This window comes from Pseudoduganella sp. UC29_71 (genome assembly GCF_042693265.1).
Classification (GTDB): domain Bacteria; phylum Pseudomonadota; class Gammaproteobacteria; order Burkholderiales; family Burkholderiaceae_D; genus Rugamonas.
In genome coordinates this window covers 3806067-3917477 of record NZ_CP170549.1, presented here as the reverse complement: position 1 = coordinate 3917477, position 111411 = coordinate 3806067, and the positions used below count along the sequence as shown (strand labels likewise).

The 111411-nt window shown below is 66.3% G+C and carries 105 protein-coding genes, 2 tRNA genes and 2 pseudogenes (2 of these 109 running past the window's edge); 68 read left to right on the top strand and 41 right to left on the bottom strand.

Going from position 1 to position 111411, the window contains the following annotated elements; translation table 11 throughout:
• Nucleotides 1-1622, top strand: the end of a protein-coding gene (locus ACFJI2_RS17300) for an EAL domain-containing protein (RefSeq protein WP_377701129.1). 2014 nt of this gene lie to the left of the window's left edge; the window shows 1622 of its 3636 coding nt (coding positions 2015-3636); its start codon lies beyond the left edge, outside the window; it ends in the stop codon at nucleotides 1620-1622.
• Between the two features lie 43 nt (nucleotides 1623-1665).
• Complete coding sequence (locus tag ACFJI2_RS17295) at nucleotides 1666-2487, top strand: substrate-binding periplasmic protein (RefSeq protein WP_377701128.1); 822 nt, start codon at nucleotides 1666-1668, stop codon at nucleotides 2485-2487.
• On the opposite strand, the gene ACFJI2_RS17290 is transcribed toward ACFJI2_RS17295, so the two are convergent.
• Together ACFJI2_RS17290 and ACFJI2_RS17285 are read right to left on the bottom strand one after the other, a co-directional pair.
• Complete coding sequence (locus ACFJI2_RS17290) at nucleotides 2488-4491, bottom strand: SagB family peptide dehydrogenase (protein WP_377701127.1); 2004 nt, start codon at nucleotides 4489-4491, stop codon at nucleotides 2488-2490.
• A 56-nt stretch (nucleotides 4492-4547) separates the two neighbouring features.
• Complete coding sequence (locus ACFJI2_RS17285) at nucleotides 4548-6536, bottom strand: SDR family oxidoreductase (protein WP_377701126.1); 1989 nt, start codon at nucleotides 6534-6536, stop codon at nucleotides 4548-4550.
• Between the two features lie 193 nt (nucleotides 6537-6729).
• Between ACFJI2_RS17285 and ACFJI2_RS17280 the strand changes: the two genes are divergently transcribed.
• The 5 genes from ACFJI2_RS17280 to ACFJI2_RS17260 all read left to right on the top strand — a co-directional run bounded on the left by ACFJI2_RS17280 (nucleotide 6730) and on the right by ACFJI2_RS17260 (nucleotide 10796).
• On the top strand, nucleotides 6730-7416 hold the full coding sequence (locus ACFJI2_RS17280; protein WP_377701125.1) for a phasin family protein: 687 nt from the start codon (nucleotides 6730-6732) through the stop codon (nucleotides 7414-7416).
• A gap of 97 nt (nucleotides 7417-7513) precedes the next feature.
• Complete coding sequence (locus tag ACFJI2_RS17275) at nucleotides 7514-8737, top strand: patatin-like phospholipase family protein (protein ID WP_377701124.1); 1224 nt, start codon at nucleotides 7514-7516, stop codon at nucleotides 8735-8737.
• Between the two features lie 70 nt (nucleotides 8738-8807).
• Nucleotides 8808-9473 carry a TetR/AcrR family transcriptional regulator gene (locus tag ACFJI2_RS17270; protein WP_107870807.1) on the top strand — a complete coding sequence of 222 codons (666 nt, stop codon included), beginning with the start codon at nucleotides 8808-8810 and terminating at the stop codon, nucleotides 9471-9473.
• Between the two features lie 10 nt (nucleotides 9474-9483).
• Nucleotides 9484-10260 (top strand): hypothetical protein, encoded by a 777-nt coding sequence (locus tag ACFJI2_RS17265; RefSeq protein WP_377701123.1) that lies wholly within the window; start codon nucleotides 9484-9486, stop codon nucleotides 10258-10260.
• 2 nt (nucleotides 10261-10262) lie between these two features.
• Nucleotides 10263-10796 (top strand): TIGR00730 family Rossman fold protein, encoded by a 534-nt coding sequence (locus tag ACFJI2_RS17260; protein ID WP_377701122.1) that lies wholly within the window; start codon nucleotides 10263-10265, stop codon nucleotides 10794-10796.
• Between the two features lie 80 nt (nucleotides 10797-10876).
• On the opposite strand, the gene ACFJI2_RS17255 is transcribed toward ACFJI2_RS17260, so the two are convergent.
• A complete protein-coding gene (locus ACFJI2_RS17255) occupies nucleotides 10877-11383 on the bottom strand; it encodes a YgjP-like metallopeptidase domain-containing protein (protein WP_377701120.1) in 507 nt (168 codons plus the stop codon).
• Between the two features lie 93 nt (nucleotides 11384-11476).
• Between ACFJI2_RS17255 and modA the strand changes: the two genes are divergently transcribed.
• From modA to ACFJI2_RS17235, 4 genes are read left to right on the top strand one after another with little or no spacing between them, the layout of a single operon-like run.
• Entirely contained in the window at nucleotides 11477-12223 is a 747-nt protein-coding gene (gene modA, locus ACFJI2_RS17250) for a molybdate ABC transporter substrate-binding protein (RefSeq protein ID WP_377701119.1), read from the top strand.
• 3 nt (nucleotides 12224-12226) lie between these two features.
• Complete coding sequence (modB, locus tag ACFJI2_RS17245) at nucleotides 12227-12892, top strand: molybdate ABC transporter permease subunit (protein WP_377701118.1); 666 nt, start codon at nucleotides 12227-12229, stop codon at nucleotides 12890-12892.
• A gap of 1 nt (nucleotide 12893) precedes the next feature.
• Nucleotides 12894-13586 (top strand): ABC transporter ATP-binding protein, encoded by a 693-nt coding sequence (locus ACFJI2_RS17240; protein ID WP_377701117.1) that lies wholly within the window; start codon nucleotides 12894-12896, stop codon nucleotides 13584-13586.
• Nucleotides 13576-14382, top strand: coding sequence for a TOBE domain-containing protein (locus ACFJI2_RS17235; protein WP_377701116.1), 807 nt, complete (start codon nucleotides 13576-13578; stop codon nucleotides 14380-14382). The genes ACFJI2_RS17240 and ACFJI2_RS17235 overlap by 11 nt, the downstream gene beginning before the upstream one ends.
• A gap of 18 nt (nucleotides 14383-14400) precedes the next feature.
• Here ACFJI2_RS17235 and ACFJI2_RS17230 read toward each other — a convergent pair whose 3' ends face one another.
• From ACFJI2_RS17230 to ACFJI2_RS17220, 3 genes are all read right to left on the bottom strand, one after another.
• On the bottom strand, nucleotides 14401-14904 hold the full coding sequence (locus ACFJI2_RS17230) for a DNA starvation/stationary phase protection protein (RefSeq protein WP_107870790.1): 504 nt from the start codon (nucleotides 14902-14904) through the stop codon (nucleotides 14401-14403).
• A 134-nt stretch (nucleotides 14905-15038) separates the two neighbouring features.
• Nucleotides 15039-15353: a KGG domain-containing protein gene (locus ACFJI2_RS17225; RefSeq protein WP_377701115.1), complete on the bottom strand. Its 315-nt coding sequence runs from the start codon at nucleotides 15351-15353 to the stop codon at nucleotides 15039-15041.
• A gap of 101 nt (nucleotides 15354-15454) precedes the next feature.
• On the bottom strand, nucleotides 15455-16471 hold the full coding sequence (locus ACFJI2_RS17220; protein ID WP_377701114.1) for an NADP-dependent oxidoreductase: 1017 nt from the start codon (nucleotides 16469-16471) through the stop codon (nucleotides 15455-15457).
• 149 nt (nucleotides 16472-16620) lie between these two features.
• Here ACFJI2_RS17220 and purU point away from each other — a divergent pair, with 149 nt between their 5' ends.
• The 8 genes from purU (at nucleotide 16621) to ACFJI2_RS17180 (ending at nucleotide 23712) form a co-directional block, all read left to right on the top strand.
• Entirely contained in the window at nucleotides 16621-17490 is an 870-nt protein-coding gene (gene purU, locus ACFJI2_RS17215; protein WP_377701113.1) for a formyltetrahydrofolate deformylase, read from the top strand.
• 19 nt (nucleotides 17491-17509) lie between these two features.
• The gene (locus ACFJI2_RS17210; RefSeq protein ID WP_377701112.1) at nucleotides 17510-18052 is read left to right on the top strand and encodes a YaeQ family protein; all 543 of its coding nucleotides are present in this window, start codon (nucleotides 17510-17512) and stop codon (nucleotides 18050-18052) included.
• A gap of 92 nt (nucleotides 18053-18144) precedes the next feature.
• A complete protein-coding gene (locus ACFJI2_RS17205) occupies nucleotides 18145-18867 on the top strand; it encodes a M48 family metalloprotease (RefSeq protein ID WP_377701110.1) in 723 nt (240 codons plus the stop codon).
• Between the two features lie 26 nt (nucleotides 18868-18893).
• Nucleotides 18894-19280 carry a DUF2946 domain-containing protein gene (locus tag ACFJI2_RS17200; protein WP_377701109.1) on the top strand — a complete coding sequence of 129 codons (387 nt, stop codon included), beginning with the start codon at nucleotides 18894-18896 and terminating at the stop codon, nucleotides 19278-19280.
• 57 nt (nucleotides 19281-19337) lie between these two features.
• Entirely contained in the window at nucleotides 19338-19790 is a 453-nt protein-coding gene (locus tag ACFJI2_RS17195; protein WP_377701108.1) for a copper chaperone PCu(A)C, read from the top strand.
• 8 nt (nucleotides 19791-19798) lie between these two features.
• The gene (locus ACFJI2_RS17190) at nucleotides 19799-20311 is read left to right on the top strand and encodes a YcnI family protein (protein WP_107870773.1); all 513 of its coding nucleotides are present in this window, start codon (nucleotides 19799-19801) and stop codon (nucleotides 20309-20311) included.
• Nucleotides 20312-20318: 7 nt separating this feature from the next.
• The gene (locus ACFJI2_RS17185) at nucleotides 20319-22673 is read left to right on the top strand and encodes a TonB-dependent receptor (protein WP_377701107.1); all 2355 of its coding nucleotides are present in this window, start codon (nucleotides 20319-20321) and stop codon (nucleotides 22671-22673) included.
• Nucleotides 22674-22782: 109 nt separating this feature from the next.
• On the top strand, nucleotides 22783-23712 hold the full coding sequence (locus ACFJI2_RS17180) for an Rpn family recombination-promoting nuclease/putative transposase (protein WP_377701106.1): 930 nt from the start codon (nucleotides 22783-22785) through the stop codon (nucleotides 23710-23712).
• Between the two features lie 47 nt (nucleotides 23713-23759).
• Here the strand turns inward: ACFJI2_RS17180 and ACFJI2_RS17175 are convergent, their stop codons facing one another.
• A complete protein-coding gene (locus ACFJI2_RS17175) occupies nucleotides 23760-24557 on the bottom strand; it encodes a head GIN domain-containing protein (RefSeq protein ID WP_377701105.1) in 798 nt (265 codons plus the stop codon).
• A gap of 169 nt (nucleotides 24558-24726) precedes the next feature.
• Between ACFJI2_RS17175 and ACFJI2_RS17170 the strand changes: the two genes are divergently transcribed.
• Entirely contained in the window at nucleotides 24727-25374 is a 648-nt protein-coding gene (locus ACFJI2_RS17170) for an SAM-dependent methyltransferase (RefSeq protein ID WP_377701104.1), read from the top strand.
• 39 nt (nucleotides 25375-25413) lie between these two features.
• On the top strand, nucleotides 25414-26529 hold the full coding sequence (locus ACFJI2_RS17165) for an ATPase, T2SS/T4P/T4SS family (protein WP_107870763.1): 1116 nt from the start codon (nucleotides 25414-25416) through the stop codon (nucleotides 26527-26529).
• 39 nt (nucleotides 26530-26568) lie between these two features.
• Here the strand turns inward: ACFJI2_RS17165 and ACFJI2_RS17160 are convergent, their stop codons facing one another.
• Entirely contained in the window at nucleotides 26569-27843 is a 1275-nt protein-coding gene (locus ACFJI2_RS17160) for a c-type cytochrome (protein WP_377701103.1), read from the bottom strand.
• Nucleotides 27840-28532 (bottom strand): c-type cytochrome, encoded by a 693-nt coding sequence (locus ACFJI2_RS17155; RefSeq protein WP_377701102.1) that lies wholly within the window; start codon nucleotides 28530-28532, stop codon nucleotides 27840-27842. Before ACFJI2_RS17155 ends, ACFJI2_RS17160 begins: the two co-directional genes overlap by 4 nt.
• A gap of 141 nt (nucleotides 28533-28673) precedes the next feature.
• Between ACFJI2_RS17155 and ACFJI2_RS17150 the strand changes: the two genes are divergently transcribed.
• Nucleotides 28674-30143, top strand: coding sequence for a PLP-dependent aminotransferase family protein (locus tag ACFJI2_RS17150; RefSeq protein WP_377701101.1), 1470 nt, complete (start codon nucleotides 28674-28676; stop codon nucleotides 30141-30143).
• Nucleotides 30144-30258: 115 nt separating this feature from the next.
• Here ACFJI2_RS17150 and ACFJI2_RS17145 read toward each other — a convergent pair whose 3' ends face one another.
• Together ACFJI2_RS17145 and ACFJI2_RS17140 are read right to left on the bottom strand one after the other, a co-directional pair.
• A complete protein-coding gene (locus ACFJI2_RS17145) occupies nucleotides 30259-30942 on the bottom strand; it encodes a 3'-5' exonuclease (protein ID WP_377701100.1) in 684 nt (227 codons plus the stop codon).
• A complete protein-coding gene (locus tag ACFJI2_RS17140; protein ID WP_377701098.1) occupies nucleotides 30942-31433 on the bottom strand; it encodes a ProQ/FINO family protein in 492 nt (163 codons plus the stop codon). Before ACFJI2_RS17140 ends, ACFJI2_RS17145 begins: the two co-directional genes overlap by 1 nt.
• Nucleotides 31434-31778: 345 nt before the next feature.
• Here ACFJI2_RS17140 and rpoD point away from each other — a divergent pair.
• A pseudogene (rpoD, locus tag ACFJI2_RS17135) lies at nucleotides 31779-34311 on the top strand (RNA polymerase sigma factor RpoD).
• A 51-nt stretch (nucleotides 34312-34362) separates the two neighbouring features.
• On the opposite strand, the gene ACFJI2_RS17130 reads toward rpoD, so the two are convergent.
• Nucleotides 34363-35682, bottom strand: a complete 1320-nt coding sequence (locus ACFJI2_RS17130) for a PAS domain-containing protein (RefSeq protein ID WP_377701097.1) — start codon at nucleotides 35680-35682, stop codon at nucleotides 34363-34365.
• A gap of 250 nt (nucleotides 35683-35932) precedes the next feature.
• On the opposite strand from ACFJI2_RS17130, the gene ACFJI2_RS17125 reads away from it, so the two are divergent.
• From ACFJI2_RS17125 to ACFJI2_RS17115, 3 genes are read left to right on the top strand one after another with little or no spacing between them, the layout of a single operon-like run.
• A complete protein-coding gene (locus ACFJI2_RS17125; RefSeq protein ID WP_377701096.1) occupies nucleotides 35933-38758 on the top strand; it encodes a xanthine dehydrogenase family protein molybdopterin-binding subunit in 2826 nt (941 codons plus the stop codon).
• Complete coding sequence (locus ACFJI2_RS17120; protein WP_377701095.1) at nucleotides 38755-39306, top strand: (2Fe-2S)-binding protein; 552 nt, start codon at nucleotides 38755-38757, stop codon at nucleotides 39304-39306. Before ACFJI2_RS17125 ends, ACFJI2_RS17120 begins: the two co-directional genes overlap by 4 nt.
• Nucleotides 39303-40562, top strand: a complete 1260-nt coding sequence (locus ACFJI2_RS17115) for a c-type cytochrome (protein ID WP_377701094.1) — start codon at nucleotides 39303-39305, stop codon at nucleotides 40560-40562. The genes ACFJI2_RS17120 and ACFJI2_RS17115 overlap by 4 nt, the downstream gene beginning before the upstream one ends.
• A gap of 84 nt (nucleotides 40563-40646) precedes the next feature.
• Here the strand turns inward: ACFJI2_RS17115 and ACFJI2_RS17110 are convergent, their stop codons facing one another.
• Both ACFJI2_RS17110 and ppc read right to left on the bottom strand, forming a co-directional pair.
• Nucleotides 40647-41654, bottom strand: a complete 1008-nt coding sequence (locus ACFJI2_RS17110; protein ID WP_377701093.1) for a PEP-CTERM sorting domain-containing protein — start codon at nucleotides 41652-41654, stop codon at nucleotides 40647-40649.
• Nucleotides 41655-41817: 163 nt separating this feature from the next.
• Nucleotides 41818-44670 carry a phosphoenolpyruvate carboxylase gene (ppc, locus tag ACFJI2_RS17105; protein WP_377701092.1) on the bottom strand — a complete coding sequence of 951 codons (2853 nt, stop codon included), beginning with the start codon at nucleotides 44668-44670 and terminating at the stop codon, nucleotides 41818-41820.
• 87 nt (nucleotides 44671-44757) lie between these two features.
• Here ppc and hemC point away from each other — a divergent pair, with 87 nt between their 5' ends.
• The 7 genes and pseudogenes from hemC to ACFJI2_RS17070 all read left to right on the top strand — a co-directional run bounded on the left by hemC (nucleotide 44758) and on the right by ACFJI2_RS17070 (nucleotide 50420).
• On the top strand, nucleotides 44758-45855 hold the full coding sequence (gene hemC / locus ACFJI2_RS17100; RefSeq protein ID WP_377701091.1) for a hydroxymethylbilane synthase: 1098 nt from the start codon (nucleotides 44758-44760) through the stop codon (nucleotides 45853-45855).
• Nucleotides 45856-45877: 22 nt separating this feature from the next.
• Nucleotides 45878-46652, top strand: a pseudogene (locus ACFJI2_RS17095) (uroporphyrinogen-III synthase).
• A complete protein-coding gene (locus ACFJI2_RS17090) occupies nucleotides 46649-47848 on the top strand; it encodes a uroporphyrinogen-III C-methyltransferase (RefSeq protein WP_377701090.1) in 1200 nt (399 codons plus the stop codon). The pseudogene ACFJI2_RS17095 and the gene ACFJI2_RS17090 overlap by 4 nt, the downstream one beginning before the upstream one ends.
• A 3-nt stretch (nucleotides 47849-47851) precedes the next feature.
• The gene (locus tag ACFJI2_RS17085) at nucleotides 47852-49048 is read left to right on the top strand and encodes a heme biosynthesis protein HemY (protein ID WP_107870731.1); all 1197 of its coding nucleotides are present in this window, start codon (nucleotides 47852-47854) and stop codon (nucleotides 49046-49048) included.
• 139 nt (nucleotides 49049-49187) lie between these two features.
• Nucleotides 49188-49730, top strand: coding sequence for an inorganic diphosphatase (gene ppa, locus ACFJI2_RS17080; RefSeq protein ID WP_107870729.1), 543 nt, complete (start codon nucleotides 49188-49190; stop codon nucleotides 49728-49730).
• 22 nt (nucleotides 49731-49752) lie between these two features.
• Complete coding sequence (locus tag ACFJI2_RS17075; RefSeq protein ID WP_377701089.1) at nucleotides 49753-50088, top strand: hypothetical protein; 336 nt, start codon at nucleotides 49753-49755, stop codon at nucleotides 50086-50088.
• Nucleotides 50085-50420 carry a DUF5335 family protein gene (locus ACFJI2_RS17070; RefSeq protein ID WP_377701088.1) on the top strand — a complete coding sequence of 112 codons (336 nt, stop codon included), beginning with the start codon at nucleotides 50085-50087 and terminating at the stop codon, nucleotides 50418-50420. The genes ACFJI2_RS17075 and ACFJI2_RS17070 overlap by 4 nt, the downstream gene beginning before the upstream one ends.
• A gap of 3 nt (nucleotides 50421-50423) precedes the next feature.
• Here the strand turns inward: ACFJI2_RS17070 and ACFJI2_RS17065 are convergent, their stop codons facing one another.
• From ACFJI2_RS17065 to ACFJI2_RS17000, 14 genes are all read right to left on the bottom strand, one after another.
• Entirely contained in the window at nucleotides 50424-51605 is a 1182-nt protein-coding gene (locus ACFJI2_RS17065) for a DUF1624 domain-containing protein (protein ID WP_377701087.1), read from the bottom strand.
• A 12-nt stretch (nucleotides 51606-51617) separates the two neighbouring features.
• On the bottom strand, nucleotides 51618-53762 hold the full coding sequence (locus tag ACFJI2_RS17060; RefSeq protein ID WP_377701086.1) for a TonB-dependent siderophore receptor: 2145 nt from the start codon (nucleotides 53760-53762) through the stop codon (nucleotides 51618-51620).
• A gap of 20 nt (nucleotides 53763-53782) precedes the next feature.
• On the bottom strand, nucleotides 53783-55009 hold the full coding sequence (locus tag ACFJI2_RS17055) for a GTP-binding protein (RefSeq protein WP_377701084.1): 1227 nt from the start codon (nucleotides 55007-55009) through the stop codon (nucleotides 53783-53785).
• A 95-nt stretch (nucleotides 55010-55104) separates the two neighbouring features.
• The gene (locus tag ACFJI2_RS17050; protein ID WP_377701083.1) at nucleotides 55105-55530 is read right to left on the bottom strand and encodes a Fur family transcriptional regulator; all 426 of its coding nucleotides are present in this window, start codon (nucleotides 55528-55530) and stop codon (nucleotides 55105-55107) included.
• A 50-nt stretch (nucleotides 55531-55580) separates the two neighbouring features.
• Nucleotides 55581-55910 (bottom strand): four-helix bundle copper-binding protein, encoded by a 330-nt coding sequence (locus ACFJI2_RS17045; protein ID WP_377701082.1) that lies wholly within the window; start codon nucleotides 55908-55910, stop codon nucleotides 55581-55583.
• Nucleotides 55911-56002: 92 nt separating this feature from the next.
• A complete protein-coding gene (gene pcaD / locus ACFJI2_RS17040; protein ID WP_377701081.1) occupies nucleotides 56003-56779 on the bottom strand; it encodes a 3-oxoadipate enol-lactonase in 777 nt (258 codons plus the stop codon).
• Nucleotides 56780-56787: 8 nt separating this feature from the next.
• Nucleotides 56788-58104 carry a benzoate/H(+) symporter BenE family transporter gene (locus ACFJI2_RS17035; RefSeq protein WP_377701080.1) on the bottom strand — a complete coding sequence of 439 codons (1317 nt, stop codon included), beginning with the start codon at nucleotides 58102-58104 and terminating at the stop codon, nucleotides 56788-56790.
• 7 nt (nucleotides 58105-58111) lie between these two features.
• On the bottom strand, nucleotides 58112-58903 hold the full coding sequence (locus tag ACFJI2_RS17030) for a 1,6-dihydroxycyclohexa-2,4-diene-1-carboxylate dehydrogenase (RefSeq protein WP_377701079.1): 792 nt from the start codon (nucleotides 58901-58903) through the stop codon (nucleotides 58112-58114).
• A gap of 2 nt (nucleotides 58904-58905) precedes the next feature.
• Nucleotides 58906-59925, bottom strand: a complete 1020-nt coding sequence (gene benC, locus ACFJI2_RS17025; protein WP_377701077.1) for a benzoate 1,2-dioxygenase electron transfer component BenC — start codon at nucleotides 59923-59925, stop codon at nucleotides 58906-58908.
• Nucleotides 59926-59955: 30 nt separating this feature from the next.
• A complete protein-coding gene (benB, locus tag ACFJI2_RS17020) occupies nucleotides 59956-60441 on the bottom strand; it encodes a benzoate 1,2-dioxygenase small subunit (RefSeq protein WP_377701076.1) in 486 nt (161 codons plus the stop codon).
• A complete protein-coding gene (benA, locus tag ACFJI2_RS17015) occupies nucleotides 60438-61817 on the bottom strand; it encodes a benzoate 1,2-dioxygenase large subunit (protein WP_377701075.1) in 1380 nt (459 codons plus the stop codon). Before benA ends, benB begins: the two co-directional genes overlap by 4 nt.
• A gap of 23 nt (nucleotides 61818-61840) precedes the next feature.
• A complete protein-coding gene (catA, locus tag ACFJI2_RS17010; protein WP_377701074.1) occupies nucleotides 61841-62761 on the bottom strand; it encodes a catechol 1,2-dioxygenase in 921 nt (306 codons plus the stop codon).
• 25 nt (nucleotides 62762-62786) lie between these two features.
• Nucleotides 62787-63077: a muconolactone Delta-isomerase gene (gene catC, locus ACFJI2_RS17005; RefSeq protein WP_107870700.1), complete on the bottom strand. Its 291-nt coding sequence runs from the start codon at nucleotides 63075-63077 to the stop codon at nucleotides 62787-62789.
• A gap of 21 nt (nucleotides 63078-63098) precedes the next feature.
• Nucleotides 63099-64208 carry a muconate/chloromuconate family cycloisomerase gene (locus ACFJI2_RS17000; RefSeq protein WP_377701072.1) on the bottom strand — a complete coding sequence of 370 codons (1110 nt, stop codon included), beginning with the start codon at nucleotides 64206-64208 and terminating at the stop codon, nucleotides 63099-63101.
• A gap of 111 nt (nucleotides 64209-64319) precedes the next feature.
• Here ACFJI2_RS17000 and ACFJI2_RS16995 point away from each other — a divergent pair, with 111 nt between their 5' ends.
• Nucleotides 64320-65234, top strand: coding sequence for a LysR family transcriptional regulator (locus ACFJI2_RS16995; RefSeq protein ID WP_377701071.1), 915 nt, complete (start codon nucleotides 64320-64322; stop codon nucleotides 65232-65234).
• On the opposite strand, the gene ACFJI2_RS16990 is transcribed toward ACFJI2_RS16995, so the two are convergent.
• Complete coding sequence (locus ACFJI2_RS16990; protein WP_377701070.1) at nucleotides 65231-66334, bottom strand: porin; 1104 nt, start codon at nucleotides 66332-66334, stop codon at nucleotides 65231-65233. The genes ACFJI2_RS16995 and ACFJI2_RS16990 overlap by 4 nt on opposite strands.
• Before the next feature lie 49 nt (nucleotides 66335-66383).
• Complete coding sequence (locus ACFJI2_RS16985) at nucleotides 66384-67739, bottom strand: MFS transporter (protein ID WP_377701069.1); 1356 nt, start codon at nucleotides 67737-67739, stop codon at nucleotides 66384-66386.
• Between the two features lie 191 nt (nucleotides 67740-67930).
• On the opposite strand from ACFJI2_RS16985, the gene ACFJI2_RS16980 reads away from it, so the two are divergent.
• Both ACFJI2_RS16980 and ACFJI2_RS16975 read left to right on the top strand, forming a co-directional pair.
• Nucleotides 67931-68716: a TlpA family protein disulfide reductase gene (locus ACFJI2_RS16980; RefSeq protein ID WP_377701068.1), complete on the top strand. Its 786-nt coding sequence runs from the start codon at nucleotides 67931-67933 to the stop codon at nucleotides 68714-68716.
• A gap of 90 nt (nucleotides 68717-68806) precedes the next feature.
• Entirely contained in the window at nucleotides 68807-69568 is a 762-nt protein-coding gene (locus ACFJI2_RS16975; RefSeq protein ID WP_377701067.1) for an alpha/beta fold hydrolase, read from the top strand.
• 80 nt (nucleotides 69569-69648) lie between these two features.
• Here the strand turns inward: ACFJI2_RS16975 and ACFJI2_RS16970 are convergent, their stop codons facing one another.
• Entirely contained in the window at nucleotides 69649-69981 is a 333-nt protein-coding gene (locus tag ACFJI2_RS16970; RefSeq protein ID WP_377701066.1) for a CzcE family metal-binding protein, read from the bottom strand.
• A 142-nt stretch (nucleotides 69982-70123) separates the two neighbouring features.
• Here ACFJI2_RS16970 and ACFJI2_RS16965 point away from each other — a divergent pair, with 142 nt between their 5' ends.
• A complete protein-coding gene (locus ACFJI2_RS16965; RefSeq protein WP_107980693.1) occupies nucleotides 70124-70795 on the top strand; it encodes a heavy metal response regulator transcription factor in 672 nt (223 codons plus the stop codon).
• Complete coding sequence (locus ACFJI2_RS16960; protein WP_377701065.1) at nucleotides 70792-72210, top strand: heavy metal sensor histidine kinase; 1419 nt, start codon at nucleotides 70792-70794, stop codon at nucleotides 72208-72210. Before ACFJI2_RS16965 ends, ACFJI2_RS16960 begins: the two co-directional genes overlap by 4 nt.
• Before the next feature lie 4 nt (nucleotides 72211-72214).
• Here ACFJI2_RS16960 and ACFJI2_RS16955 read toward each other — a convergent pair whose 3' ends face one another.
• On the bottom strand, nucleotides 72215-73396 hold the full coding sequence (locus tag ACFJI2_RS16955) for an MFS transporter (protein WP_377701064.1): 1182 nt from the start codon (nucleotides 73394-73396) through the stop codon (nucleotides 72215-72217).
• A 131-nt stretch (nucleotides 73397-73527) separates the two neighbouring features.
• Here ACFJI2_RS16955 and ACFJI2_RS16950 point away from each other — a divergent pair, with 131 nt between their 5' ends.
• Together ACFJI2_RS16950 and ACFJI2_RS16945 are read left to right on the top strand one after the other, a co-directional pair.
• Nucleotides 73528-74016 (top strand): winged helix-turn-helix transcriptional regulator, encoded by a 489-nt coding sequence (locus ACFJI2_RS16950; protein ID WP_377701063.1) that lies wholly within the window; start codon nucleotides 73528-73530, stop codon nucleotides 74014-74016.
• On the top strand, nucleotides 74003-74389 hold the full coding sequence (locus ACFJI2_RS16945; protein WP_377701062.1) for a hypothetical protein: 387 nt from the start codon (nucleotides 74003-74005) through the stop codon (nucleotides 74387-74389). Before ACFJI2_RS16950 ends, ACFJI2_RS16945 begins: the two co-directional genes overlap by 14 nt.
• Nucleotides 74390-74411: 22 nt before the next feature.
• Here ACFJI2_RS16945 and ACFJI2_RS16940 read toward each other — a convergent pair whose 3' ends face one another.
• Nucleotides 74412-74612, bottom strand: coding sequence for a DUF3606 domain-containing protein (locus tag ACFJI2_RS16940; RefSeq protein ID WP_377701061.1), 201 nt, complete (start codon nucleotides 74610-74612; stop codon nucleotides 74412-74414).
• An 83-nt stretch (nucleotides 74613-74695) separates the two neighbouring features.
• Nucleotides 74696-75826, bottom strand: coding sequence for a GNAT family N-acetyltransferase (locus ACFJI2_RS16935; RefSeq protein ID WP_377701060.1), 1131 nt, complete (start codon nucleotides 75824-75826; stop codon nucleotides 74696-74698).
• A gap of 18 nt (nucleotides 75827-75844) precedes the next feature.
• Between ACFJI2_RS16935 and ACFJI2_RS16930 the strand changes: the two genes are divergently transcribed.
• The 3 genes from ACFJI2_RS16930 to ACFJI2_RS16920 are packed head-to-tail and all read left to right on the top strand — an operon-like array spanning nucleotide 75845 to nucleotide 79410.
• Nucleotides 75845-76918: an acyltransferase gene (locus tag ACFJI2_RS16930; protein WP_377701059.1), complete on the top strand. Its 1074-nt coding sequence runs from the start codon at nucleotides 75845-75847 to the stop codon at nucleotides 76916-76918.
• A 48-nt stretch (nucleotides 76919-76966) separates the two neighbouring features.
• The gene (locus ACFJI2_RS16925; protein ID WP_377701058.1) at nucleotides 76967-79039 is read left to right on the top strand and encodes an NAD(+) synthase; all 2073 of its coding nucleotides are present in this window, start codon (nucleotides 76967-76969) and stop codon (nucleotides 79037-79039) included.
• A gap of 32 nt (nucleotides 79040-79071) precedes the next feature.
• Nucleotides 79072-79410: a P-II family nitrogen regulator gene (locus ACFJI2_RS16920; RefSeq protein ID WP_008447011.1), complete on the top strand. Its 339-nt coding sequence runs from the start codon at nucleotides 79072-79074 to the stop codon at nucleotides 79408-79410.
• Nucleotides 79411-79414: 4 nt separating this feature from the next.
• Here the strand turns inward: ACFJI2_RS16920 and ACFJI2_RS16915 are convergent, their stop codons facing one another.
• The 3 genes from ACFJI2_RS16915 to trxB form a co-directional block, all read right to left on the bottom strand.
• Complete coding sequence (locus tag ACFJI2_RS16915; protein ID WP_107870672.1) at nucleotides 79415-80041, bottom strand: trimeric intracellular cation channel family protein; 627 nt, start codon at nucleotides 80039-80041, stop codon at nucleotides 79415-79417.
• 173 nt (nucleotides 80042-80214) lie between these two features.
• On the bottom strand, nucleotides 80215-80907 hold the full coding sequence (locus tag ACFJI2_RS16910; RefSeq protein ID WP_107980591.1) for a Smr/MutS family protein: 693 nt from the start codon (nucleotides 80905-80907) through the stop codon (nucleotides 80215-80217).
• Nucleotides 80908-80911: 4 nt separating this feature from the next.
• Entirely contained in the window at nucleotides 80912-81865 is a 954-nt protein-coding gene (gene trxB, locus ACFJI2_RS16905; RefSeq protein ID WP_107980592.1) for a thioredoxin-disulfide reductase, read from the bottom strand.
• A gap of 254 nt (nucleotides 81866-82119) precedes the next feature.
• On the opposite strand from trxB, the gene ACFJI2_RS16900 reads away from it, so the two are divergent.
• The 7 genes from ACFJI2_RS16900 (at nucleotide 82120) to ACFJI2_RS16870 (ending at nucleotide 90871) form a co-directional block, all read left to right on the top strand.
• Complete coding sequence (locus ACFJI2_RS16900) at nucleotides 82120-84633, top strand: DNA translocase FtsK (RefSeq protein WP_377705856.1); 2514 nt, start codon at nucleotides 82120-82122, stop codon at nucleotides 84631-84633.
• A gap of 10 nt (nucleotides 84634-84643) precedes the next feature.
• On the top strand, nucleotides 84644-85267 hold the full coding sequence (gene lolA / locus ACFJI2_RS16895) for an outer membrane lipoprotein chaperone LolA (protein ID WP_107870664.1): 624 nt from the start codon (nucleotides 84644-84646) through the stop codon (nucleotides 85265-85267).
• Between the two features lie 67 nt (nucleotides 85268-85334).
• Nucleotides 85335-86642, top strand: a complete 1308-nt coding sequence (locus ACFJI2_RS16890) for a replication-associated recombination protein A (RefSeq protein ID WP_107871307.1) — start codon at nucleotides 85335-85337, stop codon at nucleotides 86640-86642.
• 107 nt (nucleotides 86643-86749) lie between these two features.
• On the top strand, nucleotides 86750-87190 hold the full coding sequence (locus tag ACFJI2_RS16885) for an Hsp20/alpha crystallin family protein (RefSeq protein WP_107980594.1): 441 nt from the start codon (nucleotides 86750-86752) through the stop codon (nucleotides 87188-87190).
• 12 nt (nucleotides 87191-87202) lie between these two features.
• The gene (locus ACFJI2_RS16880) at nucleotides 87203-87652 is read left to right on the top strand and encodes an Hsp20/alpha crystallin family protein (RefSeq protein ID WP_377701057.1); all 450 of its coding nucleotides are present in this window, start codon (nucleotides 87203-87205) and stop codon (nucleotides 87650-87652) included.
• Nucleotides 87653-88013: 361 nt separating this feature from the next.
• Nucleotides 88014-89369, top strand: a complete 1356-nt coding sequence (locus ACFJI2_RS16875; RefSeq protein ID WP_107870658.1) for a nucleobase:cation symporter-2 family protein — start codon at nucleotides 88014-88016, stop codon at nucleotides 89367-89369.
• 125 nt (nucleotides 89370-89494) lie between these two features.
• Nucleotides 89495-90871 carry an 8-oxoguanine deaminase gene (locus ACFJI2_RS16870; RefSeq protein ID WP_377701056.1) on the top strand — a complete coding sequence of 459 codons (1377 nt, stop codon included), beginning with the start codon at nucleotides 89495-89497 and terminating at the stop codon, nucleotides 90869-90871.
• A gap of 85 nt (nucleotides 90872-90956) precedes the next feature.
• Here the strand turns inward: ACFJI2_RS16870 and ACFJI2_RS16865 are convergent, their stop codons facing one another.
• The gene (locus ACFJI2_RS16865) at nucleotides 90957-91661 is read right to left on the bottom strand and encodes a GntR family transcriptional regulator (protein ID WP_107870654.1); all 705 of its coding nucleotides are present in this window, start codon (nucleotides 91659-91661) and stop codon (nucleotides 90957-90959) included.
• A gap of 67 nt (nucleotides 91662-91728) precedes the next feature.
• Nucleotides 91729-92061 carry a DUF2917 domain-containing protein gene (locus ACFJI2_RS16860; protein WP_377701055.1) on the bottom strand — a complete coding sequence of 111 codons (333 nt, stop codon included), beginning with the start codon at nucleotides 92059-92061 and terminating at the stop codon, nucleotides 91729-91731.
• A 183-nt stretch (nucleotides 92062-92244) separates the two neighbouring features.
• Between ACFJI2_RS16860 and ACFJI2_RS16855 the strand changes: the two genes are divergently transcribed.
• The 5 genes from ACFJI2_RS16855 to ACFJI2_RS16835 all read left to right on the top strand — a co-directional run bounded on the left by ACFJI2_RS16855 (nucleotide 92245) and on the right by ACFJI2_RS16835 (nucleotide 95737).
• Nucleotides 92245-93684: a PLP-dependent aminotransferase family protein gene (locus ACFJI2_RS16855; RefSeq protein ID WP_377701054.1), complete on the top strand. Its 1440-nt coding sequence runs from the start codon at nucleotides 92245-92247 to the stop codon at nucleotides 93682-93684.
• Nucleotides 93685-93902: 218 nt separating this feature from the next.
• A complete protein-coding gene (locus ACFJI2_RS16850) occupies nucleotides 93903-94106 on the top strand; it encodes a hypothetical protein (RefSeq protein ID WP_107870649.1) in 204 nt (67 codons plus the stop codon).
• Nucleotides 94107-94170: 64 nt separating this feature from the next.
• Complete coding sequence (gene serS, locus ACFJI2_RS16845) at nucleotides 94171-95460, top strand: serine--tRNA ligase (protein ID WP_377701053.1); 1290 nt, start codon at nucleotides 94171-94173, stop codon at nucleotides 95458-95460.
• A 66-nt stretch (nucleotides 95461-95526) separates the two neighbouring features.
• A tRNA-Ser gene (locus tag ACFJI2_RS16840) sits at nucleotides 95527-95616 on the top strand.
• Between the two features lie 31 nt (nucleotides 95617-95647).
• Nucleotides 95648-95737 (top strand) — tRNA-Ser (locus ACFJI2_RS16835).
• Between the two features lie 134 nt (nucleotides 95738-95871).
• Here ACFJI2_RS16835 and ACFJI2_RS16830 read toward each other — a convergent pair.
• Nucleotides 95872-96711: an IclR family transcriptional regulator gene (locus ACFJI2_RS16830; RefSeq protein WP_377701051.1), complete on the bottom strand. Its 840-nt coding sequence runs from the start codon at nucleotides 96709-96711 to the stop codon at nucleotides 95872-95874.
• 31 nt (nucleotides 96712-96742) lie between these two features.
• Between ACFJI2_RS16830 and ACFJI2_RS16825 the strand changes: the two genes are divergently transcribed.
• The 4 genes from ACFJI2_RS16825 (at nucleotide 96743) to ACFJI2_RS16810 (ending at nucleotide 101253) form a co-directional block, all read left to right on the top strand.
• Nucleotides 96743-97879: an FAD-dependent monooxygenase gene (locus ACFJI2_RS16825; protein ID WP_377701050.1), complete on the top strand. Its 1137-nt coding sequence runs from the start codon at nucleotides 96743-96745 to the stop codon at nucleotides 97877-97879.
• Nucleotides 97876-98853 (top strand): MBL fold metallo-hydrolase, encoded by a 978-nt coding sequence (locus ACFJI2_RS16820; RefSeq protein WP_377701049.1) that lies wholly within the window; start codon nucleotides 97876-97878, stop codon nucleotides 98851-98853. Before ACFJI2_RS16825 ends, ACFJI2_RS16820 begins: the two co-directional genes overlap by 4 nt.
• A gap of 10 nt (nucleotides 98854-98863) precedes the next feature.
• The gene (locus ACFJI2_RS16815) at nucleotides 98864-99958 is read left to right on the top strand and encodes a porin (RefSeq protein ID WP_377701048.1); all 1095 of its coding nucleotides are present in this window, start codon (nucleotides 98864-98866) and stop codon (nucleotides 99956-99958) included.
• Between the two features lie 77 nt (nucleotides 99959-100035).
• A complete protein-coding gene (locus ACFJI2_RS16810) occupies nucleotides 100036-101253 on the top strand; it encodes a pyridoxal phosphate-dependent aminotransferase (RefSeq protein WP_377701047.1) in 1218 nt (405 codons plus the stop codon).
• Nucleotides 101254-101274: 21 nt separating this feature from the next.
• Here the strand turns inward: ACFJI2_RS16810 and ACFJI2_RS16805 are convergent, their stop codons facing one another.
• Complete coding sequence (locus ACFJI2_RS16805) at nucleotides 101275-103248, bottom strand: sigma-54-dependent Fis family transcriptional regulator (RefSeq protein ID WP_377701045.1); 1974 nt, start codon at nucleotides 103246-103248, stop codon at nucleotides 101275-101277.
• Between the two features lie 283 nt (nucleotides 103249-103531).
• Here ACFJI2_RS16805 and ACFJI2_RS16800 point away from each other — a divergent pair, with 283 nt between their 5' ends.
• The 9 genes from ACFJI2_RS16800 to ACFJI2_RS16760 all read left to right on the top strand — a co-directional run.
• Complete coding sequence (locus ACFJI2_RS16800) at nucleotides 103532-104125, top strand: VOC family protein (protein WP_132137349.1); 594 nt, start codon at nucleotides 103532-103534, stop codon at nucleotides 104123-104125.
• 2 nt (nucleotides 104126-104127) lie between these two features.
• Entirely contained in the window at nucleotides 104128-105387 is a 1260-nt protein-coding gene (locus ACFJI2_RS16795; RefSeq protein ID WP_377701044.1) for a HupE/UreJ family protein, read from the top strand.
• 190 nt (nucleotides 105388-105577) lie between these two features.
• Nucleotides 105578-106585, top strand: a complete 1008-nt coding sequence (locus ACFJI2_RS16790) for a thiamine pyrophosphate-dependent dehydrogenase E1 component subunit alpha (protein WP_377701043.1) — start codon at nucleotides 105578-105580, stop codon at nucleotides 106583-106585.
• 25 nt (nucleotides 106586-106610) lie between these two features.
• Nucleotides 106611-107675 carry an alpha-ketoacid dehydrogenase subunit beta gene (locus tag ACFJI2_RS16785; RefSeq protein WP_377701042.1) on the top strand — a complete coding sequence of 355 codons (1065 nt, stop codon included), beginning with the start codon at nucleotides 106611-106613 and terminating at the stop codon, nucleotides 107673-107675.
• Entirely contained in the window at nucleotides 107672-107920 is a 249-nt protein-coding gene (locus ACFJI2_RS16780) for a lipoyl domain-containing protein (RefSeq protein WP_132137352.1), read from the top strand. The genes ACFJI2_RS16785 and ACFJI2_RS16780 overlap by 4 nt, the downstream gene beginning before the upstream one ends.
• Entirely contained in the window at nucleotides 107917-108639 is a 723-nt protein-coding gene (locus ACFJI2_RS16775) for a 2-oxo acid dehydrogenase subunit E2 (protein ID WP_377701041.1), read from the top strand. The genes ACFJI2_RS16780 and ACFJI2_RS16775 overlap by 4 nt, the downstream gene beginning before the upstream one ends.
• Nucleotides 108640-109416 carry a biotin/lipoate A/B protein ligase family protein gene (locus tag ACFJI2_RS16770; protein WP_377701040.1) on the top strand — a complete coding sequence of 259 codons (777 nt, stop codon included), beginning with the start codon at nucleotides 108640-108642 and terminating at the stop codon, nucleotides 109414-109416.
• A 33-nt stretch (nucleotides 109417-109449) separates the two neighbouring features.
• On the top strand, nucleotides 109450-110016 hold the full coding sequence (locus ACFJI2_RS16765; RefSeq protein ID WP_377701038.1) for a gluconate 2-dehydrogenase subunit 3 family protein: 567 nt from the start codon (nucleotides 109450-109452) through the stop codon (nucleotides 110014-110016).
• Nucleotides 110017-110037: 21 nt separating this feature from the next.
• Nucleotides 110038-111411, top strand: the 5' portion of a protein-coding gene (locus ACFJI2_RS16760; RefSeq protein ID WP_377701037.1) for a GMC family oxidoreductase. The gene runs 201 nt beyond the window's last position; the window shows 1374 of its 1575 coding nt (coding positions 1-1374); it begins with the start codon at nucleotides 110038-110040; its stop codon lies off the right edge, out of view.

Genomic DNA, 111411 nt, shown 5'->3' with positions numbered 1-111411 from the left:
TGGCGGTGCTGTTCCTGGACATGGACCGCTTCAAGAACATCAACGACACGCTGGGCCACACCATTGGCGACGAGCTGCTGCGCCAGTTCTCCAGCCGCCTGGTGGACTGCCTGCGCGTGCGCGACACCATAGGCCGCTTCGGCGGCGACGAGTTCGCCGCCATCCTGATGCTGCCGGAAGGGGCGCAGAACGCCATCGCGGTGGTGGACAAGATCCGCGAAGCGATGCGCCGTCCGTTCGACCTGAAGGGCCACGAGGTGACCGTGACGGCCAGCATCGGCATCTCCGTGTTCCCGGACGACGGCAGCGACGCCGACACCCTGATCCAGTACGCCGACACCGCCATGTACCGCGCCAAGGAGGCCGGGCGCGACGCCTTCCGTTTCTTCACCGCGGAAATGAACGCGCAGTCGCTGGCGCGGCTGGACATGGAGAACGCGCTGCGGCGCGCCATCGACAACAACGAGTTCGTGCTGTACTACCAGCCCAAGATCGACATCGGCACCGGCCGCCTGAGCGGCGCCGAGGCGCTGATACGCTGGAAGCGGCCCGGCCACGGCATGGTGTCGCCGGCGCTGTTCATCCCGCTGCTCGAGGAGACCGGCCTGATCGTGCGGGTCGGCACCTGGGTGCTGAACGAAGCCTGCCGCAAGATTTCCGAATGGGGCAAGACCCGCATCGGCGCGGTGCACCTGTCGGTCAACGTGTCCGGCATCCAGTTCTTCGTGGGCGGGCTGGAAGAGGAGGTCATGCGCGCCATCAAGGAGCACGACATTGCGCCCGAGCTGCTGGAACTGGAGCTGACCGAAAGCTCGCTGATGTCGAACGCCGAAGAAACCATCACCGTGCTGCAGAACCTGAAAAAGCTCGGCATCCAGATTTCCATCGACGATTTCGGAACCGGCTATTCCTCGCTGGCCTACCTGAAGCGCTTCCCGATCGACAAGCTGAAGATCGACATCGCCTTCGTGCGCGAAGTGACCAGCAACCCGGACGACGCCGCCATCGTGCTGGCCATCATCAACATGGCGCACAGCCTGAAGCTGCAGGTGATCGCCGAGGGCGTGGAGCGCGACGCGCAGCTGGCCTACCTGCGCCGCCACAACTGCGACGAGATGCAGGGCTACTACTTCAGCCGCCCGCTGCCGGAGGACGAGTTCGAGGCCATGCTCAGGGAAGGCAAATACCTGCAAGCGCCGGTGGACGAGAACCAGGTCGACCAGCAAACCCTGCTGATCGTGGACGACGACGCCTTCATGCTCGACGTGCTGAGCGACTTCCTGTCGCAGGATGGTTACCGCATCCTCACCGCGCAAACGGCGGCCGAAGGCTTCGACGTGCTGGCGCGGCACCAGGTGCAGGTGATCCTGTGCGACCAGTGCATGCCCTTGATGAGCGGCACCGAGTTCATGGAGCGGGTGAAGAACCTGGCGCCGGACACCTTCCGCATCATGCTGTCGGCGTATGCGGACCTGACGCCCATCATGGCCGCCATCAACCATGGCGCCATCGACCGCTTCTATACCAAACCGTGGAAGGGTGCGGTGCTGCGCGAGAACATCCGCGAGGGCTTCCGCCTGCATAGCCAGCTGCACGGCCACCCGCCGGCCGAAGCCGCCTAACGTGGACGGTGTGTGGCGCCGGTGCAGGGGCCCGCGGGCCTTGATGCCGGCCCCGATGCGGGCCGCGCCGCAGGCCCTGGTGCAGGCCCTGATCCCAGCCCTGGTGCTGGCGCTAGCTTGCTGCGGCGTGCCGGGCGTCGCCGCAGCACAAGCGGCGCTGCGCATCTTCGCCATCGACAGCAAGCCGATCGGCTTCGTCGAGCGCGGGCACGCAACCGGCTTCACCGTCGAGCTGGCGCGCCAGATACAGCAGCGCATCGGCCGCAGCGACGCGATCCAGCTGATACCGTGGGCGCGCGCCAACACCATCGCCATGAGCGAACCCAATGTGCTGCTGCTGTCCGTGGTGCGCACGCCCGAGCGCGAGCAGCGGCTGGTGTTCGTGGGGCCGATATTCATTGCACACATATCGGCGTTCGCGCTGAAAGGGCGCGGCGCGGAATTGCGCGCGCTGGGAGACGGCATCTACAAGCTGCGCGGCGGCGCCAGGCGCGGCAGTGTCTTCGCGCAGCGGGCCCGCTTTTACGGCTATAACGTGATGGACGAACCGGCCAATTCCATGGCGGCCGCGCGCATGTTGATGAGCAAGCGCTTCGACCTGTGGTTCGACAGCGAGGAGCTGGTCGGGCCAGCGCTGGAGATGGCCGGTTACAGTCGCGACGACGTGGAACTGGTCAAGCAGCTCAGCGTGGATGACGCCTACCTCGCCTTTTCCAAGGGTACGGCACCGGAAACGGTGCGCGCCTGGGATGCGGCGCTGCGCGAGATGAAGCGCGACGGCAGCTTCCAGCGCCTGCATCAATACTGGCTGCCGCAGGTCGCGCTGCCGGTCGATGCGCGGCAGCACGGCAGGCCGATGCCCTAGCTACTTCGTCGCCTGTCCGAGCGCGGCGAAGTGTAGTACCCAGCGGCCCTTGGCCGCCACCAGTGCGGCTGCTTCGTCGTCGTAAAAGGCGCCGACGGGGCAGGCGGCTAGTCCATGCGCGACTGCGCCCAGCAGCCAGCGTTCGCCCACCAGCCCGGCCTCCAGGAACGCGTGCCGGTAGCCGCGCGCGCCGTGGGCCAGCGTGCGGCGCGTGTCGGCGGACAGTACCAGCACTACGGCCGCGTCGCCGATCACGTCCTGGGACAATGCCGCTTGCTGCGCGCGGGCCGCGAAGTCTCCCTTTGCCACCGGCAGCAATGCGTGCTGCGGCAGGTAGCGGTAGATTCCGGGCGCCAGGCCTTCGACGCGGTTGACCACAAGGTCGACGCGGATAGCGTCCGACAACTGCGGCGGCTGCGCCATGCCGGCCAGGATGGACGACAGCGCCGCCAGCGGCACCGGCCGCTGCGAATAGCGCCGTACGCTGCGCCGGTGCGAGATGGCAGTATGCACGTCCATGGCCGCTGCTGCGCTTTTTCCAGGGGGCGGTTTCGGCAACGGCAGGGGCAGCGGTGGTGCCGATTGCGGCGCCAGCGGTTGTGACTGTGGCTGTTGCTGTGGCGGCGCGCCCCGCAGCCGCAGGGAGGTGGCCTGGTGGATCGCGCTGGTGGCGCCCAACGGGCCTGCCTGCGCTATGCCTTGCTCCGCGTAGTCTTGCGAGGCGTCACCCAGCGGGGCGTCATCCCGCGCGGCATTATGCAGTCCAGCAGGCGGCGGGGACGCGGCGGCGGGGCGCCGCAGCGCCATCATTGCCAGCACGCCTTCCTCGACGCCGTCCACGCCCAGCGCGTGCGCAGCCCTGGCCTCATCGAAGCGCGGCAGCAGCGTGGCCCGCATGCCGGCCTGGTGGCTGGCCAGGCGCAGGTTTTCCAGCAAGTGGCCGGCGTCGGCGGTTGCGTAGCGGTAGGCGCGGTTGTGGTACTTGTAGCCGGTGCGGCGGAAGATGGCGCTCAGTATCACGAGGGCGTCTGCATCCTGTGCTTCCTGCGCTGCGGGCAGCGCGGCCAGCCATGACAGCCTGTGCTGCTCCGGGCCATAGTGGTACAAGCCCGGCGCCAGCCCGTCGATGGCGCGCGCGGCCACATACAGCTCGCTGGGGAACAGCGCGCCCGACGATGGAGCAGCCCGTAAAGCCCGTCCGGCGCGATGCTCCGTCACGCCCGCAGCCAGGTGCAGGATTTGCGCGAGTTCGTCCAGCCGCAGGCGCCGTTGCGGGGCAGGGGCCGGCGCAGGCGCGCGCAAGGCCGCGTGCAAAGGCTGGGACGCCGGCCTGGCGGCAGGCAGCGCCACTTGCGGTGCATTGGGATAGCGTTTGAAAGGTTCAGGCGCATCGCCCCATGCAATGCCGGGCGCCCGCAAAAACACGCTGCTGCGGGATTCCGACGATAGCTCGTGGAAGCGCCGCACAGCGGTCACGCCGGCGCTACTGCTGGCGCTACCACCGGCGCTACTGCCGGCGGCGGTCTGCGCGTCCGGTTGCGTGTCCGTCCGCAGCGGCAGGCTGCCGGCGCCCTGGCGCACACCAAGGAAGAACGCCACGGCGAGCGCGGCGGCGAGCGCGGTCAGCAACGCCACTGGCACGCGCAGCGCGGGCACGCCGTGCGGAGCACCGGCGGTGGCGCCGGCACCGGCCTTGACTGCCGCAGCAGGCCTGCGCCTGCGCAGCCAGTTCAGCACAACAGGCAGATTGAAGACCAGATGAATAAAGACCAGCAGCAGCGTGGCGTAGCCGAACAGGTAGTGCCAGTCGAACACCGGCAACTGCTGATTCGCCACCCAGAAGATGCCCAGCCCGGCGGTGCTCAGCAGATAGCACAGCAGCAGCACGCTGGTATGCACATTGAGCGCCAGCCGCCCCGGCGTGCGCCCGCGCCAGCGCATTGCCGCCAGCCAGACGGCATACAGCAGCAACGGCAATGCTACCCAGAAGAGTTTCGGCGCCATCGGCACATTCTAGCGCCGATGGCAGCCGGGGCGCGCGCCGCTCCCGGTGGAAAGCCTTAGAAGTGCACGCCCCGCAGCAGCTGCTGCATGGCGATCTGCTCGGACGACATCTGCGGCGCCTTCTTGCCGTCGCCGCCCTTCGCGGCGTCCGAATCCGGGAACATGCGGAAGCTGGTGTTGAGCACGATCTGCGCCACGCGCGGCATCAGCGCGTGCAGCACCTGGCCGAAAATGCCCACGCGGGTGGCGATGCGCACCGGTTTCCACACAATGGCCTCGGCGATCAGGTCCGCCGCTTCGTCCGGCGACAGGGTCGGCACGTTCTGGTAGATCTTGGTTGGCGCGATCATCGGCGTGCGCACCAGCGGCATGTTGATGGTGGTGAACTTGATGCCCAGATCCTGCAGCTCGGACGACGCGCAGCGCGTCCACGCGTCCAGCGCCGCCTTCGACGCCACGTAGGCCGAGAAGCGCGGCGCGTTGGTCAGCACCCCGATGGACGAAATATTGATCACGTGGCCGCGCTTTTTGGCCGTCATCGACGGCAGCAGCGCCATGGTCAGGCGCAGCGCGCCGAAGTAGTTCAGCTGCATGGTGCGCTCGAAATCGTGGAAGCGGTCATAGCTGGATTCGATGGCGCGGCGGATCGAGCGGCCGGCGTTATTCACCAGCACGTCCACGCCGCCGTGGTTGGCGATCAGCACCTGCGCGAAGCGGTCGCAGTCCGCCATGTCCGACAAGTCCGCAGCATAGGTGATCAGCTCGAAGCCGCGCGCCTCCACTTCCTTCTTCGCTTCCAGCAGCTTATCCTCGTCGCGCCCGCAGATGATGGTGATGGCGCCCGCTTCGGCCAGCTTGTGCGCCGCCGCCAGGCCGATGCCGGACGAGCCACCCGTCACCAGCACCACCTTGCCAGCCACCTGGCCGCGCAGCGTGTGGTCGATGAACAGGTCCGGGTCCAGGTTGCGCTCCCAGTAGTCCCAGACCGGCGCGGCGTATTTCTCCAGCGGCGGGCAGGCGATGCCGGTGCCTTTCAGCGCTTGCGCCGTGTCGCGGTTGTCGAAGCGGGTAGGGTAGTTCACGAAGGTCATCAGGTCCGGCGGCAGGCCCAGGTCCTTCATCACCGCGTCGCGCACGCGGCGCACCGGCGACAGCGCGAACACGCCCTTCTTGATCGACTTCGGAATGAAACCGAACAGCGCGGCGTTGATGCGGATGCTCATGGTCGGCGCATGCGCGGCGCGGCAGAAGGTGTTCAGCACTTCGCCCACGCGCATCGGTTCCGGGTCGGTCAGATGGAAGGCGCGGCCGTCCAGCTTGGGCAGGTGGGAGATGTGGTCCATGGCGTTGACCACGTAGTCCACCGGCACGATATTGATGCGGCCGCCCTCAATGCCGATGGTGGGCATCCATGGCGGCAGCAATTGGCGGATGCGCTGTATCAGCTTAAAGAAATAATATGGACCGTCTATCTTGTCCATTTCGCCGGTTTTGGAATCCCCCACCACCAGGCCGGGGCGATATACCCGCCACGCGCCCTTGGTTTCATTGCGGACGATTTTCTCTGACTCGTGCTTGGTGGCGAAATACGGATGGTCGAGATTCTCGGCTTCGTCGAACATGTCTTCGCGGAAGATGCCTTCAAACATGCCGGCGGCGGCGATGGAGCTCACGTGGTGCAATATGCCGGCCTGGATGGCGTTGGCGAAATCGACGGTATTGCGCGTGCCTTCCACATTGACCGCGATCTGCTCGTCGGCATCGGCCAGCATATCGTAGACCGCTGCCAGATGATAAAAGTGGTCGATAGTGTTGGTGAGTTTTTTGATGTCGTCCTTGGTGACGCCCAGCCTGGCGCTGCGCAGGTCGCCGAATACCGGAATGGCGCGGGCTTTGGTGGCGCCCCAATATTCATACAGGCCGGCCAGCTTATCGCGGCTGCTCTCGCGCATCAGGAAGTAAACCACGCTGCCTTTGCGGGCCAGCAGTTTTTTGACGAGGCGCTTGCCTATAAAGCCGGTGGCTCCGGTAACAAAATATTGCATCAGTCTCTCCTTTATTCTTGGGATATCAGCCGCGGACAATCATTACAGGATAGGCAATAAATGGCAAGCGATGTTGCTCGCTGGATTAGAACCTGCGCTCTACCCCATTAGAAGCCCATCTCTAGAAATGGCGCCTAAAATGTTTTCATCAAAGGAACGATCCGATTCAACGACAGTCTCAATGGAGCTCACTATGGTTAAGAAACTGAAATCCCTGGCCAATGCCGACGACAAGCAACTGGCGAGCGCCGTTCGCAATTCCGCGCAGCAGATCTGGCAAGCCGGCCTGGGCGCTTTCGCCAAGGCACAGGAAGAGGGCGGCCGTGTGTTCGCCAAGCTGGTAAAAGAAGGCAACGCGCTGCAGCAGCGCACCCGTGACCTGGCAGAGGACAAGGTTTCCGAAGTACGCGAGACCGTGTCGGGCGTGAGCAAGCAAGCCGCCGGTTCGTGGGACAAGCTGGAGCAGGTTTTCGAAGACCGCGTATCGCGCGCCCTGGGCACCATCGGCGTGCCGACCCAGAAGGACGTGCAGGAACTGAATGCCCGCGTGGAAGCGCTGACCAAGGCCGTGGAAGCGCTGACCGGCAAGAAGCTGTCGCCAGCCAAGGCTGCCAAGCCGGCCGCGAAGACCGTCAAATCAGCTGCGAAGCCAGCCGCCAAGCCAGCCGCCAAAGCTGCAGCCAAGCCAGCCGCCAAGGCCGCAAAGCCGGCCGTCAAAGCCGCCGCGAAGGCTGCGGCCAAGCCGGCAGCGAAAGCGGCTCCTAAGGCAGCTCCCAAGGCAGCTCCTAAGGCGAAAGCCGCTGCCAAAGCTGCGCCGAAAGCCGCCGCCATCGCTTTCCCGACCGCCGAGTCGGTCAACGCCGCCAACAAAGCCGCTTAACGCCGACGCGTTCAAGCCGGCTGTACCAGTTCCCTCGGTCCTCCTCCCCCGGTCCGTTCGCGGACCGGGTCCGAGGGAATGCTGCACATGAAAGTCTATGCCTAGAAAACCCGCTGCTGAACCCAAAACGCCTGCCGCCGCAAGCAAGGTCGGCCTGGCCTTGGCCGGCGGCGGGCCGCTGGCCGTGGTCTACGAGATCGGCGCGCTGGCCGCCATAGCCGAGGCCATTGAAGGCCTGGACCTCAACGATGCCGAAGTCTACGTCGGCGTGAGCGCCGGCGCCATCATCAGCGCCGCGCTGGCCAACGGCTACACCCCGCACCAGATGTGCCGCCTGTTCGTGGAAAGCGACGCCGGCGACGAGCAAGCGCCTGCCGGCGCCATGCTGTTCAAACCCGAAACCCTGCTGCGCCCCGCCTTGCGCGAGTTCGGCCGCCGCGCGCGCATGCTCCCCGGCTTGCTGGCCGGCGGCGCGCTGCACTATGCGCGCCAGCGCGGCAGCCTGGCCTCGTCCTTCGAGCGCCTGACCGAGGCGCTGCCTGCCGGTTTCCTGTCCGGCGACGCCATCGGCGCCTTCCTCAAGGCCGCCTTCGTCGCCAAGGGCTGCAGCAACGACTTCCGCAAGCTGCCGCGCAAGCTGCGCATCGTGGCCACCGACCTCGACACCGGCAAGGCCGTCTGCTTCGGCGCGCCGGGCTGGGACGACACGCCGATCTCGGTCGCCGTGCAAGCCAGCTCCGCCGTGCCCGGCCTGTTCCCGCCGGTGGAAATCGGCGGCCATCACTTTGTCGACGGTGCGCTGCGCAAGACCATGCACGGCTCCATCGCACTCGAACACGGGGTGGACCTGCTGCTGTGCGTAAACCCCATCGTGCCCTACAACGCCCGCTTCAGGAAGGGCGCGCGCAAGCTCACCAACGGCGGCCTGATCGACGTGCTGTCGCAGACCGTGCGCTCCATCCTGCACTCGCGCCTGGAGACCGGCCTGGCCAGCTACCAGGTCAGCCACCCGGAGGTGGACATCGTGCTGTTCCAGCCCAGCGAGCACGATGCCGAGCTGTTCTTCACCAATATGTTCAGCTACAACAACCGCCGCCGCACCTGCGAGCAGGCCTACCAGAACACCCGGCTGATGCTGTGGCAGCAGCGCCACGAACTGGCGCCCAGGCTGGCGCGGCACGGCATGCGCCTCAAGCTCGGCGTGCTGGAGGACAGCAGCCTGACGCTGGTGCGCCAGCGCCGTCCGCGCAAGGCGCTGGGACGCCTGGACGCCGCGCTGTCGGACCTGGAGCGCTACCTGAAAGTAGCCCATGGCCGCTGACCGGTACGCCGTTTCTAAAAGCCTGGCATCGGTGTTATCCTTGCAGGAAGAAAAACAAAGACCAGCCGCCATGCTACAGAAAGCACCTCGCCGTACCCGGGAACGGATTCTCGAATTATCCCTGCGCCTGTTTAACGAATTCGGCGAGCCCAACATTACGACGACGGTCATCGCCGAAGAGATGAATATCTCGCCCGGCAACTTGTATTACCACTTCCGGAACAAGGACGACATCGTCAATTCCATCTTCACGCAATTCGAAGGCGAAATCGAACGCATCCTGCAAGTGCCCGACGGCCGCCGTTCGAATATCGAGGACGTGTGGCTGTACCTGCATCTGATGTTTGAACTGATCTGGCGCTACCGTTTCTTCTATCGCGATCTGAACGACCTGCTGTCGCGCAACCGCAAACTGGAACTGCATTTCAAGCAAATCCTGGCGCATAAAATCAAGGTGGCCAAACAGCTGTGCGAAGACTTGCGCAGCGAAGGTTCGCTGGAAGCGTCCGACGCCGTGATCGACGCCATGTCGACCAATATGGTGGTGGTGGCCACCTACTGGCTGTCCTACGAATACGTGCGCAATCCGCGCAAATACAGCGAGCAGCAATCGATGGCGGACGCGCTGGCGCGCGGCTGCTACCAGGTGCTGTCGCAAATCGGCCCGTATCTGCGCAATGAAACGCAGCTGCTGTTCCAGAAACTGTCGGAAGAATACTTAAAAAAGATAACCTGAGGAGATAAGCATGGCATGGAAGACTTTCCCGTATCCGGAAGACGCCTACGTCTACACGGCAGCCAGCCTGAAGAAGGCCTGGCCGCGCCTGCACGCCAACGACGCCGAGCCGTATCCGGCCAAGGCTGAGCTGGTGCAAGCCTGGATCGCCTACCATGCGGGAGACTTCGAAAAGGCCGCCGAACTGGGCCTGGCGCAGGGCGCCGACGGCTACTCGGTCGCGCACCGCGCCACGTGCATCTACGCCACCTACCTGGAAGCGAGCGAAAAGAAGAAGCTCGCCATGTTCCTGGAAGTGTCCGAGCGCTGCGAGCAGCACCAGGAAGAACAGCCCAAGAACGCCGCCGCCTACTACTGGCACGCCTACTCGCTGGGTCGCTACGCGCAGGGCATCTCGGTGGTGAAGGCGCTGGCGCAAGGCATAGGCGCCAAGGTCAAGAACAGCCTGGACACGGCCATCAAGCTGGCTCCCAAGCATGCCGACGCGCACATCGCGCTGGGCAGCTACCACGCCGAGATCGTCGACAAGGTGGGTGCCATGATAGGTGGGCTGACCTACGGCGCCAAGAAGGAAGAGGGCTACAAGCTGTTCAAGAAAGCGCTCGAACTCAATCCCGACAGTGCTATAGCGCGCATCGAATATGCCAATGCGCTGGCCATGCTGGACGGGAAGAAGAAAATGGACGAAGCTGTCGCCCTGTACGAACAGGCGGCCGCGCATGAAGCGCGCGATGCGAACGAGCGGCTGGACGTGGAACTGGCGAAAGCCGAAATCGAGGAAGAATAAGCGTGAAATCGTTGTGTGTGTACTGCGGCGCCAATGGCGGCGCCTCGCCGCGCTATGCCGAAGCGGCCAAGGCGCTGGCGCGCGGCATGGTGGAGATGAATCTGTCGCTGGTGTACGGCGGCGGCAATGTCGGCCTGATGGGCATCATCGCCGACGAAGTGCTGCGCCTGGGCGGCGAAGTGACGGGCGTGATCCCGACCGCGCTGGTGCAGCGCGAAGTGGCCCACACCGGGCTGACGCGCCAGTTCGTGGTCAAGGACATGCACGAGCGCAAAGCCATGATGGCCTCGCTGTCGGACGGCTTCATCGCCATGCCGGGCGGCATGGGCACGATGGAAGAACTGTTCGAGATGCTGACCTGGTCGCAGCTCGGCATCCACAGCAAGCGGGTAGGGCTGCTTAACGTGGATGGCTTCTACGACAGTCTGGTCGGCTTTATCGGCCACGCCACCGAACAAGGCTTCATCCGTCCGCAGCACGCGGCCATGATGATGGTCGAAACCGAACCCGGCGCCCTGCTGCAGCGTTTCCTCTAAAAAAAAGTTGCACCGAAAATGGGGTCAGGGTTAGTTTTCTCGTCCGAGAAAACTAACCCTGACCCCATTTTCGTTTTCAGTTACCAGAGCTTGGTGCCGCTGATGTCGAGCTGGGTGAGGTAGAGGCGCAGGTCGAACTCGTATTGGTGGTAGTTCGGTTCCATGTAGGTGCACAGCTTGTAGAACGCCTTGTCGTGCTGCTTCTCTTTTACGTGCGCCAGTTCGTGCACGGCGATCATGCGCAGGAATTCGAGCGGCACTTCCTTGAACATGGTGGCCACGCGGATCTCGTGCTTGGCCTTGAGCTTGCCGCCCTGGACCCGCGAAATGGATGTGTGCAGCCCCAGCGCGTGGTTGATCACGTGGATTTTGCTGTCGAAGGCCACTTTGTCGATCGGCGCGGCGTTGCGCAGGTGCTCGGTCTTCAAGTCCTGGACGTACTGGTACAGCGCCTTGTCGGTGCGGATGTCGTGCGCGCTCGGATAGCGCTGCTTCAGCACGCCGGCCAGCTTGTCCTGCGCGATGAGTTGCTGGACTTGCTGCTGCATTTGCTCGGAATAGGCGCTGAGGTACTTCAGGGGCTGCATATACGGACTGCCAGATAGGTGGGGAGGCGAGAATGTATCATATTTCGCTATATAATCAGGTATATTGCGCTTTCCAACGAGAAGGAGTGCTTGATGCTGAAGAAGGTTTATCTGGCCGCCGCACTGGCCTCGGCCATGGGCTGGGCGGCCGCCGCCGACATTACCGTGTCCGCCGCCGCCAGCCTGACCAATGCGTTCAAGGAGCTGTCGCAGGCTTACGAGGGCGCGCATCCGGGCGACAAGGTGCTGCTGAACTTCGCCGCCTCCGACGCACTGGTGGCGCAGATTGCCAAGGGCGCTCCGGTGGACGTGTTTGCGTCCGCCGACCAGGACGCCATGGACAAGGCCGAGCAGCAGCAGTTGCTGGCCGCCGGCAGCCGCAAGAACTTCGTCAGCAATGCATTGGTGCTGATCGTGCCGGGCGCCAGCGCCTTGCCGGTCAAGAGCCTGGCGGACCTGCGCCTGCCGGCGGTGGCGAAAATCACGATGGGCAACCCGGCCGGCGTGCCGGTGGGCCGCTACGCAAAGCAGGCGCTGGAGAAGGCCGGCCTGTGGGCGGCCGTCGAGCCCAAGCTGATCTACGGCGCTTCGGTGCGCCAGAGCCTGGACTACGTGGCGCGCGGCGAAGTCGATGCCGGTTTCGTCTACGCCACCGATGCGCTGCTGATGAAGGACAGAGTGAAGGTGGCGCTGCCGGTACCGGCGGACAAGCCGGTGCTGTACCCGATCGCCGCCGTCCGCACCGCGCCGAACGCCGCCGGCGCCGGGAAGTTCCTGGCATTCGCGCAGGGGCCGGCCGGCCAGGCCATCCTGGCCAAGTACGGCTTCGGGCGGCCGTAAGCGATGGAGCAGGCATGGATCGCACTGGCCTTGTCGCTGAAGGTGGCGTTGTGGGCCACCTTGCTGGACGTGGTGTTCGGCGTGGCGCTGGGCTATCTGCTGGCGCGCGCCCGCTTTCCGGGGCGCGACACGCTGGACGCAATCCTGACCCTGCCCATGGTGATGCCGCCCACGGTGCTGGGCTACTACCTGCTGGTGCTGATCGGCCGCAACGGCCCGATAGGCCACTGGCTGCAGCAGCATTTCGGCATCAACCTGATTTTCACCTGGCAGGCGGCGGTGATCGCGGCCGCCGTCGTGGCCTTCCCGCTGGTGCTGAAGGCCGCGCGTTCGGCGTTTGAAACGGTGGATACGCAGCTGGAGGATGCCGCCCGCGTGCTGGGCGTATCCGCCGCCGGCGTGTTCCTGCGCGTGACCTTGCCGCTGGCATGGCGCGGCGTGCTGGCCGGCACCTTGCTGGCCTTCGCCCGCTCCATGGGCGAATTCGGCGCGACGCTGATGGTGGCCGGCAGCATTCCCGGCAAGACGCAGACCCTGTCGATCGCCGTCTACGAGGCGGTGCAGGCCGGCCAGGACGACACGGCCAACCTGCTCGTCATCATCACCTCGCTCACCTGCGTAACGGTGCTGGTGCTGGCCAACAAGCTCACGCCCACGCGGGCTTCCTGACATGCAGATCCAGCTCGACATTGCCAAGACCCTGCGTGCCGGCACGCGCGAATTCACGCTGAAGGCCCAGCTGAGGTCCGACAGCCGCCGCATCGTCATCTACGGTGCCTCCGGCGCCGGCAAGAGCATGCTGCTGAAAGCCATCGCCGGGCTGATCACGCCGGACGCCGGCAGCATAGAGCTGGGCGGGCGGCGCCTGTTCGACAGCGCGGCGCGCGTGGACGTGCCCGTGCAGCAGCGCCGCGTCGCTTATGTGTTCCAGGACTACGCTTTGTTCCCGCACCTGAACGTGCGCCAGAATATCGTGTTCGGTTTGAAGCAGGGCTGGTTCAACCCGGCGCCGCGCGTGCACGGCGAACAGCTGGCATACTGGCTGGACGCCTTCCAGCTGCAGGCGGTGGCGCACCAGCTCCCGTCGCAGCTGTCGGGCGGGCAGCGGCAGCGCGTGGCGCTTGCGCGGGCGCTGATTGCCGATCCGGCCGCGCTGCTGCTGGACGAGCCGTTCGCCGCACTCGACCCGGTGCTGCGCGTGCGCATGCGGGAAGAGCTGGACGCCTTGCAGCGCCGCCTGAACATTCCCATGCTGATGATTACGCACGACCCGGAGGATGCGCGCGTCTTCGGCGGGCATGTGCTGACGATGGCCGACGGCGCCATCGTCGAAGAAACCCGGGAGAGCCGCGATGGACAATGAGGAATTGGCCCTGCAGGGCAAGGTCTGGATCACGGTGGGCGGCCAGCAGCTGGGCGGCTCCGACCGCGTGGCGCTGCTGGCCGCCGTGGCGCAGTACGGCTCCATTACGCAGGCTGCCAAGGCCGTGAAGCTGAGCTACAAGGCCGCGTGGGACGCCATCGAGGCGATGAACAACCTGGCCGGCGAGCCGCTGGTGGAACGGGTGGCGGGTGGTAAGGGCGGCGGCGGCACGCGGCTGACCAGGCGCGGCGCGCAGCTGGTGGACAATTTCCACAAGATCGAACTTGAACACCGCCGCTTCATCGAGCACCTGAGCCGCCAGTCGCACGCGCTGGCGGATGACTTCCTCCTGATCCAGACCATGAAAATGAAAACCAGCGCGCGCAACCATTTCGCAGGCACCGTGTCCGCCATCAAGCCCGGCGCGGTGAACGATGAGGTGACCATCGACATCGTCGGAGGCCAGCGCATCGTGGCCATCATCACGCACGAGAGCACGGCCAGCCTGGGCATCGCGGTGGGGGCGGATGCGTTTGCGCTGGTGAAAGCGTCTTCGGTGATCGTGGCGACGCAGGCCGAGGGAGCGCGCCTGTCGGCGCGCAATCAGCTCAAGGGTGTGGTGTCGCGGCTGGTGCCGGGAGCGGTGAACGCGGACGTGAGCATTGCGCTGCCGGGCGGCGGCACCATAGGCGCCACCGTTACGCTGGAGAGCTGCGCCGCGCTGGCGCTGGAGGAGGGCATGGAAGCGACTGCCCTGTTCAAGGCCTCCAGCGTGATAGTCGGCGTGCCCGGCTAAGATTCAGCTAAGCGTGCATCAGCGGGTGGACTCGAACAGGAACCAGATGCGCTGTTCGGCTTCGTCGATCCAGTTTTCCAGCAGGCTGGCGGTGGCGATGTCGTTGTCCTGGTCGCAGATTTCATGCACCTCGCGCATGAATTTCACCAGTTGCTGATTGTCCTCGCGCAGCTCGTTGAGCATGGCCACCGGGTCCACGTATTCGGCGTTGTTATCCTTGATGCGCTGCAGTTCCGCGATCTGGCCCACCGAGCGCAGCGTGCTGCCGCCCAGCTTGCGCACGCGCTCGGCCACCGGGTCCAGCATGGCGTAGACGGCGGTGGCCTGCTCGTCGAGCAGCAGGTGGTAGGAACGGAAATGCGGACCGCTCACGTGCCAGTGGAAGTTCTTGCACTTGATGTAGAGGGTGAAGGCGTCCGCCAGCAGCCGGTTCAGGCCCAGCGTGACTTCCTTGCGGGCCTTGGAACCGAGGTCGGTCGGGGTGGTCAGCGCGTCGCCGCCTTGTTTCGAAGTTGCACTCATGTTTGCCTCGTGATGGTGGGTAGAATCGGTAGCAAACGCTGGCCCATGCCAGCGGGCTTGCCGATTCTAGCCCAGCACGATGAAACACGGCGGACGCTATGGTGCAGTGCGCGCCTCTGTCTTAAGAGGGCTTGTTATTGTTTGTTGTCCGACTTGGTGCCGCCCTGCCGGTTGCCGGCCGCGCGGTTGGCCGACTGCCGGCTCTCGCCGCCTTTGCGCCCGATTTCCGCCATGTGCTCGCGGTCCCGGCTGACCGCTTCGCCGCCTTTCTGGCCGGCGCGGCGCGCCTCTTCCGAGTCGAATTCGTGCGCCGTACCTTTCTGGTGCGCGGCCTGTCCGCCCTTGCTGGCGATGCTGCGCTGCTGCGCTTCATCCATCGCCGCGAAGCCGCGTTTGGCCGTGCCCTTGGTGGTGCCGGTTTTGCCTTGATCGCCTTGATTTGTAGCCATGACCCTTCTCCTTGATCGTAGTGAACGTTGGACGGGCAGCCAAGCTGGCTGCTCCGTCAATTAGAGAAGCGCCATGGCGGTTAGTTCCGCGAGAATGACGTTCAGGCGACTTTCAGCACAAGTTTGCCGAAATTTTTGCCTTCGAACAGCATCGTCAATGCCTGCGGGAAGTTTTCCAGTCCCTGCACTACATCTTCCTTGCTCTTGATCTTGCCTTCCTTCAGCCAGCCTGCCAGCGCCGCCACGCCGACGTGGTAGCGGTCGGCGTAGTCGAACACCACCATGCCTTCCATGCGCGCGCGGTTCACCAGCAGCGACAGGTAGTTGGCAGGTCCCTTCACGGGCGTGGTGTTGTTGTATTGCGAAATGGCGCCGCAGATGACGATGCGCGCCTTCATGTTGATGCGGGTGAGCACCGTGTCGAGGATGTCGCCGCCCACGTTGTCGAAATACACGTCCACGCCCTTGGGGCAATGTTCCTTCAGCCCGTCGCGCACCGACCCGGTCTTGTAGTCGATGCATGCATCAAAGCCTAACTCATTGACGACGAAATCGCACTTCTCTTTGCCGCCGGCAATGCCGACCACGCGGCAGCCCAGCTGCCTGGCGACCTGGCCCACGGTCTGGCCCACGGCGCCGGCCGCGCCGGATACCACCACGGTTTCGCCAGCTTTCGGCTGGCCCACTTCCAGCAGGCCGAAGTAGGCCGTCATGCCGGGCATGCCCAGGGTGTTCATCCAGGTGGTCAGCGGCGCCAGGCGGCTGTCGATCTTGAAGAACGACGCGCTCTTGTCGTCCGCCGCGCCTTGCCAGTAGGCTTGCACGCCGATGCCGCCGGATACAATGTCGCCCACCGCGAACTTCGGCGACTTCGACGCCACCACTTCGCCCACGCCGCCGGCGCGCATCACTTCGCCGATGGCGACCGGGCGGATATAGGACTTGGCGTCGTTCATCCAGCCGCGCATGGCCGGGTCCAGCGACAGGTACAGCGTCTTGACGGTGATCTCGCCGTCGGCCAGCTCGCGCAGCGGCTCGGCCGCTTTCTGGAAGTCGGTGTCTTTGGCCATGCCTACCGGACGGTTGGCCAGGCGGAATTGCAGGTTCTCCAAGGTCATTTTGTGTCTCCAAATAGTGAGTTCTAATAATGAGTTCTTTAACTATAACTTAGAATTGAACGATCGTGCTATTTTTCCTTTTGATGGCGATGCCGCGCCGGCATGCGACAATAGCGGGTTGATATTCGTCTAACCTCAAATTTTCAGATATGACGCATCCAGAATACATCCTTACCCTGTCGTGCCTGGACCAGCGCGGCATCGTGCACCGCGTGTCCGGCTTCCTGGCCGAGCATGGCTGCAACATCATAGACTCCGCGCAGTTCGGCGACGCCGAATCGCAGCTGTTCTTCATGCGCGTGCATTTTTCGCGCGACGAGCCGGGCGTGAGCGACGAACAGCTGCGCGCCGATTTCGCCCAGCTGGGCGCGGCCATGCAGCTGGACTGGGAGCTGCGCGATGCCCACGTCAAGCCGCGCGTGATGCTGATGGTATCGAAAATCGGCCACTGCCTGAACGACCTGCTGTTCCGCTACAAGAGCGGCCTGCTGCCGGTGGAGATACCGGCCATCGTGTCCAACCACATGGACTTCTACCAGCTGGCGGCCAGCTACAACATTCCCTTCCACTACCTGCCGCTGGCGGCCGGCGCGCCGGAAGAGGCCAAGCTGGCGCAGGAGTCGCGCATCATCGAGCTGATGGACAACCACCAGATCGACCTGGTGGTGCTGGCGCGCTACATGCAAATCCTGTCGCCGCAGCTGTGCGCGCGCCTGAAGGGCAAGGCCATCAACATCCACCATTCCTTCCTGCCCAGCTTCAAGGGCGCCAAGCCCTATGCGCAGGCGCACCACCGCGGCGTGAAGCTGATCGGCGCCACCGCGCACTTCGTCACCAGCGACCTGGACGAAGGCCCGATCATCGAGCAGGACGTGGAGCGCGTGGACCATTCGATGACGGCCGAAACGCTGTCGGCCATCGGCCGCGACGTCGAGTGCGTGGTGCTGGCGCGCGCCGTCAAATGGTTCACGGAACACCGCGTGCTGCAGAACGGTTCCAAGACCGTCATCTTCAAATAACCCAACCTAGAAGTAAGCAATGGCCCTCAAAGCAACAATCTACAAAGCCGAATTATCGATTGCGGACATGGACCGCAATTACTACGACACGCACACGCTGACGCTGGCGCGCCACCCGTCGGAAACCGACGAGCGCATGATGGTGCGCCTGCTGGCCTTCGCCATCCACGCGCACGAGCACCTGACCTTCACCAAGGGCCTGTTCGATACCGACGAGCCGGACCTGTGGCAGAAAGACCTGACCGGCGCCATCCAGCTGTGGATCGAAGTGGGGCAGCCGGATGACAAGAAGCTGCTGAAAGGCGCGGGCCGCTCGGAGCAGGTGGTCGTGTATAGCTACAACGCGACCAGCCATATCTGGTGGAAGGCGCTGGCCAACAAGGTGGAGCGGGCCAAAAACCTGACCGTCATCAACCTGCAGTCCGAGGCGACCGAACAACTGGCCAAGATGGCCCAGCGCACCATGCAGCTGCAATGCACCATCCAGGACGGCCAGATCTGGCTGACCGACGGTACCGACACCGTGCTGATCGAGCGCGAAACCTTCAAGGGCGAGCGCTGAGGCCAGGTGCCTTGCGCAACTCATCGGCCGTAGGGCCGGTTAGGCGGGCACCGCCGTAACCCGCCATGCCGGCGCTGTGGCAGAATGGTGCCATGCGCCGCTACCTGTACGGATTATTCTTGCTGGCCTATGCGGGCGCCGCCGCGGCGCTGACGCAGGCCGAAGTCATGGCCGGCGCCGAGCGCCTGTACCGCGAGCGCATGCGCGAGCTGCAAGCCCAGCACCAGCTGGACGCCGATCCCGATTTCCACCAGCGCGTGCAGCGCATCGCCCAGCCATTGATCGCGCAAGCCGCGCACGACTATCCCGAGTCGGCCGCCTGGCCGTGGGAAGTCCACACCGCGCCGGAAGGCGACGACAACGCCTACGCCATGGCCGGCGGCAAGCTGCTGGTGAGCCGCGCCTACGTGCACAAGCTGCTGCTGACGGACGCCGAACTGGCCATGCTGCTGGCGCACGAAATCGCGCACGCGGTGCTGCGCCACAACCTGCTGGAATACGAGGAAGCGATGCGCCTGGAGCCGGCGTGGCGCCAGCGTCCGTTCGCCGAACTGGAGGACGCGGTCGACAACGACTCGGCGCTGATGCGCAAGCTGGCGCCGCTGGGCATGCGGCAAGAGGCCGAGGCCGACCGCGAAGGCCTGAAGCTGGCCTGGCGCGTGGGCTGGCCGGCGCCGCTGCTGGCGCGCTATTTCCAGAAGCTGGCGCGCGCCAGCCATGCGCCCAACTTCGAGCAGTTCGCCCATCCGGCGCCGTCGCAGCGCTGGAAGGCGGCGCAGGAACTGGCGGCGGCGCTGGAAGCGGCGGGGCGCTAGCTAATGTATAATTTCGCACCATGCAAATGAGATTCTCAAAGAGCGTGCTGTGGATCTGGATCGCGATGTCCGCGGTGCTGTTGAACGCGCTCGCGCCTGCGATCTCGCATGCCATGGCCAAGGGGGAGGGCAACCCGGCCGCCTTTGAACTGTGCCGCGCCGACAAGAGCAAGCCGCTGCCGGCCGCCTTCCTGGCGATGGGCGACGAGGGCGAAAAAAAGGGCATGTCCATGGGCGAGGATTGCGGCTATTGCGTTACGCACGCCGGTTCCTTCGGCCTGCCGCCGTCCCTGGTATCGGGCCTGCCATTCGCTGCCCAGTCCCAACTCCATCCCTTCCTGTTCTATCGCGCACCGCAGCCGCTCGCGGCCTGGTCGGCGTCGCGCCCGCGCGGTCCGCCCGCGCCAGTCTGATCCTGCTTTACACCTGCGCCTTCATCGGCGTATCCCGTAATCGTTTCAGAGGTAGATATGAAAACCAATTTCCTGGCCGGCGCCGCGTGCGCCGCCGCACTGCTGTTCTCCACCGCCAGCGCCCAAGCGCAGGTCACTGTCAAAGATCCCTGGGTGCGCGCCACGGTGCCCGCCGCCAAGGCCAGCGGCGCCTTCATGCAGCTGCAATCCGCGCAGGATGCGCGCCTGGTCGAAGTGCGTTCCAGCGTGGCGGGTGTCGCCGAAATCCATCAGATGGCGATGGAGAACAATATGATGAAGATGCAGCCGGTGAGCGGCATCGACCTCCCGGCCGGCAAGCCGGTGGACCTGGCCTCGGGCGGCTATCACATCATGCTGATGCAGTTGAAGCGCCAGTTGAAAGAGGGCGAGACCGTGCCCCTCACGCTGGTAGTTCAGAAGAAGGACAAGAAACTCGAAACCATCGAGTTGAACGTGGCTGTGCGGCCGCTCACCTATTCCGCCAAGTGAGGCGCGCCATGAAGAAGACCCTGATGATTGCTGCCGCTTTGCTGGCAGCGCAGGCGCACGCCCATGTGACGCTGGAGCAAACCTCCGGCGTGGCCGACAGCTACCAGAAGCTCACGTTCCGGGTTGGCCACGGCTGCGACGGCAGCGCGACCAAGGCCATCACCGTGATGCTGCCGGAATCGGTCACCGGCGCCAAGCCGATGCCGAAGGCTGGATGGAAAATCCGTACAGTGGAGGGCAAGCTGTCGGTGCCGGTGGAATCGCACGGCCGCAAGATCACCGCCGCCGTGCGCGAAGTGACGTGGAGCGGCGGCCCGCTGCCGGATGAGTACTTCGACGAGTTCACCGTGCAGGCCAAGCTGCCGGCCGAAGCGGGCAAGCTGTACTTCAAGGTCGTGCAGGAATGCGTGAAAGGCACCGTGGCCTGGGATGAACTTCCCGGCGAGGCCGGCGTCAAAGTCAAGGCGCCGGCGCCGGTGCTGAACGTTGTTCCGGCCGAAGGCGCCGTCCACCAGCACTGAGGCTCTCATGAACACGTTCAAATGCAAGCCGCTGGCAGTGATGCTGGCGGCGATGGGCGCTGCTGCGTCCGTGATTTGTCCTGCGCGCGCCGATCATGCGGTGGTGACCGTGAACGGCGGCCGCCCCAGTTCGCTGCCGACGCAGATCCCGACCACCATAGAAGGCATCACCGGCGCGCAGATCGAGGACCGCATCAACGCCAGCGACAGCGAGGATGCGCTGAAGTATCTGCCCAGCCTGAACGTGCGCAAGCGCTACGTCGGCGACTACGACCATGCGGTGCTGGCCAGCCGCGCTTCCGGCACTGGCAACAGCGCGCGTTCGATGGTGTACGCGGACGGCATCCTGCTGTCCAATTTGCTGGGCAACGGCGCGACCTATACGCCGCGCTGGGGCTTGGTGACGCCGGAGGAAATCGAGCGCGTGGATGTGCTGTACGGGCCGTTCTCGGCGGCCTATCCGGGCAACTCGGTGGGCGCGGTGGTGGACTTCCAGACCCGCATGCCGACCCGGCTGGAAGCGCATGTCAAGCTGTCCGGCTACGGCCAGGGTTTCAGACAGTACGGCAGCGATACGCGCCACTACGGCAAGCAGGGCAGCGCCTCCGTCGGCAACCGGCAGGGCGCCTGGTCGTGGTGGGTGGACGTGTCGCGCCTGGACAGCAATGGCCAGCCTATCGCTTTCGCCAACAAGCTGCTCACGCAGGGTACACCGGGCAGCGGCGGCGTGCCGGTGGCGGGCGCCATCGCGGACCGCAATCCGGTCAACAAGGACTGGCTGATCCTGGGCGCCACCAACCAGATCCACACGGTGCAGGACCACGCCAAAGTGAAGCTGGCCTACGACCTGTCTCCCATCCTGCGCGCCAGCTACACGCTGGGCTGGTGGAAGAACGATGCCGAGCGTAGTTCGCAGTCCTACCTGCGCGATGCGGCTGGCAACCGGGTCTACAAGGGCGATATCAATGTCGGCGGCGTGAAATACAGCTTGCTGCCGTCGGACTTCGCGCCCAGCCGGGGAGAGCTGGAACACTTGATGCACGGCTTCTCGCTCAAGCAGCACAGCAAGGGCGTGTTCAGCTGGGAGCTGGCCGCCAGCCTGTACGACTACGCCAAGGACCGCGTGCGCACGCCCACGGTGGCGGTGCCGGACCTGCATACCAGCGGGCAGGGCAACATCACGGACATGGGCGGCAGCGGCTGGAATACGCTGGCGCTGAAGGGGACGTGGCGGCCGGGTGCGGACGCGGGCGCGGGCGTGGATCGCGGTGCGGGTAGTGGTGCGGCTAATGGTGCGGCTGGCGGCTGGGCCGCGCACGTGGTGGACTTCGGCCTGCAGCGCGACAGCGCCAAGCTGCGCACGCATGTGTCCAGCGGCGCGGACTGGATCAATGCCGGCGGCGGCAAGCATGTCTCCACCTTCAACGGCGAGACGCGCCTGGAAAGCCTGTACGCACAGGATACCTGGCGCATCAGCGAACTGTGGAAGGCCACGCTGGGCTTGCGCTTCGAACGCTGGCAGGCATTCGGCGGCGAGCTGTCGAGCGCGGCCAGCCTGGCGGCCAAGCCCGAGACGGGCGGCCTGCTGCGCTTCGCTGTGCGCAGCGAGAACAGCTGGTCGCCCAAGGCGGCGCTGGCCTACCGCGCATCCGAGCTGTGGACGCTGAAGGCATCCACGGGCCGCGCCGTGCGCAATCCGACGGCGGCGGAGCTGTTCCAGGGCTCCATCGTGGACGACAAGATCATCAACACCGATCCGTCGCTGCGCGCCGAGAAGTCCTGGACCAGCGAGCTGACGGCCGAGCGCATGCTGGAACGCGGCAGTTTGCGCGCCACCGTCTTCCACGAGAACACGCGCGACGCGCTGTACTCGCAGGCGCTGACGCCGACCGTGAACACGGTGCAGAACGTGGGCGAGATCCGCACCACCGGCCTGGAGCTGTCCTACCAGGCCGACCATGTGCTGGTGCGCGGCCTGTCGCTGACCGGCAGCATGACCTATGCCGATTCGGAGATCGTGCGCAACGACAAGCTACCCGCCAGCGTGGGCAAGCGGCAGCCGCGCGTGCCGGACTGGCGTGCGACGGCGCTGGCGTCCTACCACGTGGGCGACAAGTGGACCGCCAGCGCCGGCGCACGGTATAGCGGCCGGCAGTACGGCACGCTGGACAACAGCGACCCGAACGGCGCCACCTACACCGGCGTGTCGGACTACCTTGTCGCCGACGTGCGGGTGCGCTACCGCTTCACACCGCAATGGACCGGCTCGCTCGGCATCGACAACCTGAACAACCGCAAGTATTGGGCCTTCCACCCGTACACCCAGCGCACGCTGATCGCGGAACTCAAGTTCGACCTGTAAGTTCCCCCAAGCCCGGCCTTGCGCCGGGCTTTTTTCTTCCCCCTTGAGCCCGGCCAAATCCATGGCACAGCGCACCCGCCTGGGCTGGCGCGCGCCTTAAAATCGGCCCATGAGGGCCAACCATGATACCGGCTATAAACAGCTGTTCGCGCATCCCGAGCTGATGCGGGACCGGCGCCTGCACGTGGGCGGCGAGTGCATCTATGTCTACCTGCTGCTGGAGTTTCAGTCCAGCAGCGACCATTGGATGGCGTTACGGATGCAGGTTTACGTCGGCTTGCTGTACCAGGATCTGATCAAGCAGCGCAAGCTTGACCGGCGCGGGAAGCTGCCACCCGTGCTGCCTATCGTGCTGTACAACGGCAAGCGGCCGTGGACCGCGAGCCACACTTTGTCCGGCCTGCGGCTGCCGCAACCGCACGGCTTGGCAGACTTCCAGCCCGAACTAAAATACCTCTTGATAGATCAAAGGAAGGTGACGACTGCGCTGGACGACACCGAACGGAACGTGGTCGCGGCCCTGTTCGCGCTGGAACGGTCGCGCTCCAGGCAGGCCTGCGTGGAGGTATTGAGGTCGCTGGCCAGTTGGCTGCGGGCCGGCGCGACGCAGCCCTTGCGCGAGAGCTTGCTGCGCTGGCTGTCTGATTGCGTGCAGCGCAAGGAGTACATGGCTGACTTTTTGCCGGATGAGGAGCTTGTCATGGGAAATTTGACATTGGATGAGTGGACCCGGTCCATTGTTCGGGAGGCAAAGCTGACGCGGAAGAGGGAGCGGGCCGAAGCGCGAGCCGAAGGCTGGTCGGAAGGCAAGGCGGAAGGCAAGGCGGAAGGCAGCGCGCAGGGTAAAGCGGAAGGGCTGGAGCTGGGCCGCTTGCAAGTACTGCGGGAGACGGTGCGGCGGATGGCGGCGCGGCAGATGCGCTCAATGCCGGCCGCCGTGGCCGCGCAGATCAAGTCGGCGCCCGCGCCGCAACTGGAAGCGTGGCTGGATAGCCTGATCGAGGGCGCCTCAGCCCAGGACCTGTTCAACACCAAATAACGCAGCCCGGCGGGGTGTGCGCCTGCCGGGCTGGAGTAATCTGCACTTTATTGCGGACTGGCGCCCAGGCGCTTGACGCTGCCCGAACCCATGATGGACTTGCTGATCTGGGGATCGCCGTAGTAGCCGATGTCGCCCGAACCGGCCACGCTCAGGTTGAGCGATTGCTTGGCCCATACCGTGGCCTGGCCCGAACCGCCGATGCTGACCGAGGCGTCACGCGCGGCCAGCTGGCCGATATTGACCTTGCCCGACCCCCCGATCGACACCTTCAGCCGCTCCGTGCTGCCGCTCGCCTTCAGGCTGCCGCTGCCGCCCAGCGATACCGACACCGATTCGCTCTCCATGCCCCGCACATTGATGGCGCCCGAGCCGCCCACGTCGAAGGTCAGGTTGGCGCCCTTCAGGTTTTCGGCGTCGACCGTGCCAGAGCCGCCCACCGAGATGCGCTCCAGGTTCTTGGCCTGAACGATGATTTTCATGTTGCGCGTATCGAGCCGCATATTGCGTTTGACAGGGCGCACGCGCAGGGTTTCGTTCTCCACCACGGTTTCCACCAGTGCCTGCAGGTTGTCGTCGGTTTCAATGGTGATGCTGTCGGTGTTGCCGATGCGCACTTCCGCGTCGCCCGGCAAGGCCAGCGCCAGGCCGGTGAAGTGGCCGACGTCGCGCGTCTGCTTGACGATCTTGCCGCTGCCCTGCACGCGGTCGCCGCCGCCCAGCCAGCTTAACGGGCCAGCCTGCACGCTGGCGGCGGGAACGACGACGGCCAGTGCGCTGGCAGCCAGCAAGGTGGTGCGCAGCGCCTTGCGCAGGGTGGAGCGGACGGTAGGATAGCTTGCCATATGATGATCTCCTCGATTGATCTTGTTCGATGATGGAGATAGTAAGGAATCGCCCCTGGCGCCGCCCGCCCCATGCGACAGACTGCGCAGACGGCGGAATAGAATGCATTCCCCGGGGAGTGGCGCGGCCCATGCGGTATCATGCTGGCTGTAACTACATTGGAAACACATGCTGATCATCACCATCAAACAGGGCAAGGAAAAGAGCTTGCTGGCCGGCGACCCCTGGATTTATCCGACCGCCATCGAACGCGTCGAGGGCCGTCCGCAGGAAAAAGGCAAGGCCGGCGCCACCGCCACCGTGCAATCGTCGGCCCGCCAGTTCCTGGCGCGCGCCGCCTACAACGCCCACGCGGTGCAGATCCGCGCCCGCGTGTGGACCTTCCGCGAAGACGAGCCGGTCGACCACGCCATGATGAAACGCCGCGTCAAGGCCGCCATTGCCAAGCGCGCCGCCGCCGTGGCCAAGCTGGGGCCGGAAGACCTGATGCAGCTGATTAACGCCGAGCAAGACGGCTTGCCCGGCCTAGTGGTGGATTACTATGGCGGCCCCGCAGGTTTCCTGCTGTGCAGCTTCCAGTCCGGCGCCGTGGATGCCTGGAAAGTGCCAATTGTGCAAGCCCTGCTGGCCGAGACCGGCTGCCCCAATGTGTTCCAGCGCGCCGACGAGGAACTGCGCAAGGGCGAAGGTCTGCCGGTGTTCACGCGCGAACTGGCCGGCGTGCCGCCGCCGCCCAAGTCGGTCGTCAACAAGGGTGGCGTAAAGGTCTACATGGACCTCAAAACAGGCTTTGAATTCCCCAAGCGTCCCGTATAATCTTTCCAGGCGACATTTTTACCCGGAGAGTAGAGCACGATGGAAAATCACCAGTCTTCGCAAATCCGCACCCTCAGCTATGAAGAAAACGAAGACCATCCGGTCTTCGGCACGCTGGTCGAACAGATCTTGCATCTGCTCAATTCCAGGCTGAGCTTCAGCGACATCCTGATCCACCAGAACAGCCCCTTGCTGTTGCGCCAGCCGAAAGGCCTGGTGGCGGTGACGGATTCGCCGATCACGCGCGAGGAACTGGAAGAATTCTTCGAGGTGGTGGAGCCGAACTGGCGCGAGCGCATCCAGGACCGCGCCTTCGACCGTTCCATCGACCTGCATACGGCGCGCATCCGCGCCAACTGTTTCACCTTCCAGGGTAAGAAGCGCCTGGGCTGCGTGATCCGCCGCTTCCCCAAGGAACCGCATGCCATGTCGCAGCTGGGCCTGCGCGCCAACGAGCAGAAATTTTCCCAGCTGACCAGTGGCCTGGTGCTCATCATCGGCGACACCTGCCAGGGCAAGTCCACCACCATCGCGTCCATGCTGGACGAGATCAACAAGACCCGCTCCGGCCACATCATCACCATTGAAGACCCGGTCGAAACGCTGATCCCGCAGCGCCGCTGCATCGTCACGCAGCGCGAAGTGGGCTTCGACGGCGACGTGGAAAGCTTCTACCTGGGCGCGCTGGACGCGCTGCGCGAGCGGCCGGATGTGATCGTCATCGGCGAAATCCGCGACGCGCAAACGGCGCAGGAAGCGCTGGCGCTGGCCGAATCGGGCCCGCTGGTGCTGGCCACCTTGCACGCGCGCTCAACGGAGCTGGGGCTGCAGAAGATGCTGCGCATGCTCGGCAACAGCGAACCGCAGCAGCAGGCCCTGGCGCACGCGCTGCGCGGGGTGCTGTGCCAGGCGCTGCTGCCGTCGGTGGAAGGCAACCGCTACCACCTGGCCACCGAGTGCCTGACCATGAACCCGGACGTGGCGCGCCTGATCGAGAACGGCAGCATCACCGCCATCCGCGACTGGATGGAGACCAAGGGCGGCGAAGGCTGCCACACCATGAACGCGGCGCTGCGCGTGCTGCTGGCCGAGGGCAAGATCGCGGTCGAGGATGCGCGCAACGCCACCACCGACCGGCTCGGGCTGGCCGCGTAACGGCGGGTTAGCGCGGAGCGCGTAAGCCGCCAATGCCGGCTAATCCAGCGGCACCGTGCGGTAGCGGTTCACATCGTTGCTGCTCACCGGCGGCGCATTGTTGCCCCAGTCGCTGCGCAGGTAGGACACCACGGCCGCCACCTCCACGTCGTTCAGCTTGTGGCTGAACGGCGGCATGCCGTAAGGACGCGGATTGCCCGCCGTGCCGGGCGCGAAGCCGCCGTTCAGCACGATGCGGATCGGGTTGACCGCCTCGTCCATCAGCAGCGCGCGGTTGCCCGCCAGCGGCGGATAATGCGGCGGCAAGCCCTTGCCGGTCACGCCGTGGCATTCCACGCAATGCGCCGTGTACAGCCGCGCCCCGGCCTCCAGCTGCGCGCGCGCCTCCGGCGCGTTGCTGCGCTCGTAGCGCTCGGCCGGCTCCTTGCGCGGCAGCGTCTTCAGGTACACCGCCATCGCCGTCACGTCCGCATCGCTCAAGTGTTGCAGGCTCTCGCGCACCACCTCGGCCATCGGACCGAACACCGTCGCGCGCGGCGATACGCCCGTCTTCAGCAGCTGCTCCACGTCGCGCTGCGCCCATTCGCCCAGGCCGGCCTCGCGGTCCGACGTCAGCGACGGCGCATACCAGCCCAGCACCGGGATCAAGCCGCCCGACAGGGCGTCGCCGGATGCGCCCAGCACGTTGCGCGTGCTGTGGCACGCGCTGCAATGGCCCAGTCCCTGCACCAGGTAGGCGCCCCGGTTCCAGTCCGCGCTCTGTGCGCTGTCGGTGCGGAAGGCGGCGGGGCGGAAGTACAGTGCGCGCCAGAACGCCAGGCCAAGCTGCTGGTTGTAGGGGAAGCGCAGCTGGTGCGGCTGGTTGGCCTGCTTCACCGGCGGCAGGCTCTGGAAGTAGGCGAACAGCGCGTCCGAATCGTCGCGCGTGATGTGGGTGTAGTTCGTGTACGGGAAGGCGGGATACAGCATGCGGCCGCCGCGCGATTTGCCGTTGTGCAGGGCGCGCCAGAAGTCGTCCGCGCTCCACTGGCCGATGCCGGTGTCGCGGTCCGGCGTGATGTTGGGCGACACCACGCTGCCGAACGGCGTTTGCAGCGCGCGTCCGCCGGCGTAGGGTGCGCTGCCGCGCGGCGTGTGGCAGGCCATGCAGTCGCCGGCCCTGGCCAGGTAGGCGCCGCGCGCCACGCGTTCAGCTTGCGGCAGCGCGGCCGTCTTGCTCAGCGGCGGCATCGGGTCGTCGGCCGGATACAACATGAAGCCGGCGCCGGCGACGAGGGCCAGGACGGCGATGGCGATGATAGGCATCTTCTTCATGGCTTGGCCTCCGCGGCGGGCGTGCCCTCGGCGCTGCCGCATTGCAGTGGCAGCGGCATGGCGATGGACGAGGCCGGGCGCGCATCCGCGTCGGCCGGCTGCGAGGCCAGCCAGCCCGACACGGCGGCCACGTCGGCGTCCGACAGGCGCGACGTGATCTCGGCCATGCAGTCGGGCGCGTGGGCGCGGCGCACCTTGTTGCGCCACGCGCCGAACTGCGCGTTGATGTAGTCGCGCGGCAGGCCCACCAGGCCCGGGATGGCGGGCGCCACGCCGGTCAGCTGGGCGCCGTGGCAGGCCACGCAGGCGGGGACGTTCTTAGCCTTGTCGCCGTCGTGCACCAGCGCGCGGCCGCGTTCCAGCATGGCCGGCGTAGCGGCGTTCGGCGCGGGCGCGGGGTAGGGCGGATGCAGCTCCGAGAAGTACTGGGCGATCTCGCGCAGATAGGCATCCGGCAGATGGTCCACCATATAGGTCATCATCGGATACTTGCGGCGGCCCTCGCGGAAGTTGAGCAGCTGGTTGTACAGATAGCCGGCCGGTTTGCCGGCGATGCGGGGGAAGTAGGCGTCGCCGCGCTCCCTGGCCGCGTGGCAGGCGGTGCAGGCTGCCACGCGCTGCTCCAGCGTGTCGGGCAGGGTTTTCAGGGCGGCCGGCGCGGCGCCGGCGTGCGCGGCCGCGGCCAGCATGGCGGTTGCACAGACTCTCGATAAGATAGCAGGCATGGCTGTCCCGTTTAAAATAGCTTTTGGATGGGAATCAGGGGACAGGATACGCCTGAGTTGCCAAATTGGACAGGCTCAGATTCGCAAATAAAACCAGGGATCAGTTTGAAACTGTACGAAGCGCTGGCGCAGGAAATCCAAGACATGGTGGCGCAGCAGGTGCTGCGGCCGGGCGAGCGGCTGCCCTCGGTGCGCCAGCAGCGCGCGCGCCGCGGCGCCAGTCCCAGCACCGTGTTCCAGGCCTACTCTCTGCTAGAGGCGCGCGGCGTGATCGAATCGCGCCCGCGCTCCGGCTACTACGTGGCGCCGGGCCGCGCGCCGACCGCCTCCCCCGAGCCGGAGCCGACCCGCCCGGACGGCGCGCCGCGCAGCGTCGACGTGAGCGAGCTGGTGTTCGGCGTGCTGGAGGCCGCGCGCTCGCGCCGGGCGGTGCCGTTCGGCTCCGCCTTCCCCAGCCCAGAGCTGTTCCCCTTGCCCAAGCTGGCGCGCGCGCTGGCGTCCAGCACGCGGCGCCTGGACCCGTGGGCCACGGTGGCCGACCTGGGCGCCGGCAACGGCGAGCTGCGGCGCCAGATCGCGCTGCGCTACCAGCTGGACGGCGCGCCGGTGGCGGCGGAGGACATCGTGGTCACCAATGGCGCGCTGGAAGCGCTGAACCTGTGCCTGCAGGCGGTGGCGCGGCCGGGCGACACGGTGCTGGTGGAGTCGCCCAGCTTCTACGCGGCCTTGCAGGCGCTGGAGCGGCTGGAGCTGAAGGCGGTGGAGGTGGCCACGCACCCGCGCGAAGGCATGGAGCTGGGCGCGCTGGCCGAGGCGCTGGAGCGGCACCGTCCCGCCGCGTGCTGGCTGATGACCAGCTTCCAGAATCCGCTGGGCAGCCTGATGCCGGCCGAGAAAAAGCAGGCGCTGGTGGCGCTGCTGGCTGCGCACGGCGTGCCGCTGATCGAGGACGATGTCTACGGCGAGCTATATTTCGGGGCGCGCCGGCCCGCGCTGGCCAAGCGCTACGATGCGCCCGGCGCGCAGGGGCTGGTGCTGCATTGCAGTTCGTTCTCGAAATGCCTGGCGCCGGGCTTCCGCGTGGGCTGGGCGGCGCCGGGGCGCTACGCGCAGGCGGTCGAGCGGCTCAAGCTGAGCACCAGCCTGGCCGCGCCCATGCCCTCGCAGCTGGCGCTGGCAGAGTACCTGGGGCAGGGCGGCTACGACCGCCATCTGCGCCAGCTGCGCGGCGCGCTGGTGGGACAGCAGGCGCAGATGCTGGCGGCGCTGGCCGAGCACTTCCCGGCCGGGACGCGCGTCACGCATCCGGAGGGCGGGTATTTTTTGTGGGTGGTGCTGCCGGAAGGCGCGGATACGCTGGCGCTGCACGCGGCCGCGCTGGCGCACGGCATCAGCATCGCGCCGGGGCCGATGTTCTCGGCCAAGCGCGAGTTCCGCAATTGCTTGCGTCTCAATTACGGTCATCCGTGGACTGCGGCGCATGAGACGGCGATCGCCACGCTTGGCCAGTTGATTCGGGAGCTGCCGGTGGCGGCGCCCCTGGCGGCTTACGCGGTGCGCTGCGCGCCCCGCTAACCCGCCCTACGGTACCCCGTACGTCCGTGTATCCGTGCACCCGTCCATTCGTGCATTCGCGCAGTCGTAGGGCGGGTTAGCGCAGCGTAACCCGCCGATGGCGGCGCCGCATGGGTCAGCGTTCTTGCGCGGGCGGGCGCGGACGGGGCGGGCGGCGCGCTTTGGCGGCGCGTTGCGGGGGCAGGGTGTTGCCAGCGGCGATCCAGTGCCGGTATACGCGCAGCGCCACCTGGGCGTCGTCGGCAGCATACAGGATCTGGCGCTCGCTCAGGCGCGGGCTGGCCCAGTTGGTGGTGGAGATCTTCTTGGACTTTTGCAGCTTCTGGCCGAAAAACTTGGCCACCGCGCTTTTTGCGCCCAGGTCGTTGCGCTGGCCGCCGCGCAGTGCGACCGACAGGTCGACCACGCGCGCCGGCTCGATGCCGAGCTTGGCGCGCAGGCGCCGCACGTCGTCGGACAGGCCGAAGCCCACTTTCATCGTCAGCTCGGATTCCAGCACGGCCTTGAGCGCCGGCCACGCGGGCGAGGGCGCGGCGCCGATCTGGAACAGGTAGGCCAGCTTGTCGGTGGCCAGCTGGATCAGGTGCGGACCGTCCGAACTCTGGCCCTTCTGGAAAGTCGGCTTGGACTCGGTGTCGAAACCGACCACGTCGGCCGCCAGCAGCGCCGCCTGCGCGTCTTCCACGTCGGCGGCGGTTTTCACCAGCCGCACTTCGGCCAGCGTAATGCCGATGTAGGGCGGCAGCTCGGGGACGGACTCGGCAGAGGCCGCCGGGCGGGCCGCAGCGGCGTCGCTCATCAACCTTTTTTGGAGAACTTGGCCGTCAGCTGGGCCAGCTTGTCCTGGCGCACGCGGGCCGCTTCTTCGGCTGCGGCCGCTTCGCGTTCGGCTTTCTTGCGGTCGGCTTCCTTCTTCAGGCGCTCCTTCAAGACTTCCTTGGCGTGCTTGCGGTGCACATCGGTCACTTCCGCCCCGGCGGTGCCATCCAGGTCGTAGCGCACGGTGGCTTTTTCCATCACGCGCAGGTAGCGCTGCGAGCCGGTGTGGATGCCCAGCGCGGTGCGCATCAGTTTTTTGTCGATGCCCGGCAGTTGCGCCAGAATCTGCTTGTCGATGCCGATCGACAGGGGCAGGCAATCGCGGAATGGGGGAAATTGCTGCTGCAGCTGCTTCAGCAGCGTGCGCGCGGTCAGCGCGGGTGCGGCCGGAGCGGCCTCCGGGGTGGCAGCGGGGGTGGCAGCGGGGGTGGCCACAACAGCCGCAGGCTCAGGGGTAAGGCTAGTGTTCATCGACATCACAGGTTAAGCAAAGAGCCGTCAGCATATCACGCGGGACAGGGGAGTGCATTGCCAAATCCGTCAAAGTGTTATTTCAACCATAATTTTGCGCGTGCGCGCCGGCCTGAAACGCGCTATAATTGCCGACGCACCAAATGAAGCACCGTTGCCGTCAGCTTGAAACAGGAAGTTTGTGACCCTTTTCCCGCTCTGCACTGATACGTAGCTGCCAGCCCGTCAAAACGGGCTTTTTTAATTCCAGCACACCTAAGCGCCATCGGACCCTTGCCGGCCCGGGTGGCATTGTTTTCACTACGCGCCGCCGGCCCTTGGGTCTGCCATTGAGAGATATTTGTAATGACGAAAACGCCGAAAACCCTCACGCTGTCCGCCAAAGCCCCCCGCACCAAAACTGCGGAACTGGCTGTACCTAAGACCACTTTATCTTATGTCATCGACAATGCGCAAGAGGCTGCCGGCAAAGTTACCGTTGTAAAAAAGACGCGTTCGCGCCTGGCCGCTGTTGCCGGTGCCGATAACGCTGCTGCCGACGTGGCCGAACTGGCCGCGCCGGCCGCCGCCGGGATCGACGCCGTGGCCGATGTGGCTGCGGAAGAGAAGAAGGCCGCCGTCAAGGTGGCGCGCAAGTCCGGCGCCGCTTCGGCCGCCGTGTCGCTGGCCGCGCCGGCCGGTCCCAAGCCGGTGGTGGTGAAGACCCGCGCATCCAAACTGAAGGCCGAACCGGCTCCGGTGCTCGTCGTCGCGCCGGGCGCCGCCCCGGCCGTGAGCCAGGTGACCGACGCCGCCACCCTGGCCACCATCGACACTTCCGGCTACCTGCTGCCGGGCGTCAAGGTGCCGGGCCGCCGTGGCCGCAAGCCGAGCGAATTCACGCCGGAAAACGATGAAGTGGCAGCGCTGAACGCCGTCGAGCGCGCCGAACTGAAGGCCGTGTCCAAGGCGCGCGAGCGCAAGGCCAAGGGCCTGGACGCGCTGAACACCGAAGGCGTGACCGCCGAGGACCTGGAACGCCGCCGCCTGCAGATCAAGAACCTGATCAACATGGGCAAGGACCGCGGCTTCCTGACCTATGCCGAGATCAACGACCAGCTGCCGGAAAACATCATCGATCCGGAGGCGATCGAAGGCATCATCGCCACCTTCAACGACATGGGCATCGCCGTCTACGAGCGCGCGCCCGACGCGGAAAGCCTGCTGCTGACCGACAACGTGGCCGCCGTCACCAGCGACGACGAAGTGGAGGCCGCCGCGGCCACCGCGCTGTCCACCGTGGATTCCGACTTCGGCCGCACCACCGACCCCGGTGCGCATGTATATGCGCGAAATGGGCGCCGTGGCGCTGCTGACGCGCGAAGGCGAGATCGAGATCGCCAAGCGCATCGAGGGCGGCCTGAAGGACATGATCCAGGCCATCTCCGCCTGCCCGACCACCATCGCCGAAATCATCGCGCTGGCCAAGAAGATCGAGAACGACGAGATCAAGGTCGATGAAGTGGTGGACGGTTTCGTCGACCTGAACGAAGCGAGCAACGCGCCGGCCCCGGCGCCGGCCGCCGCGCACGCCGCCGCGTCCGATGAGGACGAGGAAGAGGAAGAAGAAGTCGAGGAAGAGGACGGCGACGCCAACGGCGGCGCGGCCGGCTTCTCGACCGAGCAGCTGGTGCAGCTGAAGAAGGGCGCGCTGGAAAAGTTCGAAGTGATCGAAGTGCAGTTCGAGAAAATGCGCAAGGCCGCCGGCGGCTACGGTTCGCCGGCCTACACCAAGGCGCAGGAAGCCATTTCGGCCGAACTGCTGGGCATCCGCTTCACCGCCAAGGTGGTGGAAAAGCTGTGCGATACCTTGCGCGGCCAGATGGAGCAGGTGCGTTCCATCGAGCGCGCCGTGCTGGAGCTGTGCGTGAACCGCTGCGGCATGCCGCGCGCCCACTTCATCAAGGTCTTCCCGGGCAATGAGACGGACCTGGACTGGGTGGACGGCGAAGTCGATTCGGCCTACCCGTACAGTGCCGTGCTGGGCCGTAACGTGCCGGCCGTGAAAGAACTGCAATCGAAGATGATCGACCTGCAGGCGCGCGTGGCGCTGCCGCTGGCCGACCTGCGCAAGATCAACAAGCAGATGGCGGCCGGCGAGAAGCGCGCCCGCACCGCCAAGCGCGAAATGACGGTGGCCAACCTGCGCCTGGTGATCTCGATCGCGAAGAAGTACATCAACCGCGGCCTGCAGTTCCTCGATCTGATCCAGGAAGGCAACATCGGCCTGCTGAAGGCGGTGGACAAGTTCGAATACCGCCGCGGCTACAAGTTCTCGACCTACGCCACCTGGTGGATACGCCAGGCCATCACGCGCTCGATCGCCGACATGGCGCGCACCATCCGCGTGCCGGTGCACATGATCGAGACCATCAACAAGATGAACCGCATCTCGCGCCAGATCATGCAGGAAACCGGCAGCGAGCCGGACCTGGCTACCCTGGCGGTGAAGATGGAAATGCCGGAGAACAAGGTGCGCGAGATCATGAAGATCGCGAAAGAGCCGATTTCGATGGAAACCCCGATGGGCGAGGACGGCGATTCGCAGCTGGGCGACTTCATCGAGGACAACACCACGCTGGCGCCGCTGGACGCCGCGCTGCACGCCTCGATGCGCAACGTGATCAAGGAAGTGCTGGACTCGCTGACCCCGCGCGAAGCGAAGGTGCTGCGCATGCGCTATGGCGTGGAAATGTCGAACGACCACACGCTGGAAGAAGTGGGCAAGCAGTTCGACGTGACCCGCGAGCGTATCCGCCAGATCGAAGCGAAGGCCATGAGCAAGCTGCGCCAGCCGTCGCGCTCGGACAAGCTGAAAACGTTCCTGACGACGCATTAAGGCGGGTTACGCTGCGCTAACCCGCCCTACGCCCCCCTACGCCGCTCCGCTCTATGGGGCGGCGTTGGCGGGATCGACATCACGGGAGGCTTCGGCCTCCCGTTTTTCATGGGTGGGCAGCGTGATGGTGAGGACGGTGCCGCGCCCGGGCTTGCTCGTTTCGCTCAGCTCGCCGCCGTAGGCCGACACGCGCTCGCGCAGCGCCAGCATGGCCAGCGTGGCGCCACGGCTGGCGACGCCGGTATCGCTGGTGCCGCTGATGCCGCCGGTGCCGCTGGAGCAGTGTAGCCGCGCCACGCCGTTGTCGCAGATGACGATCAGCAGCGTAGCTTCGCCCAGGTCCAGCGATACGTCCAGCCGCGTGGCCTGGGCGTACGCTTCGATGCTGAACAGCGCTTCCTGGATCATGCGGAAGATTGCCCAGGTTTGCGGCGGCGTCAGCGCGGCGCCGGCGCTGTCGCTGGCCAGGTGCAGCTGGCAATGCATGCCGCTGCGCCGTTCCTGCTGCTTGAGCAGCCAGTCGGCCGCCGCCGGCAGCCCCAGTTCCAGGGTGCTGGGATGCAGCTCGTTGATCAGCGTGCGCACGGCGCGGATGGCGCCATCCAGCGTGGCCAGCACGCGTACGCTGTGGCGGTGCAGGCGCGGGTGGCGATGCTGCGCCGCGTGGCTGAGCAGGGTGGCGTCCAGCTTGAGCGCCATCAGGCTCTGGCCCAATTCGTCGTGCAGGCATTGCGCCTGGCGGCGCCGTTCGTGTTCACGCGTGGTTTCCTGCTGGTCGCTCAGTTCGCGCAGCTGGCGCAGGGTCGATGCCAGCGCGTCCTCGGCGGCGCGGCGCTCGGTTACGTCGATGCACATGCCGATCAGCAGCGCCGGCTGGCCATCCTCGTCGTACAGGGGCTGCTTGTAGGTCAGCAGGCGGCGGTCCTGCTGCAGGCCGGCGTGCCACACCCATTCCTCGTCCGTCCACAATTGGCCTGATGCGAAGGCGGCGCGGTCGGCCGCCACGAAGCCGGCCTGCTGTTCGGGCGGATAGTGAGCGCCGCCGTGGGTGCCGGCCAGCTTGGCATAGGGCTGGCCGAAGGCTTGCTCGCAGGCCGCGTTCATCATCACAAAGCGCGAGTCGGGATCTTTCAGGAACAGCGCCAAGGGCAGGCGCGCCAGGATCTCGCGCAACTGGCGTTCGCTGCGCCCGAGCACGGCCGCGCCGCTCTCGCTGCGGCTCAGGCGCTGGCGCAGGACGGCCAGCTCGTCCTCGGCGGCGCGCCGCGCGCGCACGGCACGGCGCCATAGTGCCCCGGTGGCCAAGGCGGCCAAGGCGGCCAAGGTCGCGGCCATGGCGACGGCCTGCGGAATGGTGTCTTCTGAAAACATCCGTAGCTTTTCTCCGGAATTGTTATTTTGGCATCGTCGTATGTATACCATAAAACGGCCTCAATTTAACATTCGGAAACAACTACCGGCTAGCGTTTTAGTACTCTGTTGCCACCGCGCTAAACATGAGACAGTACCGCCCGGAGTTTCTTGACAACGGTAAACGTTGGCGAGACGATGCAGGCGGACCGCCGTTCTTGCGTCCCGTATTCGGCTCGGAAACCCGTCATCCAATATTGGGAGTATTCACATGAAGGTCGCACTTTCGCGCCGCAAGTTCCTGAAGGCGGGAATGGTTGCGGGCGTCGCGGTGTATCTCGCGCCGCTGGGAGGCAAAGCCTTTGCCGCCCTGTTCGAGGACAAGATTCTCACCCCCGTTGCCTGGGACCCGAAAAACGGCCAGGCCAGAATCCGCATCGACGGCAAGGCCAAAGTCACCGGCGCCAAAGTGTTCGCGCGCGACATCCGCGCCCAGGACATGCCGCACTGGCCGCAGCAGCAGTCGCACGCCTTCATCCTGCGCGCCACCCGCACCGACCGCCTGTACGCCGGCGTCGACCTGTCGCTGCTGGGCGAGGACCTGAAGCCGGACCGCGTGGTGACGGCGGCCGACCTGGCGCGCGACGGCGTCGCCTTCCCGGCCTTCTACGGCGCCGACATGCTGCTGCCCGAGGGCAAGCAGGCGGCCTACCTCGGCCACGCGGTCGCCATCCTGATCTACGACGATTTCGCGCGCTACCGCTTCGCCAAGGACAAGCTGCAATTCCAGGCGGCCGTGCTGCGCTACGGCGAGGCCGTGCCGCCCATGGAACGCGACCCGTGGGCCACCTTCCGCTTCGTGCGCGTGGGCGGCGCCACGTCGCAGGACGACGACAAATTCTCCAGCCTGGGGCAGGCGCCGGTGTTCCCCAGCATGATGCGCAAGCAGCAGCCGGTGTGGCCGGACGGCATCGAGCACGGCAAGCTGGGCGAGCAGGGCATGTTCTACGCCAACCAGATCAAGGCCGAGCTGGACAGCCCGCCGGCGGACTGGCTGGTGCTGGAGCGCGCCTACAAGACGCAGTCGGTGGACACCGCCGCGTTGGAGCCGGACAACGCCAATTGCTGGTACGACGCCGCCAGGCAGGAACTGCACATGGTGGTGGCCAGCCAAGGGCCGCAGGAAGTCATCGACAGCACGCTGGAGATGATGAAGAAGGCCAGCTTCCCGCTCAAGGCGCTGTTCGTGCACCCGTGCTACACCGTGGGCTACGGCTCCAAGGACCATTACAACTTCCCGTTCTACGGCCTGGTGTGCGCGCTGTACGGCAACGGCAAGCCGGTGCGGCTGGCCAATGACCGCTACGAGCAGTTCCAGACCTCGATCAAGCGCCATGCCTTCGACATGAAGTACCGCATGGCGGTGGACCGCAAGACCGGCATGATGCAATCCTTCGCCGGCACTTTCGAGGGCAACGGCGGCGGCCGCGCCAATTTCTCGCCGTCGGTGGTGATGGTGGCGGCCACGGCGGCGCAGTCGGTCTACTACTTCCCGAAGAACGACTTCGCGGCCGTGGCGCTGGCCACGCGCGCCATCGACGCCGGTTCGGCGCGCGGCTACGGCACCTTGCAGAGCATGGCGGCCACCGAGATGATGGTGGACGAATTCGCCGAGCAGCTGAAGCTGGACCCGATTGAATTCCGCCTGCGCAACGCGCTGCGCTCGGGCATGAAGAATAGCCAGGGCGCCATCCCGGCCGGCGCCATCCGCGTGGACGAGGTGCTGCGCAAGGCGCAAAGCCATCCGCTGTGGAGCGCGCGCGCCAGGCGCAAGACGGAATACGAAGCGGCCCATCCGGGCAAGCGCTACGGCGTCGGCTTCGCCTGCGTGCAGAAGGACTTCGGCACCGGCGCGGAAAGCTCGCTGGCGCGCGTGGAGATCGAGGCGGACGGCAAGATCCGCCTGTGGCACAGCGGCACCGAGATCGGCACCGGCATGTCCACCTCGCAGGCGGTGGCCGTGGCCAAGTGGCTGGGCCATGCGGCCGACGAGATCCTGACGTCCGTCACCGACTGGGCCGACCTGCCCGTGGTGGCCACCGGCGATCCCTACATCATGAGCCAGGCCGAGCAGGACAAGCTGGCCGCCAATCCGCGCTGGTCGCCCACCTATTGTTCGCCGGCTAGCGCCACCAACTCGGCCTATTACTACACGCACAGCACGCGCGAAGCGGCGCGGGTGGTGTTCATGCACGGCCTGTGGCCGGCCGCCATGGCCATCTGGAGCCAGGGCATCGCGGGCGGACAGGCCGCGTCGCTGGTGGTGCGGGTGGAGGATGCGCGCTGGGTGGACGGCAAGCTGTCGGCCGGCGGGCTGGAGGCGCTGCCGTTCGAGCGCATCGTCAAGAAAGCGCACGAGCTGGGCCTGGTGACGGGCGCGGCGGTGCACGCGTTCAACCGCTGGCAGTGGAGCGAGGCGGACTGGGAGATTCCCGGCAGCGGCGGCGGTAACGCCAGCGTGCGCCTGCCGGTGGACGGCCTGTCGCTGCGCTACGGCGACGGCAAGGGCAAGGCCGGCACGCCGAACGGCTACCGCGTGCTGGACCGCAAGAGGGCCTACATGCCGGCCACGCAGCGCAACGGCGCCATGGTCACCTACTACAGCTGCGTGGGCACGCTGGTGGAGCTGGCGGTGCACGAGGGCAGCGGCAAGGTGGAGCTGCTGGGGCATCACTCCATCATGGAGTGCGGCAATATGCTGTCGCCGCAGCTGGTGTCCGGCCAGCTGCAGGGCGGGCTTGCCATGGGCATCGGCCACGCGCTGCACGAATACCTGCCGCTGTACGAGGACGGTCCCGGCAACGGCACCTGGAACTTCAACCGCTACCACCTGCCGCGCGCATCGGACGTGGCGGTGTGGAACCAGACCGCCGAAGTGCTGCCGCCCGTGTCCGAAACCGACCCGCCCAAAGGCATCGCCGAGGTGGTGATGATTCCCGTGGTGGGCGCCATCGTGAACGGCATCGCGCACGCCATCGGCCACCGCTTTACCGAGCTGCCCGTAACCCCGCAACGCATCAAGGAGGTGCTGGCATGAGCATCGTCGCCAAACCTATCACGCTACATTTGAACGGCAAGACCGTCGGCCCGGTGCCTGTACCCGAAGGCATCATGATGGTCGACTTCCTGCATGAATACCTGAACCTGACCGGTTCGCGCCTGGGCTGCGGCCAGGGCGTGTGCCACGCTTGCGTGGTCATCCTTGACAAGCCGGATGGCAGCAGCGAGGAGGTGCGCTCCTGCATCACCGGCGCCCACTACTTCGAAGGCAAGAAGGTGCGCACGGTGGAGGGCGTGGGCCAGAAGAACGACAAGGGCGAAGTAATCGGCATGTCCGCCATCCAGCAGAAGTTCCTGGAGCACTTCAGCTTCCAGTGCGGCTACTGCACGCCCGGTTTCGTCAATGCCGCCACCGTGCTGCTGGAGCACCTGAAGCGCGCGCCGGTGGCCAGGGCGGACGTGGAGCAGACCATCAGCGCCGCGCTGGAGGGCCATATCTGCCGCTGCACCGGCTACGTGCGCTACTTCGAGGCGGTGAAGGAAGTGGTGCTGGGCACGCCCGGGCTGGTGAAGGAGGGCACATGATGCGCGCCTTCCTTCCCCGCGCGGCGGCAGGCGCGATCACGGTTGCCGTGCTGGCGCTGCTGGGCGGCTGCGGCAAGGGCGGCAGCGGCGCCACGGCGCCGGCCGCCAGCAACAAGGAGATGGTGGAGCGCGGCCGCTACCTGGCCAAGCTGGCCGACTGCGCGGCCTGCCACACCACGGCGTCCGGCGCGCAGTGGGCCGGCGGCGTGGAGCTGAAGTCGCCGTTCGGCACCTTCTACGGCACCAACATCACGCCCGACAAGGAACACGGCATCGGCAGCTGGAGCGCGGATGAGTTCTACGCCGCGCTGCGCGACGGCGTCACGCCGGACAAGCATTTGTACCCGGCCATGCCTTACACGTCCTACCGTTCCATGGCGCGCGCCGACAGCGACGCGATCTACGCTTACCTGATGCAGGTGAAACCGGCCAGGGTGGCGAACAAGGAGCCGGACCTGAAGTTCCCCTACAACATGCGCTTCGGCGTGCGTTTCTGGAACATGCTGTTCCTGAAGGACGAGCTGACCGACGCCTCGCAAGGCCAGTCGGCCGAATGGAAACGCGGCCGCTACCTGTCCAACACGCTGGGCCATTGCGCGGAGTGCCATACGCCGCGCGGCGCGCTGGGGCAGATGGACTTGTCGCGCACCCTGACCGGTAACCGCATGGCCCGCATCGGCGCGCCCGACATCACGCCGGCCGGTTTGGCTGCCATGGGCTGGACCGAGGCCGACCTGGCATCGCTGCTGACCACCGGCGTGGCGCCGCAAGGCTCGGCCACGGGCGAGATGTTCGAGGTGGTGCACCTGAGCACGCAGTACATGCAGCCGGGCGACGTGAAGGCCATGACCACTTACCTGATGGGCGACAAGCCCCTGGCGCCGCAGGCGCTGAAGCTGGCCAACCCGACCGGGGCGGACATCGACGCCGGCCGCCGCACCTATATCGCGGTATGCGCGGGCTGCCATGGCCTGGACGGCGGCGGCAAGCCGCACGTGGCGGTGCCGATGAAGGGCAACAGCTCGGTGCGCAGCGCCGATCCGCACAACCTGATCGCCGTCACGCTGGACGGCATCGCCGCGCAGCATTTCGGCGACAGGGAGAGCATGCAGGAAATGCCGGGCTTTGCCGGCAAGCTGGCCGACAAGGAAGTCGCGGACCTGGCGAACTATATGCGCGCCAGCTGGGGCGGTGCGGCCAGGGTGAGCGAAGCGCAGGTGAAAGCCGTGCGGGACGAGGCGGGGAAGGGGCATTAGCGGGCATGGGGCGCTGGCGGGCGCGGCCGGCCCGCGCCGCAGGAGCTGCCGAGGCCGCGCGAGGCGGCCCCGGATTCAACAGAGTCAGACGTTACGGCGGCGGAAGAATGCCAGTCCCAGCAGGCTGATGCCAAACAGGGCCAGCGTGGCCGGTTCCGGCACGTTGACGCGTTCTCCGGTGACGTCGCAGGCGCTGCAAATCCACAGCTGCTCGGCGCCGGCGTCGTTGCCGGTGTAGCGGATATTAATGGACAGGAACAGCTCGCCGTTCAGCGGATCGAGCGCGGCAGCACTCAGTGCCAGGTTGACCGCGGCAAACTCGGCCGTGCTGGTGCTGATGTTGTTGTTGACCTGGTAGCCGCCTTGCGGGTGGCCTGCTTCGACAGGACAATCGCCGGCGTTCTGCGCCAGGCCTATTTTGTACGAGGCGCCGGTCACCTTATCCACGCAGAAATCCGAGATCACCGGCAGGAAGGTCGAGTCGTCGAGCGGGTTGTCCGTGCCGCAGCCGGAGCCGGTGCTGATTTCAAAGCACAGGCCGCTTACGGTATTGCCGGCCGCATCGATGATGCGGGCCTGGCCCCAGATGTTGACATACTGGTTGCTGCCGTTGCCGGACTGGTTGTTGTCGAACAGGAATACCAGATCATGCGTGCCCAGGTAGCTTTGCAGTTGGGACAGTTTGATGTCCCAGCGGTTGGTCTGGTCGCCAACAAACTGGCCGCCGACGTCGGTCATGGTATAGCTGGAACTCTGGTTGCCGGTCGGGGTCAGGAAAATTTCATCGACGGACGAGCCGTTGGCGAACGGGTCGTTGGATAGATTGGTCTGGCCGTTGGATGAATTCAGGATAACCGCCTGGTCCTTGATTGCGCCCGGGCTGGACGCGACAGGGTAGGGGCCGCTGGGCTGGCAGCGTGGATCGACGGGCTGGCACTGCTGCAGCAGGTCGAGCGAGTAGACGGTGAAGTTGTTGTACGTGGTGGCCGATAGCGGATTCGCATCGGGCAGGTTCAACGTGGTCGCGTGGGCCGCGCCTGCCAGCAGTGTGCAGGCAGTCAGCGCCACGCGGATAACCTTTTTGACATTCATGGCTTTCTCCGTCGGTTATGGGTTGGGGTATGAGTAGGAATGCATAACCCGTGCCTGTAGGAGAATGCGCCATGCAATCAGCTAGTTACTTGGCAGTTGATTTTTGGTTAAATAACAATTTGTAAGATTTTTCGACATTTCCAATTTGAAAGAATGTGTCTTGTCAGCCGGTGTTGCGTAACCCTGCCGCCACGCCGTTGATCGACAGGTGAATGCCGCGGTGGACGCGTTCGTCCACCTTGCCCGGCTCGTGCGACACCGAGCGGTGGCGCTTGATCAGTTCCACCTGCAAGTGGTTCAGCGGGTCCAGGTAGGCGAAGCGGTTCTGGATCGAGCGCGCCAGCAGCGGATTGCCGGCCAGCCGCTCGCTGGCGCCGGTGATGCGCTCCAGGCAGGCCAGCGTGGCCGCGTGTTCGGCCGTGATGCGCTTGAAGATGCGTTCGCGCAGCTCGGTATCCTGCACCAGCAGCGAATAGCGCGAAGCGATGGCCAGGTCGGTCTTGGCCAGCACCATGTCCATATTCGACAGCAGGGTGGCGAAGAAGGGCCAGTGCTGGAACATGGCGCGCAGCTGCGCCACCCGTTCCTCGCGCTGGCCTTCGGCCTCGCCGTCCTCGATCCACGAGCCGATGGCGCTGCCAAAGCCGTACCAGCCCGGCAGCAGCAAACGGCACTGGCCCCACGAGAAGCCCCACGGAATGGCGCGCAGGTCTTCGATGCGGCGCGTCGATTTGCGCGAGGCCGGGCGCGAACCCAGGTTCAGTTCGGCGATTTCGGCGATCGGCGTGGCCGAGAAGAAGTAGTCGGTGAAGCCGGGCGTTTCATAGACCAGGTTGCGGTAAGCCTTGTAGGCGCGTTCGGAAATCTCCGCCATCACCGCTTCAAAGCCGGCCAGCTGGGCGCGCTGCGCGTCGTCCGCCACCGGTGGCATCAGGCTCGCCTCCAGCGTAGCAGCCACCAGCAGCTCCAGGTTGCGGCGTCCGATTTCCGCGTTGGAGAACTTGGAGGCGATGATTTCGCCCTGTTCGGTGAGGCGGATCTGCCCGTTCACCGTGCCCTTGGGCTGCGCCAGGATGGCTTCGTAGCTGGGACCGCCGCCCCGGCCCACGGTGCCGCCCCGGCCGTGGAACAGGCGCAGCTTCACGCCGGCCTTGGCGAACACCTCCACCAGGCCCAGCTCGGCCTTGTACAGCTCCCAGTTGGAGGTGAGGAAGCCGCCGTCCTTGTTGGAGTCCGAATAGCCCAGCATGACCTCCTGCAGGCCGCCTTGCGCGTCGATCAGCTGGCGCACCAGGGGCAGCGCCATCAGGCGTTCCATGATGCCGGCCGCGCGCTGCAGGTCGGGGATGGTCTCGAACAGCGGGATCACCATCAGGTCCAGCGTGGCGGCGCCGCCGGCGGCAGGCTGCAGCAAGCCGGTTTCCTGCTGCAGCACCAGCACTTCCAGCAGGTCGGACACGGTTTCCGTATGCGAGATGATGTAGTTGCGGATGGCGCGCGCGCCGTAGCGCTGGCGCACTTCGCGCGCCGCGCCCAGCACCGCCAGCTCCGAGGCGGTTTCGGCCGAGTATTCGATGTAGGGCGAGTACAGCAGGCGCGGCTGCGCCAGCTCGGCCAGCAGCAGCGCCACCTTGGCTTCCTCGTCCAGCGCCGCATAGTCGGGCGCCGCGCCGGCCTTGGCGAACAGCTCGGCCAGCACGCGCTCGTGCACGTCCGAACTCTGGCGCATGTCCAGCGAGGCCAGGTGGAAGCCGAAGATGTCGGCCGCGCGCCTGAGCGTGGACAGGCGCGGCTGCACCAGCATGGCGCCGTGGTTGGCGTTGAGCGAATCGATCAGGATCTGCAGGTCGGCCGCGAAGGCGGCGGCGTGCTCGTACGGCTCGGCATGGCCCACTTCCTGGCGCAGGATGTTGGCCGCGCCCAGGGCGCGCGCGGTGGCGGCCAGGCGCGCGTAGATGCCGATCAGCGCGCGCCGGTAGGGCTCGTCGCTGCGGTGGTCGGAAGTGTCGGTGGAGGAGTCGGCCAGCAGCTGCAAGGCGGGCGTGCAGCGCACCATCAGCGTCGACACCGACAGTTCGGCGCCCAGGGTGTGGGTCTCGTCCAGGTAGAAGTCGAGGATGGTGGTGGCCTGGCGCGCCAGCGCGTGGCGCATGGTGCCGGCATTGACGTTGGGATTGCCGTCGCGGTCGCCGCCTATCCAGCTGCCCATCTGCACGTAGGGCGCGCTGATGGGGTTGGGCTGCGACTGGCCGTCCGGGCCGGGCTGCCGGTATTGCGCGGCGATGTCGGCCTCGATGTCGTCGTACAGCCCGGGCAGCTCGCGCAGGAAGGTGATGCGGTAGTAGGACAGCGCGTTCTCGATCTCGTCGGCCACGGTGAGCTTGGAGTAGCGCAGCATGCGGGTCTGCCACAGCGTGGCCACGCGCGCGCGCAGCAGGTGCAGGTTGGCGGCGCTTTCCTTGGGCGTGAGCGGCAGGTCGCGCTCGGCCAGCAGGCGGGCGATGTCGTGCTCGGCGTCCAGGATGGACTTGCGCTGCACCTCGGTCGGGTGGGCGGTCAGCACCGGCGAGATCAGCGCGTTCTCGAAGAAGCCGGTGACGGTGGGCTCGTCCACGCCGGCGCCGGCCAGCTTGCACAGGGCGTAGCTCACGCTGCCTTGCTGCGGCCTGGAGCCGGCCAGCAAGTGGGCGCGGCGGCGGCGGATGTGGTGCTGGTCCTCGGCGATGTTGGCCAGGTGCGAGAAATAGGAAAAGGCGCGCACCACGGTGATGGTCTGTTCGCGCGTGAGGATCTTCAGCATCCCGTCCAGTTCCTTGGCCGCGCCGGCGTCGGCTTCGCGGCGGAAGCGCACGGCGGTCTGGCGGATGGTCTCGACCACCGCGTACACGTCCTCGCCTTCCTGGGCGCGCAGCACGTCGCCCAGCAGGCGGCCGAGCAGGCGGATATCTTCCTTGAGGGGGGCGTCCTTGTCGTTGCCCGGTGTTGCTGCCGATGCTGCTGTATTGCTTGCAACCATGGTATATGCCCTATGCATGATTCTCGAATGGGGCGCGCATGATAAAATTTGAGGTCTTCATCATGCACGCTAGCGAAAGAACAGGCTTTGAATACTTCCGAATTGGCTCAAGAGCTCCCTACCCGACTGGTGATCGCTTCGCGCGAAAGCCGCCTTGCCATGTGGCAGGCGGAGCATGTGCGCGCGCGGCTGTCGGCCTTGTACCCGCAGTGTAGCGTAGAAATTCTGGGCATGACCACGCGCGGCGACCAGATCCTGGACCGCACGCTGTCCAAGGTGGGCGGCAAGGGCCTGTTCGTGAAGGAGCTGGAAGTGGCAATGGCCGAGGGCCGTGCCGACCTGGCCGTGCACTCGCTCAAGGACGTGCCGATGGAGCTGCCCGAGGGCTTTGCGCTGGCCGCCGTGCTGGAACGCGAAGACCCGCGCGACGCCTTCGTGTCCAACGACTACGCCTCGCTGGACCAGCTGCCGGACGGCGCCGTGGTGGGCACCAGCAGCCTGCGCCGGCAGTCGCTGATCGCGGCGCGTTATCCGCACCTGGTGATCAAGCCGCTGCGCGGCAATCTCGATACGCGGCTGGGCAAGCTGGACCGTGGCGACTACGCCGCCATCATCCTGGCCGCCGCCGGCCTGAAGCGCCTGGGCCTGCCGCAGCGCATCCGCGCGCTGCTGGAACCGGAGACGAGCTTGCCGGCGGCCGGGCAGGGCGCGATGGCGATCGAGATTGCCGAGCGCAGCGATGGCCTGGACCTGATGCGCCTGCTGGCGCCGTTGAACCACCTGGCCACCGCGCTGGCCGTGACGGCCGAGCGCAAGGTGTCCAAGGTGTTTGGCGGCAGCTGCCAGGTGCCGCTGGCCGCCTACGCCACCGTGGTGGACGGCCAGATGCACTTGCGCGCCATGGTCGCGACGCCGGACGGCGCGCGCATGGCCAGCGCCGAAGTGCGCGGCGTGGCCGCCAGCGCCGAGCAGCTGGGGCAGGACGTGGCCGAGCTGCTGCGCGGCCAGGACGCCGTCGCCATCCTGGCCAGCTGCCTGGCCGATGCGGCGGCCGCCGATGCCGCCGCCGCCAACCCGCAGGCTGCGCCGTCCGGCGCGGGCCGCAACGATCCGCAGCCCGGCAGCCCCGAGGACATCGCCCACCGGCAGCCGGGCGAGCCCACCGGCGGCCGTTCCGGCGTCTGACGCGCGGATTCGCCAGCACCGGATGCCCGCCACCGTCATCATCACCCGCCCATTGGCGCAGGCGCAGCCGCTGGCTGAGCGCGTGGCCGCGCTCGGCCGTCCGGTGGAAGTGCTGCCGCTGCTGGAAATTGCGCCGCTGGCCGACAGCAGCCAGCTGCAGGCCACGCTGGCGCAGCTGTCGAGCTACGCGCTGGTGGCTTTCGTGTCGCCCAACGCCATCGACGCCGCCTTCGCCCACATCCCGGCCTGGCCGGCCGGCGTGACGGCGGCCGTGGTGGGCGAGGGCAGCCGCGCCGCGCTGGCCGCGCACGGCGTCACCGACGCCAATGCGCACATCGCCAGCCCGGCCAACCCGGCCCACGCCGATACCGAACACCTGCTGCAGGCGCTGGACCTGAAGGCGCTGCGCGGTGCGCGCGTGCTGATCGTGCGCGGCGAAAGCGGCCGCGAACTGATGGGCGACGCCTTCCGCGCCGCCGGCGCCGACGTCACCGTGGTGGCGGCCTACCGCCGCAGCACGCCGGCGCTCACGCCGGCGCTGGGCGCCACGCTGGAACGCCTGCTGGCGCAGCCGGCCGACTGGGTCATCACCAGTTCCGAAGCGCTGCGCGGCTTGCTGCAGCTGGCCGGCCAGCTGCCCGGCGGCCCCGACGCCGTTGTAAAGTTGCAACAACAGCATTTAATTGTCCCCCCACGCCCGCATTGCCCAAACGGCAAACGGGCTGGGCTTCCATAGCATCACGCAGACAGGATCAGGCGACGAACGCCTGCTGGCCGCGCTACAATCACGTCCATGAACGATTTGCCTACCAAACCCGATCCCGCAAAGCCAGAAGGCGCGGCGGACCAGCCGGCCCTGCTGGCGGCACCGGCCGCCAGCGCCAGTGCCGCCGGCGCCCCTGCCGCACCGGCCGCACCGACCGTCACCGACACCTTGCAACGCCCGCTGACCATCGCCGTCATCGTGCTGGGCATCCTGCTCGCTGCGCAGACCTGGTCCTCGCACAGCCAGATGCGCAACCTGCGCGAGGAAATGGCGCGCCGCCTGCAGAAAGGCGACGCCGTCAACACCGAAACCGGCGCGCTGGCGCGCTCGGTGCAGGAAACGGCAAAGGAACTGCAAATCAAGGTCGGCCTGCTGGAAAGCCGCCAGACCGAAGCCCAGAGCCAGCAACTGGCGCTGGAGCAGCTGTACCAGGACCTGTCCAAGAACCGCGACGAGTGGGCGCTGGCCGAAATCGAGCAAGTGCTGTCGACCGCCAGCCAGCAGCTGCAGCTGGCCGGCAACGTGCCGGGCGCGCTGATCGCGCTGCAGAACGCCGACCGCAGCCTGTCGCGTTCGGACAAGCCGCAGTTCATCACCATCCGCCGCGCCATTGCCAAGGACACCGACAAGCTGAAGGCGCTGCCGAGCGTGGATTCGGTCGGCCTGGCACTGCGCCTGGACAACGTGATGGCGCAGGTGGATACCTTGCCGATGCTGGCCGACGAAAAGCCGACCCTTCCGGCCGCGCCCGAGAAGAAAGCGCGCGCGCCCGCCAAGCCGGCCGTTGCCGCCAAGGGCGGAAAAGCCGGCAAGGACGCCAGCGCGCCGGCGGAAGAGGGCAGCCCGTGGCTGCACCAGGCGCAGGATGTGTGGAACAGCTGGAGCAGCGAAATGTGGACCGACGTGCGCCAGCTGATCCGCGTGCGCAGCGTGGACACGCCGGACGCGCTGATGCTCTCGCCCAGCCAGGCCTATTTCCTGCGCGAGAACCTGAAGCTGCGCCTGCTCAACGCGCGCATGGCCCTGCTGTCGCGCAACGAGACCGCCTTCCGCAGCGACCTGATCGCGGCCCAGGAAGCGCTCAACAAATACTTCGACACCCGCGCCAAGAGCACCCAGACCGTGCAGGCGCTGCTGCGCCAGGTCCAGGGCAGCAACCTGGCCATCGAAATGCCGACGCTGGCCGACAGCCTGAACGCCGTGCGCAACTACAAAGCGAAGCCTTAAGCCATGCGTTTCTTCCTCTGGTTACTCGCACTGATGGCGCTGGCCATCGGCGTTGCCGTGACGGCGCGCTTCAACCCGGGCAATGTGGTGCTGTTCTATCCGCCGCACCGCATCGACCTGTCCCTGAACCTGTTCGTGGTGCTGATGCTGGCGCTGTTCGCGCTGCTGTACCTGGTGATCGGCGCGCTGCGCAGCACCATGCAGATGCCGGGCCGCGTGGCGGCCTACCGCCAGCGCAAGCGCGAGCGCGACGGCAACAAGGGCTTGCGCGACGCGCTCAAGGCCTTGTTCGAAGGCCGTTTCGGCCACGCCGAGAAGGCGGCGCTGCGCGCCTCCGAGCTGCCCGAGAACGCCGGCGTGGCCGCGCTGATCGGCGCGCGCGCCGCGCACCGCATGCGCCAGAACCACCGCCGCGACAACTGGCTGGCCCAGACCGCCGGCGACAACGCGCTGAAGACCGCGCGCCTGATGACCATGACCGAGCTGCTGGTGGACGACCACCAGCCGGAAGCGGCGCTGGAAGCGGTGCGCGAGCTGAACGCCAGCGGCACGCGCCACATCCATGCGCTGCAATGGTCGCTGAAAGCGCAGCAGCAGGCCAAGAACTGGCCGGAAGTGCTGCGCCTGGTGCGCTCGCTGGACAAGCACAAGGCGCTGCACCCGGCGCTGTCGGCGCGCCTGCGCGAGCTGGCCTACGACGATCTGCTGTCGGACAAGTCGCACGATGCCGAATCGGTGCAGCGCGTGTGGTCCACCATCCCGAACGCGGACCGCCTCAAGCCCTACGTGGCCTGCCGCGCCGCCGCCGCCATGAATGCGCGCGGCCTGCACGACGCGGCGCGCGTGGTGGCCGAGGAAGCGCTGGCCGCCAACTGGGACGACCGCGTGGTGCGCGCCTACCGCGAAGCCGCCGCCCCGGCCGGCACGCCGGCGCTGCTGGCGCAGATCGAGCATTGCGAACACTGGATGCAGGAACGCCCGACCGACGCCGAGCTGGCGCTGACGCTGGGTTCCCTGTGCCTGAAGCAGAAGCTGTGGGGCAAGGCCCAGCGCTACCTGGAGCAGGCCCTGTCGGACGCCGAAGACTCGCGCATGGTGCGCGAATCGCACCTGAAGCTGGCGCAGCTGCACGAAGCGCTGCAGCAGCCCGAGGAAGCGGCCAGCCACTACCGGCAGTGCGCGCTGGCAACCATCCTGTAGTTTCCCCCGAGCCCGTCCGCGCGACGGGCTTTTTTCTGCCCGGCTTTCCTGCTGCGGCGCACAAGTGCTGTCCACTTCGCTATAATGACGCGGTTAGACTATCCCCAAGCAATCCCCCGCATAGCAAACCGAGGAAAATATGAGCCTGAATAAAGTACCATCCGGCCGCGACGTGCCGAACGACTTCAACGTGATTATCGAAATCCCGATGAACGCCGATCCGATCAAGTACGAAGTGGACAAGGAATCGGGCGCGATCTTCGTCGACCGCTTCATGGGCACCGCCATGCACTATCCGTGCAACTACGGCTACGTGCCGAACACCCTGTCCGACGACGGCGACCCATGCGACGTGCTGGTGATCACCCCGTTCCCGCTGATCCCGGGCGTGGTGGTGCGTTGCCGCGCCATCGGCGTGCTGAAGATGACCGACGAAGCCGGTGAAGACGCCAAGGTGCTGGCCGTGCCGGTGGACAAGGTGCTGCCGATCTACAAGCACTGGCAGAAGCCGGAAGACCTGCAAGACCTGCGCCTGCAGCAGATCCAGCACTTCTTCGAGCACTACAAGGACCTGGAGCCAGGCAAGTGGGTCAAGGTACAAGGCTGGTTCGGCCCGGAAGAAGCCAAGCAGGAAATCCTGAACGGCGTGGCCAACTACAAGAAAGAAAACGCAGAGGGCTAAGCGCCGCTCCGCTGCAGCAAGCATGCCGAAAAGCACCCGCCGCAAGGCCGGGTGCTTTTTTTTCGCCCCGTCCCGAATTTTTCGTGCGCAGTCCGGTCTATCCAGCTACGGCAAACAGGAGGAAAATGTGATGGAAACGATGCCTATGCTGATGCGTTCCTGGTGGATACTGGCGCTGCGCGGCCTGGTGGCGCTGGTGATCGTGATGGGCGCCAACGCCCTGGTGACCGGCGTGCTGGACTTGGCCATGGCCATCCGCATGCGGCAAATTCGGCCGGCGCGGCAGCGAACCGGACCGCCGCAGCGGCGAGCGCCGGACCGTGCCGGTGAGCTAAACTTGTGGGAGGAAACATCATGACTATGTCACGAATCGAAAAGAACGGCTGGCAGGCCTACTTCGACGGCGTGGCCCGGCAGCTGGAGGGCATGAGCGCCGAGATCGATGTGGAGGCGATGGCCATCGGCAGCCAGGTCGAGGTCGAGTGGGTGCCGCTGCTGGGCATCAGCTACGACCCGAAAAGCGACGTGCTGTCGATCGCGGTGGAAGGGCTGGGCCACGTGATCCGCCGGCCGCAGACCATTTTCGTCGACGTCGAGCTGGGGCGGCTGGCCAGCATGGAAGTGATCGACGCCGACAATGTGCGCCACATCGTCAAGCTGCGCGAACCCTTGCCGCTGCCGCCGCCCTGAGCGTCAGAAGTACTTGAGCCAGGCAACGCCGCTGGTGCGCTTGAGACGCCCGAACCAGCGCGCAGGCAGGTAGAGCAGCGCGCCCAGCAGGGCGCTGGCCAGCCATATTTGCCATACCGCGCTGAATTCGTAGCGGCCCTGCTGGTGCAGTGCCGCCGCCGCGCGCTGCAGGGCCAGCAGCGCATAGAGGTGCAGCAGGTAGTAGAACAGCGGTGCGCGGCCGTACACGGCACAGGCGCGGCTCCAGGCTGCGCGTCCCACGGGCTGCTCCACCAGCGCCAGCACCAGCAGGCCCGCGCCCAGCGTGAGCAGCAGGAAGTCCAGCGATGGCGGGTACTTGGTGAAGTTCAGGAAGGACATGGCGCCATGCAGCAGGTCCGCCGTTGGCTCGCCCTGCGCCCACGGCCGGGCTTCGCCGTAGATGTTGAAGCCGCGCAGCACCAGCAGCGCGGCCAGCGCGGCGCCGCCGGCACCCAGCAGCAGGCGCACGCGGCGTTGCGGCGCCATCGCGCGGCCGTACAGCGGCCCGGCCGCATAGCCGAGCAGGATCACGCCTATCCAGGCCAGCAGCGGGTAGCTGACGCGCACCCGGACCGGTCCCTCGTTCAGCAGGTAGCCGCGCTGCTCGATCACCGTCCACAGCATGGCGCCGGCGCCGCCCGGTTCGAAGCTGTTGCCGAACGCCGCCGCCAGCTGCGCAGTGCCAGGCAGGGCGTTGTGGCCCGCCACGATCAGCGCGCCGAGGGCGGCCAGCCAGCGCAGCGGCAGCCGGTGCAGCAAGGCCAGCGCCATCATGGACAGGCCGATGGCCCAGATCACCTGCAGGTACAGCACCGGCCCGGGCCACTTGCCGGACCAGGCGAAATTGACCACCACCAGCTCCAGCAACAGCAGCAGCGCGCCGCGCTTGAGCAGGAAGGCGGTGGCGCTGCGCGGACCGCCGGGCGGATGCGCGTACAGCCAGGCCGCCAGGCCGGTGAGGAACACGAACAGCGGCGCGCAGAAGTGTGCCGCCAGCCGGGTGAAGAACAGGGCGGGCGGGGTGGTGGCGACGTCCATCGGGTCGCCTACCTGATGCTGCAGGTAAAAGGTTTCGCGGACGTGGTCCACCGTCATCAGGAGCATGACGATGCCGCGCAGGATATCGATCGAGGCCACACGGGCACCGGGAAAGGCTGGGGTCATGTCGGTCCTGCTTTATAAACGGTACGACAGTGTCGCGGTCACGGTGCGTTGCGCACCGGGCGTCACCCATAGCTGGCTGTAGGCGCTGGCATAGTAGGCGCGGTCGAACAGGTTGTCCACGTTGAGAGAGAGGCGCAGCCGTGGCGTGGGCGAGTATGCCGCCAGCAGGCGCGCCGTGGTGTAGGCGGGCAGGCGGAAACTGCTCGATACGGCCACGTCGCCCAGGCGCGCGCCGGCATAGTTCAGGCCCGCACCCAGCGTCAGGCTGCCGCCGCTGCCGCCGCCATTGCCATTGCCGCCGGGACGGAAGGTCTGCGCCAGCAGTACGTTGGCGCTGTGGCGCGGCACGTTGGGCAGGCTGCTGCCGGTGCGGATGGCGTTGTCGCCCCTGGTCACGCTGGCGTCGGTGTAGGCATAGGCGCCGGACAGGCGCAGGCCCTGCGCCAGTTCGCCGGACACGTCCAGCTCCACGCCCTTGCTGCCCACTTCGCCGGCCGGGATGGCGAAGTCGGTGTTGAGCGGATTGGTGGCCAGCACGTTTTTCTTGGCGATGCGGTACAGCGCCAGGGTGGCGTTCAGGCGGCCGTCCCGGGTGTCCGCCTTGGCGCCGATCTCGTAGGAACGGCTGGACTCGGCCGGGAAGGCCCGGTTCTCCAGGCTGATGCCGCTGTTGGGCCGGAACCCCCTGGCCGCGCTGGCGTACAGCGACACAGCCGCCAGCGGCTGGTACACCAGGCCCACGCGCGGGCTGGTGGCGCTCAGCGCCTGCTCGTTGCTGGCCGCCTTGCGGCGGTTGATGACCTGCTGGCGGTAGCTGTCGCGGCGCACGCCCAGCAGCGCCTTCCATTGCGCCCCCAGCGCAAGCTGGTCCTGCAGGTAGAGCGCGTGCGCGCGCTGGTGCTCCACGGTGTCGATGGACGGGGTAAGCGGGTCGGCCACGGCGCCGTACACCGGCGCGTAGATGTCGATGGCGTAGGGATTGGACGTGCCGGGATTGCGCCGCAGCTGCAGGCGCTCGTCGTCGAAGCGGTAGCCGTCCACGCCGAACAGCAGGTTGTGGACCACGGCGCCGGTGGCGGCGCGCCCCAGCAGCTCGGCGCGCGCCGAGCGGTCGGTGGCGGAGAAGTCGCGGTAACGGCGCTGGCGGCGCAAGGAGCGGCCATCGTCCAGCAGGTCGTTCGCCTCGCTGGAATAGCCGGCCAGCGAACTGTCGCGGTAGGACAGGCCGGTTTGCAGCGACCACCCCGGGGACAGCTCATGCTGCACGAACAGCTGGTGCCCCAGCGATTTGACCGTCATGGCGCCGTCGCCCGGCTCGCCGAGGAAGCGCGATACCGGCACCGCGCCCAGCTTGCCGTTCACGGCCAGCACGCCCCGGTCGAACGGCGTGCGCTGGCGGGCCGCTTCCACCTCGTAGGACAGCGTGGTGGCCGGGCCGATCAGCCACAGCAGCGATGGCGACAGGAAGCGGCGCTCGCTGTGCAGCGTGTCGCGGAAGCTGCCGCCTTCCTGGTGCGCCGCGTTCAGGCGGTAGGCCACGGTCTCGCCGAGCGGGCCGGCCAGGTCGGCGGCGGTGCGCCAGGTGCGGTGGCTGCCGGCGGACGTCTCCACGCTGTACTGCGGCGCGAAGCGCGGCTTGCGCGTGAGGATGTTGACGGTGCCGCCCGGATCGCCGCGCCCGTACAGGGCGGATGCAGGCCCCTTCAGGATTTCCACCGACTGCGCGCCGGTGATGTCGCGCATGCCGTTGTAGCCCCGGCTGGAGCTGAAACCGTTCACCATGTAGTCGGAGCCGAAGTTCGGGTCGCCGGTAAAGCCGCGCATGGCGTAGCTGTCCCACAGGCCGCCCAGGTTGCTCTGCGGCGCAATGCCGCTGGCCAGTTCCAGCGCGGACGAGAGCGAGGCGGCGCCCGCGTCGCGCAGCAGGTCGGCCGTCAGCACGCGCACGCTTTGAGGCAGATCCTGCAGCAGCGCGTCGGTCTTGGTGGCGCCGGCCGCGCTCAGGCTGCGGTAGTTCTGACGCTGCGCGCTGATGATGACGCTGTCGGCGCTGTCGGCGCTGTCGGCGCCTGCGCCCGCCTCGGCGGCAAAGCCTGCGGGCGGCGCCAGGCATGCCGCCAGCGCGGCGGCAACGGCGGTTTTCTTCACGCGCTTCATGTTTCCTCTCATGTTTCCCCTCATGCTTCCTCGCGCTCCCATTCCGGGAACGGGTCCGCCAGGCCGCGCCAGTGCGCCATGCCGGCCGCCAGTTCGGCGTCCGTCAGCAGCGACGCGTGGAAGGCGCGCTCGATGGCTGCGCGGTCGACCGCCTGGCCGATGAACACCACCTCGTTGATGCGGTCGCCGAACGGCTCCTGCCAGGCCGCTTCGATTTCGGCGCGCTGCGGGTCGCCTTGCGGCGGCCAGCGCTTCCTGTCGCCTGCGGCCCACCACTGGCCCACCGGCTCCACGCTCGCGATGCGGCCGGCCAGCGAATAGGCCACCGCCCAGTCGGGCCGGGTGGCGAACCACACATAGCCCTTGGCGCGCAGCAGGCCGGGAAAATCGCGCCCCAGGTAGGCGTCGAAGCGCTCGGGATGCAGCGGCCGGCGCGCGCGCAGCACGAAGCTGGAGATGCCGAATTCTTCGGTCTCGGGTGTGTGGTCCCCAGCCAGCGCGCGCGCCCAGCCGGCCATGCCGCTGGCGCGTTCCAGGTCGAACTTGCCGGTGCCGAGGACGCGCTTGAGCGGCAGGCGTCCGCGCTCGGCGCATACCAGTTCGGCTGCCGGGTTCAGTGCGGTCAGTGCCGCCTGCACCTCGGCCAGCTCCGCCGGCGTCGCCAGGTCGGTCTTGTTGATGACGATGACGTCGGCGAACTCCACCTGTTCGGCCAGCAGCGAGGGCAGGGTGCGCTCGTCGCCTTCGCCCGCGGTTTCGCCGCGGCTGGACAGGAAGTCGGTGCTGCGGTAGTCCGGCAGGAAGCTGCGCGCGTCCACCACCGTCACCATGGTGTCGATGCGGGCAATGTCGTTCAGCGATTCGCCGTCTTCGGTGCGGAAGTCGAAGGTGGCGGCCACCGGCATCGGCTCGCCGATGCCGGTGGACTCGATCAGCAGGTAGTCGAAGCGGCCCTCGGCGGCCAGCTTGCGCACTTCCAGCAGCAGGTCTTCGCGCAGGGTGCAGCAGATGCAGCCGTTGCTCATCTCGACCATGCGCTCGTCGGTGCGCGACAGCGAGGCGCCCGCGCTGGCGGTCCCGGAGGCGAGCAGCGCGGCGTCGATATTGACTTCGCTCATGTCGTTGACGATGACGGCAACGCGCAGGCCTTCGCGGTTGGCGAGTATGTGGTTCAGCAGGGTGGTCTTGCCTGCACCGAGAAATCCGGACAGGACTGTGACGGGCAAACGGGTGTCGTGGGCTGGCATGGGCAGGGTCCATTAATGCAAGAAGGTTGCAATAATAGTTCGGACCGGCCGTAAACGCAACTCAATTGCATTTGCGTGCAAAAAAAGGGGGGGGGTTACTTCTTGCTGCAGCGCGGGCAGATGCCTTTGATGAGGAAGTCGACTTCCTCGCTGACGAAACCTTCGGGCATGTTCACGCGGCTTGGCAGCGGCACGTCGTTGAAGCAGGTGACGGCGTCGCAGCTATTGCATTGGAAATGCGCGTGTTCGTGGCTTTGCTGGCCGGCGCCGGCGGAAAAGCGCCACACCTGGTCGGCGCCGGCGATGCGGTGCGCCAGGCCGTTTTCGGTCAGCCATTCCAGCACGCGATACAGCGTTACCGCGTCCAGCGGCGCGCCGGGCAGGTGGTCGTGGATTTCGTGGTGCGTCATCGCCTTCTTCTGTTTGAGCAGGAAGGCTAGTACCCGGGTGCGCGGCTGGGTCAGGCGCGCCCCGGTGTCGCGTATCAGCGATTCGGCTTGGGCGATGTAGGTGTGCGGCATGGTCAGGGCTGGATGGTCAGCCGCATTTTAGCACGCGCGCCCGGCGCCGATCAGGCGGCCATGGCCAGGCAGGCTTGCGCGCAGCGCCGGCATGCGTCGGCGCACGCCTGGCAATGGTCCAGCTCATGGGTGCCGCACTCCTCGGCGCAGGCTTCGCAGATTTCCCCGCACAGTTTGCATGCGGCGGGAGAGAAGCGGCTGCCCCGGCCCATCAGTGCGGAAGCCAGCCGGCAGGTCTGGGCACAGTCGAGGTCCAGCGCAATGCACTTGGCCATGGCTTTGACGTCCCGCTCCGCCAGGCAGGCCGCCGCGCAGTTGTCGCAGGCGGTGGCGCAGGCGTGGCACGCATCGATGCAGCTGTGATAGCTCTGTGGATTCATCAAGGTCTCCTCGCACACGGTTAGATGCGGAACAGTGTAGCGGGGAGGAGGCGCCGGGCGGAACACGATTCCGCCCGGCAGGACCGCGCGGCTCAGGCCAGGAATGCCAGCAGCGCCCCGGTGAACTCGGCCGGCGCCTCGACGTTGGAAATGTGCGAGGCGGGCAGCTGCACCATGCGCGCGCCCGGGATGGCCGCGCGCATGGCTTCGGCGTCCGCCACCGTGGTCACGGGGTCGGCCGTGCCGGCGATGATGAGCGTGGGCGCGGTGATGGCGTGGATGCCGCCGCGCAGGTCGGCGCTGGCCAGCGCATCGCAGCAGGCGGCGTAGCCCGCGTAGTTCTGGCTGCGCAGGGCGGCGGCCATGGCCTCGGCGACGCCGGGCTGGCGCTGCACGAATTCGGGCGTGAACCAGCGCGAGGCGGCGCTGTCGGCGATCTGCCCCAGCCCTTGCGCGCGCACGGCGGCGGCGCGGGCCTGCCAGCCGTCCGCCGTGCCGACGCGCGCGGCCGTGTTGGCGAGCACCAGCTTGTTGATGCGCCGCGCCGCATGCACGCCCAGCCACTGGCCGGTGACGCCGCCCATGGACAGGCCGCAGAAGTGCGCCGTCCCGATATCCAGGTGGTCCAGCAGCGCCTCCACGTCCTGGCCCAGCTGGGAGATGGTGTAGGGGCCGGGGGGGCTGGCCGACAGGCCGTGGCCGCGCGTGTCGTAGCGCACCAGGAAGAAATGGCCGGCCAGCGCGTCGGCCTGCGCCTGCCACATGCTCAGGTCGGTGCCGAGCGAGTTGGAAAACACCAGCGCGGGCCGGCTGCGGTCGCCATCGGTGCGGTAGTGAAGGCAAGTGTCGTTGATGATTGCGATAGGCATGGTCATACTCAGTGTGTGGTGGCGGCCGGTTTGCGTTTCAGGACGAAGTAGGCGAACAGGCCTATCAGGACGCCCCAGAAGGCCGAGCCCAGGCCGAGGAAACTCATGCCCGAGGCGGTGGCCAGGAAGGTGATGACGGACGCTTCGCGGTGCTGCTCCTCCTCGAGGGCGCCCATCAGGTTGGTGGTAATGGCGCCCAGCAGCGCCAGGCCGGCCAGTACGGCCACCAGTTCCTTTGGCAGACTGGCGAACAGCGCCACGATGGTGGCCGCGAGCGTGCCGCCGATGATGTAGAACGCGCCGTTGGCCATGCCGGCCACGTAGCGGCGCGACGGGTCTTCGTGCGCGTCCTTGCCGGTGCACAGCGCGGCTGTAATGGAGGCGATGACGATGGTGATGCCGCCGAAGCAGGCCACCGCCAGCGAGGCCAGGCTGGTGACGCCCATGATGGGCTTGGCGCTGGCCTGGTAGCCGGACAGCTTGAGGATGGCCATGCCGGGCAGGAATTGTCCGCTCAGGCTGACGAGCACCAGCGGCAGCGCGAAACTGAAGGTGGAGCGCCAGCTCCATTCAGGCGCTATCCACTGCGGCACGGCGGCAACCAGCCGCACGCCTCCCAGGTCCGCCTTGCCCGTGCTCCAGGCGATCAGCGCGCCGGTCAGCATCACGATAATGACGGCGTAGCGCGGCAGGAACTTCTTGCACAGGATGTAGCTCGCCACCATGCCCATGGCCAGCAGCGGCATCGTGGCCACGGACTTGAAGGTGTTGACGCCGAACTGGAACAAAATGCCGGCCATCATGCCCGCCGCCAGGCCTTTCGGGATGTGGCGCAGCAGCTTGTCGAAGGAGCCGGACAGGCCGATCGCCAGGATGGCGACGGCCGCCGTGATATAGGCGCCCACCGCTTCATTGACGGACATGGCGGGGAACAGCGTTACCAGCAGCGCGGTGCCGGGGGCGGACCAGGCGGTGATGATGGGCGTCTTCAGGCGCCAGCTGAGCCACAGGCCGGACAGGCCCGCGCCCAGCGAAATGGCCCAGATCCAGGACGACATCATGGCCTGCGGGGCATGCGCGGCGCTGGCGGCCTGGAAGAAGATCACCAGCGGACCGGAATACGAGATCACGACCGCCAGGAAGCCGGCCAGCACGGCCGACAGGGAGCAGTCGCGCAGCCAGCCGCCGCCTGCGCGCGCCGCTGCGCCCGCGCCGCCGGACGTCCCCGGGACCGCCGCCGTCGCCTCTGCCGTCGCCACCGTCGCGCGGCTCGTTGCTGCCGCTGCGGCGCCGGGCTGGGTCGGCTTGATGTCTGGCTGGGTCATGGTCCGCTCAGCCCTGGTCGCCGCCGCCGACCGGCAGCACGGTGCCGGTGATGTAGCTGGCTTCGTCGGAGGCGAGGAACAGAATGGCGCGCACCTGCTCGTCGATGGTGCCGTAGCGGTGCATCAGGCTGCTGGCGATGGTCTGGTCCACGATGCCCTGGTACCACAGCTGTTCCTGCTCGCTGAGTGGCTTGGGATTGCGCGGCACCTTGCGCGGCGGCGCTTCCGTGCCGCCGGTGGCGACAGCGTTGACGCGGATGCCGTCCTGCGCATGCTCCAGCGCCAGGCTGGCCGTCATGGCGTTCACGCCGCCCTTGGCCGCCGAATACGGAATGCGGTAGATGCCGCGCGTGGCGATCGACGACACGTTGACGATCACGCCGCGCTGCTGCTCTATCATGGCGGGCAGCACCGCGTGGCAGCACCACAGGGTGGGGAACAGCGAGCGGCGGATCTCGGCCTCGATCTGCTCGGCCTCGTATTCCTGGTAGGGCTTGGCCCAGATGGTGCCGCCCACGTTGTTGATCAGCACATCGATGCGGCCGAACGAGGCGACGGCTGCGCAGGCCAGTTCGCGCGCGCCGGCGTGCGTCTCCAGGTCCACCTCGCACGCGATGGCCAGCATCGCCGGGAAATCGCGCCCGGACTGCACCTCGGCCAGCACTTCCAGCACCAGCGGCGAACGGTCCGCCAGCACCAGCGATGCGCCTTCGCGCGCCGCCGCCAGCGCCACGCCGCGTCCTATGCCTTGTGCGGCGCCGGTGACGATGACTACTTTATCCTTGAATCGTAAGCTCATGATTACACTCCGCTGCTGGCCGAGAATTTCTCGAAGTAGAAATTGGCCGGGGTCACGCCCACGTCGCCCAGCCAGGTGCGCACCGCGTCCACCATGGGCACCGGTCCGCACAGGTAGACGTCGGCGTCGCCGCCGTTCAGCCAGGACGGCTCCACGTGGTGCGTGGCGTAGCCCTTGCGCGGATGCGTGCTTTCCTGCTCCGCCACGCAGGTAACGTAGCTGAACTGCGGATGCGCGGCCGCGATGCGGTCGAGCTGCTCCAGCGCCACCAGGTCGCAGTCGCGGGTGACGGCGAACACGAGCCGCACCGGCTGCGGGAAGCCGTGCGCCGCCAGCACCTCCAGCATGGACAGGAAGGGCGCGATGCCGGTGCCGCCGGCCAGCATCAGCACCGGCCGCTGCACGGGGCGCAGGTAGAAGCTGCCGAACGGGCCGGAGAAGGCGATCTGCTGGCCCGGCTGCGCCGCCTCGGACAGGTAGCTGCTCATGCGGCCGCCCGGCACGTTGCGCACCACGAAGGAGGCCAGCTGCGAACCGGGCACGGAGCTGAAGGAATAGGAGCGCGTCAGCGCGGTGCCGGGGATCTCCACGTTCACGTACTGGCCGGGCAGGAAGTCCAGCGCCTCCGGCTGCGCCAGCTCCACCGCAAAGCGCAAGGTGGACTCGGACAGCTTTTCCACCGAGGCGATGCTGCCCGGATGGCTGGCAGCGGCCGTCTTGCAGGAGGCCGAAGTGGCGGGGATCTTGATCACGCAGTCGGAGGTCGGGCGCATCTGGCAGTTCAGCACATAGCCTTCGGCCGCTTCTTCCGGCGTGAGCGCGTCCTCGATATAGCTGGATTCGGGCATGTCGTAGCTGCCCGATTCGCACAGGCCACGGCAGGTGCCGCACGCGCCGTCACGGCAGTCCAGCGGAATGTTGACCTTCTGGCGGTAGGCGGCGTCGGCCAGCTTTTCATTGGGGTTGCAGCTGATGAAGCGGGTCACTCCGTCTTCGAACTGCAGTGCGATGGTATGGCTCATGGCCGTGCTCCAGACTGTAAATATGGTGGGTCAAATGTGATACACGTCGATGACCTGATTGATGTAGTCGTTCTTCAGCACGACGTACTTGTTCAGGATCTTCGGGGCGGCGCCGGAAAAGTCGATCACGTAGCGCGACATGCCGAAGTAGCTGTAGTCCGTCTTGTAACGGTGGCTCAGCGTGTGCCAGTTGAAACGCACCGTGCAGACCGCGCCTTCCTGCTTCTCCAGTTCCACGTTGGTGATGTTGTGGCTGGTACGCGTGTCCGGCATGGTGGCGCTGGAGCGTTCGGTCTTGATGCGGAACACGCGGTCTTCCAGGCCCTGGCGGGTGGGGTAGTAGATCAGCGAGATTTCGCGCTCGGGGTCCGAGATCAAGGTGTCGTCGTCGTCCCAGGCGGGCATCCAGAACTGGGCGTCCTCGTGGTAGCACTCCAGCCATTCGTCCCACTGCTCGTCGTCGAGCAGGCGGCTTTCGCGGTACAGGAACGCTGCAATGTCGTTAATGCTGCTCATTTCTGCTCCTCTTCGGCGCGCAGCGCCTGCTTCATTACGTCCAGCCAGTAGCGGTGCTGCACCGTGTACAGGCCTTCATCCTCGGTCTTCACGCCGCTCATCACCGGCTGCAGGCCGATCTCGCGGGCGGCGTCGTCCGCGCCTTCGATCCAGTGCGTGGAGCCGCGGCACATGTCGTTCCATTCCATGGCCTTGCCGGCGTAGCCTTGCTGGCAGGCACGGAATTCCTCCAGGTCGTCCGGCGTGGCCATGCCGCTGACGTTGAAGAAGTCCTCGTACTGGCGGATGCGGCGCGCGCGTGCGTCGGCCGGCTCGCCTTTCGGGGCGATGCAGTAGATTGTCACTTCGGTCTTGTTCACCGAGATGGGGCGCAGCAGGCGGATCTGCGACCCGAACTGGTCCATCAGGTAGACGTTGGGGTACAGGCACAGGTTGCGCGAGCGTTCCACCATCCAGTTGGCGGTGGCGGTGCCGAATTTGTCCGCGTACTCTGCGTGGCGCGGGTAGTTGGGACGGTCCTGCGGATTGGCCCACTTGGTCCACAGCAGGATGTGGCCCTGCTTGAAGGCGTAGAAGCCGCCGCCTTGCTTGCCCCATTTACCGGCGTCCATGGCCTTGATCTTGTCTTCGCGCTTGTTGACGGCGTCGGCCTCGGCTTCCTTGCGGCGGCTGGTGGTGGCGGCATAGTTCCAGTGCACCGCCGAGACGTGGTAGCCGTCCGCGCCGTTCTCGGCCTGCAGCTTCCAGTTGCCTTCGAAAGTGTAGGTGGACGAGCCGCGCAGCACTTCCAGGCCATCCGGCGACTGGTTCACGATCATGTCGATGATCTTGGCCGCTTCGCCCAGGAACTCCGACAGCGGCGCCACGTTCCCGTTCAGGCTGCCGAACAGGAAGCCCTTGTAGTTTTCGAAGCGCGCCAGCTTTTTCAGGTCATGCGAGCCTTCCTTGTTGAAGCACTCGGGGTAGCCCGCGTCTTCCGGGTCTTTCACTTTGAGCAGCTTGCCGCTGTTGTTGAAGGTCCAGCCGTGGAAGGGGCAGGTGTAGGTGGCCTTGTTGCCGCGCTTGTGGCGGCACAGCTGCGCGCCGCGATGGCTGCAGGCGTTGATGAAGGCATTCAGCTCGCCCTGGCGGTTGCGCGCGATGAACACGGGCTGACGGCCGATGTGGGTGGTGTAGTAGTCGTTCACGTTGGCCACCTGGCTTTCATGCGCCAGGTAGATCCAGTTGCCTTCGAAGATGTGCTTCATCTCCAGCTCGAACAGGGCCTCGTCGGTGAAGGCGCTGCGGTGCAGGCGGAAGTCGCCCTTCGCGTGGTCTTCCACCAGGTAGTCGTCCAGGCGCCTGGCCTCGGACTTGACGGGAATGATAGGGATCATGGCGTTCTCCGTTCAGGCTGCGTTCAGGCCGCGGCGCGCACGCGCGCCACTTCGGCTTCCGGCGCGGCCGGGCGTTCGCCGTACAGGCGGAAGTCGAAGTCGATGCTGGCATAGGGCTGGTTCAGGTCTTTCCGGGCGATGGCGGCAGCGTCGGTCACCTTGGCCACGGCCGGCACCAGGCCTTCGCGGCTGGCGAAGGCAAAGTCGTCCCACAGGTATTCGTCGCCGTCGATGTTGATCTGCGTGGTCAGCTTGCGGTGGCCGGCGGCGCTGACGAAGAAGTGGATGTGCGCGGGGCGGCGGCCGTGGCGGCCCAGCAGGTCCAGCAGGGTCTGGGTGCTGCCGCCCGGAGGACAGCCGTAGCCCTTCGGCACAATGCTGCGGAACTGGTAGCGGCCTTCGGCGTCGGTGATGATGGTGCGGCGCAGGTTGAAGTGAGATTGCGTCGAGTCGAAGAAGGAGTAGTTACCCATCAGGTTGGCATGCCACACTTCGACCTTGGCGCCCGGCAGCGGCTTGCCTGCTTCGTCGTACACGGTGCCCTGCATGAACAGCACTTCGGCTTGGTCGCTTTCACTGCCGTCGTCCAGGCGTGCGAAGCCGGTGCTTTCCGGCGCGCCGGCCACGTACAGCGGGCCTTCGATGGTGCGCGGCGTGCCGCCTTGCAGGCCGGCTTTGGCTTCGGCTTCGTCGGCGCGGATGTCGAGGAAGCGCTCCAGGCCCAGGCCCGGCGCCAGCAGGCCCAGTTCGTTGGCCTTGCCGGCGTTGGTGAGGAACTCCAGGCCTTTCCAGAATTCGCTCGGCTGGATGTCCAGGTCTTCGATCGCCTTGCACAGGTCGCCCACCAGGCGCGCCACCACGGCTTGCACGCGCGGGTTGACCGGGCCGGTGGCGGTGTCGATGATCCAGCTCTTTACCAGTTTGTCGATGTCGTTGTGCGTCATGTCAGTCTCCGTCTAGTGGGTTTGATTACAGGTCGTTGCTGCGGATGGAAGATGGATGGCGGCACAGCGGCATCACCTCGATCTTCATGAAGGGGAACAGTGGCAGCGTGGAGAGCAGGGTGTGCAGCTCGTCGATGCTGGCGGTGTCGAAAATGCTGATGTTCGAATACTGGCCGGCGATGCGCCACAGGTGGCGCCACTGGCCGCTGGCCTGCAGCTCTTGCGAGTAGGCCTTTTCGCGCGCCTTGATGGCGGCGGCTTCGGCTTCGGACAGGGTGGACGGGATGTTCACATCCATGCGTACGTGGAACAGCATTGGAATTCTCCTTGGTGGCGGTCAATGGCGGCGCAGGCGGCCGAGTTTGTCGGTGTCGATGGCAACGCCCAAGCCATGGCCGGCGGGCACTTGCAGCATGAAGTCCTTGTACACCAGCGGCTCCTGCAGCACTTCTTCGGTGAGCAGCAGGGGGCCGAACAGTTCGGTGCCGAAGGACAGGTCGGCGAAGGTGGCGAACAGGTGGGCCGACGCGGCCGTGCCCACGCCGCCTTCCAGCATGGTGCCGCCGTACAGCGCCACGCCGGCCAGCTGTGCCACGGTGGCCACCTGGCCGGCTTGCACCAGGCCGCCGGACTGGGTGATCTTCACCGCGAACACGTCCGCCGCCGCGCTGGTGGCGTAGTCGTAGGCGCTGAGCGGGCCTTGCAGGGCTTCGTCGGCCATCAGCGGCACCGAGAAGCGCTGCGCCAGGCGCGCCATGGCGGCCTTGTGGTGGGCCGGCACCGGCTGTTCGATCAGGTCCACGCCGCCCGCTTCCAGCGCGCTGATGGCTTCAATCGCCTGCAGCTCGTTCCAGGCCTGGTTCACGTCCACGCGGATGCTGACCGCGTCGCCCAGGGCGCGCTTGATGGCCAGCACGTGGCTCACGTCGTCGGCTACGGCGCGGGCGCCGATCTTCAGCTTGAAGATGCGGTGGCGGCGCAGTTCCAGCATCTTTTCCGCCTCGGCGATGTCCTTGGCGGTGTCGCCGCTGGCCAGGGTCCAGGCCACCGGCAGTTGGTCGCGCACGCGGCCGCCCAGCAGCTCGCTCAGGGGGATGCCGAGGCGGCGCGCCTGGGCGTCCAGCAGCGCCGTTTCGATGGCGCACTTGGCGAAGCGGTTGCCCTGGATCGCCTTGCGCAGCCTGGCCATGGCCTTGGCCACCTGGCTCGCCTCCATTCCCACCAGCAGGGGCGCGATGTGGGTGTCGATATTGGTCTTGATGCTCTCGGGGCTCTCTTCGCCGTAATTCAGGCCGCCGATGGTGGTGGCCTCGCCCCAGCCCTCCACGCCGTCTTCGCAGCGCACGCGCACCAGCACCAGGGTCTGCGTGCTCATGGTGGTCACGGAGAGCTTGTGCGGACGGATGGTGGGGACGTCTGCGAGGATGGTTTCTATGCTTTTGATCATATCTTATCCGTATAGTCGGTATAATTCGAAGGGATAACATCACGATAAACCCTTGAAAAAGCGTCGTCCAACACTGATTTGGTATCGCGTCAATACTTATAAGGTATAAAGATGGAGATTCGGCACCTGCGCTATTTCCTTGCTGTTGCAGAGGAGAAAAACTTCACCCGTGCCGCGCATCGCCTGTTCATAGCGCAGCCGCCGCTCAGCCGCCAGATCCAGCAGCTGGAAGAGGAGTTGGGCGTGGCGCTGTTCGAGAAGGGCTCGCGGCCGCTGCGCCTGACCGAGGCCGGTGTGTTTTTCCAGGCGCACGCCCAGGTGTTGCTCGACAAGATGGCCGACCTGAAGACGATGACGCAGCGCGTGGGCAAAATAGAGCGCACGCTGTCCATCGGTTTTGTGGCGTCCACGCTGTATGGCCTGCTGCCGGAGATTGTGCGCCGATTCCGCACCCAGTACGAGAGCGTCGATATCACCTTCCATGAACTGACGACGATGGAGCAGATGCGCGCACTGAAGGAAGGCCGCATTGACGTGGGCTTCGGCCGCGTGAAGTCGGAGGACGCGTCGGTGCGGCGCATCCTGCTGCGCGAGGAAAGACTGATCGTGGCGGTGCCGGCGGGACATCGCCTGGCGGAGCCGGGCCGGCCGCTCAAGCTGCGCGAACTGGTGGGCGAGAATTTGATCGTCTATCCGCGCAATCCGCGCCCCAGCTTTGCCGACCAGGTGCTGGCCATCTTCAGCGACAGGGCGCTGCACCCGGAGCACGTGATGGAGGTGCGCGAGCTGCAGATCGCCATCGGTATGGTAGCGGCGGGGCAGGGCATCTCCATCGTGCCGGACAGCCTGCAGGGCATGAAGCGCACCGACGTGCAGTATGTCGAGATCGACGATAAGCACGCGGTGTCCCCGATCCTGTTCAGCATACGGCTGATGGACAGGACCGAGGAAATCCGCAACATGCTGCAGATTATTTACGACGTCTACGAGGCGCGCGGCATCCCGCACGTGAAGGAAGAGCTCTAGAACGTGTGGCGCACGCCGGCCGAGATGCCGGACTGGTTCAGGCCTGCGCCCACCGTGCCGCCGGCGTCGAGCGCGATGGCGGCGGCGCCGGCGTTTTTCATGTGCCCCAACGAGGTGTACACGGCGGTGCGCTTGGACAGGTAGTAGGTCAGGCGCAGCACCGACAGCGTGGAGTCGTTGCCGCTGTTTTTCACGTCGTGGCGCGCCACCTGGGCATCGAGCTGCATCAGCGGCGACAGTGGATAGCTGGCGCCGATGTAGTACAGGTCCGATTCCAGGTCGTTGGCGCGCGTGGCGGCCACCTTCTTGCGGTCCATCACGCCCACGCCGATCTTGGCCGCGCCCAGCATGGCGTAGGCATTCACGGTAACGCGTTTGTCGCTGCTGCCGCTGGTGGTCAGGCCCGCCGCCGCGCCGGTGTTGCCGTACATCTTGTCGTACGAGGCGTTGACGCCCCATGCGCCGCTGTCGTAGCCGACCAGCCCCGTGACCTGGCGGCAGGCCTTGGAATTCCCCGCCACTTCGCCTGCGCAGTTGGTGCCGCCCGGTCCGCCGGCCGAGGAGGCGTCCCGTCCCAGGCTGTAGGTGGCGCCCACCGTCAGGCCGTTGAACGACCCCAGATAGCCGACCGCGTTGTCGCTGCGGGCATTGGGAATGTACAGGTCGATGCTGGACATGCTGAACAGATTCGGACCCAGCACGTCCGACTTGGCCTGCGCCAGGAAGGTCATGTTGACTTGCCGGCCCAAGGTCAGCGTGCCCCATGAACCCTTCAGGCCCACGTTGGCGTGGCGGCCGAACAGGCGGTTGCCCTGGCCGGTGGTCCCGGTGTCGAGGCTCACGCCCGTCTCCAGCGCGAACACCGCTTGCAGGCCGCCGCCCAGGTCTTCCACGCCACGAAAGCCGATCCGCGAGGGCACGCTGCCGGTCAGGCCGGGCACCTTGACCAGGGAGTCGCCTGCCGCGTTGGCGTTGGTGGTATAAACCAGGCCGCTATCGAGGATGCCGTAGATAGTGACCTGGCTTTGCGCCATGGCAGGCATGGCGGGAGCCATGGCCGCGAAAGTGGCCAGTGCGGCGCAAAGTGCTGCTTTTCTCATTGTGGTGTCTCCAGTTGGGGTGTTGTATGAACGTGCGCGAGCCAACGGACTACGCCGCTTCGGGCTGCGTCGGGTCAGGCCGCGCGGCGCCGCGCGCCGCCGACGCCGAAGGCTTCTGGCGGATCAGCGATACGGCGACGACGGCGATGGCGGCGGGGATGGCCATGGCCATGAAGTTCTGCTCCAGCGGCAGCTGCATGCCGACCAGCGTGCCGATCACGATGGGCGCCAGGATGGCGCCGCTGCGGCCCACGCCGGAGGCCCAGCCTATGCCGGTGGCGCGAATCGCCATCGGGTAGAACTGGCCTGCGTAGGCGTAGGTGACGATCTGCGTGCCGATGGTGGACGCGCCGGCCAGGCCCACCAGCAGGAACAGCACTTCGGTGGGTACCTTGTAGCCCAGCAGCGTGATGGAGATGCCGGCCAGCGCATACATGCCGATCAATACGTGCTTGATGTTGAAGCGGTCCGCCAGCCAGCCGCCGCCCACGGCGCCGATCACCGCGCCGAAGTTCAGCACCAGCACGAAGGTCAGCGCGGAGCCCAGGCTGTAGCCGGCGCTGGCCATCAGCTTGGTGAGCCAGGAGCTGAGCGCGTACACCATGAACAGGCACATGAAGAAGGTAATCCAGAACATCATGGTGCTGAAGCCGCGCCCGTCCTGGAACAGCTTGCGGATCGGCGCGCCCGCTGCGCTGTCGGCGGCGGGGATGGTGAAGCGGTCGCCGCTGCCTGCGCGGTAGGACGGCTCCATGCGCACCAGGATGGCCTTCAGTTCCTCCACGCGCTGCGCCTTGATCAGGAAGGGCATGGATTCGGGCATGGACTTCAGGATGAAGGGAATCAGCAGGACCGGCACGCCGGCCGCCAGGAACACGGACGACCAGCCGTAGGCTTCGATCAGTCCCTTGCCCAGCAGCGCGGCCAGCATGCCGCCGACCGCGTAGCCGCTGAACATGAGCGTGACCATGGTGGAGCGGATTTTCTTGGGCGAGAACTCCGTCATCTGCGCCACCACGTTGGGCATTACGCCGCCTATGCCCAGGCCGGCCAGGAAGCGCATGGCGCTGAAGGTGTAGGGATCGGTCGCCATGCCGGCCAGCGCGGTGAACACGCTGAACAGGCCGATGCAGATGGCGATGGCCAGGCGGCGGCCGATCTTGTCGGCCACGGTGCCGAGGAAGATGGCGCCGAACATCATGCCGAACAGCGCGGAGCTGACCATGAAGCCGGCATTCTGGGCGGTCACGCCCATTTCCTTCATGATGGATGGCAGGGCGATGCCGGCGACGGCAAGGTCGTAGCCGTCGCAGATAATGATGATGGCGCACCAGAACAGCACGCCGGCATGGAAGCGGTTGAAACGCGCCCCGTCCGAAAGTTTGTGAACGTCGATTTGCTGCATGATTGTGGTCTCCTGAAAGCCCCGGTTAGTAGTTTTGAATGGGACATTCGGAGAATAGATATACCTTGCAGCGCCGTCCAAGACCGATTTGGTAGCTTTTCGATACCCTCGAAGTATTACATTAATGACCTTTCCGGCGGAGTCGCCGCGCGCGTGCTATCGTGCGCCCGTGAACGGAACAAGGAGCGCACGTGTTTTCTGTGAATGTGGGGCCGCTGGCGCTGCAGGCCAGCCATCTGCTGCTGGCCATGGCCTTCGGCATCGCTGCCGGCGTGGGCTATCTGGTGGGGCGCAAGAACAAGGTCAACGTCACCGGCACCCTGCTGGACATGGCGCTGGCCGCGCTGGTGGCGGGCCGCATCGCCTTCGTGGTGCAGCGATTCGACGATTTTCGCGGCGCACCGTGGTGGGCGGCGTTGGACTTTCGCGACGGCGGCGGCAACTGGCCGGCCGCCATTGCCGGCGCGCTCGCGGTGGCGGTGTGGCGCTGCTGGGGCAAGCCGCAGCTGCAGGCGCCGCTGGGCGCCGGGCTGATCGCGGCGGTGTTCGCGTGGGACATGTCCGGCTCGGCCATCGCGCTGCGCAGCCCGCAAGGCGCCGCCGCGCCGCCCGCGATCCGGCCGTACGCCGGTGGCAAGCCGATGGTGGTGAACTTCTGGGCCAGCTGGTGCCCGCCGTGCCGGCGCGAGATGCCGGTGCTGGCCAGGACGCAGCAGCAGCGCAGCGACGTGGCCTTCGTGTTCGTCAACGAGGACGCCGAAGCGGCGGCCGGGCAGCAGTTCCTCGCCCAACGCGGCTTCGCCGTCGCCAACGCGGTGCACGACGCCGACGCGAAGATCGCCCACGCGGTGGGCGCCTCCGCGTTCCCCACCACGCTGTTCTACGGCGCGGACGGCAAGCTGGCCAGCCTGCACGTGGGCGAACTGTCGCAGGCCTCGCTCAACGCCTACCTGGAGAAGATAGCCCGGGTGCGGTAACGCGGTAATGTGCTTGTAATGCGCGCGTCATGTTCGGGTCATGGGCTGTTTTTTATACTGTCTTTTTCAACCAGAGAGAAGGACAGCATCATGAAACGCTCAATCTTTGCAGCTGCCGCTGCGGCCATGCTGGCCGGCGGCTTTGCCGTCGCCGGTCCAGCCGCGCCGGCCGCGCCTTCAGTGCGCAACGTCGTGCTGGTGCACGGCGCATATGCCGACGGCTCCGGCTGGAACGAAGTCATCGCGCGCCTGCAGAAAGCCGGCATGCACGTCACCTCGGTGCAGAACCCCCTGACATCGCTGGCGGACGACGCCGATGCCACGCGCCGCGTGCTGGCGCTGCAGGACGGCCCGACCATCCTGGTGGGCCACTCGTGGGCGGGAACGGTGATCAGCGAGACGGGCCACGACCCCAAGGTGAAAGCGCTGGTCTACGTGGCCGCGCGTGCGCCGGACGTGGGCGAAGATTACGCAGCGCTGGCCGCCAGGTTCCCGGCGCCGCCGGCCAGCGCCGGGCTGGTGAAGTCGCCCGACGGCTACGCGCAACTGAGCGAACAGGCCTTCGTGCGCGACTTCGCGGGCGACCTGGACCCGGCGCAGGCCCGCGTGCTGTACGCGGGCCAGGGCCGCATTGCGCAGACGCTGTTTGCGGGCCGCACCACGCAGGCGGCGTGGAAATCCAAGCCAAGCTACTACGCCATTTCGCTGCAGGACCGCACCACCTCGCCGGAGCTGGAGCGCTTTGTCGCGAAGCGCATGGGCGCCCGGACTATCGAACTGGAGTCCAGCCATGTGTCGATGATCTCGCATCCGGATGACATCGCCAACCTGATCCTGGAGGCAGCGAAGTAACGCTGAAAGCGCCGGCAGCCCCGGCGCGCCACGATGTTGTATCGTGACGCGCCGGGGCTGCCGGCGCTTGCTTGTCTGGATCAGCGGTACAGCGGATTGGCGCCGACGTAGACGATGACTTTCGGGTCCACGCTGCCTGCCGGCGCGATGTTCGCCAGGGAGAAGGCGCTCTCGCCGACCAGCGTGTCAAAATGCCAGGTGAAGGTGTTGCCGTCGGCGGTCTTGAATTCCACCGTATCGCCATTGTCCACATTGACGCCGGAGGTGGCCGGAGTCAGGGCGATCTGGCGCTGGGCATTGGCCGGCGCCACGGCCTTGCCATAGGCGCCGGTGCCGGTGGTGGAAGCGAAAGCACCGGCGGAAGCAGCGGCCAGGGTAGCGGCCAGCGCCGCCATGCGAATTGCGTTTAACATGATGTAGTCCTTGTGTTTGGGTTGGCTTGTCACGGTTCCCATGCTAACGACCCACCGCTGACGTGAAGATGACGTGCAAATTACAGATTTGTAATCCATGCGGCTGCCATAAACGCCGACAATGGTGCATCTGGAGGACGTGATGAAAATACTGGTGGTGGAAGACGAACCGAAAGCGGGCGATTACCTGGTCAAGGGCCTGCAGGAATCGGGCTACGTGGCGGACCTGGCGCGCAATGGCGTGGACGGGCTGGCGCTGGCGCTGGAATTCGACTATGAACTGATCGTGCTGGACGTGATGCTGCCGCAGCTGGACGGCTGGGCCGTGCTCGGCAAGCTGCGCGAGCGCAAGCAGACCCCGGTGCTGTTCCTGACCGCGCGCGACGACGTGGCCGACCGCGTGAAGGGCCTGGAACTGGGCGCGGACGACTACCTGGTCAAGCCGTTCGCCTTCGCCGAGCTGCTGGCCCGCATCAAGACGTTGATGCGGCGCGGCCCGGTGCGCGAGATGGAGCTGATCAAGGTGGCCGACCTGGAGATCGACGTGCTGCGCCGCCGCGTCACGCGCCAGGCTGCCCGCATCGAGCTGACGGCGAAGGAATTCGCGCTGCTGCATCTGCTGGCCAAGCGCCAGGGCGAAGTGCTGTCGCGCACGCAGATCGCCTCCATGGTGTGGGACATGAACTTCGACTCCGACACCAACGTGGTGGACGTGGCGGTGCGCCGCCTGCGCGCCAAGATCGACGACCCCTACGACGTGAAGCTGATCCAGACCGTGCGCGGCATGGGCTACCTGCTGGAGCACCGGCCGTGAGCCTGGGCGCCATGCGCCTGGCCGGCAGGCGCCCGAGGCCACTGTCGCTCACCGTGCGCGTGGCGCTGCTGCTGGCGGCGGTGACCAGCGCCACCTTCCTGGCCGCAGGGACCTATCTGTACCAAACCCTGGCGCGCCAGATGCACTACCGCGACGACGTGGAGCTGATCAGCAAGGCCTCGCAGATCCGCCGCATCGTGGCCACGCTGCCGTCCCCGCAGGCCATCGCGCGCGACCAGCGTCCACTGGTGGAAACCCTGTCCGGCCACAACGACTTCATGCTGCGCGTGAAGGGGCCGGACGGCGAACGCCTGCTGCAAACGGCCATCACCTCGCGCCCCTTGCCGAAAATCGCCAGCGTGCCCGCGCAAAACGTGCTGACGCTGGACGACATCCACGACTGGGTGCCCGAGCAGGGCAGCGGCCGCATGGTCAGCGCGGTGGGCCTGGCGGGCGGCGAGCCGGTGGAGATCACGCTGGCGCGCGAACGCTCCGACAGGCTGCGCGTCCTGAAACGGTACGGCACCGATCTGCTGGTGGCGCTGGCCGGCGGCGCCGCGCTGGCGGCCTTGCTGGGCTATGCCGTGGTGCGCCACAGCATGCGCAGCGTGCGCTCGCTGATCGGCAAGGCGAACGCCATCCACACCAGCCGCCTGAATACCCGGCTGTCGGTGCAGGACGCGCCGGCCGAGCTGCGCGAAATGGGCGAAGCCTACAACGCCATGCTGGACCGGCTGGAAGAGGGCGTGCAGCGCCTGTCCGGTTTTGCCGCCGATCTCGCGCACGACCTGCGCACGCCGGTCAACACCTTGATGATGGAAACCCAGGTGGCCCTGTCACGTCCGCGCACGGTGGAAGAGTACCAGTCGCTGCTGGCGTCCAATTCCGAAGAGTACGAGCGGCTGGCGCGCATGATAGAGAACACGCTGTTCCTGGCGCGGGTGGACAACGCCCAGCTGGCGCTGCAGCGCGAACAGCTGGACCTGCGCGCCGAGCTGCTGCGCATTCACGACTACTTCGAGCTGCTGGCCGATGACGTGGGCGTGCGGCTGGCGGTCGATGCGCCGGCGCTGCAGGCGCAGGTCGATCCGGTGCTGCTGCAGCGCGCTGTCAACAACCTGGTGTCGAACGCCATCCGCTACACGCCTGCGGGCGGCGAAGTGCGGCTGTCGGCGCGCCGCGCCGGACAGGGCGTCGAGCTGGCCGTCAGCAATACCGGCCCCGGCATCGCCGCCGAACACCTGCCGCACATCTTCGACCGCTACTACCGCGCCGACGCGGCCCGCTCCAGCCAGGCGCATTCGGCCGGGCTGGGCCTGTCCATCGTGCGCGCCATCATGCGGCTGCACGGGGGCGACGTGCGGGTGGAAAGCGTACCTGGCGGGACCACCACCTTTTTCCTGCGGTTCAGTTAGCGGTTCAGTTAGCGGCCGCGCGCAGGGCCGGCGCTCCGGCGCGCTCTTTGCGGATCAGCCGGTCCGCCTGCTGCGCGATGACGAAAGCCGTCGCCAGCAGGGCCGCGCCCACCAGGCCAATCTGGTGGCGGTCCAGCAGCGCGATGCTGGCCGCGCCGATCACGCCGGCGGCCGACACGCCCACGTATAGCGCCGCCGAGTTCAAGCCCAGCAGCAGCGGTGCCGATGCCGGCGCCAGGCTGATCAGGCGGTGCTGCTGCGGCACCAGCAGGCCCCAGCCGCACAGGCCCCAGACCACGATGGACAGCGCCGCGCTCCACAGCTGCGCCGACGCCAGCGGCAGCAGCGCGAAGTTGATGGCGGCCACGGCCAAGGTGCCGTAGATGATGGTGCGGCTGCCGAAGCGGTCGGTCAGCTTGCCCGCGCTCAGGTTGCCGGCGGTGGCGGCAAAGCCCCACAGCAGCAGCAGGCCGGCCAGCACCTCGGCCCTGCCGCCGGTGGCGCGGTCGAAGCTCACGCCGATGTAGGTGTACACCGCGAACAGGCCGGAATAGGCGGCCAGCGTGGTCAGCAGCGTGAGCACCACGCGGCTATCCTTCAGCGGCGCCAGGCGCTGGCGCAAAGTCACGGCGGGCAAGGCGGGAATGTGCGGCAGCATGGCGTACACGGCCACGCTGGCGGCCAGGCCCACGGCGGTGACGAACCACATGGTGGCGCGCCAGTCGCCCAGGCCGCCGATGAAGGTGCCGATGGGCGAACCGAGCGCGGTGGCGCTGGTCAGGCCCGCAATCACGATGGCCAGCGCCTGGGCGCGCTTTTCGGGCGCTACCAGCGAGGCGCCGGTGGCGGTCGCGGTGGGGCTGAACATGGCGGCGCCCAGCCCGGCGATCAGGCGGCTGGCCAGCACCAGTTCGATGCTCGGCGCCACCGCTGTGATCAGGTTGCCCGCCACGAATACCGCCAGCCCGGCCAGCAGCAGGCGCTTGCGCGGCCAGTGCGCCAGCGTGGCGGCCACCACCGGCGACAGCAGCGCATAACTGAGCGCGTACAAGGTCACCATCTGGCCGGCCACGCCGATCGGCACGTCCAGCGACCTGGCGACCTGGGGAAGAATGCCGGCCACGACAAAGCTGTCGGTGCCGATGGCGAACATGCCCGCTGCGAGCACGAGTAATCGACGATCCATGGTGTTGCTCCTTAAGTTGCGTGCTCTTGCGAGCGGAATTTTAGTTTCATGATGAAACTTAGCAGATAAAGTTGCGTTATGCAACTTAAAGATCTAAAATCGTCCGCATGCAACGTAAACCTTTTGATGGCATGAACTGCTCCATAGCCCGCTCGCTCGACCAGGTCGGCGAGTGGTGGAGCTTGTTGATTATTCGCGAATGCATGCTGGGCACGACGCGCTTCGACGAGTTCCAGGAACGGCTGGGCATCGCCCGCAACATCCTTACCAGCCGGCTGAACCGCCTGACTGAACTGGGCATACTGGAGAAATCGCCGCTGGAAGGGCGCCGCCTGGGTTACCGGCTCACGCCCAAGGGCGAGGAACTGTTCCCGGTGCTGATGGCCTTGCTGCAGTGGGGCGACAAATGGGCGCCGGGGCCGCACGGCGGCTCGGTGCGCTATGTGGAGCGGGACACAGGCAAAACGCTGGAGCCGGTCGGCCCGCGCGCGGCCGACGGCCGCCTGCTGGGCTACCGCGACGTGCGCATGATGCCAGGGCCGGGTGCAACCGAGTCCACCCACGCCAGGATAGCGGCCCGCAATCTGGCGATACTAGGAGAGAACGATGCAGATCATTGATTTTCCAGCCTTGCTGGAACTGGCCACGGCATCGGCCGCGGTGACGGCCAGGTGCAGCTGCAGCAGCGTGCCGCTGCTGGCGTGGCAAAGCCTGCCCACGTCGCTGGAGCTGGAACAGCTGGAAGAGGTGGGCACGCTGGTCGACGATCCGTACGACGAACCCACCTTCAAGGAATATCATCCAAACGGCACGCGCTACGAGAGCGCGGACGCGCCGATCGCGCCGCGCTATTTCCCGGCCAACCTGAGCCAGGTGCTGCGCTGCCGGAGCTGTGGCCGCCATTTCCTGCGCTACAACGAGGCGGGCGGCTACTTCACCGAGCTGCGCATGCGCGCCCTGCGGCCCGAACTGCTGGCGGACGCGGCGCTATAACCGGGCGGGCCGGCGCTCCGGTTCAGCCCTGGTGGCCCTCATGGATGGGCCGCCCCAGCGCCACCCTCACATCCCTGGCGCACGGCCCGACGCGGGCCACCAGCGCGCGCAGTTCCGCTTCCGAAATACCGAATTCGTCGGTCCAGTACCGCACTTCCTGCGGCTGTTCCAGCACGATCACGGCACGCTCCTGGGCTTCCTGCATTTTCTGTACGTCCGACATGATGCGCTCCTTCGCAATACCAATACGCCATGATCGCGCAGTTCCGGCCGCGCCACGGTGCGCTTGCTAACGCTGCGGGCCGGCTAGCGGAACGGGTTGCGCTCGTTCAATTCGCTGATGTAATCGTCGATGCCGCCGCTTTCGCGCTCGAGGAAGCGCTCCACGGCGTCGGCGAAGGCCGGGTGGGCCAGCCAGTGGGCGGACCAGGTCTTTTGCGGCAGGAAGCCGCGCGCCATCTTGTGCTCGCCCTGCGCGCCGCCCTCGAAAGTGGCGATGCCGTTGGCGATGCAAAATTCCAGCGGCTGGTAGTAGGCGGTCTCGAAATGCAGGCAGGGCACATGCTCGTCGGCGCCCCAGTAGCGGCCGTACAGCGTGTCAGCGGTGTGGATCACCAGCGAGGACGCGATGGCGCGACCGGCGCGTTCGGCCACCACCAGCAGGATGTTGCCGGGCATGGTGGCGCCGATGCGCTGGAAGAACTCCAGGTTCAGATAGGGCGAGGAGCGGTGCTCGGCGTAGGTGTTCGAATAGCAGCGGTGGAAGAAGCGCCAGTCCTCGGCGGTGGCGTCGTGGCCGCGGATCTGGCGCATGGTCACCCCGGCTTCGCGCACCTTGCGGCGCTCGGCGCGGATATTCTTGCGCTTCTTGTGCTCCAGCGTGGCCAGGAACTGGTCGAAATCGGCGTAGCCCTGGTTCAGCCAGTGGAACTGCACGCCGCTGCGCAGCATGAAGCCGGCCTCGTAGAGCTGCATGGCCTGCTCCTCGGGCGGGTAGAGCACGTGGGTGGACGACATGTCGGCCGACTTCTGCTGCGCCTTGAGCAGCGCCACCAGGGCGGCGCGGCTCTCGCCATCGCGCGCCAGCAGGCGGCTGCCTGTCACGGGCGTGAACGGGATGGCCGACAGCAGCTTCGGATAGTACTCAATGCCGTTGCGGTGGTAAGCGTCCGCCCACGCCCAGTCGAACACGTATTCGCCGTACGAATGGGATTTGACGTAGAGTGGCATGGCGGCGGCCAACTCGTCGCCCTTCCACAACGCCAGGTATTGCGGTTGCCAGCCGGTCTCCGCGCAGGCGCTGCCGGATTCGTGCAGCGCGTGCAGGAAGGCGTAGGACAGGAAGGGGTTGTCTTCGCCCTGCGCGGCCAGCAGCGCGTTCCAGGCGGGTTCGCCGACTTCGGCGAGGGAGGAAATGACGTCGGGACGGTAGCTCATGGGGACATTTTACGTTGATTGGAAAGGATTGCCCTGAAAATGCGTAACCCGAGAATTGACGCGGCACGTGGCATGCTGATGGTGTATATCATTACCGTCGTGCATGGATTCTTCTTCTTGAACGTGTATGCCGGTCCCGGGGCCACGCTGATCCTGTTCGAGATGCCCTGCATCTTTTTCATATCGGGCTATGCGTATGCCCTGTCGCTGCAAGGCGGCTTGCGGATGGAAACGAAAAGGGACTACTGGAACTATCTGAAGACGCGGGCGGCGCGCATCCTGATCCCGTACTGGGTGTACGCGGCGGTCTGCCTGGGCCTGATTTTTCTGAAGGGAAACCCGACGCTGACCGGAAGCGCCGCTGCGACAACCGCCACGCTGCTGGCCTGGCTGAATCCGGTGGAATACGGCAGCGGGCACTCGGTATCGATGCTGAATTATCACCTGTGGTTCGTCGCCCCCTTCCTGGGCGTGACTTTCCTGCTGCCTTTGCTGGTCAAGGCGGTGAACAGGGTGAAGCTGCCGATTCCCTTGCTTATCGTGGCGGGCGGCGTGCTGATACTGGGCGGGGAATGGCTGCCGGCGGGGAACCTGCCCAGCAGCGTGCTGACCTATGCAACCTGGGCCGTGCTCGGCTACGTGGTGGGCAGCGGGCGCTTCGGTCCCATGCTGTCCAGGCCGCAGTTGCTGGCGCTGGGCGCCGCGGCCGTCATGCTGCTGCTCGGCGCATGGTCCCTGTCCTGGGCGACGCTGGATATGCAAGCCAATAAGTTTCCGCCCAATACCGCGTTCTTCCTGTTCGGTATCGCGTGGTTTTCCTTGCTGTGGTCCGCTACCTCCTGCGTGACGGATAGTGCGGTCGCACGCCTGAACGCCATGCGCTGGTTCCGGCCGTTTGTGAACAAGGGGTACTCCATCTACATGTGGCAGGGGCTGGCGTATAGCCTGGCGTTCAACATGGGACAGCAATTCCACCTGCCGGTGCTGCCGGTCTGGCTGGCCGCGATGGTGCTTGCCATGGCGCTGGGCATCGCGGCGTCGCCGGCGGAGCGCCTCGGCCAAGGGCGGCTGGCGGGCAACTTTGCACGATAGTCAAGGGCGAATGCTAAAATCGGCTTATCCATAGAGGAAGCCTGTCTTATGCCGCACGCACCGCAATCATTCTTCAATCTGTATTCCCATGACTTTGCACGCCTGAGCGTGGTCGTGCCGCGCTGCCGCGTGGCCGATCCGGCCTATAACGCTGCCGAAACCGTGAAGCTGGCCGGGCAGGCCGCCGCCAAGGGGGCGGCGCTGGTGGCGTTTACCGAACTGGGCATTTCGGCCTATACCTGCGACGATCTGTTCCATCAGCGCGCGCTGCTGGACGGCTGCCTGGCGGGCTTGCAGACGGTGCTGGAGGCGTCCAAGACCATTAGCGCGGCGCTGATCGTCGGCGTGCCGCTGCGGGTGGACCATCAGCTGTTCAATTGCGCGGTGGTGCTGTCCGGCGGCCGCATCCATGGCGTGGTGCCGAAGTCGTACCTGCCGAATTACGGGGAGTTTTACGAAGCGCGCCAGTTCAGCGCCGGTGATGAGGCCATTTCCACCGAAATCGCGCTGCTGGGGCAGACGGTGCCGTTTGGCTCGGCGCTGCTGTTCGAAGTCGAGAATTTGCCGCTGTTTAAGTTTCACGTCGAGATTTGCGAGGACGTGTGGGTGCCGATTCCGCCGTCGTCCTTCGCCGCGCTGGCGGGGGCGACCGTGCTGGTGAATTTGTCGGCGTCGAACGTCGTGATCGGCAAGGCGGATTACCGGCACCAGCTGGTGAGCCAGCAGTCGGCGCGCTGCCTGTCGGCCTATCTGTATTCGTCGGCGGGGCGGGGCGAGTCGACCACGGACCTGGCCTGGGATGGCCAGGCGCTGATCTACGAGAACGGCGAGCTGCTGTCCGAGGCCGAGCGCTTCCAGGACGAGTCGCACCTGATTTACGCGGACGTGGACCTGGAGCGCCTGTCGCGCGAGCGCATGCGCCAGACCACTTTCGGCCAGTCCATGCGCCGCCACCGCGAGGAGGTGGCGGCTTTCCGCACCGTGCGCTTCGCGCTGGAACTGCCTGCGCAGCCGGTGCTGGCGCTGGAGCGCAACGTGGCGCGCTTCCCGTACGTGCCGTCCAACCCGGCCCTGCGCGACAAGCGCTGCAACGAGGTGTACAACATCCAGGTGCAGGCGCTGGTGCAGCGGCTGTCATCGTCCGGCATCAAGAAGGTGGTGATCGGCATTTCGGGCGGCCTCGATTCCACGCATGCGCTGCTGGTGTGCGCGAAAGCCATGGACCGCCTGGACCTGCCGCGCACCAATATCATCGGCATCACCATGCCGGGCTTCGCCACCAGTGCGCGCACCTTGCTGCAGGCGCGCCAGCTCATGGAGTTCGTCGGCTGCACCGCCTCCGAGATTGACATCCGCCCGAGCTGCATCCAGATGATGAAGGACATCGGCCATCCGTTCTCGGAAGGCGAGCCGCAGTACGACATCACTTTTGAAAATGTGCAAGCGGGCGAGCGCACCAACCACCTGTTCCGCCTGGCGAATTTCCACAACGGCATCGTGATCGGCACCGGCGACCTGAGCGAGCTGGCGCTGGGTTGGTGCACCTACGGCGTGGGCGACCATATGTCGCATTACAACGTCAATGCCAGCGTGCCGAAGACGCTGATTTCGCACCTGGTGCGCTGGGTGGCCGAGAGCCGCCAGTTCGGCGCGCAGGACTCGGCGGTGCTGCTGGCGGTGGTGAACACGGAGATCAGCCCGGAACTGGTGCCGGGCAAGGCCGGCCAGGAAGACAGCGGCGCGCCGGCGCAAATCACCGAAAGTGTCATCGGACCATACGAATTGCAGGACTTCAACTTATACTACACGCTGCGCTTCGGATTCTCGCCGTCAAAAGTGGCGTTCCTGGCCCATGCAGCGTGGCGTGACCGCAGCATCGGGGGCTGGCCGAACGAGGCGCACGTGGTGCGCAATCAGTACGCATTAAAAGACATCAAGCACAACCTGGGCATCTTCCTGCGCCGCTTCTTCCAGACCAGCCAGTTCAAGCGCACCTGCGTGCCGAACGGGCCGAAGGTCGGATCGGGCGGTTCGCTGTCGCCGCGCGGCGACTGGCGCGCGCCCAGCGATTCCGAATCCGTGGTGTGGATGGAGGACTTGAAGAATGTGCCGGACGCATAGACGCATAAACGATTTATATTAAGGAGAATCCCATGAAGCAGATCACCGCAGTTATCAAGCCGTTCAAGCTGGACGAAGTGCGCGAAGCGCTGGCCGAAGTGAACGTCACCGGCCTGACCGTGACGGAAGTGAAGGGCTTCGGCCGCCAGAAGGGGCACACCGAGCTGTATCGCGGCGCCGAATACGTGGTGGACTTCCTGCCGAAGGTGAAGGTGGAAGTGGTGGTGGACGACGGCGTGGCCGAGCAGGTGGTGGACGCCATCATCAAGGCGGCGCGCACCGGCAAGATCGGCGACGGCAAGATCTTCGTGCAGAACGTGGAGCAGGTGATCCGCATCCGCACCGGCGAAACCGGCGCGGACGCTGTCTAAGCCGTCAGGGACGGCCCAGCCGCATATCGAACTTCCAGGTCAGCAGGCGCATGATGGTGATCGCCATCGCGCTTGACCACAGGGCGAAATCGTCCGACACGGACGTTTTCTGCATCACGATGTACATCCAGCAGCCGATGAAGGCGCAGATGGCGTAGGGTTTGCCGTCGCGGAACACCATCGGCACCTCGTTGCAGACGATGTCGCGCAGCACGCCGCCGAAGATGCCGGTGATCACGCCCATCATGGAGGCGATGAAGATGGGCATATTGGCTTGCTGCGCCTGCGACACGCCGGCAATGGCGAACAGGCCCAGGCCGACGGCGTCGGCCACCACAATCACGCGTTCGGAGACGATCTGGCGCAGGGTGCGCATGAGCGGTGTGGCGATCAGGGCCAGCACGAAAATGAGGATGGCGTATTCCTGGTGCTGCACCCAGAACAGCGGGCGCTTGTCGAGCAGGATGTCGCGCAGGGTGCCGCCGCCGAATGCGGTGATGAAAGCCACGGTGAAAACGCCCACCAAGTCCATGCGCTTGCGCCGCGCTTCGATGAAGCCTGAAATCGCCCCGACCAGGATTGCCACGACTTCGATGATGGTGATCAGGGAGACGTGCGGGATGTGCTTCATGTACTGTGGGAATTGGCAAAGTTGCTAATTCCCACAGGTTAACATGCGCAAGCTACCGGGGGTAGGGGAATTTTGCGGCGGCGCTGGCGGGTTACGCGGCTGCGCCGCTAACGCGCGCTACAGGGTAGCCAGCCGTAGGGCGGGTTAGGCGCACGGCGCCGTAACCCGCTGGCTCAGCGCCGCTCGGGTTGGAGCGCGGCGCGCAGCAGCACGATCAGCGCGCCTTCGCCGCCGTCGGACGGACGGGCCTGGCAGAACGCCACCACTTCCTTTTGCACCAGCCAGCTGTGCACCATGGACTTGAGCACCGGTTCCTGGCCGCGCGAGCCGAAGCCGCGGCCGTGGATCACGCACACGCAGCGCATGCCGCGCTGGTTGGCGCGGGTCAGGAACGCGCCCAGCGCGTCGCGCGCGCCGTCGCGGTTCAGGCCGTGCAGGTCCAGCTCGTCCTGCACCGGCCAGTAGCCTTTGCGCATCTTTTTCACCACATCGGGGCCGACGCCGGGTGCCGCATAGTTCAGCGCCGGGTCTTCTTCCATGTAGTGGTCCACCTCGAACAGGTCGGACAGGGATTCGCGCAGCACGGCCGCGTCGTCCTGGCGCTGTTCTTCCGGCGTCAGCGGGCCGCGCTTTTTCGCCGCCGCCAGCGCCTGGGCGGACACGGCAGGGGCGGGCTGGTGCACATAGCGGTTTTGCTCCGGCATGCGCTTTACCTCTCCCAGCGTGTTGCGGAAGATGTTCGCTTCGGCCGCCGCCACCTTTTCGCGCTTGGCGCGCTCGGCCTCGGCGGCCGCGCGCGCCTCGCCCTGTTCCTTCAGCTGCTTGCCGAGGGATTTCAGGTCGGCGAAGTCCTTCAAGCCCGCCATGGTCTTACTCCTGGCCTTCCAGGTAGCGCTGGGCGTCCAGCGCGGCCATGCAGCCGGTGCCGGCGCTGGTGATGGCCTGGCGGTAGATGTGGTCCTGCACGTCGCCGGCGGCGAACACGCCCGGGGCGGAGGTGGCGGTGGCCATGCCCTCGGTGCCGGTGCGGGTCTTGATGTAACCGTTGTGCATTTCCAGCTGGCCCTCGAAGATGCCGGTGTTCGGCTTGTGGCCGATGGCCACGAACAGGCCGTGCACATTGATCTTGGTCAGCGCGCCGTCGGCGGTGGCCGCCAGCGTCAGGCCGGTCACGCCGCCCTGGTCGCCGGTCACTTCCTGCAGCGTGTGGTTCAGTTTCAGCTCGATCTTGCCTTCGGCGACCTTGGCCATCAGGCGGTCGATCAGGATGGCTTCGGCGCGGAATTTGTCGCGGCGGTGCACCAGCGTGACCTTGGTGGCGATGTTGGACAGGTACAGTGCTTCCTCGACAGCCGTGTTGCCGCCGCCGATGACGGCCACTTCCTGGCCACGGTAGAAGAAACCGTCGCAGGTGGCGCAGGCGGATACGCCGCGGCCCATGAATTCCTGCTCGGACGGCAGGCCCAGGTACTGCGCCGAGGCGCCGGTGGCAATGATCAGGGTGTCGCAGGTGTACTCGGCGCTGTCGCCGATCAGGCGGATCGGCTTTTCGCTCAGCTTGGCCGTATGAATGTGGTCAAACACGATCTCGGTCTTGAAGCGCTCGGCGTGCTGCAGGAAGCGCTGCATCAGGTCCGGGCCTTGCACGCCCATCGGGTCGGCTGGCCAGTTTTCCACGTCGGTGGTGGTCATCAGCTGGCCGCCTTGTTCCACGCCGGTCACCAGCATGGGGTTCAGATTGGCGCGCGCGGCGTAAATGGCGGCGCTGTAGCCGGCTGGGCCAGAGCCGAGAATCAAAACGCGGGCGTGTTTGGTAGTGGTCATGGGAAGGCTTCTTAATTAGTTGGATAAACCAAAGTTGGGGGCAGGCGCGGCGATAACAATGCCGGCGAGCAAAGACAGAATTATAGTCCAAGCAGGGAAACTGGTTGAATTGGGAGGCCGCTTCCTATAGAGATGGCTTAGAATACCCACAAATGGCTAGCGCCCTCTGGTGCGCCCGCAAAAATCTTACAAAAGTATCAATGTCCAAAACGAGAGAACAGCCTGTCAAGCAAGCAGCGGCCAAGCAGCAGCCGATGAAGCAGCAGCCTTTGAGCTACACCCGCACGCCGACCGAACGCCAACCGCTGCCGAACCGGCTCGTGCGGCTGCTGTCGGAGGCGCGCTGGTTCGCGCTGGCTGCGCTGGCGCTGTACTTTCTGCTCATTATGATCAGCTTTAACAAGGCTGATCCGGGCTGGTCGCACTCGAATGCCGTGCCCAAGGTGTACAACCTGGGGGGCCGCGCGGGCGCGTGGATGAGCGACCTGATGCTGTATATCTTCGGCATTTCCGCGTGGTGGTGGTGCGTGTGGCTGCTGCGGGCCGTGTGGAGCGGCTACCGCCGGCTGACGCGCAAATTCGTCACCAACCAGGACGACGATGACGAGCACCGCCACGAGGGCCTGATCCGCGTGATCGGCTTTGCCTTCCTGCTGGTGGGCAGCCTGGGCCTGGAATTCCTGCGCATGTACACGCTCAAGGTGCAGCTGCCGCTGGCGCCGGGCGGGGTGCTGGGCAAGCTGATCGGCCATGGCGCGCACGTGGGGCTGGGCTTTACCGGCGCCACCTTGCTGATGCTGCTGCTGTTCGGGCTGGGTTTCAGCCTGTTCTTCCATGTGTCCTGGCTGGCCGTGGCCGAGCGCATCGGCGGCTTTATCGAGGACTGCTGCGAATGGGTGATGCTGCGCTACCAGGACCGCGAAGACCGCATCCAGGGCGAGCGCGCCACCGTCAAGCGCGAGGAAGTGGTGGTCAACGAGCGCGCCAAGCATATCGAGAAGCACGTGGAGAAGCCGGTACGCGCCGAGCCGCGCCTGGACGGCGCGCCTGCGCCGGCATCGGCCAAGGCGCCCGCTGCGGCGGCCGGCCTGGCTGGCGCCATGGGTGCGGACAGTGCCTACGACGGCTACGACGACGCACCGCGTCCCGCGCCCACTGTGGCGCCGGAGAAATTCGCCGCGCCGGTGCCGGTCAAGATCGAGCAGCAAGTCACCTCCGTGGTGCCGTCCGAGCGCGCCGTGAAGGAGCGCCAGGGGGCGCTGTTCCAGGATACCCGTCCGGGCGACCTGCCGCCGCTGTCGCTGCTGGACGATGCGCCGCCGTCGCAGGAAACCGTGGCCGTGGAGACGCTGGAATTCACCAGCCGCCTGATCGAGAAGAAGCTGTCGGACTTCGGCGTGGAAGCGCGCGTGGTGGCCGCTTATCCCGGCCCCGTGGTCACGCGCTACGAGATCGAACCGGCCACCGGCGTGAAGGGCTCGCAGATCGTGAACCTGGCGCGCGACCTGGCGCGTTCGCTGTCGCTGACCTCCATCCGCGTGGTGGAAACCATCCCGGGCAAGAATTACATGGCGCTGGAGCTGCCAAACCCCAAGCGCCAGATCGTGCGCCTGAGCGAGATTGTCGGTTCCAAGGTCTACCACGACAACGCCTCGTCGCTGACCGTGGCGCTGGGCAAGGACATCGCCGGCAAGCCGGTGGTGGCCGACCTGGCCAAGATGCCGCACTTGCTGGTGGCCGGCACCACCGGCTCCGGCAAGTCGGTGGGTATCAACGCCACCATCCTGTCGCTGCTGTACAAGTCCGACCCGGCCGACGTGCGCATGATCCTGATCGATCCGAAGATGCTGGAAATGTCGGTGTACGAAGGCATTCCGCACCTGCTGGCGCCGGTGGTAACCGATATGCGCCAGGCCGGCCACGCGCTGAACTGGGCCGTGAACGAGATGGAGCGCCGCTACAAGCTGATGTCCAAGCTGGGCGTGCGCAACCTGGCCGGCTACAACGCCAAGATTGCCGAAGCGGCCAAGCGCGAAGAGCACATTCCGAATCCGTTCAGCATCACGCCGGATTCGCCCGAGCCGCTGGAGAAGCTGCCCACCATCGTCATCATCATCGACGAGCTGGCCGACCTGATGATGGTGGTCGGCAAGAAGGTGGAAGAATTGATCGCCCGTATCGCCCAGAAAGCGCGTGCCGCCGGGCTGCACTTGATTCTGGCGACGCAGCGCCCATCTGTAGACGTGATCACCGGCCTGATCAAGGCCAATATTCCGACCCGTATTGCGTTCCAGGTGTCGTCCAAGATCGACTCGCGCACCATTCTGGACCAGATGGGCGCGGAAACGCTGCTCGGCATGGGCGACATGCTGTACATGCCGCCCGGCACCGGCTTGCCGGTGCGCGTGCACGGCGCCTTCGTATCGGACGACGAGGTGCACCGGGTGGTGAAACACTTGAAACTGCAGGGTGAACCGAACTATATCGAGGGCATCCTGGAAGGCGGCACGCTGGAAGGCGAGGGCGGCGGCGATGGCGCCGGCGCGGGCGGCGAGGGCGGCGGCGAAGCCGACCCGATGTACGACCAGGCCGTGCAGGTGGTGCTGAAAAACCGCCGCGCCTCGATTTCGCTGGTGCAGCGCCACTTGCGCATCGGTTACAACCGCGCGGCGCGCCTGCTGGAACAGATGGAACAGAGCGGCGTGGTATCGCCCATGCAGTCGAACGGCAACCGCGACATCCTGGTGCCGGCCGCCAGCGCAGAATAAAGGACACAGCATGACCATGAGTACCACCCACAAAATCGCAGTCTTGGCCGCTTCCCTGCTGCTGGCCGGCGCCGCCCAGGCTGCCGCGCTGGAGCAGTTCAAGACCTTCGTCGCCAGCACCAAGTCCGCGCGCGGCGAGTTCACGCAGCGCCAGGTGAAGGCGGGCAAGAGCTCCAACACGGCCAGCGGCACCTTTGAATTCGCCCGCCCCGGCAAGTTCATCTGGACCTATCTGAAGCCGTACGACCAGCTGCTGCAGGCCGACGGCGAACAGCTCTATATCTATGACAAGGACTTGAACCAGGTCACGGTGAAGAAGCTGGGCAATGCGCTGGGCTCGTCGCCGGCCGCCATCCTGTTTGGCAGCAACGACCTGGAAAAGAATTTCACGCTGTCCGAGGCGGGCACGCGCGACGGCCTGGAATGGCTGAAAGCGGTGCCCAAGACGCAGGACACCACCTTCGAGCAGATCGCCATCGGTCTGCGCAACGGCACGCCGGAAGCGATGGAGCTGAAAGACAACTTCGGTTCCATGTCCGTGCTGACCTTCAGCAAGTTCGAGAAAAACCCGCAAGTGGGCGCCGCGCATTACAAGTTCGTGATGCCCAAGGGTGTGGAAATTTCTCAGCAATAAGGCAACCTGCCCGCAGCTTGCGCCTGCGCAAACGCCGCGCGCGCCGCTGCCGCTACAGTAAAGCATGATGGACGACCTTTTCAAAACCGAACCCCGCGCGCCGCTGGCCGAAGCCCTGCGTCCCAAGACCATGGACGAGGTGATCGGCCAGCAGCACCTGCTGGGCGAGGGCAAGCCGCTGCGCCTGGCCTTCCAGGCTGGCAAGCCGCATTCCATGATCCTGTGGGGGCCGCCGGGCGTGGGCAAGACCACGCTGGCGCGCCTGACCGCGAACGCCTTCGACGCCGAGTTCATCGCCCTGTCCGCCGTGTTCGCGGGCGTTAAGGACATCCGCGCCGCCATGGAGCAGGCCCAGCAGAACCTGGACCGGCACGGCAAGCACACCTTGCTGTTTGTGGACGAGATCCACCGCTTCAACAAGTCGCAGCAGGACGCCTTGCTGCCCTTCGTGGAGTCCGGCCTGGTGACCTTCATCGGCGCCACCACCGAGAACCCCAGCTTTGAAGTGAATTCGGCGCTGCTGTCGCGCGCCCAGGTCTACGTGCTCAAGTCGCTCACCGAGGACGAGATGCGCCAGTTGCTGGTGAAGGCGCAGAAGGAAGCCTTGCCGCACCTGACGTTCGAGGACGCCGCCGCCGACACGCTGATCGGCTACGCCGACGGCGACGCGCGCCGCTTCCTGAACCTGCTGGAGCAGGCCGACAACGCCGCATCGTCGGCCGGCCTGCGGAAGATCGACGCCAAGTTCGTCGAGAACGCCATGACGCTGAACGCGCGCCGCTTCGACAAGGGCGGCGACAATTTCTACGACCAGATTTCCGCCCTGCACAAGTCGGTGCGCGGCTCCAATCCGGACGGCGCGCTGTACTGGTTCTGTCGCATGATAGACGGCGGCGCCGACCCGCGCTACCTGTCGCGCCGCATCGTGCGCATGGCCTGGGAAGACATCGGCCTGGCCGACCCGCGCGCGCTCACCATGGCCAACGACGCGGCCGCCACCTACGAGCGCCTGGGCTCGCCGGAAGGCGAACTGGCGCTGGGCCAGGCCGTGATCTACCTGGCCATCGCGGCCAAGAGCAATGCCGGCTATAACGCCTTCAACCAGGCCATGGCCTTCGTGAAGCGCGACAAGTCGCGCGAAGTGCCGGTGCACCTGCGCAACGCGCCAACCAAGCTGATGAAAGAGCTGGGCTACGGCCACGAATACCGCTACGCCCACGACGAGCCGCACGCCTACGCGGCCGGCGAAACCTATCTGCCGGACGGCATGGCCGAGCCCGGCTGGTACCAGCCCGTCCCGCGCGGCCTGGAAAGCAAAATCGCCGATAAACTGGCCTTCCTGCGCAGCCTGGACGACGACGCCCGCAAAGGCTGAGCCAGCGCGCTCCCGATTGAATCGTGTACTGGACCTCTCCGGAACAGGTGCTATGCTGAAGGGACAGCAGTAGCTAAATTCACCATTTCACTTGAAGGGAGGAAATTATGGCTAGCAATCTTACCCGTTTCAGCCCGTTCGGAGATCTTGCGCGTTTCGACCCGTTCCGCGACATTGAGCGCTTTTTCGACGAATTCGACCGGCCGTTAGGCATGTCCGAGCAGTCGCGCAGCATGCGTATGGACGTGCACGAAACCGACCAGGCTTATACGGTGCGGGCTGAAATGCCGGGCTACGAAAAAGAAGACATCAACGTGTCGATCGACGGCCATACGGTCACCATCCGCGCCAAGCACGACGTGCAGCAGCAACCCCAGGAGGGGACGATGATGCGCAGCGAGCGCTTCCACGGCGAGCAGTACCGGAGCTTCACCTTGCCTCAGGAGGTGGACGACCAGCAAGCCAGCGCCACCTGCAAAAACGGCGTGTTGGAGCTGACCCTGCCCAAGAAGGTAGGGGGCCACGGCCGCCAGCTGCAGATCCAGTAAGCGGAGCCGGTCATGGACAGGGTGAGCAATACCCGCCAATTGCGTCCGCTGGAGTCGCTGCGCAGGCTGCAGGCATGGCGCCAGATGGAAGACTGGATGCGCGGCGCCCGTTTCCGCCGCGCCGCGCGCAACGCGGCGGCGCGCATGCGGGTCGATGTGGACGAAAACGAGCGTGAGTACGTGGTGCGGGCCGACGTTCCCGGCGTGCGCAAGGAAGACCTGAAGGTGCGGCTCGATGGCAATCAGGTCGACATCAGCGCGGCGGCATCGGAGGAGCAGGTGCATGAGCCCGGCGCGTCCGCCGTGTACAGCGAGCGCTACATGGGCAACCAGCGCCGCATCCTCACGTTGGCCCACGAAATCGACGATGCACACGCCACGGCGCAATACCGGCACGGCATGCTGGAGCTGCACCTCCCCAAACGCGGTTCCCCCTCGGGCTCCAGCGTTCCAATCCGCTAAACAGAACGGTGCAATGAGCACCACAACAAACGGCCGCTGCAGGCTTGCCGCCCGTAGCGGCCGTTCTCATTTCTGAGCGGCAATGATGCTGTGTCTTTTATGCAATGCATACGTTCAGTACGCATAGATTGTATACAAAATCGGTTGACAACTTTTTCAGCACTCGGCATCATCAATCACATAGAACGCTGCCACAGAGCCGCGTGTAAGCATCCCAGTGGAGCGTCCACAAGACCCTCCATCCCGCCTCATAGTACGACCTCGCTGCGATAAAAACAGACGCCACGATCTGCGCGGAGAGGCATGCCGGATAGCACCGGAACAAGTAGTTCACGACATAACATCAATGATGGAGACACACATGAACAACCTGCTATTCCAAGTGGACGACCGTCCACCGCTGATCACCACCACCTTGCTGGCCGCCCAGCACATGCTCGCGGCGCTGGGAGGCATCATCGCCGTGCCGCTGGTGGTCGGTGCCGTCCTGAAACTGCCGGCCGACCAGATTGTCGCCCTGGTCAACGCCGCGCTGCTCGGCTCCGGCATCGTCACCATCATCCAGTGCAAGGGCGTCGGCCCGATCGGCATCCGCCTGCCTTGCGTCATGGGCACCAGCTTCGCCTTCGTCGGCGCGGCCATCAGCATCGGCCTGGAACACGGCGTGCCCGGCATCCTCGGTTCCTCTCTGGCCGGCTCGGTCGTCATGATCGTCGGCTCCTGCTTCATGCCGCAGATCCGCAAGCTGTTCCCGCACGCCGTCACCGCCGTCGTGGTGACCATGATAGGCCTGTCGCTGGTGCCGGTCGCCATCGACTGGGCTGCTGGCGGCAAGGGTTCGGGCGCGCACTATGGCGACCCGATCAACCTCGGCATCGCGCTGTTCGTGCTGATCACCGTGATCGCGCTGGTGCAATACGGTAAAGGCATTTTCTCCGCCGCCGCCGTGGTGCTGGGCATGTTCGTCGGCTACCTGGGCTGCGTGGCCATGGGCCTGGTGGACTTCTCGTCCGTGCAGAAGGCCGCCGCGTTCTCGCTGCCGCAGCCGTTCGCGCACGGCATGACCTTCCCGATCAGCGGCATCGTCGCCATGGGCGTGGCCTACGTGGTCACCATGGTGGAAACCACCGGCACCTTCATGGCGCTCGGTTCGGCCACCAACACCAAGATGCGCGGCAAGACCCTGGCGCGCGGGGTGCTGTGCGACGGCGTCGGCTCGGCCTGCGTGGCCATGCTGGGCAGTCCGCCGGTATCGACCTTTGCGCAAAACGTCGGCGTGATCTCGCTGACCGGCGTGGCCAGCCGCCACGTGGTGGCGCTGACCGGCGTGATGCTGGCGCTGGCCGGCCTGTTCCCGGTGCTGGGCGCCCTGGTCGTCACCATTCCGCAGCCCGTGCTGGGCGGCGCAGGGCTGATGATGTTCGCCATGATCATCGCCGCCGGCGTGCAGATGCTGAGCAAGGTGGAGCACAGCAAACGCACCGGCATCATCATCGCCGTCTCCATCGGCTGCGGCCTGGCGGTCTCCGTGCGCCCGGAGCTGCTGGCCAAGCTGCCGGCCTTCGTGCACGAGATCTTCGGTTCCGGCATCAGCACCGCCGCCATCGTGGCGGTGGCGCTGAACCTGATCCTGCCCGAGCGTCCCGTTGAAGCCAGCGATGACGACGAAGAGGAGGTGCCCCAGCCGATGCTGGTAAAAAAGCTCGAAGCGGCTTAACCTGATAGCCGCAACCCCGCAGTAAAGCTCCGCGCCGGTGACGACCACCCGGCGCGGTTTTGACATTGTTTCCGCAGTGCCCGCGCATTGTTTCCGCAGTGTTTAATCATTCCTATGGACCTAAAATGACTAAAACCCTCTTGATCAAGAATGCGCGCGTGGTGGTGACCATGGACGACGAGCGCCGCGAAATCGACCACGGTGCCATCTTCGTGCGGGACAACGTGATCGAGCAGGTGGGCTGCACCGCCGACCTGCCGCAGCACGCCGACGAAGTGATCGACGCCACCGGGCAGGTGGTCATGCCCGGCCTGGTGAACACCCACCACCATATGTACCAGAGCCTCACGCGCGTGATCCCCACCGCGCAGAACGGCGAGTTGTTCAACTGGCTCACCAACCTGTACCCGATCTGGGCCAACCTCACCAGCGAGATGGTGCATGTGTCCACGCTGACGGCCATGTCCGAGCTGATGCTGTCCGGCTGCACCACCAGCAGCGACCACCTCTACATCTACCCCAACAACTGCCGCCTCGACGACAGCATCGAAGCGGCGAAGAAGATCGGCATGCGCTTCCACGCGGCGCGCGGCTCCATGAGCGTGGGCCAGTCCAAGGGCGGCCTGCCGCCGGACCGCGTGGTGGAAGAGGAGGGCGCCATCCTGAAGGATACGCAGCGCCTGATCGAAACCTATCACGACGCCAACCGCTACGCCATGCAGCGCATCGTGGTGGCGCCATGCTCGCCGTTCTCCGTGTCGCGCGACCTGATGAAGGAAGCGGCCACGATGGCGCGCAGCTATGGCGTGTCGCTGCATACCCACCTGGCCGAGAACGTCAATGACATCGCCTACAGCCGCGAGAAGTTCAACATGACGCCGGCCGAATACGCCGAGGATTGCGGCTGGGTGGGCCACGACGTGTGGCACGCGCACTGCGTGCAGCTGGACGATGACGGCGTCTACATGTTCGCCAGGACCGGCACCGGCATCGCGCATTGCCCGTGCTCGAACATGCGCCTGGCGTCCGGCATCGCGCCGATCCGCAAGATGGTGGACGCGGGCGTGCCGGTGGGGCTGGGCGTGGACGGCTGCGCGTCCAACGACGCGGGGCATATGCTGGGCGAAGTAAGGCAAGCGATGCTGCTGCAGCGCGTCGGCTTCGGCCCGGACGCGATGACCGCGCGCCAGGCGCTGGAGCTGGCCACCCTGGGCGGCGCCAAGGTGCTGAACCGCGACGACATCGGCGCGCTCAAGCCGGGCATGGCGGCAGACATCATCAGCTTCAAGCTGGACCAGATTGGATTTGCGGGCGCGCTGCACGATCCGGTGGCGGCGCTGGTTTTCTGCACGCCGTCCAACGTCACGCACAGCATCATCAACGGCAAGGTGGTGGTGCGGGACGGGCTGCTGCAGACCGTCGATCTGCCGATCGTCATCGAGCGTCACAACACGCTGGCGCACGAGCTCGCGCTGGCCACCGGCGCGCGCAAGGCCGCGTGAGCGGCGGAGCGCGTTGCTATTTGCGGTTTGCGCTGGCGCTAAGATGCGACATGCGTAGGGCGGGTTAGCGGAGCGTAACCCGCCGTTACTTCAGCAGCGCCGCCACGAGATCCTTGTCCGGCGCCGCGCCGCTGCTGTCGAAGCGTAGCGCGCCTTCCACGTGCAGCAGGTGCTCCAGCATCAGCTTCGCGGCCAGGTCCGCATCACCCGCCTTGGCCGCGTTCAAAAACTCCTCATGCTCATTGGACGAGCACACCGCATCCCGGTCCGACTGGTACAGCATGGTGATGAGCGAGCTGCGCGCCACCAGTTCGCTCAGCATCTCGTGCAGCACCTGGTTGCCCACCACGTCCGCCAGCAGCACATGGAAATCGCCCAGTAGCTGCGAGCGCACCTTGTGGTCGCCCAGCGCCTGGCGCTCCATGGTCAAATGCCGCTCCAGCACCTGATAGTCCGCCGCCGTCGCCTTGGCCACGAACTCGCGCGCCAGCGCCGCTTCCAGGATGCGCCGCGCCGCGAAGATATCGCGCGACTCCTTCTCGCTCGGCTGGCTCACGAAGGCGCCCTTGTCCGGCACCATCTGGATCAACTTGTCTTTGGAAAGGATCAGCAGCGCCGCGCGGATCTTGGTGCGGCTGACCGAATACAGGCGCGACAAGGCCTCCTCGCGCAGCTTGGTCCCCGGCGGCAGCTTGCGCGCCGCGATGGCCTCCGCGATGTGGTTTGCGATGTCGTTCGAGCTCTCGCCACTGCTCTGTTTTTCTTCGATGGCGACGGTGGACGTTTGCATGGAGCCGTAGCAGTAACCAATTGCACAATCATACATGCCCGGCCATATATTGGCTATTGAATGGCGGCTAGCCCGGCGGCTGCAAACCCTGGCGCAAGCGCATCATCGACTCCGCCAGGCGCGCCTGGCCCTCGCGCAGCACACGCTGGCCCCAGCTTTGCGCCAGCGGCGCCGCCAGCCGGATGCGGCTGCTGCCGATGGCGTCCACCAGCGTCAGGCCGTCGTTCGGCACCACGAAGCGCTGGCCGGGCCGCAACAGGAAGTCCGTCGCCTGCCCGTAAGCGGTAATCCACGTCACGCCCGTCACGCCTTCCAGCACGCGGCCGCCCGCATCCTCCAGGCGCAGCGGCGTATCGCTGCTCAGTGTGTATTCGGCATAAGGCTGGGGACGGGCTTGCATGCTGCTCTCCTGGTGGCGGCGATTCATACCTCCAGCATAGTCCCCGCGCGGCCACCATAACAGATGCAGCAAACTTGAATTGTGACGTACACAGCGCCAGTTCAGCTAAACTGTGCTGGTCAAAAAAACGCGCCGCTGTACCTGTGCCGCGCCGCGCGCGCTCGCCACAATGGAGGAATGTCCATGCAAACCAACTTGTACGAACAGCTGGCCGACGAACTGGGCGCGCACATCGCCGACCGCGTGTTCGCCCCCGGCGACCGGCTGCCCTCCATCCGCCACCTGGCGCAGCAAAAGCGCCTGTCGGTCAGCACCGTGCTGCAGGCGCTGCGGCTGATGGAAGACCGCGGCCTGATCGAAGCGCGCCCGCAAGCCGGCTACTACGTGCGCCACCGCGCCCGCCTGATGTCCGTGATGACGGACCCCGAACACCTGAAAGACCCCGGATACGTCGGCATCACCAGCCTGCTGATGCGCGTACTCAAAGAGAACGAAGCGCCCGGCATGGTGCACCTGGGCTCCGCCTGGCCGCCGGACGAACTGCTGCCCATCAAGCGCGTGCAAAAGACCGTCGCCGCCGTGGCGCGGCGCGAACCGGCGCTGCTGGCGCGCGTGAGCTGCTTCGAAACCAACGAACCGGCCTTCGTGCGCCAGATCATGCGGCGCGCGCTGGACTGGGGCAGGCCGGACCCGGCCGAGATCGTCGTCACCAGCTCCTGCACCGAAGCCATCAGCCTGTGCCTGCGCGCCGTGGCCAAGCCCGGCGACACCATCGCCATCGAGTCGGCCACCTACTTCGTGCTGCTGCAGCTGATAGAAAGCCTGGGCATGAAGGCGCTCGAGATACCGACGCACCCGAAAACCGGCCCCTCGATCGACGCGCTGGAGCTGGCCTTCAACGCAGGCCTGGTGCAAGCCTGCCTGTTCGTCCCCAACGCCAACAACCCGCTCGGCTGCGTTATGCCGGAGGAGAACAAGAAGCGCCTGGCCGCGCTGCTGTCCCAGCACGACATCCCGCTGATCGAAGACGACATCTACCGCGACCTGTGCTTCACCGCCGAGCGTCCCTGGCCCGTGAAGGCCTACGACAGCACCGGCCACGTGCTGCTGTGCTCATCGTTCTCCAAGGCGGTCACGCCCGCCTCGCGGGTCGGCTACGTAGTGGCGGGGCGCTGGGCGCAGGAAGTGACCTTGCTGAAGATGGTATCGAGCGGTGCCACCAGCCAGTTCTTCCAGGCCGTGCTGGCCGACTTCCTCACCGGCAGCAGCTACGAACTACAGGTGCGCAAGATGCGGCGCGCGCTGGCGCAGCGCATCTGCCGCATGTCCGACGCCGTGGCCGCCAGCTTCCCGCAAGAGTGCTCCATCTCCGAGCCGCAAGGCGGCTTCGTGCTGTGGGTGCAGATGCCAGCGCAAGTGGACGCCCTCGCGCTGCACCGGCAAGCGGTAGAGCAGGGCATCGCCTTCATGCCCGGCCAGCTGTTCTCCGCCAGCGGCAAGTTCGGCAACTGCCTGCGCCTCAACTGCGGCAACCCCTGGAGTCCCGCGGTGGAAAGCGCCATCAACCGCCTCGGCACCCTCGTCCACCGCGCCGCCGCCGCCCCGGCCACCCGCGCCGCCTGACTTATCCCCCACCGCACCTGCCGGTCTGAGCCGCATTCGGGGTCAGACCCCGAATGCGGCTCAGACTGGTTACGTTACGGGCCGTTTTCGGGCGTTTTTTTGCGTTTCATGCCCCGTTTTTTGCGCTTCATCGCACGCTGGTGGAGGCGCGGGGAGCCTTTAGGTACAGTACAACCATCGCAGCACACAACGTAGTCCCACCACCTGAGGAGCTTAAAATGAACGTACTGAAAAACATGGAAGTCATCTTCGCCGCCGCCGCTTCGCTGGCCCTGGTTACCACTTACGCTACCGCCAGCGCCCCGGTGATCGAAGTCCCGGCCGCCGCCGTCGCCACCGTGGCCGCAGCCCCTGCCAAGATGCCGGTCGTCGTCGTCGCCGCCAAACGCCTGACCGCAGCGGAGAAAGCCGCGCTGATCTGAAAACTCGAAAGAAGTGGCGTCATCTTGGTACAATTGCTGTCTTTCCGACATAGCGGCAACTCCCATGATAGACATCCAACTTCTCCGTAAAGATATTGACACCGTCGCAGCCCGCCTGGCGACGCGCAAGTTCCAGCTGGACGTGGCAGGTTTCAACGCCCTCGAAGCGGAACGCAAGGCGATCCAGATGCGCACCGAGGAACTGCAAAGCAAGCGTAATTCGCTGTCCAAGCAGATCGGCATGCTCAAGGGCAAAGGGGAAGACACCACCGCCGTGATGGCGGAAGTGGCCGGCCTGGGCGACGAACTGAAGAACAACGAGCAAGCGCTGTCGGCCGTGCAAGCCAAGATGAGCGATTTCATGCAGGCGGTGCCCAACCTGCCGCACGAATCGGTCCCGGTAGGCATGGACGAAACCGGCAACATCGAAGTGCGTAAAGTCGGCACGCCGCGCGCCTTCGATTTCGAAGTGAAAGACCACGTGGACGTGGGCGCGGCCCTGGGCCTGGACTTCGACACCGCCACCAAGCTGACCGGCTCGCGTTTCTCCGTCATGAAAGGCGGCATCGCGCGCCTGCACCGCGCACTGGCGCAGTACATGCTGAACACCCACACCGGCGAGCACGGCTACACCGAGTGCTACACGCCATACATGGTCAACGCCGACTCCCTGCGCGGCACCGGCCAGCTGCCGAAGTTCGAAGCCGACCTGTTCTCGGTGAAGAAGGGCGGCGCGGAAGGCGAGGGCGAGACCTTCTACCTGATCCCGACCTCCGAAGTCTCGCTGACCAACATCGTGCGCGACGAGATCCTGGCCGCCGACGCGCTGCCGGTGAAAATGACCGCCCACACCCCGTGCTTCCGTTCCGAAGCCGGCAGCTACGGCCGCGACACGCGCGGCATGATCCGCCAGCACCAGTTCGACAAGGTGGAGCTGGTGCAGGTGGTCCATCCCGACACCTCGTACGACGTGCTGGAAGAAATGGTCGGCCACGCCGAGAAGATCCTGAAGGACCTGGGCCTGCCATACCGCGTGATGAGCCTGTGCACCGGCGACATGGGCTTTGGCGCCACCAAGACCTACGACCTGGAAGTGTGGCTGCCCGCGCAGAACACCTACCGCGAGATCTCGTCGCTGTCGAACTGCGAAGCCTTCCAGGCGCGCCGCATGCAGGCGCGCTTCCGCAACGCCCAAGGCAAGCCGGAACTGCTGCACACGCTGAACGGCTCCGGCCTGGCGGTAGGCCGCACCCTGGTCGCGGTGCTGGAAAATTACCAGCAGGCGGACGGCTCGGTGGAAGTGCCGGAAGTGCTGCGTCCATACATGGGCGGAATAACTTCGTTAAAGGCATAAATAGTCCTTCCCTTTCCGCAAAGGCCTGCTATAATCTTGCCTTCTCGCAGCAGCTAGTGGGAAAACGGAGAGGTGGCAGAGTGGTCGAATGTACTTGACTCGAAATCAAGCGTAGGGGCGACCCTACCGTGGGTTCGAATCCCACCCTCTCCGCCACAACAAGCTGCTGTAGGAAAATGCGTCACCAGGAGAGGTGGCAGAGTGGTCGAATGTACTTGACTCGAAATCAAGCGTAGGGGCGACCCTACCGTGGGTTCGAATCCCACCCTCTCCGCCAGAACAAAGTAAAAAGCCTCCCCTGCGGGAGGCTTTTTGCTTTGTGCCGGACGGAGAGGGTGGGATTCGAAGACGTAGCGCCCTAAGGGGCGCGAAGGCTCTCCGAATCGTCCGTTCTGCAGTGCGCCGTAAAAGCTACCCCGCCCCCAGCACCCCCGACAGCCGCCTCGCAGTGTCAAGCACGGCCTCCTCAATCAGCGCCTTCTGTACCGGCTCCCGCGCCAGCAAATAACTCCCCCCCGCCACGCTAATGGCCGCCACCGCCTCCCCCGACGCATCAAACACCGGCGCCGCGCAAGCATCGATCCCCTGTTCAAACTTCCCAAAGCTCCAGCAGCACTCCAGTCCCCTGGCCTCCAGCAGCATCGCCTCCGCCTCCTCAAACGTCACGCGCGCGCCGCGCGGGTCCCCCTGCGCCGCCTCATAAAGCCCGCGCCACGACTCCCTCGGCAAGCGCGCCATCAGCACCCGTCCCGGCGCGATCAGATAAGCCGGAATCCTGCTCCCCGGCCGGATATTGCTCACCAGCGGCGTTTGCGGCACCTCCTTCACCAGATACACCGCAAACGGCCCATCCAGCTCCACCATATACCCCGACCAGCTCACCTGCTTGCTCAGCAATGCCACCAGCCTGCGTCCATGCCCGATCAAATCATCCTGCCCCAGCGCATCGGCCGCCAGCCCCAGAAACCGCACCCCGATCCGGTGCGCGCCCTGCGGCAGCGCTTCCAGCATCCCCTCATCCTCCAGCGTCGCCAACAGCCGCGCCGCCGTGATCCGGTTAATGCCCACCTCCCTTGCCAGCGCGCTCAAATTGCCGGTCGCCCCGCCGGCTGCCACATAGGCCAGCAAGCCAAACGCCCGCGCCACCGTCCCGCCTTTCGCTTCGTCATCCGCCATCATTCCTCCGTTATGTTCATATTTGAACATAATGCACAAAAAACGCACAAGCGAAAAACACATTGCTATAGTCATTTCACCTTGCAATCAACGCGGAGACAACACCATGAGCAAACTGAACATCGGCATCGCCGGCGCCGGCATTGGCGGCCTGGCAGCAGCCATCGCACTGCGTGACATGGGCCACGACGTCGTGGTCTTCGAGCAAACCAGGCAATTTCTGCGCGTCGGCGCCGACATCAACCTCACTCCCAACGCCGTGCGCGCGCTGGACGGCCTGGGCCTGGGCATCCCCGAAGGCGTGCGTCGCACCGCCGCGCGTCCCACGCACCGCATCAGCCGCACCTGGGACAGCGGCGAAGAAACCTCGCGCCTGGAAATGGGCGACACCGCCGAACAAAAATACGGCGCGCCGCAACTGACCATTCACCGCGCCGACCTGCTGGCATCGCTGGCTGCCGCTTTCCCGGCCGAGCGCGTCCTGTTCGGCAAGCACGTCAAGGACATCAGCGCGGCAGAGCAGGGCGCCACCGTGTCCTTCGCCGACGGCAGCCGCCACGAGCTGGACCTGCTGGTGGGCGCGGACGGCATCCACTCCGCCGTGCGCAGCGCCATGTTCGGCCAGGAGCATCCGCGCTTCACCGGCGTGGTTGCCTACCGCGCCGTGGTCCCGGCTGAGCGCCTGGCTGGCATCCCCAATCTGCAGGCGTTCACCAAATGGTGGGGGCCGGCGCCGGAAAGCCAGATCGTCACTTTCCCGCTCAATGCAGGCAAGGACATCTTCATTTTCGCTACCACCGCGCAGGAGAGCTGGCACCTCGAATCCTGGACCACGCAAGGCAGCGTGCAGGAGCTGCGCGACAGCTACGCCGGCTTCCATCCGCACGCGCGTGCCCTGCTGGACGCCTGCGACGAAGTACTCAAGACCGCATTGTATGAACGCGACCCGCTGCCAGCATGGTCCAAGGGCCACATGGTGGTGCTGGGCGACGCCGCGCATCCGATGATGCCCTTCATGGCGCAAGGCGCCGGCATGGCCATCGAAGACGGTGTGGTGTTGGCCTGCGCGTTGCGGGACGTGCGTGAAGCCGGCGGCGTCCCCGCCGCGCTGCGGCGCTTCGAGGAATTGCGCATCGAACGCGCGTCCAAGATCCAGCTCGGCTCGCGGGGCAACAACTGGCTGCGCGAAGGCGGCAACGCGGACTGGGTGTACGGCTACGATGCCTGGAAGGTGGCGCTGTGAAGGCCCGGGCCATACTGGCCGCCAGCATGGTGGCGGCTCACCTCGGAGTGTGGGCCGCGCCGGCCGCAGGCGCAGCCGATACAGCCGATGCAGCCGATGCCGCTGATGTGGCCCGGGCAGCCGGCGCGCCCCAGCTCCGCGTGCACCTGCTTGGCACCGGCAGCCCGCTGCCCGAGACGCGCCGCTTCGGCCCCTCTATCCTGGTGGAGGCGGGCGGACGGAAGTTCCTGTTCGACGCCGGTCGCGGCCCCATGCAGCGCCTGCACACGCTGGGCATCCCGTTCGCCGAGGTGGACAAGCTGTTCATCACGCACCTGCATTCCGACCACACCATCGGCATTCCCGACCTGTACCTGACCGGCTGGCTGCGCGGGCGCAAAACGCCGCTGCATGTGTTGGGTCCGGCGGGCACGCGCGGCATGATGGAGCACATGGCCAAGGCCTTCGACTATGACATCAAGATCCGCCTGGAGCAGAACCCCGGCTCGCAGGTCGTGGCCAATGACGTCGGCGCCGGCGTCGTCTACGACAAGGATGGCGTGCGCATCACCGCCTTCGAGGTGGACCATGGCCCCGTGCATCCTGCCTTCGGCTACCGCATCGACTACAAGGGCCGCAGCGTGGTGCTGTCCGGCGATACCCGCTACTCGCCCGCGCTGGTGCAGCAGGCCAAGGGCGTGGACTTGCTGGTGCACGAAGTGGCGGCCGGCTCGGAGCAGCTGATGCGCAGCTCGCCCGTGGTGCGCAACGTGGTCGGCATCCACACTGAGCCGGAAGAGGCGGGCAAGGTGTTCACGCAAGCCGCGCCGCGCCTGGCGGTGTACTCCCACATCGTGCTGTTCGGCGTCACGGAAGCGGAGCTGGAGCGGCGCACGCGCGCCACCTACGCCGGGCCGCTGACCATAGGAGAAGACCTGATGAGCTTCGACGTCGGCCGCCAAATCAAGGTAAGCCGCACCCAGGCCAAAGAATAGGAGACGGGCGATGAAAACCACACTGACGGTAGCGGCCCTGGCCGCCGCACCACTGCTGGCCCAAGCAGGGACCACGCTGTACGGCAGCATCGACGCAGGCGTTACTCGCGTCAGCAACATCGGCGGCGCCGGCGTGACGCGCACGGACAGCGGCAACATGCAGCCCGACCGCATCGGCGTGCGCGGCGCGGAAGACCTGGGCGACGGCTACCAGGCTGTCTACCAGCTCGAAACCGGCTATGCCACCGATACCGGCGCGCAGCTCAATCCCGCCAAGCTGTTCAACCGCGCTGCCTACGTCGGGCTGGGCAGCCGCATGGGTACCGTCACCGTGGGCCGCCAGAACAATTTCATGTTCGAGATGGTGGCGCGCCAAAGCAACGGCGTGCTGACCGGCAGCTTCTACGCTTTCCATCCGGGGAATATCGACGACTTGACCAACGCCGGCGCCTACGACAATGCGGTCAAGGTGGTCAGCGCGCCCATGGCGGGCCTGACGCTGGGCGCCATGCTGGCGCCGGGCGAGCAGCCTGGCGACTCGGCGCGCAACCGCGCCTTCAGCCTGGGCGCCAGTTACGTGGCCGGCCAGTTCAGGGCCGCCGCTGCGCTGAGCGACACGCGCAACCGCAGCCTGGCGCTGGGGCAGAGCGCCGGCGTGCGCAGCCTGCTGGGCCGTGCGCTGATCTCCGGCCCTGCCACCGCGCCGGTGTACGCTGCGCTGGCCACGGACCGTGTGCGCAGCGTGGGCGTGAGCGCGAGCTACAGCGCGGGACCGGCGCTGCTGCATGCGCTCCATGTGGGTACGTCCATCACCGCCGGCCTGGCCGGGACGACCATGAAAAGCAGCGAACTGGGCGTGAATTGGCGCACCGGCAGCTTCACCTCGCTCAACGTGGGGCTGGCGCGCACCACATTGGAGGGGCGGTGCTGGAACCAGTTGACTGTGAACCAGGTCTACACGCTGTCGCGGCGGACCTCGGTGTACGCGCAGGCGCTGCTGCAGCGCGCCTCCGGGAACGGGGCGGTGGCGGCCATCAACTCGCTGGGCGTGGCGTCGGGCCAGCGCCAGTCGGCCGTGCGGCTGGGCGTGCATCACCTGTTCTGAGCGGGGTATTTTCATGGCCGTGGGTGCGAAGCGGGGCGCTTCGCTATAATTCCAAGCACCGCCTTTGAAAGTGCAAGATGACACACGCCCAGCAAGCCCCCCACCAGCCCGACATCAGCCGCGCCCTGCGCGCCGCCGCCCGCGTGCAGGCGATAGAACCGTTCCGCGTCATGGAAATCATGAAGGCGGCCAGCGCGGCCGCGAAAGCCGGCGTGGACGTCATCAGCATGAGCGTCGGCGAGCCCGATTTCACCGCGCCCGAATTGGTGACGGAAGCGGCTGTGCGCGCCATCCGCGACGGCGCCACGCAATATACGGACGCGCTGGGATTGCCCGCGTTGCGCGAGGCCATCGCCGGCCACTACCGGACCGCTTTCGGCGTGGAAGTCGATCCGCGCCGCGTCATCGTGACCGCCGGCGCGTCGGCCGGCCTGCTGCTGGCGTGCGCCGCGCTGGTATGCGAAGGCGACGAAGTGCTCATGCCCGACCCCAGCTATCCCTGTAACCGCCACTTCGTGTCGGCCTTCGGCGGCAAGGCGGTGCTGGTCCCGTCCAGCGCCGAACAGCGCTACCAGCTGACGGCGGAACTGGCCGCGCAGCGCTGGACGGAGTGCACGCGCGGGATCATCGTGGCTTCGCCGTCCAACCCGACCGGCACTTCGTTGACGGTGGAGCAGATGGGAGGCCTGCTGGCAGAAGTGCGCGCACGTGACGGTTTTGCCATTGTCGATGAGATCTACCAGGGCCTGTCCTACGACCACGCGCCGCACAGCGCGCTGCGCCTGGATGACCATGTCATCACCGTCAATAGCTTCTCCAAGTATTTCAACATGACCGGCTGGCGCCTGGGCTGGCTGGTGGTGCCCGAGCAGCTGGTGAGCGTGATCGAAAAGCTGGCGCAGAACCTGTTCATCTGTCCTTCGACGGTGGCGCAGCATGCCGCGCTGGCCTGCTTCCATCCGGACTCCATCGCCGTGTATGAGCAGCGCCGGCTGGAGTTCAAGCGCCGCCGCGACTTCTTTGTGCCGGCCTTGCGCCAGCTGGGTTTCGGCGTGCCGGTGATGCCCGACGGCGCCTTCTACGTGTATGCCGATTGCAGCGGCGTGGCCCATCCGGCCAGCGGCGACAGTTCCGCCTTCGTCATGGCGGTACTGCGCGAAGCGGGCGTGGCCTTCGTTCCGGGCGACGACTTCGGCGTGGCCGCACCGCACCGCCACGTGCGTTTCTCCTATGCTACCGCCTACGGCCGCATCGAAGAAGCCGTGCACAGGATGGGCAAGCTGCTGAACGGATGAGTGCGCTGTACTCCCCGCCTGCTAATCTCCGCCGGCCGCATTAGGCGCGACGATGCGCCACCGCGTCATTTTGCGGTAGATGGTGGCGCGCGAGATGCCCAGCTCCTGCGCCGCGCGCGTCACATTCCAGCGCTGCTTGCGCAGTTCGCGCAGCAGCATGCCGCGCTCGTCGTCGGGTTCGCTGCACGCCGCCTGCTGCGCAGGCGCCGGCAGCGCGCGGCCGGACGGCGCCGGCGCCGGCATCGCCTCGCGCACGTCCACCGGCAAGTCGAGCAGCTCGATATGATCGTGCTCGCACAGCGCCACGGCCGCGCGCAGCGCGTTGATGAGCTGCCGCAGGTTGCCGGGCCACTGGTAGGCCAGCAAGGCGCGCAGTGCCTCGGCCGACATCGTCACCTGGCCCCGGCCGGTTTCCGCCGCCACCCTGGCCAGCACGCTGTGCATCAAGGTTGAGATATCGGCGCGCTCGCGCAGCGCCGCCAGGTGGATCTTCATGCCGTTCAGGCGGTAGTACAGGTCCTCCCTGAACTGGCCCGCCATGACCTGGTCGAGCAGGTTGCGGTGCGTTGCGCAGATGATCTGCACATCCACCGGAACGGCCTTCTCCGAGCCGAGCGGCACGATCTCTTTTTCCGCCAGCACGCGCAGCAAGCGGGTTTGCATCTGCAGGGGCATGTCGCCGATCTCGTCCAGGAACAGCGTGCCGCGGTGCGCCTGCAGCAGCTTGCCGCGCATGCCTTTGGCGCGCGCGCCGGTGAACGCGCCGTCGGCATAGCCGAACAACTCGCTCTCGATCAGCGATTCCGGTATCGCCGCGCAGTTGAGCGCCACGAAGGGCTGCTCGGCGCGCTCGCTGGCGTGGTGGATGGCGTTCGCGAACACTTCCTTGCCGGTGCCGGTTTCGCCCTGCAGCATGATGGCGATGCCCTTGTCGATCACGCGCCGGATAATGGCCACGTTGCGCTTCATCTGCGCATCCTCGCCGGCCAGTTCCTCCAGCGTTAGCAGGCTCGCTGCGGTCGGGTGGCTGGAACGCGCGCTGCGCGAAGGCTGCACGCACAGCGTGCGTCCGCTTGGCGCGCGCATCAGCGCGTAGTACTGGCGGCCGCTGTGCAGCGCGCGCAGGGCCAGTGTTTCGCGGTGCTGCGCGCCGGAGGACGCCAGCAGCGTTTCCAGGCGCGTGTCGAACACCTGGTCCACCGCGCGGCCCAGCAGCATTTGTTCCGCGCCTTGCAGGGCCTGCTGCACATTGCGGTTGACGGCGATGATGCGGCCCTGGTGGTCGAGCGCGATCAGGCCGTCTGTCACCACTTCGGCGAATTCGCGCCGCCGGCTCAGGCGGATGATCCAATGGTCCTCGAACTTCTTCAGGAAATGCGCGTTCTCTATCATCTTGGCCGATACCGACACCAGCTGCAGCATCAGCGCCTGGCTGCGCTTGTCGCCGGGCGACGATAGCGCGGAGGCGTCCAGCACGGCCAGCAGGCTGCCGTCGGTATCGAGGATGGGCGAGGCGCTGCAGGTGAGGGTAGTGTTGGTGGAGCGGAAGTGCTCGGCCTGGTGCACGGTCAGCGCGCTCTGGTCGGCGATGCAGGCGCCCACCGCGCAAGTGCCTTCCTCTTCCTCCGACCAGCAGGCGCCCAGGTACAGGCCGGCGCGCCGCAGTTCGCGCTTTTGCAGCGGGTCGGCCTTGAAGTCTACCGTTACGCCCTGGCAGTCGGTCAGCAGCACCACATAGCCTGCGCTGCGCACCTGGTTGAACAGGTATTCCACGCCGCCGCGCGCGATCTGCATCATCGGTTCCATCGGGTCCTGGTGGTCGCGCAACTGGCCGCCGGCCAGCACGCGCGGCGCCTGGCGGCGGCCTGGATCGAGCTTGTACTGGCCCAGCGAGCGGCGCCAGGAGCGCACGATCAGCGGGTCGGCGTCGGCGCGGGCAATGCCGCGCGAGCGCAGTAATGCCAGGTCTTCATCGACGGTGGCAAAGGTACTCATGGCAGGTCTCCGTTACCTGGTTCGTTCCAGGATATTGATTTGATATAGACCATGCTAGCAAGCGCAATGCCACCCCGCAAGCGCGCATTTTGCACCTGCGCGGCCCCTCTCCGATGAGACAACTGTCTCATTTTCCGTCTCTGTGGCGCAGCTGTCGCGTGCCGCCGGCATCCCCTCAGACGCGAATGCCGGCTGGCGCGAGCTGGTGCGGTTTTTGCAAAGCCAGCTTGCGCCCGCCATCCGGTGCGGCGGCAACGACATAAAAAAATTCAAGGAGATTGGCATGAAATACAACAAAATCGCGGCTTCGGCCCTGCTCGCGCTGCTGCTGCCGCTGGGCGCGCAGGCCGGGACCCTGCCGGGTATGCGCGGCTCGGACCACCTGGGCATCACGGTGCCCAACATGGCGGACGCGGTGGACTTCTTCGTCAAGGTGATCGGCTGCGACGCCTCGTTCGACCTGGGCGCCTTCAAGTTCGACGACGACTGGATGCAAGTGCACCTGAACGTGGACCCGCGCGCGGAGATCAAGCGCTTCCGCATGGTCCGCTGCGGTTACGGCACCAACCTCGAGATCTTCGAGTACGCCGCGCCGAAGCAGGCGCCCCGGCCGCCGAAGAACAGCGACGTGGGCGGCCACCACCTGGCGTTCTACGTGGACGACATGGACAAGGCGGTGGCGTTCCTGAAGGCGAACGGCGTGAAAGTGCTGGGCGATCCCAGCACCTTCAAGGAAGGCCCGGCCGCAGGCCTGACCTGGGTGTATTTCCTGGCGCCGTGGGGCATGCAGCTGGAGCTGGTCAGCTATCCCAAGGGCCGCGCTTACGAGAAGGGCGCCAAGCGCCTGTTGTGGGACCCGCGCGCGCCGGCGAAATAGCCGTGGGCCGCGGCGTCCTTTCGGCCGCGCTGCGCGCATGCCTGGCGCTGCTGCTGGCCTGGATGGGCGCTGCGGCGGCTCATCCTTCGGCCGACCGCCTGGCGCGCGTGGTCCATTTCGAGCCGCGCGCGGACGGCCTGGCGGCCTACGTCCGCCTGTCGCTGCCGCTGCTGCCGCAGTCCGGCGGCGTGCGCTACGACAGCGTTGAAAGCGGCCGTCTCTTCCATTATCTCGACACCGGGGCCGCGCAGGCGAGGCTGCCCCAGGTGGGCCGCCTGCTGGCCGACAGCCACCGGCTTGGCGCAGGCGGGCAGGCGGTGGCGGCGCAAGTGCTGGCGGTGCGCATCCATAGGCGAGGCCAGGTTCCGCCTTTCACCACGCTGGACCAGGCGCGCCGCGCAGCGCGCACGGACTTGCCGTCCATGCCGGCCGTACCGGGCGCGCAGGACGGCGCTGCGACCGAAACGCGCCACGTACTGGTCGATGCCGAGCTGCTTTATCCGCTCGCGCGCAGCGCGGCCGGCTATCCGCCGCTATCCTTCTGCAGCTTGTACGAACCCGAAACGGGCGGCCTCGCCGAGATTGCCAACGTGCTGTTCTTCCACGGAGACGGTGCGGTGCGCACCTACACGGCAGCCGGCGCGCTGACGACGCCGGTACAGCTGAATCCCTCGCTGGCCGGCGCCGCGCGCATGTTCCTGCTCGCCGGCTGCGAACACATCCTGCAAGGCTGGGACCATTTGCTGTTCGTACTGTGCCTGGTGCTCGGACCGTTGCGGCTGAAACCCATCGCGCTGCGCATCACCGCTTTCAGCGTCGGCCATTCCCTGTCGCTGGGCGCCGGCCTGTTCGGCTGGATGCCGGTCGGCGCCTGGTTCCCGCCATGGGTGGAAGTGGCGATCGCCTTGTCGCTGCTGGGCGCCGCCCTGTCGGCCTTGCGCCCGGGCCGCAGCGCCGGTCCGTTGGCGGCTGCGATGGTGACTGCGGTGGGACTGGTGCATGGCTTCGGGCTGGCGTTCGGCCTGCGCGAACTGCTGGCCGACAGCAGCGTGCCGCCGCTGGCCACGCTGCTGTTCTTCAGCCTCGGCGTGGAGGCGGGCCAATTGCTGATTGCCGCCGCTGCGTGGCTGGCGCTGCGCACGCTGCAGGCATGGCGCACTTCCTGGGCCGCGCGCACGCAAACCGGCATCGCCTTCGGCTGCACTGCGGTGTCGCTGTTCTGGCTCGCCGAGCGCCTCGTCGCAGCCTTGCCCGCGCCGTGAGCGCCCGCCCGCTACAGCTGTCGCCGCGAATGAGACAGCTGCTGTTGCAAGTGTCGCGAAAATCCCCAGCCACAGCAGGCCGTATGGCCCGCCAGCGCGATTTTTCAGCTGGCATGGTTGTTGCGAAATACCTGGCAGGAGCACGCAGCCTGCTGCGTGCTGATGACAGGGACAACTACAGGAGGAGTAAATGGAACACACGTCAGAGCAGCTGATCTGGATGTACCAGACCATGATCGCGATCCGTGAATTCGAAGACACCATGGTGAAGGTTTACCTGGAAGGCAAGCTGCCGCCGAATATCCAGAAAGGGCTGGCATTCGATATCGGCTCCGGTCCCGTGCCCGGCGAAATGCATCTGGCGGCAGGCCAGGAGCCGGTGGCGGTCGGCGTTTGCGCCCACCTGCGCGCCGACGATACTGTGGTCGGCGCGCACCGCTCGCATCATTTCGCTATCGCCAAGGGCGTGCGCCTGCCGGAGATGACGGCCGAGATGTTCGGCAAGGCCACCGGCCTGGGGCGCGGCAAAGGGGGCCATATGCACCTGTTCGATCCGGCGGTGAAGTTCAGCTGCAGCGGCATTGTCGGCGCCAGCATGCCGCCCGCCTGCGGCGCCGCGCTGGCTGCCAAGAAGCGTGGCACCGACGCGGTGGCGGTGGCCTTCTTCGGCGAGGGCGCCACCAACCAGGGCGCGTTCCACGAATCGATGAACCTGGCCGCGCTGTGGAAGCTGCCGGTGATCTTCATCTGCGAGGACAACAAGTACGCCATCTCGGTGGAGAAGGCCGACTCCACCGCCATCGCCAACAACTCGGACCGCGCCGCCGCCTACGGCATGCACGGCATCCTGGTCGAGCGCAACAGCGCGCTGGATGTGTTCGAGGCCGCCGGCGCGGCAGTGGCGCGCGCGCGGCGCGGCGAAGGCCCGACGCTGATCGAAGTGAAAACGGACCGCTACCACGGCCACTTCCAGGGCGACCCGGAAGTCTACCGCGCCAAGGGCGAAGCCGAGCAGGCGCGCAAGAACGACCCCATCCCGCAACTGGCCGCCTTCCTGCGCGCGCACGGCCTGCTGGACGACGCCAGCGAAGCCGAGCTGGTGGCCGGCGCCAAGGCCCGCGTGGCGGACGCCTACGCCTTTGCGCGCAACAGCCCGGACCCTGTGCCCGAAGAAGCGCTGCAGCACGTGTTCTGCTGACCCCACAATCAAGGAGACCATCACTATGAGCACCACTGTCACCACTGGCACCAACGCCGCCCGCCGCATGACCATGGCGCAGGCCATCGCCGAGGCCATTTCGCAGGAAATGCAGCAGGACCCTGATGTATTCGTGCTGGGCGAGGACGTCGGCAAATACGGCGGCATCTTCGGCGCCACCACCGGCCTGCTGGCCAGGTTCGGCAAGGACCGCATCATGGACACGCCGATTTCCGAGACCGCCTTCATCGGCGCGGCCATCGGCGCCGCCGCCGAAGGCATGCGCCCGATTGCCGAACTGATGTTCGTGGACTTCTTCGGCGTCTGCATGGACATGATCTACAACCACATGGCCAAGAACACCTATATGGCAGGCGGCAATATCAGCCTGCCCATGGTGCTGATGACCGGCATCGGCGGCGGCTACAACGACGCGGCCCAGCACTCGCAGTGCCTGTACGCCACCTTCGCCCACCTGCCGGGCATGAAGGTGGTGGTGCCGTCCAACGCCTACGACGCCAAGGGCCTGATGATCCAGTCCATCCGCGACAACAACCCCGTGGTGTTCATGTTCCACAAGGGGATCATGGGCTTGCCATGGATGTCCTACTTCGAGGGCAGCACCAACGAAGTGCCCGAGGAAGCCTATGCCATCCCGTTCGGCCAGGCGCGCGTGGTGCGCGAAGGCACCGACGTCACCATCGTCACGCTGAGCCAGATGGTGCAGAAGGCCGTGCTGGCGGCGGCCGACCTCGCCAAAGAGGGCATCAGCGCGGAAGTGATCGACCTGCGCACCATCGTGCCGCTGGACCGCCAGGCCATTCTGGACTCGGTGCGCAAGACCGGCCGCCTGCTGATCGCCGACGAAGACTACCTGAGCTTCGGCCTGAGCGGCGAGATCGCCGCCATCATCGCCGAGAACCTCGACAGCGTCACCCTGCGCGCGCCCGTGAAGCGGCTGGCCGTGCCGGACGTGCCGATTCCCTACGCGCGCCCGCTGGAGCAATTCGTCATTCCGCAGGTGGACGGCATTGCCGCCGCCGCGCGCCAACTCGTATCCGCAAACATCACTGAAAGGAAAGCAGCATGAGCGAAATTCATTTGCCCCAGGACGCCTGGGAAGACGTCGAACCCGGTACCGAAGCCCTGCTCGAACAGTGGCTGGTAAAGCCCGGCGAACGCGTGACGGCGGGCCAGACGGTCGCCGTCGTGGTCATGGTCAAGACCAGCATCGAAGTGCCTGCGCCTGAAGACGGAGTACTGGACCAGGTGCTGATCGAGGCCGATGCCACGGTTGCCCAGGGCAAGCCGCTGGCCACGTTGCGGGCCGCATGATGGACGCCCACACCTCCGCAGTGGCGGCGGCCGATCAGGCGGCTGCGCCCGACCTGGTGCCGCTGAAAGGCATACGCGGCAGCATCGCCCGCAACATGACGGCCGGCTGGCAGGCGCCGCGTGTGGCGCTGGGCATGGACGTGGACATGCGCCGCTGCCAGCTGCTGCGGGCACGCCTGCAGGAGCGCGCCGGTTCCGGCATGCGCCTGAGCGTAATGCCCATCGTGCTGCGCGCGCTGGCGCTCACGCTGCGCAACCATCCGGCCATGAACGCGCTGATGCGCGAAGGCGCCATCGAGCGCATGCCGGGCATCCATATCAACGTGGCGGTGGCGCTGGAGGAGGGCCTGGCCGTGCCGGTGATACGCGATGCCGACACGAAGACCATTGAGCAGATCGCGGCGGAGGCGGCGGCGCTGGCGGCCGGCGCGCGGGCCGGCACGCTGCCGGTCAAGGCCTACCAGGGCGGCACGTTCACGGTGAGCAGCCTGGGCGCGGCCGGCGTGGACTGGTTCACGCCCATTCTCAATCCGCCGCAGGTGGGCATCCTCGGCCTGGCGCGCGTGGCCGACCGCCCCGTGGTCCAGGGCGGCAAGCTGATGATCGCGCCGGCCACCACGCTGTCGCTGGTGTTCGATCACCGCGCCGTGGACGGCCATCCGGCCGCGCTGTTCCTGGGCGAGCTGAAAGCCCGCCTGGAAGCGGCCGAGGGGCTGTAGATGCTTGCGCCGCTTTGGAACGCGCCGCGCCAGCCCACGCTGGCCAGCTGCCGCGAGGAGCAGGAATGGAATGCGCGCCTGCTCGCGCAGCCGGCCGACGGCGCGGCCATGCAGCTGTGGCGCTACGGCGCGCCCGGCGTGGTGCTGGGCTGTGCGCAGCGCGCCGCGCTGGACGAGGTACGGCCGCGCGCCGCCGCGGCCGGCATGGAAGCCGTGGTGCGCCAGGCCGGCGGCGGCGCGGTGCTGACCGGGCCTTGGATGCTGAGCGCGTCGGTGCTGCTGCCGCAGGGCCACCCGCTGGCGTCGGCGCAGCTGGTGCACAGCTACCGCTGGCTGGGCGAGCTGTACGCCGGCGTGCTGCGCAGCCTGGGCGTGCCTGCCCATGCGCTCACGCCGGAACAGGCGCGCGAGCTGCAGTGCCGGCCCGGCGCACAGCAACTGGGCTGGGCCTGCTACGGCGGCTACTCACCGTGGGAAGTGGTGGTGGGGGACCGGAAGATCGTCGGCCTGGCGCAGGTGCGGCGGCGCGGCAGCGTGCTGCTGGTGGCGGGCCTGCAGCTGGCGCGGCCGGACTGGCGGCTGCTCGCGCAGGCGCTCGGCCGCCCCGGCGAGGAGGCGGCAGCGCTGGCGGCCTGCAATACCTCCTGCCAGCAGGAAGCGGGCGGGGCCGACTGGCTCAACGCGGTGGCCGGCCCGCTGCGGCAGGCGCTCAGCTATGCGCTGTTCCACCTGCCGCAGGCGCAGGCCGAAGCGGCGCACGAGGCGGAAATTTACTGAAGCAAGGCTACACACAACAACAAAGGAGATGACATGGACAAGCAGAAAAGTGGCATGCGCGTGGTGGAAAAGGCGGTCACGCTGACCCGGCGCGGCTTCCTCAAGGGCACCGGCCTGGCTGGCATCGGCGTCAGCGTGATTCCGGCCGGGGCGCTGCTGGCCAGCCCGGGTGCCGCGATGGCGCAGCAGTTCGGCGTGCTGGGCAGCGACACCGGCGCCACGCTGCTGCGCATGGCGCGCGACATTTTCCCGCATGACCAGTTGGCCGACAAGTACTACCAACAGGCCATCCTGCCGTACGACGCGCAGGCGGCCAAGGACGCGGCGCTGAAGGCGCTGCTGGCCGACGGCGTGGCGGAACTGAACCGCCGGGCGCAGCAGCGCCACGGCAAGGACTATCTGGCTGTCGCGGAGGAGACGGACCGCGTGGCGCTGCTCAAGGAGATCGAGACGAGCCCATTCTTCCAGAAGATCCACGGCGGGCTGGTCACCGGGCTGTATGACAACAAGGCGGTGTTCCCGCTGTTCGGCTACGAGGGCTCCTCGTGGGAGAAGGGCGGCTACGTGAACCGGGGCTTCAACGATATCGACTGGATCTGAAAAAAGAACGAGGAGACTAGCATGGCGATCAAATACAGCACCGGCGACCGCGACGTGGTCGTCGTCATCGGCTCGGGCGCGGGCGGCGGCACGCTGGCCAACGAGCTGGCGCAGCGCGGCGTCAAGGTGGTGATACTGGAAGCGGGCAAGCACTACACGCAGGCCGACTTCGAGAACGACGAGTGGGCGATGTTCAACAAGATATCCTGGCTGGACAAGCGCATTTCTGCGGGCGGCTGGCACCACACCAAGACTTATCCCAACCTGCCGGCGTGGATCGTGAAGGGCGTGGGCGGCTCCACCGTGCACTTCTCGGGCGTGGCGCTGCGTTTCCAGCCGCACGACTTCCAGACCCGTACCATCTACGGCCAGGTGGAGGGCGCCAATGTGCTGGACTGGCCCATCACCTATAAGGACCTGGCGCCGTACTACGACAAGGCGGAGAGGAAAATGGGCGTGGCCGGGTCGGCCGCCAGCGGCATGCCGCCCATGCCGGAGAATAACCACTACAAGGTGATGGCGGCCGGCGCGCGCAAGATCGGCTACAAGAAGATCGTGCGGCCGGTGGCGTCCAACAGCAAGGCCAACGACGGCCGCCCGGCGTGCATGCAGATCGGCTTCTGCATGCAGGGCTGCAAAATCGGCGCCAAGTGGTCCACCCTGTACACGGAAATTCCGCGCGCGCTGGAAACCAACCGCGCCGAACTGCGCCAGCAGGCCATGGTGCTGCGCATCGAGCATGACAAGTCGGGCAGGGTGTCCGGCGTGCTGTACGTGGATGCCAAGGGCAGGACCCAGCTGCAGAAGGCGCGCGTGGTGTGCGTGGCGGGCAACTCCATCGAGTCGCCGCGCCTGCTGCTCAACTCAGCGTCCAGCCTGTACCGCGACGGCCTGGCCAATTCCTCCGGCCAGATCGGCAAGAACTATATGAACCACGCCACGGCGGCGGCGCTGGCGATCCACCGCAAGCCGGTCTATATGTACCGCGGCTTCGACATCGGCGCCGTGGTGGCGGACGAGGTGGACCTGGACACGCGGCGCGGCTTCAACGGCGGCTACTACCTGGAAGGGCTGGCGCTCGGCCTGCCCTACACGGCCGCCTTCATGAAGCCGGGCGGCTGGGGCAGGGAAGTAACGTCGGCGCTGGACATGTACGACCACATGAGCTGCGTGTGGGTGTGCGGCGAGGACATGGCGCGCGAGCAGAACAGCATCACCCTGCACCCCACCGAGAAGGACCAGTACGGCCTGCCGGTGCCCATCGTCACCAAGACTTACCACAGCAATGATGAAGCCATCGCCGCGCACGGGCTGCGCCAGTTCCGGCGCCTGTCCGAAGCGGTGGGCGCCACCCGCGTGATCGACATGCCGGCCTACCCGGCCAGCCACAACATG

Excerpts from the sequence above, each read along its gene's own strand:
- ACFJI2_RS17045 (WP_377701082.1), bottom strand. The coding sequence starts at position 55,910 with ATGAATCCACAGAGCTATCACAGCTGCATCGATGCGTGCCACGCCTGC.
- ACFJI2_RS17280 (WP_377701125.1), top strand. The coding sequence starts at position 6,730 with ATGGTTAAGAAACTGAAATCCCTGGCCAATGCCGACGACAAGCAACTG.
- ACFJI2_RS17275 (WP_377701124.1), top strand. The coding sequence starts at position 7,514 with ATGCCTAGAAAACCCGCTGCTGAACCCAAAACGCCTGCCGCCGCAAGC.
- ACFJI2_RS16995 (WP_377701071.1), top strand. The coding sequence starts at position 64,320 with ATGGAGATTCGGCACCTGCGCTATTTCCTTGCTGTTGCAGAGGAGAAA.
- ACFJI2_RS17060 (WP_377701086.1), bottom strand. The coding sequence starts at position 53,762 with ATGAAGCGCGTGAAGAAAACCGCCGTTGCCGCCGCGCTGGCGGCATGC.
- ACFJI2_RS17130 (WP_377701097.1), bottom strand. The coding sequence starts at position 35,682 with ATGTTTTCAGAAGACACCATTCCGCAGGCCGTCGCCATGGCCGCGACC.
- benC (WP_377701077.1), bottom strand. The coding sequence starts at position 59,925 with ATGAGCCATACCATCGCACTGCAGTTCGAAGACGGAGTGACCCGCTTC.
- ACFJI2_RS16810 (WP_377701047.1), top strand. The coding sequence starts at position 100,036 with ATGACACACGCCCAGCAAGCCCCCCACCAGCCCGACATCAGCCGCGCC.
- ACFJI2_RS17175 (WP_377701105.1), bottom strand. The coding sequence starts at position 24,557 with ATGGCAAGCTATCCTACCGTCCGCTCCACCCTGCGCAAGGCGCTGCGC.
- ACFJI2_RS16830 (WP_377701051.1), bottom strand. The coding sequence starts at position 96,711 with ATGACTATAGCAATGTGTTTTTCGCTTGTGCGTTTTTTGTGCATTATG.
- ACFJI2_RS17160 (WP_377701103.1), bottom strand. The coding sequence starts at position 27,843 with ATGAAGAAGATGCCTATCATCGCCATCGCCGTCCTGGCCCTCGTCGCC.
- trxB (WP_107980592.1), bottom strand. The coding sequence starts at position 81,865 with ATGACCACTACCAAACACGCCCGCGTTTTGATTCTCGGCTCTGGCCCA.
- ACFJI2_RS17155 (WP_377701102.1), bottom strand. The coding sequence starts at position 28,532 with ATGCTGGCCGCGGCCGCGCACGCCGGCGCCGCGCCGGCCGCCCTGAAA.
- ACFJI2_RS16860 (WP_377701055.1), bottom strand. The coding sequence starts at position 92,061 with ATGCAAGCCCGTCCCCAGCCTTATGCCGAATACACACTGAGCAGCGAT.
- ACFJI2_RS16815 (WP_377701048.1), top strand. The coding sequence starts at position 98,864 with ATGAAAACCACACTGACGGTAGCGGCCCTGGCCGCCGCACCACTGCTG.
- ACFJI2_RS16900 (WP_377705856.1), top strand. The coding sequence starts at position 82,120 with ATGAAGCAGCAGCCTTTGAGCTACACCCGCACGCCGACCGAACGCCAA.
- ACFJI2_RS16935 (WP_377701060.1), bottom strand. The coding sequence starts at position 75,826 with ATGAGCTACCGTCCCGACGTCATTTCCTCCCTCGCCGAAGTCGGCGAA.
- ACFJI2_RS16850 (WP_107870649.1), top strand. The coding sequence starts at position 93,903 with ATGAACGTACTGAAAAACATGGAAGTCATCTTCGCCGCCGCCGCTTCG.
- ACFJI2_RS16765 (WP_377701038.1), top strand. The coding sequence starts at position 109,450 with ATGGACAAGCAGAAAAGTGGCATGCGCGTGGTGGAAAAGGCGGTCACG.
- ACFJI2_RS17210 (WP_377701112.1), top strand. The coding sequence starts at position 17,510 with ATGGCCCTCAAAGCAACAATCTACAAAGCCGAATTATCGATTGCGGAC.
- ACFJI2_RS16825 (WP_377701050.1), top strand. The coding sequence starts at position 96,743 with ATGAGCAAACTGAACATCGGCATCGCCGGCGCCGGCATTGGCGGCCTG.
- ppa (WP_107870729.1), top strand. The coding sequence starts at position 49,188 with ATGAGCCTGAATAAAGTACCATCCGGCCGCGACGTGCCGAACGACTTC.
- ACFJI2_RS16920 (WP_008447011.1), top strand. The coding sequence starts at position 79,072 with ATGAAGCAGATCACCGCAGTTATCAAGCCGTTCAAGCTGGACGAAGTG.
- ACFJI2_RS17120 (WP_377701095.1), top strand. The coding sequence starts at position 38,755 with ATGAGCATCGTCGCCAAACCTATCACGCTACATTTGAACGGCAAGACC.
- ACFJI2_RS16990 (WP_377701070.1), bottom strand. The coding sequence starts at position 66,334 with ATGAGAAAAGCAGCACTTTGCGCCGCACTGGCCACTTTCGCGGCCATG.
- ACFJI2_RS17235 (WP_377701116.1), top strand. The coding sequence starts at position 13,576 with ATGGACAATGAGGAATTGGCCCTGCAGGGCAAGGTCTGGATCACGGTG.
- ACFJI2_RS17265 (WP_377701123.1), top strand. The coding sequence starts at position 9,484 with ATGGCATGGAAGACTTTCCCGTATCCGGAAGACGCCTACGTCTACACG.
- ACFJI2_RS16855 (WP_377701054.1), top strand. The coding sequence starts at position 92,245 with ATGCAAACCAACTTGTACGAACAGCTGGCCGACGAACTGGGCGCGCAC.
- ACFJI2_RS17030 (WP_377701079.1), bottom strand. The coding sequence starts at position 58,903 with ATGAGCTTACGATTCAAGGATAAAGTAGTCATCGTCACCGGCGCCGCA.
- benB (WP_377701076.1), bottom strand. The coding sequence starts at position 60,441 with ATGAGCAGCATTAACGACATTGCAGCGTTCCTGTACCGCGAAAGCCGC.
- ACFJI2_RS17110 (WP_377701093.1), bottom strand. The coding sequence starts at position 41,654 with ATGAATGTCAAAAAGGTTATCCGCGTGGCGCTGACTGCCTGCACACTG.
- ACFJI2_RS16790 (WP_377701043.1), top strand. The coding sequence starts at position 105,578 with ATGGAACACACGTCAGAGCAGCTGATCTGGATGTACCAGACCATGATC.
- catA (WP_377701074.1), bottom strand. The coding sequence starts at position 62,761 with ATGACGCACAACGACATCGACAAACTGGTAAAGAGCTGGATCATCGAC.
- ppc (WP_377701092.1), bottom strand. The coding sequence starts at position 44,670 with ATGGTTGCAAGCAATACAGCAGCATCGGCAGCAACACCGGGCAACGAC.
- ACFJI2_RS17055 (WP_377701084.1), bottom strand. The coding sequence starts at position 55,009 with ATGCCAGCCCACGACACCCGTTTGCCCGTCACAGTCCTGTCCGGATTT.
- pcaD (WP_377701081.1), bottom strand. The coding sequence starts at position 56,779 with ATGCCTATCGCAATCATCAACGACACTTGCCTTCACTACCGCACCGAT.
- ACFJI2_RS16875 (WP_107870658.1), top strand. The coding sequence starts at position 88,014 with ATGAACAACCTGCTATTCCAAGTGGACGACCGTCCACCGCTGATCACC.
- ACFJI2_RS17255 (WP_377701120.1), bottom strand. The coding sequence starts at position 11,383 with ATGCAGCCCCTGAAGTACCTCAGCGCCTATTCCGAGCAAATGCAGCAG.
- benA (WP_377701075.1), bottom strand. The coding sequence starts at position 61,817 with ATGATCCCTATCATTCCCGTCAAGTCCGAGGCCAGGCGCCTGGACGAC.
- ACFJI2_RS16785 (WP_377701042.1), top strand. The coding sequence starts at position 106,611 with ATGAGCACCACTGTCACCACTGGCACCAACGCCGCCCGCCGCATGACC.
- ACFJI2_RS17170 (WP_377701104.1), top strand. The coding sequence starts at position 24,727 with ATGCTGATCATCACCATCAAACAGGGCAAGGAAAAGAGCTTGCTGGCC.
- ACFJI2_RS17190 (WP_107870773.1), top strand. The coding sequence starts at position 19,799 with ATGAAGAAGACCCTGATGATTGCTGCCGCTTTGCTGGCAGCGCAGGCG.
- ACFJI2_RS16770 (WP_377701040.1), top strand. The coding sequence starts at position 108,640 with ATGCTTGCGCCGCTTTGGAACGCGCCGCGCCAGCCCACGCTGGCCAGC.
- ACFJI2_RS17115 (WP_377701094.1), top strand. The coding sequence starts at position 39,303 with ATGATGCGCGCCTTCCTTCCCCGCGCGGCGGCAGGCGCGATCACGGTT.
- lolA (WP_107870664.1), top strand. The coding sequence starts at position 84,644 with ATGACCATGAGTACCACCCACAAAATCGCAGTCTTGGCCGCTTCCCTG.
- ACFJI2_RS16970 (WP_377701066.1), bottom strand. The coding sequence starts at position 69,981 with ATGTTAAACGCAATTCGCATGGCGGCGCTGGCCGCTACCCTGGCCGCT.
- ACFJI2_RS17195 (WP_377701108.1), top strand. The coding sequence starts at position 19,338 with ATGAAAACCAATTTCCTGGCCGGCGCCGCGTGCGCCGCCGCACTGCTG.
- serS (WP_377701053.1), top strand. The coding sequence starts at position 94,171 with ATGATAGACATCCAACTTCTCCGTAAAGATATTGACACCGTCGCAGCC.
- ACFJI2_RS17125 (WP_377701096.1), top strand. The coding sequence starts at position 35,933 with ATGAAGGTCGCACTTTCGCGCCGCAAGTTCCTGAAGGCGGGAATGGTT.
- ACFJI2_RS17225 (WP_377701115.1), bottom strand. The coding sequence starts at position 15,353 with ATGGCTACAAATCAAGGCGATCAAGGCAAAACCGGCACCACCAAGGGC.
- ACFJI2_RS17220 (WP_377701114.1), bottom strand. The coding sequence starts at position 16,471 with ATGACCTTGGAGAACCTGCAATTCCGCCTGGCCAACCGTCCGGTAGGC.
- ACFJI2_RS17180 (WP_377701106.1), top strand. The coding sequence starts at position 22,783 with ATGAGGGCCAACCATGATACCGGCTATAAACAGCTGTTCGCGCATCCC.
- ACFJI2_RS17205 (WP_377701110.1), top strand. The coding sequence starts at position 18,145 with ATGCGCCGCTACCTGTACGGATTATTCTTGCTGGCCTATGCGGGCGCC.
- ACFJI2_RS16915 (WP_107870672.1), bottom strand. The coding sequence starts at position 80,041 with ATGAAGCACATCCCGCACGTCTCCCTGATCACCATCATCGAAGTCGTG.
- ACFJI2_RS16985 (WP_377701069.1), bottom strand. The coding sequence starts at position 67,739 with ATGCAGCAAATCGACGTTCACAAACTTTCGGACGGGGCGCGTTTCAAC.
- ACFJI2_RS17270 (WP_107870807.1), top strand. The coding sequence starts at position 8,808 with ATGCTACAGAAAGCACCTCGCCGTACCCGGGAACGGATTCTCGAATTA.
- ACFJI2_RS17085 (WP_107870731.1), top strand. The coding sequence starts at position 47,852 with ATGCGTTTCTTCCTCTGGTTACTCGCACTGATGGCGCTGGCCATCGGC.
- ACFJI2_RS17295 (WP_377701128.1), top strand. The coding sequence starts at position 1,666 with ATGCCGGCCCCGATGCGGGCCGCGCCGCAGGCCCTGGTGCAGGCCCTG.
- ACFJI2_RS17285 (WP_377701126.1), bottom strand. The coding sequence starts at position 6,536 with ATGCAATATTTTGTTACCGGAGCCACCGGCTTTATAGGCAAGCGCCTC.
- ACFJI2_RS16910 (WP_107980591.1), bottom strand. The coding sequence starts at position 80,907 with ATGGCGGGCTTGAAGGACTTCGCCGACCTGAAATCCCTCGGCAAGCAG.
- ACFJI2_RS16965 (WP_107980693.1), top strand. The coding sequence starts at position 70,124 with ATGAAAATACTGGTGGTGGAAGACGAACCGAAAGCGGGCGATTACCTG.
- ACFJI2_RS17230 (WP_107870790.1), bottom strand. The coding sequence starts at position 14,904 with ATGAGTGCAACTTCGAAACAAGGCGGCGACGCGCTGACCACCCCGACC.
- ACFJI2_RS16925 (WP_377701058.1), top strand. The coding sequence starts at position 76,967 with ATGCCGCACGCACCGCAATCATTCTTCAATCTGTATTCCCATGACTTT.
- ACFJI2_RS17090 (WP_377701090.1), top strand. The coding sequence starts at position 46,649 with ATGAACGATTTGCCTACCAAACCCGATCCCGCAAAGCCAGAAGGCGCG.
- ACFJI2_RS17000 (WP_377701072.1), bottom strand. The coding sequence starts at position 64,208 with ATGATCAAAAGCATAGAAACCATCCTCGCAGACGTCCCCACCATCCGT.
- ACFJI2_RS16870 (WP_377701056.1), top strand. The coding sequence starts at position 89,495 with ATGACTAAAACCCTCTTGATCAAGAATGCGCGCGTGGTGGTGACCATG.
- ACFJI2_RS17240 (WP_377701117.1), top strand. The coding sequence starts at position 12,894 with ATGCAGATCCAGCTCGACATTGCCAAGACCCTGCGTGCCGGCACGCGC.
- ACFJI2_RS17165 (WP_107870763.1), top strand. The coding sequence starts at position 25,414 with ATGGAAAATCACCAGTCTTCGCAAATCCGCACCCTCAGCTATGAAGAA.
- ACFJI2_RS16940 (WP_377701061.1), bottom strand. The coding sequence starts at position 74,612 with ATGTCGGACGTACAGAAAATGCAGGAAGCCCAGGAGCGTGCCGTGATC.
- modA (WP_377701119.1), top strand. The coding sequence starts at position 11,477 with ATGCTGAAGAAGGTTTATCTGGCCGCCGCACTGGCCTCGGCCATGGGC.
- modB (WP_377701118.1), top strand. The coding sequence starts at position 12,227 with ATGGAGCAGGCATGGATCGCACTGGCCTTGTCGCTGAAGGTGGCGTTG.
- ACFJI2_RS17075 (WP_377701089.1), top strand. The coding sequence starts at position 49,753 with ATGCCGAAAAGCACCCGCCGCAAGGCCGGGTGCTTTTTTTTCGCCCCG.
- ACFJI2_RS16945 (WP_377701062.1), top strand. The coding sequence starts at position 74,003 with ATGCAGATCATTGATTTTCCAGCCTTGCTGGAACTGGCCACGGCATCG.
- ACFJI2_RS16805 (WP_377701045.1), bottom strand. The coding sequence starts at position 103,248 with ATGAGTACCTTTGCCACCGTCGATGAAGACCTGGCATTACTGCGCTCG.
- ACFJI2_RS16775 (WP_377701041.1), top strand. The coding sequence starts at position 107,917 with ATGATGGACGCCCACACCTCCGCAGTGGCGGCGGCCGATCAGGCGGCT.
- purU (WP_377701113.1), top strand. The coding sequence starts at position 16,621 with ATGACGCATCCAGAATACATCCTTACCCTGTCGTGCCTGGACCAGCGC.
- ACFJI2_RS17065 (WP_377701087.1), bottom strand. The coding sequence starts at position 51,605 with ATGACCCCAGCCTTTCCCGGTGCCCGTGTGGCCTCGATCGATATCCTG.
- ACFJI2_RS16780 (WP_132137352.1), top strand. The coding sequence starts at position 107,672 with ATGAGCGAAATTCATTTGCCCCAGGACGCCTGGGAAGACGTCGAACCC.
- ACFJI2_RS16950 (WP_377701063.1), top strand. The coding sequence starts at position 73,528 with ATGAACTGCTCCATAGCCCGCTCGCTCGACCAGGTCGGCGAGTGGTGG.
- ACFJI2_RS16975 (WP_377701067.1), top strand. The coding sequence starts at position 68,807 with ATGAAACGCTCAATCTTTGCAGCTGCCGCTGCGGCCATGCTGGCCGGC.
- ACFJI2_RS16880 (WP_377701057.1), top strand. The coding sequence starts at position 87,203 with ATGGACAGGGTGAGCAATACCCGCCAATTGCGTCCGCTGGAGTCGCTG.
- ACFJI2_RS17290 (WP_377701127.1), bottom strand. The coding sequence starts at position 4,491 with ATGGCGCCGAAACTCTTCTGGGTAGCATTGCCGTTGCTGCTGTATGCC.
- ACFJI2_RS17145 (WP_377701100.1), bottom strand. The coding sequence starts at position 30,942 with ATGAGCGACGCCGCTGCGGCCCGCCCGGCGGCCTCTGCCGAGTCCGTC.
- ACFJI2_RS17200 (WP_377701109.1), top strand. The coding sequence starts at position 18,894 with ATGAGATTCTCAAAGAGCGTGCTGTGGATCTGGATCGCGATGTCCGCG.
- ACFJI2_RS16800 (WP_132137349.1), top strand. The coding sequence starts at position 103,532 with ATGAAATACAACAAAATCGCGGCTTCGGCCCTGCTCGCGCTGCTGCTG.
- ACFJI2_RS16890 (WP_107871307.1), top strand. The coding sequence starts at position 85,335 with ATGGACGACCTTTTCAAAACCGAACCCCGCGCGCCGCTGGCCGAAGCC.
- ACFJI2_RS16865 (WP_107870654.1), bottom strand. The coding sequence starts at position 91,661 with ATGCAAACGTCCACCGTCGCCATCGAAGAAAAACAGAGCAGTGGCGAG.
- ACFJI2_RS17185 (WP_377701107.1), top strand. The coding sequence starts at position 20,319 with ATGAACACGTTCAAATGCAAGCCGCTGGCAGTGATGCTGGCGGCGATG.
- ACFJI2_RS16885 (WP_107980594.1), top strand. The coding sequence starts at position 86,750 with ATGGCTAGCAATCTTACCCGTTTCAGCCCGTTCGGAGATCTTGCGCGT.
- ACFJI2_RS17070 (WP_377701088.1), top strand. The coding sequence starts at position 50,085 with ATGACTATGTCACGAATCGAAAAGAACGGCTGGCAGGCCTACTTCGAC.
- catC (WP_107870700.1), bottom strand. The coding sequence starts at position 63,077 with ATGCTGTTCCACGTACGCATGGATGTGAACATCCCGTCCACCCTGTCC.
- ACFJI2_RS16955 (WP_377701064.1), bottom strand. The coding sequence starts at position 73,396 with ATGGATCGTCGATTACTCGTGCTCGCAGCGGGCATGTTCGCCATCGGC.
- ACFJI2_RS17050 (WP_377701083.1), bottom strand. The coding sequence starts at position 55,530 with ATGCCGCACACCTACATCGCCCAAGCCGAATCGCTGATACGCGACACC.
- ACFJI2_RS17140 (WP_377701098.1), bottom strand. The coding sequence starts at position 31,433 with ATGAACACTAGCCTTACCCCTGAGCCTGCGGCTGTTGTGGCCACCCCC.
- ACFJI2_RS17035 (WP_377701080.1), bottom strand. The coding sequence starts at position 58,104 with ATGACCCAGCCAGACATCAAGCCGACCCAGCCCGGCGCCGCAGCGGCA.